Here is a 115,343-nt window from a genome sequence, read left to right as displayed (position 1 = left end):
ACTTCAACCTGACGATTGGTATGGATTTCGATAACCCACCCACCGGCTCGAAAGTAGACCCTCAAAATGTGGGGAAAAAATACCCTGTTAATATTGAGGAACTAGGATCTCTACCAAGTGTCACTTCCTTCGATGGTTCATTGGCTAAGTCATTTACAGAGCTCAACAGCCTTCGCTTTTCCGATTTGAGAGCATCAGAACATAGAACCGTCAGCTTTTGGTTCAAACTCGAAGAAGACCAGCCGGAACAAGCAGTCTTATCTCTAATGAACGGTTCTCATGGCGAAGCAAGAAGTCGAGAGCCGGTTTTGTTACTGAATACTCAAAACGACACATTAGAGTTATGGCGCAAATACGAAGGCACGCAAATTCCAGATACCCAACTCCCCACCCAACTTCTTTCCGGCGTTAAAGTGCCTCGTGGGGAGTGGGTTCATATCACGATGGCGAGTAATCAAAACTCAACCCACCTTTACCTCAATGGGAACCGCGTCGCAACAGGTGCACCAATTTCACTCGCATCGATGCATCTCGCTTTCGGAGCGAGCCCGGGCTATGACAGTCACTTGGAAGACATACCTTCTGCTAATATGGCGATGGATAACATCCGCGTGTATTCGCAAAGTATGGGGGCACGATATATCAACGCACTCTATCACTATGATTTAGGCGAAAGACACACATTACCGACTAACAACCCCGTTCCGTCAACGGGAACGACTGGAGTAACCACGACAGATACTCGCCTGCAGTGGTCACATCCTGACGAGTTTAAAGCCGAGCAAGACATGACCTATACTGTGTTGATTTCTGATCGTGCAGACTTCTCAAATGTGCTTTATCAAAAGACAACAACTGACAAAGAAATCCAGACGAGTGGTTTGTTACCAGATACCCAGTACTTCTGGCGTGTTGACGTTGAGTCATCTTCCAGCACAATCACCGGAGACACTTGGCAATTCACCACGGAAGCTGCGCATCAGAATCCAGATGAGCTCACAACTATGGCATACAACATATGGCATGCCGGCTCTGCGCCAGACCCTCTGCGTAGCCAAGAATATGTTTATGAGCAAATCATCCACTCCGGTGCCGATGTTATTTTTATGCAAGAAGCCTATGGCTATCAGGAGGCACTGGCTAACCGTCTAGGGTTTGAATATCGAACATCCGCTTCAGATGGTAATCTGGCCATTTTCAGTCGCTACCCGATAGAGAAAGAGTTAGGCGATTGTACTAGTCACATTTGTGGCGTGCGAATTGATATGGGTAATGGTAAACAAGTAGACACTTATTCTATCTGGCTAACATCAAGTGATGACATCGTCAATTTACTCCCAGATCCTTCATATACAAACGAAGAGCTCATCTCCAAAGACGATGCAGCCAGAGCACAGCCACTCAACAATATTCTGACCCAAATAGAAGCTGACTCTGAGCCGACTATTCCTGTCATTATTGGTGGTGACTTTAATACCTTGTCCTATGTCGATACCACTGAAGAAACCAATATCTTTGGTCGCGGTAATATCGACTTGCCGACCTTGAGAGTCGCGGATAGTCACAACTACGTTGACAGTTATCGCCAAATTAACCCAGATGTACTGAATAAGAAATGCATTACTTGGACGCCTTTCTTCAAAGGGAATTCAGGCGCAGGAAGGATCGATTTTATTCTGTATAAGGGAGAGGGCTTGAACGCTGAAGAAAGTTACTGCCTCCTAGATGATGGTCACAGCGAGATGCACCCATCAGATCATGGCGCTGTTGTCACCCAATTTTCTATTGATTAAGGTCCGCTATCCCGAATGAAAGCTGGCTTCAATGCCAGCTTTCATTTGGACAGGTAACTTGAACGTCTTCACTAGTCAGAGACTAATGCGTCCCACCAATCATAGAGGTATAAAGCTAGATAAATGGGTACCAAGGCCCAAAGTAATGGATCATCGTATATGTTTTCCGTAGTACCAATTGCCGTTACAGCTAACATCATCAACTCCGAAATACCGATGAAAAGCAATGCTTTAGTTATATGAGCAAGAAAACGATGCGCTTTCTGCTGGATATTGGTTTTCTGATATGTGGCTTCGAATACCCCCACAATAGCCGCTGCCATCAATAACCCCACTACCGCCAAAATGGAAGCTTGGTTGCTTTTATCCATGTCTTGCATTGCTTCAAACGTCATCTCAAACAACATAGGCACAGCAAACATTAAGATTAATGCTTGTTTAACAGCTACTTCGGCCAAAAATATCGGGGATTTCAACACTCTACTCCTTCATACTAAAACGCGTGCTCTTTCCAGCACGGCATGGTGGTTTATTCATCAATACTGTAGACGATTTGACCGTTTAGCATCGTCATCCAAATATCGGTCTGTTTGATTTTCTCCGCAGATAATTTGGTAATATCGCGCGACAAAATGGCAAAATCTGCGGCCTTCCCCACTTCAATTGACCCTGTCACATCATCGATACCTAAGCTCACTGCTGCATTGATGGTATAAGCGTCTATGGCATCTTCAACACTTGGCAGGCCTGTTTTTCCCATGATAAGGCTATTGCCAATCCCTACAAGCGGGTTGATATCATGCACATTCCAGTCACTGCTTAAGGAGACGTTAGCACCTGTATCGAAAATGGCTTTCAGGTTCATCAATGCACGTGTACGCTTGGCTCCAAGAAACGCTTCTGCCCATTGATGATCATGATAAGCAACGTAATCTGAACCGACTTGAAAATCCGCAGTCACATTCAGTTTAGCAAAACGTTCTACATCTTTAGAGTTCACCAACTCAACGTGTGTCAGTGTGTAATCCTTTGCACCGCCTTGCTGACGCATCGCTTCAATCGCATTGAGTGATTCACGAATCGCACCATCACCTATCGCATGGATGTGGGCACCATAGCCAATCTTATCCAATGCTTTGAGCCACTCTTCCATCGCCTCAGGTGGGATGTAGTTGATGCCATAAGGCTCATCTGGGATGTAAGTATCCAGATAAGGATCAAGCGTCTTGGCTGATCCATTAACCAGAATGCCATCACTGTACATTTTAACCTGATCCACCAGTAGAAGCCGAGATTTGTCTGTGGTCAGTACCTTGGATAAAAAAGCGAGTTGCGACTGCATTGAGTCCGTCGGGTAAATCCAAGGCCTCAGGGAAATACGTGCCGTCAGGTCACCCCGCTTTTCGGCTTCCTTCCATACTTCGTACCAGCCACGTTTCCAGTAAAGTCGCCCATCACCTATGGTGGTGATTCCATGTCTTCGGGCCTCATCCAAGCCTGCCATCATACCTTCATAGCTTTGATCAAACTGCTCTTCAAGGCTGTTCCAAGCTATTTCCATCACAATATCACCGGCGTTATCAAGCAGGATGCCATTGAGCTCACCTGTGCCTTCATCTTTCAGGATCTTACCTCCCTGTGGATCTGGTGAATGCTTATTGATTCCTGCGATGCTCAAGGCGACGGAATTGACCCACATCGAGTGGGATGTTTGCTCCATAATAATCACAGGTTGATCTGGGAAAACCGAATCAATCACCTCTAGTGGTGTACGTTTATTCTCTTCTGCCAGCAAAGCTTCTATAGAAAAACCATAGCCCATGACCCACTCGCCTCGACGAGCATCTTTACGACACGCTTTGAGGTAAGAAATTTGCGCTTCAAGGCCTGCATCCATGCCCAGCTCACACTGACCTCCCGCTTCTGAAGCCGCCTCAAACACATGGTTATGGTTGTCGATAAATCCTGGTACAACAAAGCCGCCGTCCAAATCTATGGTTTCAGTCGCTGAGCTCTGTAAACTATTCATGTCTTCTTGTGAGCCGACATAGAGAATTTTCCCATTGGCGATAGCAATCGAGTCTGCTGAAGGGTAACCGTAAATACTCGCATTGGTTAACACCCTATCTGCAGAGCTGGCTACGCAAACACGAGCAGTCATAGTTAAACTCGCAACTAGTATCAGAGTGACAGCACATTTCATTAGTTTGGATTCCTTGTTATTCATCCCTCACGCACCACAGTATAGGGCTAGACTCACTTTACAGCCTAACAAGTCATTGGAATGTATGAAGAATGGTCATTATCCGATTTAACAAAAGCCGTGCCTTCGTGCCAACTTGTGCTGCAAGAAATACAATCAGATATGCTCATCAAGATTATGCATCTTCCGTCTAGGTCACTACCCTGTGATGAGATACTCTACGGTGGTTGACTTCAATTACATTGCATCATATTCACGGAGGAATGCATGTCAGATTACAGCGCCACCATTCGCTGGCAGCGAGCTGAACATGAAACGTTCAGCGATAACCAATACAGTCGTGGACACCAGTGGCAATTTGACGGCGGCGTGAGTGTCCCTGCTTCGGCTTCCCCTCATGTGGTTCCATTACCTTATGCGGTCGAGGAAAACGTTGACCCAGAAGAAGCATTTATTGCCGCTATTTCAAGCTGTCACATGCTGACTTTTCTAGGGATTGCCGCTAAGCGCCGTTACGTCATCGACTCTTATGTTGATGAAGCCATAGGCATTATGGAAGAAGATGACAAAGGTCGAACTTCGGTAACAAAAGTAACCCTCAGACCTAACATCATATTTTCTGGTAGCAAGCAACCTGATTATGCCCAGTTAGAGAAGATGCATCACCTTGCCCACCAACACTGTTTCATCGCCAACTCAGTGAAAACAGAAATCGTAACAGAGATTCTTACTGCCTAAATCATTAATAGTTCGGGCTAAGAATTAAGGCCGGCAGAGATCCCGTGATTGGCGTAATCATGCTAAACTCGCGCCAAACACAGGATTTCCCTGCTTCACTATTCAAATTCAGAGTGTATAGATGCCATTCTCTAAGCTCGGCTTAAGCCAACCAATTATTCACGCTATCCAACAACTGGGTTACGACAAACCAACGTCGATTCAGACCAAAGCGATTCCTGTGATTTTACGCGGTGACGATCTCATTGCAGCCGCGCAAACAGGTACAGGTAAAACCGCCAGTTTTGTACTGCCAATGCTGGAAAAACTCAGCCAAGGTGAGACTCAACGTAAGAAACGTATTCGTGGCCTGATTTTGACTCCGACTCGTGAACTGGCCGTTCAGGTGGAAAAGAAGGTTCGTGACTACGGACAACACCTTGCTCTGAAATCATTGGCAATGTACGGTGGTGTAGATGAGCAAAGCCAAAAACAAGATCTGATTGAAGGCGTTGATATTCTGGTTGCAACACCCGGCCGACTGATTGACATGTACGGTAAACGTGCAGTGCATTTTGAAGAAGTAGAAATGTTGGTGTTAGATGAAGCTGACCGAATGCTTGATATGGGCTTCATTGATGATATCAACAAGATCCTTGATCGCCTGCCGACAGATATTCAGCATCTGCTGTTTTCTGCCACTCTCTCGAATAAAGTTCGCGACCTAGCGAAAACAGCCGTCCATAACCCATATGAAATCTCGATTGCCGCTAACCAAGCATCCAAAAAGAACATAGAGCAATGGTTAATTACGGTTGATAAAGATAAGAAGTCCGCGCTTTTGAGTCACTTGATTAAAGAAAACAACTGGGATCAAGCATTGATCTTTATCGAAACGAAACATGGCGCCGCCAAACTCGCTCAGCAGTTAGAAAAGCGCGGTATTGAAGCCGAAGCCTTTCACAGTGGCCGCAGCCAAGCCGTGCGATCAAAGCTACTAGAAGACTTTAAGGCTGGAAAAATCCAATACATGATCGCGACTGGGGTGGGCGCACGTGGTATTGATATTGAAGGTCTAACTCGAGTCATTAACTATGACTTGCCCTTCCCAGCGGATGAGTATGTACATCGCATTGGTCGTACTGGCCGTGCAGATGCGAAAGGGGAAGCGATATCTTTTGTTTCCAAAGACAACTTCAAAAATTTGTGCATGATAGAAAGCCGCCTTGGTCACTTGATTGAACGCCGAGAAGTAGAAGGATTTGAGCCTCGTAAACCCGTGCCTATTTCTATTCTAAATTACGTACCTAAGCACAAGCGTCAAGACAAGGATGCCCAATGAACGCACCAACTAAAATTACTTTCTTTGAGTTTCTAACTCCGCTGATTACTTCTGGTAAAAAGACGATTACCATTCGTGACGAATCGGAGTCTCACTATGTGCCAGGCACTCAGGTTGAAGTGTTCACTTTGGAGAAAGATGAAAAGGTGTGCGAGATAAAAATCCTTGCTGTCGAGCCGCTTGAGTTCAATGACATTAACGAATTTCATGCAGAGCAAGAAGCGATTGAACTGCCCAAGCTTAAACAACTGATTCGTGAGATCTACCCAAGTACAGACGATCTGTTTTTGATCACTTATGAACTGGTGAATGCATAAGCAGTGCAGCACTCGCCCGGCATAACCGGGCGTTATCCGACTCTACCAGCCAAACAAAGAGACCAACTTACTTTACTCTCATGTTTTCGAAATAGTCATAAATGAGTGCTTCGTAGCGTCCGTCTTGCTTCATATTGAATAAGACTTGATCAAAACGCTTCAGTAATTCGCCGTGGTTGCGACCTTTGGAAAAGGCAATATAGCTGGGTGTCGCTTCAATAGGAGGCGATAAAATCTCAATATCATTATCTAAACCTTCACGAACAAGAATACTACGCGCACCAAACTCATTATTTACCCATATATCTGCGCGTTTCGTCCGGACGAGATGAGCGCACTCTTCCGTGCTGTTTCTTTGGAAAATAAGCCGAAAGCCCCCCTTCGCGATCTTTTCATCCATACGTTTGCCATAACTCACGCCATTGACGACACAAAGAGCAATTTTGGATACATCCCCAGCTAAAACTTCTGTAGGTTTGTAATCACTTCCTTTGAGAGCCATGAGACTGATATTTTGAACGAAGAGCACATTTTCCGAAAAATCTGCAAATTTTTCCCGCTCGGGATTTTTGAACGCAGTAAAGATACCATCAGCACGGCCGCGTTTAACCAAGGTTAGTGCTCTCGCCCAAGGTAACACCGTGATCTTCACTGGCGTTTCTAACTGATGAAAGACATATCTTACGAGCTCTACAGCAACGCCTGAGACTTGCTGTCCTTGCATTTCTATATAGGGCGGATACTCAAGCGTCACTAAGTCAATGGACTTTGCAGCACAAGGTTTCAGTGCTGCTAGAGCAAGCATCATTATACCTAAGCGTAACCCTTTCATCCTGAATCCCTTATATAAATCAACAACCTAATGGAAAAGTTTTATAAAACCAAAGAGCAATAACACAATTGCATATAGTCAGAGAACTTCTACACTTACTTATTGTTAATAGTAATCTCTCTGTTGAGTATCGTTTGACTTTTTACGTAAAAATCCATCTTTATAGCCGTTAGTATGGGGACCTTATGATTCGCTCTTCTCTTAATCGCTTTCAATACTTCCCTGTTGTGGCACTGACCCTTTCTTTACTTGTTGGTGGCTACTATTACGATAAGACACTAGACAATTGGGTCACAAATATTGTCAGTACCTACATGTCAAACATCATTGATGACGTCTCACATCAAATTCAAGACAAGAACCTTGATCTCTATGATATGAGTCAACCTGAAATAGATAGCTTCCTTGATACACTTTCACAATCTAGCTTTGAGCAACGATTCACCATCATACACAGTTCAGGGGAAGTACTGGGCGACTCCCAATTGAATAACCGAGAGATAGCTCGGCTTGACGATCACAGTCGCCGACAAGAGTTTGTTTCCGCCTTATCTGGTGAAATAGGCATATCCAAACGGTTTAGCCAATCCTTAAACCAAGAATTACTTTATGTAGCTAAAAAGCTTGAACTCCCTGAAGACGGCCATGGTCACGACTCAACATATATTCTTCGTCTCGCGATGCCCATGACTTCAGTCTACGCCATGTCGGCTGATTTGAAGTTTATCGAACACGTCTTAATGGCGTGTTCGGTATTAATTCTTGTTATTTCAACTTGGGTCAGCCATCGTAAATTATTCCGGATGGTTCAAGCGGAAAGGGATCAGCAGGAATATCGTATTCAGAAAAGCACTCAGGAAATTGAACTGCTCCACCAATTAGCCAACATGCTAGCGGCCTGCAATACAGTGAAAGAGGCACAAATTGTGGTGGCAGACATCATTCCCAGAGTATTAGGTAACGTGAATGGCTGTGTCTCCATCATGCGCGACTCTCGCAACCAGTTGGAAGTCAAACTCGACTGGGGAGGCGAATGGCCCGCAAGTAAGCTATACGCCCCTAACGACTGCTGGGCACTGCGAAAAGGGAAATATCATTTATCGAAAGAGAAGCATCATAACCTCTCATGCAACCACATGAACCAGGCCTCGACCGATGGGCTCACTCTTTGTATCCCTCTTACCGCTCATGGTAACACAGTGGGCATGTTTCACTTGTATTTTGATGACCAAACTGGAGAGATATCTGAAGATATCAAGCAGCTTTCGTTTACCATCGCAGAGCACCTTGGTTTGGCACTGGCGAACTTAAGCCTACAAGAGAAGCTTCGTTCACAAGCGATGCGGGATCCTTTAACAGGCCTATTCAATCGCCGTTATTTTGAAGAAATTTTTGAGAAAGAGTGGGCAAAAGCCGCACAAGACAACAGCCCTATATCACTTCTGATGTTGGATTTAGATCATTTCAAACGCTTTAATGATAACTTCGGCCATGATGCAGGGGATTACGTATTAAAAGAAGTGGCCAATCTATTGAAACGAGAAATAGGCGACGAACACGTCGCCTGCCGCCTTGGCGGTGAAGAACTGGCGGTGATCTGCCCAAGTAGCTCAGTAGATGAGTCAATGGAGCTCGCCAATCACATTGTCGACTCCGTTAGAGATCTGCACTTAGACATGAAAGGATTATCATTAGGGCAACTCGGTGTTTCCATCGGGGTGACGACTTTCCCTGAGCTTAACACTTCGACTACTGAGCTCATTAAAGCCGCAGATACCGCTTTGTATCAAGCCAAAAATAATGGCCGAAGCCAGGCCGTACATACTCAGTCAAAATCCTACCTAAAGCAACAAAACAAGGATTCTCATTCAGACAGCCCAGATGTCTTACCACTGAAACTTTAGCCACTTAGCGTGCGAGTCGTTCAACCCACTCTTTGATAGAGTCAGTTAAACGGTTCGCATTTATGGCCAAACCAAACAAGTCAAGTCAAGTCACTACAACACTAGACGACTGGTCTAATTTATTCTATATTGCACGCTATGAATGAAAGAACACACGACACTCGCCAACATATTCTCAATGTGGGTTACGAATTAGTGGTAAACAAGGGCTTCACAGCAGTGGGTTTATCTGAGTTGCTCAAGACCGCAGATGTACCGAAAGGATCCTTCTATCACTATTTCAAGTCCAAAGAGCAATTTGGTGAAGCGCTTATTGAAAATTATTTTACGAGCTACTTAGCGCGTATTAATGACATTTTTACTGCTGATACAGGCAATGGTTATCAGCGTTTAATGGGGTACTTCTCACGCTGGTTAGACGTAGAAAATGGTGTCTGTAATGCCAATCGATGCCTTGTGGTCAAGCTCAGTGCCGAAGTTTCTGATCTATCTGAGCCTATGCGTATCAAGCTAGCGAATGGCGCAGGAGCAGTCATTGCCTCCATCGCGAGCTGCATAGAGGCTGGTATTAAAGATCAGTCTATTCAAACTGTGGATGCACATTTGGTTGCGGCTCAGCTTTACCAACAATGGCTTGGCGCAAGCCTTCTCAACAAACTGGTTCAGGATCAATCACATCTTGAACGTAGCTTAGAGACCACTCAGTCTCTACTTAGCACTTAAGTTACCTATTCCCGTTTGGCTAAACCAACGGGAATTTTTTGAAATTACAACTAGACGACTGGTCTAATAATAGGAAACACAATGACTAACAACGTAAACCGACGCATCGTTCTTGCTTCACGCCCTAAAGGAGCACCAACTGCTGAAAACTTCCGTTTAGAAGAAACCCAAAAGCCCGTCCCTGCTCAAGGTGAGCTACTACTACGAAGTGTGTATCTGTCTCTCGACCCATACATGCGTGGGCGTATGAGTGATGCCAAATCCTATGCCGACCCTGTTGCGATTGATGACGTGATGGTCGGTGGCACAGTGTGCCAAGTTAAAGCCTCAAACCATCCTGATTATTCAGTTGGGGAATGGGTACTGGCTTTCGCTGGCTGGCAAGATTACGCGATTTCAGACGGTGAAGGGCTAATTAAAATGGGCATGAACCCAACTCACCCCTCCTATGCGCTCGGCGTGATGGGCATGCCAGGCTTTACCGCATATATGGGTTTACTGGATATTGGCCAACCCAAATCAGGTGAGACTTTGGTGGTTGCCGCAGCGACAGGTGCTGTCGGTTCGATGGTTGGTCAAATCGGCAAACTGAAAGGTTGCCGTGTGATTGGTGTAGCCGGTGGTGAAGAAAAATGCCGATATGCCAAACAACAATTAGGCTTCGACGAATGTATCGACCACAAGGCAGATGATTTTGCCGAGCAATTAGCCAAAGTCTGTGACCAAGGTATCGACATCTACTTTGAAAACGTCGGTGGTAAAGTCTTCGACGCCGTCATGCCACTACTCAATACCAGCGCTCGAATCCCACTTTGCGGTCTGATTTCTCAATACAATGCGACGGCACTGCCTGAGGGGCCTGACCGAATGTCCCTACTCATGTCACAACTTCTTATCAAGCGTATCAAAATGCAGGGCTTTATCATTTTTGATGACTACGCTCATCGTTATGAAGAGTTCGCCACTGACATGAGCCAGTGGTTAGCAGAAGGAAAAATCCACTATCGCGAACATCTAATCGAAGGCTTTGACAAAGCACCACAAGCCTTTATCGGCCTGCTAGAAGGCGAGAACTTTGGCAAGCTGGTGGTAAAAACCAACAACCCACTGTAACCGGAGACCAACATGATTAAATTACATCATCTCAATCAATCACGCTCTAAACGCATTATTTGGCTGTTGGAAGAACTGGGAGTTAACTATGAAGTCGTACCTTATCATCGCGATAGCGTGACTTTTCTCGCCCCGCCAGAGCTAAAGGCTATTCATCCACTTGGTAAATCTCCGGTGATTGAAGAAGACGGGCATGTCATTACCGAGTCTGGAGCCATTACTGAGTACCTGATCGGCAAATACGCTGCAGACAGGCTCGCACCGCCTAAAGGCTCAAGTGAACACCTAGATTATTTACAATGGTTGCATTTTGCAGAAAGCTCTGCGGCACTGCCATTACTGTTAAAGACGTTCATCGCGAAGGATGGCGCTCAGATGAACTTCCTGCCTGATTATGCGGAGATCGAGCTACACAAGGTTATGAGTTACGTTGACCAACGCTTGGAGAATAAGCGTTATCTGGTTGCAGATAAGTTGACTGGAGCCGATATCATGATGTCCTTCATTGTCGATATTCTCACCAAGTTTGGGCTACTGGAACGCTACCCCAATATTATTCGCTACGCTTCTCAGATCAAAACTCACGACAGCTGGAATAAAGCCGAACAGCTAGAAGTTAAATTCGGTTAACTTTTCTATAATGGGCTGCTTGCTCTAGGACAGCCCTTGTTATTACTCGCTTTCATATTCCTCATTGCCTTACCTGTACATTTCAATATGCACCTGATAGAGAATATCTATCGATAGCATAGCCATAAACAATTTTATAAAAGCTCTCTCACCAACTATCCTGACATCTAAACAACAGTCCAATGATGGGCATTCACTCAGGCGCTTTGCCAATGGGGAAACGTCTTTGTCTTTAAGAAAATACCCAATAATTCGATTACTGCTGAAACAACAGCCAAAGCAGTAACCGAGAATAAGCGACACTCAAGGAGCAAACATGGATCATAAAAACGTGAGTACAAACGGTCAATGCCCTGTTATGCATGGCGGTGCAACCTCTTCAGGCTCATCCAACGTAGCTTGGTGGCCAAACGCCCTCAACCTCGACATCCTGCACCAGCATGACCAGAAATCGAATCCAATGGGCCTAGACTTTAACTATCGTGAAGAACTTAAAAAGCTCGACGTTGAAGCCCTGAAAAATGATCTTAAAGCACTGATGACAGATAGCCAAGATTGGTGGCCAGCAGATTGGGGTCATTATGGTGGTTTAATGATCCGCATGGCGTGGCACTCTGCAGGCTCTTATCGTACAGGCGATGGTCGCGGTGGTGCTGATACCGGTAACCAACGTTTTGCACCTCTGAACTCTTGGCCTGATAATGCTAACTTAGACAAGGCTCGTCGCTTACTGTGGCCTATCAAACAAAAATACGGTAACAAAATCAGCTGGGCTGATCTGATGATCCTTGCGGGCAATATGGCATACGAGTCTATGGGCTTGAAGACTTTCGGCTTTGCTTTTGGCCGTGAAGACATTTGGCACCCAGAGAAAGACATCTACTGGGGCGCAGAAACCGAATGGCTGGCTGAAAGTGGGAGTGAAAACAGCCGCTACTCAGGTGAGCGGGACTTAGAAAATCCACTTGCCTCTGTCATGATGGGCTTAATCTACGTCAACCCTGAAGGGGTTGATGGTAACCCAGACCCACTAAAAACTGCTCAGGATATGCGCGTCACTTTTGAGCGCATGGGAATGAACGACGAAGAAACCGTTGCTCTTACGGCTGGTGGTCATACTGTTGGCAAAGCACACGGTAACGGAGATGCATCTCAATTGGGTGCGGAGCCCGAGCGAGCAGATCTTAATGAACAAGGTTTGGGTTGGAACAACCACACCTCTCGTGGTGTTGGTCGTGATACAGTGACCAGTGGGTTGGAAGGCGCATGGACAACCCACCCAACGCAATGGGATAACGGCTTCTTCCACCTCCTATTAAACTATGACTGGTCGCTGCAAAAAAGTCCGGCTGGCGCGTGGCAGTGGGAACCTGACAACATCAAAGAAGAAGATAAACCTGTCGATGTCGAAGACCCTAGTATCCGTCACAACCCAATCATGACAGATGCCGATATGGCGCTGAAAATAGACCCTGAATATCGCAAAATCTCAGAGCGCTTCTACCAAGATCCTGAGTACTTCTCAGACACCTTTGCTCGTGCATGGTTTAAGCTAACTCACCGCGATATGGGGCCCAAATCCCGTTATTACGGTCCAGATGTCCCAGCAGAAGATTTGATTTGGCAAGATCCTGTACCTGTAGGTCACAACAACTTCGATGTTGAAGCAGTCAAGGCCAAAATCGCTTCAAGTGGATTAAGCATCAGTGATATGGTCTCAACCGCCTGGGACAGTGCTCGTACCTACCGCAACTCAGACAAACGTGGCGGTGCCAACGGCGCACGCATTCGTCTTGCACCACAAAATCAGTGGCCAGGTAACGAACCTGAAGAGCTCGCTAAAGTACTTTCGATACTAGAAGGTATAGCCTCTGAATCAGGTGCTAGTATCGCCGATACCATAGTCCTTGCAGGCAACGTTGGTATCGAGCAAGCAGCGCAAGCTGCTGGAGTCAACATCTCCGTTCCCTTTGCTCCGGGACGTGGCGATGCGAGTGCTGAACAAACAGATATCGATTCATTTGATGTGCTAGAGCCTGTTGCAGACGGATTCAGAAACTGGCAGAAGCAGCATTATGCGGTCAGCCCTGAGGAGTTGATGCTCGACCATGCTCAACTATTGGGCTTAACCGCACCAGAGATGACGGTCCTCATTGGTGGTATGCGTGTCTTGGGAACTAACCACTCGGGTACTCGGCACGGTGTATTCACAGACAATGTCGGAGCACTGACAAACGACTTTTTTGTCAATCTGACGGACATGCGATACACATGGAAACCAACAGGGCGTAACTCCTACTCTATTATCGAACGTAGTAGTGGAAAAGAGAAATGGACAGCGACCCGAGTCGACCTTGTGTTCGGTTCCAACTCAATCCTACGCGCTTATGCAGAGGTTTACGCTCAAGACGATAACAAGGAGAAATTTGTTCGCGACTTTGTCGCAGCTTGGACCAAAGTCATGAACGCTGATCGATTCGATTTAAAACAGTAAGTTAGCTTGTCAGCCCACGGCCGACAATAGGTCGTGGGGTATCAACAAGCCAGACCTTGCAAGTGACTAACTCATCAACAATTTGGCAAATAACGACAAGTTGCACTAAATTTAAAGAGGTAACCATAGTTAAGAAACGAAGCGCATAAGAGCTTCACTAATCCATTAACCTTCGATGTTACAAGTGAGGAAGTTGGCTATGAAAGGATTCGAATTCTTTAAGTTGTTTGATACCAAAGAGCTGTTTATCTTCTACTGATGCTGAGCAACCCGCTTAAATCAGAACTGAAATCCATACGCCGATCGCTACCTGCACGCATCGGCGTATTGTTTTATTTAGCGCTTAATGTTTTCGCCACCGCTTTCATCAAAACAGAAGTATCCATACGCCCATAGCCATCTTGTTGTAGCTGAGCGTATTGCTCATCAACCTTCTTGGTTAAAGGTAAATCAAGCCCGACTCGTTCCGCTTCCTTTAGGCAGAAACCTAGGTCTTTGCGCATCCAGTCAATGGCAAAGCCAAAATCGAATTTATCTTGTGACATTGTCACGGCTCGATTTTCCATTTGCCATGAGCCAGCCGCACCATGCTTCAAGGTCTCGACCACTTGCTCAACATCCAAACCAGATTTTTGAGCGAGTAGTAGCGCTTCACTAAGCCCTTGCAGAATGCCACCAATACAGATTTGGTTGACCATTTTACAGCGCTGGCCCTGACCATTTTCCCCCAATAGCGTCATTTGTTTAGCGTACACATCCATCACTGGTGAGACTTGCTCGAACACTGCTTGCTCACCACCACACATAATGGTCAACACGCCGTTTTCCGCGCCCGCTTGACCACCAGAAACTGGCGCATCAATAAACTGATTACCGTTTTCTTTTGCTGCGGCCGCCAGTTCAACCGCCAGCTCAGCTGAGGTTGTAGTATGGTCGACCAGCACAGCACCTGCTTTCAACCCAGCCAGTACGCCATCTTCACCGTAAACAACACTTCGCACGTCATCATCATTGCCCACACAAATGAACACGACATCGCAATCCTGCGCTGCTTGCTTTGGCGTCTCACACGCAATACCTTGGTATTCCACAGCCCATTTGTCTGCTTTGGTTTTAGTGCGGTTAAACACTTTGGTGGAATATCCGGCTTTACTTAAGTAACCCGCCATCGGGTAACCCATCACACCTAGACCAATAAACGCGACTTGCTGCTGACTCATTCCTATTTCCTTTTAAGCTTTATAATTAGGTGGACAGTCTACTAAACATTTTCTCTTTGGTTTACTACAAACACCCATTAAATGATTCCAGATAAAGAAAAAGCCCCAATCAGGGGCTTAATCTAACAAAACACATTACTTACATTTTGACCAAGTCTTTCCTTTATCTGGAGAGCACTCCAATGAAGAGGTACCATTATAGTAATAGGTATTCTTCCACCAATCACCGATGGCGTTTCTTGAAATTGCAATACCGTTAAATTTAAACGGTGTCACTGCCACTTGGGAGTGCTTAGACCTCACCCACGTGTGGGCCCCGTAATCTGAGTCGTCATTGAAATCTGAAGATATATAACTTAGTTGATCCAAAGTGCTACGGCTAAAACTATCGATCTTCTGCTCAACGTTTACCCATTCAGGATATTTAGGATCGGGATAATAACTAAAAGTATGCTGGGCGCGTAACATACCATCACGATAATTATTAACGACTATCACTTCTAAATATTGGGTGAAATTGCTTCCCACATTATTGTTTTTGCAGCTATCCCAATCCAGTTCTTGCGTACTTGAGCTATTACTCACACGATAAGTTTTCAGAGAGTTGGGTTGAATAAGTTGCTCAATTGACTCGGTGATATCACAGCTGTAGCTGGCGTTATCTTCATTAATCCATAATGATGCATTCTTAGTGTAGTCAAACCCTGCTTTCTTTTTCGTATTTCGCTCTGTATGACGAGTCAGTAATACTTCGGTCTGTAAGTCTTCTGAGACTTCGTATTCCGTGTGTACTAGCTTAGTGTCAGTTAAAACTGTTTTGACCTTATACCATTTGTCGATTTTTTGCTGTGTATCTTTGTCCCAGTATTTCCAATAGTAGTCTACATAGGCTTGATGAGCGCCAGGATTTACCTGCTGAAGTGCCTTAGTATCACTGTATGACTTCCTAATTGCGGGCATCATCTTCTGAGCTAATTCATACAGCTCTTTATTTTGTTCCTTAATGAAATCACCGTAAATCTTATCTACTGCGATGTTATAACGTGCCGCAATACGATGATCGTGCTCCTTAACATTCTGGATCACTTTCTCTTGCGTATTTACAGCAGACCTCAACCCGGTACAACTGGTAATACCACTTTCATTTAGGTCTTCCTGAATTTGATTCCACAATACTGTCGTTAAAGGTGTGGTAGATTTTATCTCATGCTCTGAACTGAGTGTCATTGCTGGAGGAAAGACAAGCTGGTATGGCTCACTGATCGGCGTATTAGGATGATCCGCATCAACCGCACCAACAGGCACATTTACAACAATAGGCGCGTAATCAATACAGTCAGAGTTACTACCTGACAAAGATAATCGATAGCTACCCTCAGAATTAGTTACAGCACTAGGCTCACCAGAGTCTAACTGACCGTTGTAATTGATATCAAGAAAAGCCGTCGCGCCAGAGATGTATCCATCTATGGCCACACCTTGAAGGCTTCGTGTTTGAGATGAAGTACTAGAGCTAGGTGAACCACCGTCGCCGCCTCCCCCGCATGCGACTAGGCCTGCTGAGATGGATACAACAGCAATAAGTTTAAGGTTCATTGCAAAATCCCCGATGAATAATGAAAGGCAAAAACGCGCCATTAGAGTGTAATGGCGCGTGGCGTTATAGCAGTGGTTAACGCAGTGCGAATGCTAACAGCTGTAGATTTAGAAAAACACGTAAGAAATGGGACAAAATAGTGCATGTTTTTTCATTCAAATGGCCGACCTTCTCACTTAACCCACTATTTTCAGTGGCTCATTATTGTGAATACGTTGCTAAAGCCTTAAGCACCGGAAGTCTATCATCGTTAAGAACCTTATATTTATTGGCAAAAGCACGCTGATATCCACATACATTCCATTCACCAAATTCACTTTCAGAACACTCATAGACTGTACTGCCATCATCGTAATCAGTTTCCTTAAACCAGACATCATCTGAGTACTTGATTGTTATAACTTGTGACGACTCATTCGAACTAAACTCTGCTTTCGATCTCACCCAGAATAATGAACCGTAACCCTCGTTCTCACGAAAATCGGGATCTATATGAACAAAACTTTCCAGCAAGTTTCCATTGACGTTGTTCAACGTAGGATCCACATCTACCCATGCAGCATTGGCCTTATATTGATCATAATGAAAACGATGTCCAATAATGACTGTCCCTTGATTCTGACTATTATCAACCGCCATCACTTCTACCGTTTGCTCATAATCATCCCCACCAACATCATAATTGAGACAAACGTCCATCTCGGATTCTTGTTTAGTAGCAGATTGATTAGTTACGACATAATAAAGCCATGAATTTGCATAGAGCTTATGAGTTTCCTCAATGGTTTGTTTAATTGAACATTTAAAGGGAAGATTCTCTATAGACTCTTGATTACCCTCGGTTTCTCTACGCAGGCTGTACTCTCTTGTATAGGACAGATCACTATTCTCGGCTGTATATGTCACAACATGCTCAATCAATTGAGGGTCAACAAGCTCGCTCGTTACGTCAAATGTTCTTCTTTCTACCTTTGAGCCACTCTTTGTCACTTGAACTTTATACCATTGGTCGTTCTGCTCGTCATTGGTATCCTCATCACTGCGGACAATGTAACTAACGTAAGCTTCTTCGGCTGTCGGATTCTGTTGTCTTAACATCTTTGATTCACGATAAGAGGCCTTGATTACTGGCATTAGTTTCTGTGTAAGCGCTTTTACTTCATTGTCATCCTCTTTTATGAAGTCACTATACAGCTGATCTACACTAACGTTGTTCCGGTTCGCTACATCGTTTTCTAATTCCTGGATACTATTGTCTGTAATGCCTTGCAACTGAATCGCAAGTTTTAGGTCTGCACAACTACCCATAGCATTATCATCTATATCTAGGTTTAGCTTCATCTCGTTCCAAAGCATGGAAGTCAATGGAGTCGTTGACTTAATTTCAGAACCTGAAGTCGTCATCTTTACTGGAGGAAAGAACAGCTGATATGCTTCTTCGATCGGAGTGTTTGGGTTGTCAGCATCAATGGCGCCAACAGGTACATCAACCACGATTGGCGCATAATCAATACAATCCGCATTCTCTCCTGATAGAGAAAGCTCATATCGACCATTGGCATCGGTAATACTTTTTGGTTCACCGCTATCCAGTTCACCGTTGTAATTCAGATCAAGAAATGCAGTTGCACCTGATATGTAACCATCAATGGCAACACCTTGAATTGATTTAGATTGAAGAGAAGATGGCGATGTGGCTGACGAGGTTTCTCCTCCGTTACCACCTCCACCGCAAGCAGTCAAAAGTGTAGAAACAGTCGCGATAGCTATAATTTTGGAAGTCATGATAATAGGCCCTGACACATATTTCCTATGAGTAAAACTGCACTGCACAAAGCAATGCATCCTAATGTGTAATCATTGGTAACACGTGCTGATGGTATAGGCTTTAATAGGCATAAAACATGAAAGGGTCAGGTAGAAATAATGCATGTTTTATTAACCATCTACTATCAGAAAATAAGATTAACTTATTGTTTTTCCTTATCAATCCAAAGCTTATAGAACTCACTCAACCCTGACTTACTTGTTTCAACGCCATGCACTTCAAGACTACGCGTGATTTTTTCTTTACCATGGAACAGAGGCAGCAGCAGGTTCTTGTCATACAGGTCCTGCTCAATTTTACGTAATGAATAAGCGTACAAAATATCACTCATTGCATGCTTCACTTGTTCATAATGAGTATTCATTTCTGTTTGATCATAAATGAATTTCAGGCCGGAGCAGGCAAGAAGCCAATCATACAATCCAAACTCTTCAGGCTGCTCTATGACTTCTTCGATAAAGAGAATATCGGCATGGTCACTGACTGAGCTTGGATTGCTAATATCCTCTAACTCGAGAATTTCAAGGGTCAGCCCGGTTTCTAGAATCGTGCTCTTTAGCCATTTAGCGATCTTTTTGAGATATGGAATGGTCAGTCGAGGCATGGTCAGTACCAAGTGCCCGTTTAAACGCGGTGGCGCGTCATCAGAAATACGCTCCAAACAAGGGGTAAAACTGACATCATTAACAACCGTTTCTGAGTCCAGATTAGCGCGACAGCGACGCAAGTACTCAACAAGCCGATGAAGGTTGTTTCGGCTGACCTCTGCGTCAGGCCTTAAATTGATAGCAAGGTAAGACAAAGCATTAATCGTACTTTCCTCACAATCTCCATCCTTATTGAAACTGAGGCTAAAGTCACTCAGCTCTGAAGAAGAAGACAAGGTGATCTTATCCAGCAAGGCTGATTGCGCATAGTAATTACGATGCCGTTTCAACACCAAGCGCTCTCGGTCCCAATCCTTCAGATAGAAAGGCCCACTTCCTATATACGTACTAAGGCCACTTGAGAAATACGTAGATTTTAGGCGATAGATTGAAGCATGAACCACACACAAAACATGCAAAAACAAGGGATTAGGTTGCTGGAGCTCCATCGTTACTTGCCCTGCGCCGAGAACGCGTATGCCGATCACCTGTTCAAAAAGGTACTTAACCGGTCCATCCGTTACTTTAAGCCGATGTAGACACTCGGAAACATCAGTGGCCTCTAACACTTCACCATCGTGGCAAATAATATCTTGCCGCAACCATAAATGAATAAATCGTCCTTCCACTTTCCAGCTATGTGCTAACCCCGCTTGAATACGGCCTGATTCATCTTGCGTCAACAAGGTACTATAGACGCTACGAATGACCTGCATTTCTGCAATTCGATACGTCTTAGCAGGTTCTAATGTATCTACCCATGGATATTCAGTGATCAGCAAACTATCACAACGCTCGTTAACACTCGCTTGTGTTAACGTTGCTTCAGCCAAAGCTTTGACCGCAAGGTGTCCATACAGATCCATTAAACGAGAAATACAAGAAAAGCGCCCTTGTTCTAGCTCTTTATAAAAGATTTGCTCTAGTGCTCCCTGCAGATTATGCAAGATCTTAAACTGACTGAGTTTTCCTCTTCCCTTAGAGGGAAGCCAACTGATCCAACCTATCTCAGACAAGCTTTTCAGAATATTAGAAGTGTTTCTTCTCGAAGTTGATAATGCTATCTCCAGTTCATCGATCGACAGATGATATGTTTTCCCTGCCTCATATTTTATAAGCAGTTGCTGGAGTCTGCGTAAGCTTACGTCGTTCAATGGCCACCTTAACTCAACAAATAATAAATGACGGTTTCGTCAACGTTATAAAAAAGTGCTCGAGCTGACATTTTGTACAACTTTCGAACATTTCGTTCAAAAAACAACCTCAATCCCTGCAAAGTTCTACTCTACTAGAAATTTTATAAATTGGACCCCTACAGAATGTGACCGTAATTCAGTCTTCTATTTCGAGCACTACTAATAGCAAGCCATAAAAATATCATTAGCCTGAATATCAATAACGAGAAACACCCTATGAAAAAAATAACAACTTTACTCGCTGCCACCGCTGCGCTCAGCGTACCGCAAGTCACTTATGCCGATGCAATCCTGCATGCATTCAACTGGAAATATTCGGATGTAACGAATAACGCCCAGCAAATCGCCGCAAACGGATTCAAAAAGGTTCTGATTTCACCCGCTATGAAGTCAAGTGGCACCCAATGGTGGGCACGTTATCAACCTCAGGATTTTCGTGTTATCGATTCTCCTCTGGGCAATAAGCAAGATTTAGAAGCGATGATTGCTGCACTTAAAGCGCAAGGCGTAGATGTTTATGCCGATGTCGTTCTGAATCATATGGCCAACGAAGCGTCAAAGCGCGGTGACCTGAATTACCCTGGCACCGATGTGCTTAACGACTACTCTGCACGCTCAAGTTATTACGCCAACCAGACATTGTTTGGCGACTTGAGCCAAAACCTGTTCTCTGGCAATGACTTCCACGCTGCAGGTTGTATCACCAACTGGAACGACCCAGGTCACGTTCAGTACTGGCGACTTTGTGGTGACAATGGCGATACCGGATTACCAGATTTAGATCCAAACAACTGGGTAGTGTCACAACAGAAGATATACCTTCAGGCACTCAAATCGATGGGAATTAAAGGCTTCCGCATCGATGCTGTCAAACACATGAGTCAGTACCAGATCGATCAGATTTTTACATCAGATATTACGTCTGGAATGCATGTTTTCGGTGAAGTCATTACCAGTGGTGGTAAGGGCGACAGTGGCTATGAAGCCTTTTTGGCACCTTACCTGAATAATACCAATCACGCCGCTTACGATTTCCCTCTGTTCGCTTCTATTCGTGGCGCTTTCTCTTTCGGTGGCGGATTAAACCAACTTCATGATCCTCAAGCCTACGGTCAAGCGTTAGAGGACTCACGCGCCATTACCTTCACCGTGACTCATGACATCCCAACCAATGATGGCTTCCGTTATCAAATCATGGATCCTAAGGATGAACAGCTAGCTTACGCATACGTTTTGGGTAAAGACGGTGGTACGCCACTTGTCTATAGTGATGAGCTACCAGATAGCGAAGATAGAGATAATGGTCGCTGGGCTGACGTCTGGAAAGACGCCACTATGATTAACATGCTCAAGTTCCACAACTCGATGCAGGGTAAATCAATGACCGTCTTACACAGCGACCAGTGCACGCTGGTCTTCAAACGTGGTAAGGAAGGCGTAGTCGGCATCAACAAGTGTGGCGATGCGAAATCCGTTACTGTGGATACGTACCAACACGAGTTCAATTGGAACGTTTCGTACAAAGACACGCTAACGGGAGATACCACTGTCGTGAGTTCGCGCAACCATACGTTTAACATTCCAGCACGCACAGCAAGAATGTGGATGCTGTAATTTCCGTTAAAATGACAAAGGTCTGGTAAATACCAGACCTTTGATTATTTAATCACCCTCAGCCTACTCATCATTTTCCTTCCTATAACCTTCACATTCAACAAACCCACGTCTAGGTCAGCACTTTTACTATAATTATGATGTGTGCCAGAATGGGCTTCCTAACTGTTAAGGATTAAGCTGTACCTATGAAAATTCAAGCCGCTATCTTTGATATGGATGGCCTACTGTTAGACACAGAACGTGTATGCATGCGCGTATTCAAACAAGCTTGTGTTAACGTCAACCTACCTTTTTATGAAGACGTCTATCTCTCAATCATCGGGCGTAATGCTGCCGGTATAGAAAAGATCTTTCGTGCCGCCTATGGAGACGATCTTGATAAGCTTCATGATGAATGGCGTCGTAATTATGATGCTATTGTCAAACACCAACCAATACCAGTGAAAGAAGGCGTAGTCGAACTGTTGAAATGGCTACGAGAGAACCAAATTCCGACGGCGGTTGCCACCTCGACTCACCGTGATATCGCAGAGGTTAAATTGCGCTTGGCAAGCTTAGACCAATATTTCGATGGTCTAACCTGTGGCTGTGAAGTTTCAGTTGGTAAACCCGATCCGGAAATTTACCTACTCGCCGCCGACCGTCTCAATGTCCAAGCTCAGCATTGTATTGCATTCGAAGACTCCAATAATGGAGTCAAAAGTGCGGTCGCTGCCAGCATGACCACTTATCAAATTCCCGACTTGGTGGAGCCTTGTGCAGACGTAAAGGCGTTAGGGCATTATATTCTTCCCTCGCTACACTCTGCACTTGAACATCTTAAGCAAGCTTAGCCACACCACAGATAGAGGGGGCAATATCAGTTGATTGCTCCTCTATAGTCTATCTACATTAGCAACCCCTTATTCAATTAACCGATTTGCAATAACCAAAGGTTCTAATAATCTGATAATGGAGGGTTTTTATCTCTTCACACCACCACCATCTAAACTAGTGCCGGATATCATTTTTGGATAAGGAAGAACAATGACTCACGAATACGTACCGCCTAAAGTATGGAAAAATGAACCAAGTTCAGGTAATCAATGGGCAAATATAAACCGTCCAGAAGCAGGAGCAAGATTTGAAAGAGAACTGCCCGTTGGTGAGCACCCATTTCAGCTTTACTCATTAGGCACGCCAAATGGTCAAAAAATTACCATTATGTTTGAAGAGCTTTTAGCACGTGGTATTCAAGAAGCAGAATATGATGCTCATATCATTAATATCGGTGACTCTGACCAATTCTCATCGGGGTTTGTTTCGGTAAACCCAAACTCAAAAATTCCTGCTTTAGTGGATAAGTCGGGTGATGAGCCAATTAACGTGTTTGAATCGGCATCGATACTGGTTCACCTTGCTGAGAAGTTCGGTGTGTTTTTACCTGAAAGTGGCCCAGCTAGAACACAAACATTTAACTGGCTATTCTGGGCGCAAGGTTCTGCCCCATTTTTAGGCGGCGGGTTTGGTCATTTCTATGCTTATGCTGATGAAAAACAAGAATATCCGATTAACCGCTTTGCTATGGAAGTAAAACGCCAGTTAGATGTGTTGGATAAGCAACTTGCCAAAAACACTTACGTATCGGGTGAGGAATATACAATTGCCGATATGGCGATTTGGCCATGGTATGGCAATCTGGTGTTAGGCAAGGCATACGATGCCGCTGAGTTTTTACAGGTCCATACCTATGAGAATGTTGTGCGTTGGGCAAAACAGATTGAAGCTCGTGAAGCCGTTCAACGTGGTCGTATCGTCAACCGTACTATGGGTGAAGAATGGGAGCAATTACCAGAGCGCCATAGTGCCGATGACATCGACAAGGTACTAAAACTAAAGCCATAAGAGGGATTAGTCATAAAGCAATCTGTCAGCCTAGGCAGATTGCTTTATTTTTTTGGTGTTTGAACCATGTTAATCAACTTGTAACGTCTCGTATCTCAACTCCAAGAACTTACGTGTTGCCGCACTTGGCGCACTTTCAATGGCCAGTTTGTAAAAAGTGCTAGCCTCTCTTTTTTGTCCTAATTGACTAAGAATATGCGCACGACTCGCATACCAAGGTTGGTAATCTGTAAGGTCTTTTTTTAACTCATCCAACTTTGTAAGCGCCAGTTCTGGGTGACCTGTCTCCGCAATCACGACTGCCCAATTCAAGGCGATAACCGAAGTGGGCTCGAATTGCCATAGCGATTGATAAAGCAAAGACATTTGTTCCCAATCGGGGCTAGGCTTCATCATGTGGCAGTCTGTTATCGCAGCCTTGATCTGAAATGGCCCTGGTTGTCTTTTTTTGATGGCATTAGAAAGGAGAAGATGAGCTTCATCAATATTGTTTTTCTGCCATAGGCTAGTGTCCTGTTCTTCGACAGGTACCATCACTCCACTTGCATTTATTCGAGCTTTACGTCTCGCATCCGTAAGTAACATTAAGGCAAGTACACCTTCAATTTCAGGATCATTGGGTCGCAGCTTGTCAAGAAGCCTAGCCAAAAAGATCCCCTCTTGGCATAGCAAGCGTGGACATTCACCCTCCCTGACATAGCCAGTGGTGAATATCAAATAAATGGTTGTTAATACCGTCTCCAGTCGCTCATCCCATCTATCTGCTTCTGGAATAGTGAACCCAATTCCTTTAGCTTTAATTTTGGCCTTTGCTCGATACAAGCGTTGCCCCATGGTTTGCTCGCTATCAAGAAAAGCAGCAGCAATTTCCTTTGTCGTCAAATTACAAACCGTACGCAAGGTTAGAGCGACACGTGACTTTTCTTCCAAGGCTGGATGACAACAGGTAAAAATAAGGCGCAAACGTTCATCCGGAATCGTTTCGGGAACACCGTATTCCTCACCACCCATGAAGTTGTCAACCATATCTCGAACCTTTCTCTCATCTCGTTGCGCCGAACGAATATGGTCTACTCCCTTGTTTAATCCAACTCTCATCAGCCAAGCTGCTGGGTTATGCGGCAGGCCAGATCGCGTCCAGTGTTTCAATGCTGCAATTGATGCTTCCTGTAGAGCATCTTCGGCTAATTGAAAATCATTAAGGCGTGAAATAAGCCCCGCCAAAAGCCGCCCTCTGTCTTTGCTCAAGACATCATTAATCACATGGCCAACGGCAATTGATTTTGACGAGGCTTGGTTCATACACTAACCTACTTCGTTATAATCTAACAAAGGGCGAACTTCGATAGTACCAAACTTAGCCACGGGAATGATTTCTGCACATCGCAGTGCCGCATCCAAGTCGGGGACATCAACAATATAGTATCCACCCAAATGTTCACGTGTTTCAGCAAAAGGCCCATCCATAGTTTCTACCTTGCCGGATTTAATCCGCAGTGAAGTCGCCGTATTAACATCCTGTAAACCTTCTCCGCCAACAAGTACACCATCCTTTTCAAAAGTCTCCGTCGTGAGGGCAAAGTCTTCCATCATCTTGTCGAATTCGGGGGTACCAAATGCTGGTTCTTGATCTGGTGCAGCATAAAGTAAAAGCATGTATTTCATCTTAAGTTTCCTTTTGGTTTGTTCTTTCATACTCAAGGACGTTTGCGCTTGGCTATTTTCGACATGCACTCAAAATTTTTTCAGTTTTTGTAGATGTACAGTAGAACAAAGACTAAATATTCTTCAATTTCAATATTTATTATTCAGTTCCGAAAACAGCGAACGTTTCTTTCGTTCCGTTGATAGCATTTGCCTGAAACTATTCACTACAAAAGTAAATGGAGGTATGAGACGTGTTCAAGAATATGCATAAAATGGACGAACCGATAGTTATTTGTAATGTATGGGATATACCAAGCGCGAAGATTGCCGAAAATGTTGGGTTTTCTGTCATTGGTACTTCTAGCGCAGCTATAGCGAATAACCTTGGAAAGGCAGATGGAGAAAATTCCGAATACTCTTTAGGGTAGGTTACTAAAAGTATACTAATTGTAATCCAATATTAGGTAACTAATATATACCGCAAGAGACGAGGGTTTCATTGGTTTATCCAATCTATTTTTTAGTGGAGTAATTAGCTATGAGTCATGTTCTTATCATCAATGCTCACGAACCATCACCTTTCTCAGAAGGTAAACTTAACGCTTCTTTGGTATGTCAGCATTGCCGACTTTTGCTTGTTATGACGTGATGAAGAATGCCGATATTGAAAATGACTTTGCACGCTTTGAATCGCACCTTAACGAGCTATTTTAATTAACAAAAGCAGTAGGGTTCGCTAATTGCCTCTACTGAGAACTTAATTCAATCAGCGCATAATGCTACTATAGTGTAAGAATTAAACTAGGGACTTGTGGCTTCTTTCAATGAATGAACCCCTGCTATCTGGTTTCTTGATTTGTGAGGTTGTATGAAAGCAAGAGTAGAAGTAGATCCAAGAGGGCGTAAAAATGTTATCGATGCCTGCTCTGAGCCTTGTGCGATAGAAAAAGGCATGCGGATCTTGGGTTCTAAGTGGAAAGGTTCCATCATCTACCACCTGAAAGACGGCCCAGTCAGATTTAATGATCTTACAAGAATGTTGGGCGGAGCCAGTAAGAAGATGGTTGACCAGCGCCTAAAAGAGCTAGAAAGTGAAAATATGGTGGTACGTCGCGTGATCAATGACAAGCCTCTAGCGGTGAGTTATGAGCTGACTGAGTTTGGCACAAGCGCTCTGACAATTCTTGATGAATTGAGGAAGTGGTCTGAAAGTAACAATATTCAGATTAAATGATGTTCAGCTATGTAGTGTTGGTTCAAACAATCACTGAACAACCGATACAAAAAGGCAATCTGTTACGAGATTGCTTTTTTTCTTTCTTGCCTTGTGAGGTTTGAGACTTAGTAGTCTAGCGTTCCTCGGATTGGGTAATGGTTATTTGGATCACGAATCCAAGCTAGACCGCGAGTTAATGCGCCAAGCTCAGGCCTTACAAATGGGTTGTTTGATAGGTCAACGACATGGACATTGCCGTGCTCATTGACGACAAACAGCCCTGGCTCTGCAAAGTTATGGTCAGTTTCTGCTTCAGAACGCGGTAGAGAAATATAAAGCCCTAACGTCTTCATTTGTTGCTCACTTAGACCATAAGCAATTGGGAAACTGATATCGAGCTTTTCTAGATGTTGCTCTAATTGTTGTTTTGAATCGGCAGAGACAGCCAAAATATCAACGCCTGCATCGCTGAAGGCCTGTTTGTAGGTCTCAATTTCATTAAGATATTTGGTGCAAAGCGGGCAATGCTTACCACGATAGATAAACACCGCTTGCCATGTTGCATCACCTAGAGGCTGACCTAGCGTAACTTTGGTCCCATCCAAGGTTGTTGCTTCTAATGTAGGGAAAGTGTCACCGGCTTTGAGCTTCTGTGAGTATGTCATCTCGACTCCTTGAATTGGGTTTACAACTAAGTAGATAAAAAGATAAGCCACTAGGAAACCAGTTGCAACTGGTATACTTTTAGTAACCTAGTTATGGGCGTGAGAATGTCTACCTCGTCTGGATGAAAACGGCAAAGCATTATTCTGCATCCGCCTTAGCCATCAGTTCAGATAGGATTTGTTTATAACCTTCAACTGGGTGCGCCCCAGAAACGCCAGACTCACGGTTGAAGACGACCGTTGGCACACTTGAAACACCCATTTGCTGCCATTGTTTCTCTGCGTTACGTATCGCACTACGTTGCTCCGCATCATTTAGCCAGCGCATTCCTTCTTCAGGGTCAAGGCCTACAAAGATTAGCTCTTGCTTGAGAATCTCGCGGTCAGAGACGTCTTTCTGCTCACTGAAAAATGCGGTAAATAAACGCATTTTTAGTTCAGTCTGCTTGCCCAAACTCTTGGCGTAATCAAGCAGAAGGTGTGCGTCAAATGTGTTCACCATCTTCATGTCATCGAAGTAGTTAAACTTGAAGCCATGCTCCGCGCCAATGCTGGCGATACGAATACGCGCCTTTTTACTTTCCTCTACGCTACTGCCATATTTACGTGCAACGTGCTGACGAAGGTTTTCTCCCTCAGCAGGCATATCCGGATTGAGCTCAAAAGGTTGCCATTCAATATCGATGCAGTCTTCAATGCCAAGCTCTTTAATAGCGGCTTGTAAGTGGTTGTAACCAATAATGCACCAAGGGCAAACGACATCACTAATAATGTCGAGTTTAATCATATTACTCATGATGATTCCTTATTAGAAAGTACTGTAGGCGTTACGCAAACAGTACTTGAGTGGTGTTATTGCTGTTGATTTAGATTAACGCTCGTTAGGATGCGTCCACGCATATTTTTGGAATGGCGCATCAGGTTCAGTATGTGCCAGTGCGTTAGTGAAGTTCGAGATAAGCTTTGCAGACAAACCCGTCAATACTTCAAGTGCTTGACGCTTGGTGAAACCTGCATCTAGGAAGGCTTGCAGTCTTTCATCACCAATATGACCACGGTTATCAAGCAGCTCTTTGGTAAAATCATGCAACGCTTGTAACTTCACATCAGGAATTGGAGTACCTTCGCGCAGCGCTTCAATCACTTCATCTGGCATTTTGCCTGCTTTCATCATCCATGTATGACCCGGAACGCAGTAGTGACAGTTGTTCTCAAAGTTCGCTGTCATGAAGACCACCTGCTGCTCTATCGGGCTGAATGTTGTGTTCTTGATAAACAGTTCGAAAACCGTGTTGTATGCTTCGTACGTCGCTGGTGCTTCAGCAAGAACTGCGTGCAGATTGGGTAGCATGCCAAAGCCTTTAAGAGACTGTTCTACCAGAGCTTTAGACTCTTCAGGTGCGGTTTCGGCGTTGTAATAAGTAAATTCAGTGCTCATGGTTATCTCCTTAGAAGTTAGCGTCTAGGTGCGCTTCAAAGCGAGCAAAGTCGTTCTCAACATCCGCATTTTTCATTACGTCATAACAAGCGAACGTTGGCAGTGCAGACATGCCAAAGAAGCGGAAGTTTGCGTGCATGTGGAACATCAAGTCATCAACGCTACGTCCTTGGAATAGGTACTCGCTATCATCATTAAATGACTCTTCTGGTGCGTTGAAGGTAAAAGAGAGCATGTATTTCGTATTTGTACGAGTCCCGCCTGTTCCATAATTTTTCTTTGGTTCTTCTGGCGTTCTGCCATCAAAGGCACATAGCGCACCACCCATCCCCGCAGTGAATACCTCATCCATGTATTTCTTGAAAGACCATGGGATGGTCATCCAGTTGACAGGTGATTGAAGGATCACTCGGTCTGCCCATTCAAAGTTCGCCAGTTGCTCATCAACTACGATGTCATCTTGCATTGTCACTACGCGAACTTCGTGATCTTTTGATTCTAACTGAGTGCGTGCTTTTTCAACCAAAGCCGCATTTAGTTTGCCTTCAGAAAATGGAGATGGTTCGTGTGCGTTAATGATTAGAACGTTACTCATGATATTAACCCTTCAATATTTGGATGTTTACAGAGCGAATAATGATTTCGCTGTCTTGCGGTTTATTATGGTTACCTAGAATTAGACTACAACTAGTTAACTTTTAGTAACCACTATAAATTTCAGTAAAATTGACAGTAACTTAATGTTTAATAGGCACTTTATTTTTTAAGGGTTAAGGGCGGGCGTAGATAAGCAGAAATAGGTTACCAAAAGGATACTAATTGAAATATCACCGGAGGTTACAATAATAAACCACATAAACAGAATAGAGTACTAACCTATAGGACATAACTGTATGGATTTATCCCAAAAACACCCATTGTGGCGTAAACCAAAACATCATATTGATGCAGATAGCAGCAATGATCATGTGCATTGGATTGAGCTTTTTTACGATTTAGCCCATGTGGTATCGATTTTTGTTCTTGGGAACTTCTTAAGTCATCATCTTGGCTTTGGTGGTTTTGCCATTTTTGCTGCACTGTTTACCGTGATCTGGGTTGCCTGGTTTGACTTAAGCCTTTTTAACTCCATTTATGTCAGCACCGATGTCCAGCACCGTTACATTATGGCGGCGCAGATTATCACCATTATGATCATGTCATCAGCGATAGTGCATATTGATGGTGCTGGTTGGGCTTACTTTGCTATAGGTTACGCGATAAACCGAGCGATTATGTCACTGCTCTATTTCAGGGCTAAAACGGTCGAAGATAGTGAGACTTGTCTACCAAGTCGCATGTCACGAAACTTTGCTATTGGCTCAGTCATCTTCTTTATTAGTGCGTTTCTCCCTGCGCCATATAGCTACATGGTCTTTGCTGCCGGGATGGTGGTTTTAGCTGCGTTGTATGTCGCGCCAAAAGTTGGCGTACTTTACAGCAAGCGATTCTTACCGCACTTTGGACATATGGCGGAACGTTTTGTACTGCTACTACTTATCGTTGCTGGCGAGGGCTTTTTTAAGCTTGTCATTACTCTTGCAGAAAAGGGCATCGATGATGTGGTTGGCGATGTGTTTGTTAATTACGCATTTGGTGGTCTCTCTATTTTCGTTTTATGTTGGATCTATTTTGACTTTGTTGGTAATGGCAAGCCGCGTGATAATGAGCCGAAAACATTCATCAAGTGGACGGTCGCTCACCTGTTCTTGATGCTTTCTGCTGTCATGATAGGTGTTGCACTGTCAGCGGAAGTGAAGATTAGCTTTATGGATCAATACCCATTCAAATATGCGTTGATTGGTTGTTTAGGCTTGGCGACATACCTGTATTGCTTGCTTCAGATTCAAAACGTGATTGAACTTCGCACGGCCCATCGTTTTGCTACTGCTAAAGTTCGTTATATTGGTATTGCGCTGTGCTTTGTGACGCTTGCTATTGTGTCGTTTGTTCCTTCAATTGTAGCCAATGTCGTATGGGGAGCAGCATTGTTCTCTCAGATCCTCATTCCTGTGAGAACTGCATTTAAAACCCTGACTGAAGAAGCTGCGCAATAGCTCGATTAAGCCCTTTTGTTTGAACCGCAGGGCAGTCTACTTTGCGGTTTACTGGATTGCCATTATGTATCGACCAAAAGTACCGGAACAAATCACAAGCTTTCAATTGGCAGTCTTAATACTGTCTTTGTTTGTTGTGGTCTCATTAACCGTTGAACTTATCTTTAAGTTACCGCCTGAAATTCTTCAGATATTGATTTACGTAGATACCTTTATCTGCATGATCTTCTTTATCGATTTTGTGCAGCAGTATCGTGCTGCGCCATCAAAGCTTGAATACATGAAATGGGGCTGGCTTGACCTTATCTCTTGTATTCCGTTAATGGAGATGAACCAGTTTGCTCGTTTGATTCGTGTGTTTCGCCTAATCCGTGCGATCAAATCTATCTCTATGATTTCTCATGCAATCAATGAGAACAAAGCGTCGACGTCACTGCATTTTATGGTGGTCACTTCATTGATGATGATGGTGTTTGGTTCGATTTATATTCTCTATCTTGAGAAGGACATGCCGGGTGCCAATATTCATACCGCTGGTGATGCGTTTTGGTGGACATTCGTCACCATCACAACGGTTGGATACGGTGACTTTTTCCCTGTGACTCTAGAAGGGCGCATTGTTGCCATTGTTTTAATCACGACTGGCGTTGGTATGTTTGGTAGCTTTACCGCGGTTCTCGCCTCGTGGATCATGGACACTTCTAACGAGCGTAAGATGGAGGTTCAGATCTTAGAAGAGGTGCATGAGCTCAAAGCAGAGGTTCGGGAATTGAAATCAATACTAAAAAAGCAAACTGAAAGAAATGAGTAGTCAGCTATCCTGCGGCTAGACTTACCATACTTGTAGTTATTCATGAGTTGTAAATATTCAATTTTTCGTAACTCATTTTTGCCCCGAAATTGGTTAGAGCAGCAGCTCTACGCACATTGGCTGCATGTCTTATTCCATACTTGACCTAATACCATGAGGCAACACTCAGCGTAAAGAAGCCACACAGGTACTATGCTACGATGGGCTGCGTAAAACTGTTAACTGTGAGGGCGGTAGCATGCCATATTGGTGAAGTAGCGCTGATAGAATTCATTCTTCGTGCTACTTCGGCAATAGGTTCATAACGAAAGAAAGCCATGCCGACAATTAACCATAAGACCATGTCACTTGGTAATCGACGGCGGCGAATAGCCGCTTTATCGGAAAGAGTGGCTGCTTTAGCAACCCACTCATCTGGGATATGTTCAGAGAACGTGGTGAGTTGAGCTATATCATCAGGATTCTCTTCGAGAAAATCAGCAAAACAGTTTTGAATAGACATAAAAAATCGGAAACCTAGAAACAGGCTTCCGATTGTCTCTCATCAGAAGGATCGCTCAACCGATCCTTATCTGATTTACATTGCCTCATTCGAGGGGCTTTTTCAAATTATTCAGTTAGGATTGATTGTCCTTATTGCCGCTATTGAGGAGAGCTTAAGTCAATGTCAATAATGCAGTCTCTTACTGTCTGTAAAGCAGACTGTAGTGATGATGTACTAACAGAACCAAGTGCTATTCTTAGTGCATGAGGAATCGTTTTGGTTACAGAAAAAGGGTCCGCTGTAGACACAGAGATATTGTGCTTTATTAGAGTTGACGTAATGTTGTCAGAACGAATGCCTTCCTCTAAAGGTAACCAAATGAAATATGATGTGGGATGACTGATATATTTAAGTGGGCTTAAGATCTCTTTCGCTAAGAGTTGCCGCGATATCGCGTCTGCTCTCTTTTTCTCTTCTAGCTCCTTAACGACCCCGTCTTCTACCCAATTTCTGACAATAGTAGTTAATATGGATGGCGTGTTCCATGTGGTAGCACGAATTGCCCTTTCTAGCCCAGCTCTAAGATTCTTAGGGGCAATTACAACCCCAATGCGCAGGCCGGTGGCAACATTTTTTGAAAAACCCGTTACGATTACCGTTCGCTCAGGCGCATAGTGGTAAATCGGCAATGGTGGGTTCTCAACTAGATAGGCATAGGCTGTATCTTCAATTATCAGTAAGTCATGCAGGCGAGCAATTTCAGCGATCTCAATACGCTGCTGAGCACTTAGCACCCAGCCTAGTGGATTATGTAAGGTTGGCATAGTGTAGATTGCCTTCATCTTTCTTTGGCTACAAAGCTGGCGAAGAGCATTGAGATTTGGGCCATCTGTATCAAATGGGATTGGCACTAGTTCAATATGATAGAGCTGTGCTAAAGCTTTAAATCCGGGATAAGTTAATGCGTCTACACCGACGACATCTCCCGGCTGCAACAAGCCCATAACGGCTACCATTAGCCCATGCTGAGCTCCATTTACGACTAAAAGTTCTTCAGCACTAAATGTCATGCCATGTTTTGAAAAATGAAGAGCAAAGATTTCGCGATCGCTCAATGAGCCCGCATGAGGTGAATATAGAAGATGAGCCTCAATGCCGCCTGAGAATGACAAAGAACGCAGTGCATGCCTCAGAAGCTCCCCTTGTTCAGGCAATGAGGGGTAGTTGAAGTTTAGGTCTACAACATCAGAGGCAATCATTTGCTGATCCATACCATGATTTGAGGGAAGACTAATGTCCCGCACAAACGTCCCTCTACCTACTTCGCCACTTACCAGCCCCATAACCTCTAATTCAGCATAGACCCTCGTTGCAGTCGCTAATGAAATCGATTCTTCAGAGGAAAGCTTACGGTGTGTGGGCAGTTTTGTCCCAGAATGCAAACGACCAGATCTAATCGCGTCCGCATATCTATCGACAATGTTTTTGTATCTAGCTTTCACTATTAGACCTCATAACTGTTTGATTTTTAATACATGAAAGTGTGTTGGCTCTCTGACCTTTTTACAAGATTAGCGACCTAGACACAAGGATTTAACATCGAGTTATGACTGACTTATCTTGCGGAAGTTCTATGTCAATCAGGTGCTAATAAAGGTATATATGTCAGTAATCTATTTCATCATTATTATTTTCTCAATAATGGCAATTTAAATATTGTAATAAATACAACTTCCCTGTTCTCATATCAGTAAAATATAGACAATTAATTCAATTACCGAATTGTAATAGATACAATTTTGTCTAGATAAATTCGAGAAATAATATTGCAAATCCCAATGGAAAGATTATTTCTTAACGTAACTCAATCAAATTGAATGTCGTAACATTATGAAATTAATGGATTTAAATTTCTTTCCTGTTTTTATAGATCAATGTCACAAGTATTAATTTGGATTATTATGTTAAGAATCAAAGTGAATATGACATATTTTGGTTAACCAAGTATCATCCTTTTATAGATACACCTTAATATCTTCTGGTTTTAGGATTGATATGCTGTTAATAATTAACAGTCTGTGTTTTCTATATATTTTAAGTTTATTTAAAGTGGGTTATAAACCCACTTCCTTTTTAATGTTATGGAAGTCTTTTAAATGTCCTTTCAAATTATATGCTCACAAGGCCGTGTCGGAGATAGGTCTGATCGAATGCTAGAAGGTGCAAAACTGACAGCTGAGAAACTAGCTCAAAAGTATGAGACTACACCGAACTATATTGGCAAGAGATCGCCTGCTAAAAACGATGATTGGAGTGTAGCCCTACCTGAAGCAGGAAAAACGCTTGATCAATTGCAGAGTGAGCTGTCTCGATGTCTATCAAACAGTAACGTCCCTGTTATCTTTGCCTCAAATACCTGCTCTGCAAGCCTAGCAACGCTCCCTGTTGTTGCCTCTAGCTATCCAGATGTCAAAGTCTTGTGGATTGATGCACATAGCGACTTCAACACACCGGAGACAACAGAAAGTGGCTACCTTGGAGGCATGGTGCTAGCAGCAACCTGTGGGCTGTGGGATAGCGGCTACGGAATGGGCGTTAACGCCAATAACGTTGCTTTAATTGGCGTTCATGACATCGACGAAGAAGAGCTTAGCAATGTTAATTCCGCTGGAGTATTGCACATACCGCCAGCCGAACTGACTCCAGATTCGGTTGTTAATTTCATTGGAGACTCCAAAGTTTGGATACACGTAGATTGGGATGTTATGGACCCGGGTCAGATCTCAGCTGACTTCAAAGTCGAAGGTGGGCTGAAGTTTGCTCAGTTATTAGAACTTTTCAAATCACTACCTAGTGCTCAAGTTATGGGATTAGAACTTGCTGAGTTTTGCGCTGACAGTCATTTATCAGCAGCTAACTCAGAAGGACTTGATCTAATCTCTCAAGCAGTGGATATCCTATTCAAACAGAATAAGGACTCTTAATAATGAAAACCATCGAAAGCTCTCTATCAACACCTGCTTGCAATGAACGCCATAAAACTCTTCTCACGCATGCAGAGCTCCTACCAAAGTTGGATGAATTATCAGAGTGGAAAAAAGAAGCATGGGAAGAGTTCAGCTCTAGAGTCAGTTCGCCAGAATTTCCCTGTTTGTTTAGTAAAAGAGCTTGGAGCTCTAAATCCATCCATTTGCTGTTTTGCGATGCGGATGAACACAATGGTTACTATCAGTTTTTGCATGGCTTAATCGCTTACACAGACATGATAAATGCCACTCCAGTCAACAAGCGCATGTTTTCGCCATTAGTCGTTTTCTTTGCCCCTGACATCTCGCCTTCCTTGTCTGGGCATGAGCTAGGTTGGGACATTCTTAACTGGACTCACCAGCACGACATCGATGAGTGGCCAAGCCATGTGCCTAGAGAACCCGAATCATCAGAGTGGACTTATTGCTTTAATGGCGTCGAGTTGTTTATCAACATGAGCACGAATCAACATCATCAACTTAAAAATAGGAATCTAGGCTCGCATCTTAACTTCGTAGTTAACGCGAGAGAAATCTTTGACATTGTCGCCAATGGAGAAACCAAAGGTGGAAGACAGGCCAGGGAACGCATTCGAAGTCGCGTAAAAAATTACAATGATGGTCTTATGCCAACTGAACTTGGCTTTTATGGTGACGAAGAGAACCTTGAGTGGCGACAGTATCAGTTGCAAGAAACCAATGTTCCTAGACCGAGTCAGTGTCCGTTCAAATCACACAACTAATAAGAGAGAAAGCTAATGACTTTGTACAACTCAATAACTGAAATCGTTGGACGTACTCCTATCGTCAAACTTAACGACTTAGCTCCCAAAGGAGTTGAGGTATACGTAAAAGTTGAATCTTTCAACCCGGGAGGCTCTGTAAAAGACAGACTTGCGCTCTCAATCGTTTTGGATGCAGAGGCAAAGGGTCAGCTCAAGAAAGGGGACACGATCATTGAGTGCACCTCGGGCAACGTTGGAATCGCCTTTGCTATGGTAGCCGCATCAAGAGGCTACAAGTTTATTGCCGTGATGGGCGACGGATACTCACTAGAGCGCAGAAAATTAATTCGAGCATACGGCGGAGAAGTCATTTTATTTCCGAGTGAACAAGGTAGTAGCGGTGGAAATCGAATCGCAGATCAACTTGCTGAAGAAAATGGTTGGTTTAGACCTCGTCAGTTCGATAACCCTGCCAACCCTGCCTATCACCGTGAGACTACGGCGAGCGAAATACTCAGTGATTTCGCTGGGAAACGGTTGGACTATTTTGTTACTGGATTTGGTACAAGCGGAACTCTTACAGGTATTGGACAGATGCTTAAGCTAGCTCGACCTGACGTAGAGATTGTCGTACCTGAGCCTAAAGGCGCTCGTATTCTGGCAAAAAATCAGTGGACGGTTCACCCAGTTCAGGGATGGACACCGGATTTTGTACCAAGTGTTCTTGATGAAAATGTGGTGGATAACCTCGTCGTAATCGATGGCAACAAAGGAATCACTACTGCACGAGATTTAGCCCGACATGAAGGGATTCTTGTTGGTATTTCAGCAGGAGCGACCGTAGCGACAGCGTTAGAGCTTGCTAAGACTGCCCCTGAAGGAAGCGTCATATTAGCTATGGCACCTGATACCGGAGAGAGATATTTATCAACAGAGCTATTTGGTGATCTTGGAAATGAAGAAACGGATAGCTGCATTACCACATGGAGTGAAACTCGAGCTACTGCTGGGTGTGACATGTAATCTCACTCAATACTAATTAAAGGAATGAGCGTATGGAAAAGCGAATATCATTAAGTGTTTTGGCTCTGGTTATGTTCAGCGTGACCTTTTCTGTGAATCTTCAGGCTCCGCTTTATAGCCTCTATGCCGAAAATAGTAATATGGGTACTGCGGCTTTAACCGTGGCCTTTGCAGCTTATGTATTGGGGCTTTTACCTACTTTGTTCTTATTGGGTGGTATATCAAACAAGGTAGGCCGAAAGCAGCCGATATTCATTGCCTTAGTTTTGAGCGTTGGTGCAACAACGCTCCTAGTCGTGCAGCCAAACTGGAACTCCTTATTTATTGCAAGACTGTTATTAGGTGTCGCTACTGCGTTAACCACCACTTCCGTCTCTGCGTATATTTATGATCTTATCGACGAAGAAGAACTGAAGTTTGGCACTTTGCTTGTTGCTGCCTCCACATCAATTGGCTTTGGTAGTGGTGCGCTTGCAACCAGCACGAGTCTAAGTGTGACTGGAGTGACTGTGCTTCCCTACAGTTACCTAAGTCTATTTTTACTGGTTCCTATCTTGATGGTATTGCTTTCCCGACTACCTACCAATCAAATCATCAAGCCAGATCTTAAGATCATCACTTCACCTTGCTTTCCCCCCAATACATGGACCTATGGCTTGGGGATGATGATGGCATGGGCAACTACAGGCATGGTAATCGCTATCGTACCGGTTCTATTAAGTGAAATCGGATTTAGTGATTGGACGGGTATGATGGTTTTCCTTTCAATCTGTACCGGCTTTTTTATACAGCACAATGCTAAGCGTATACCTTCAAGTGTAAGCCTGATTTGTGGGTGCTTTTTGACAATAATAGGCTTTGGTCTCATAGCATTTGGATACCATCAGAAGTCAATTACGATAATTCTGATCGGGGCATCTTGCACAAGTCTCTCGAGCTACGGGCTCACATACATGGCTGCCCTATTTAAGTTTACAAGCAATCACAGCATTGATAAGGCCCGTGCTACAGCAGGTATGTATATATATTCCTATATTGGTTTTTCTATACCTGTAATCACTTCAGGTCTAGTGGCGCAACGCTTTGGGAATTGGATGGCGATGATGACTTTCCTATCACTTTTACTCGCTATTAGTTTCGTCATAGGGTTTGGCAAGCTGATAGAGATAAGAAACAAAAAACAAGCTCCCTTGATTAAAGCTAGGAACTAAAGAGGTTACATGTCAGATTCTCAGATTTCGCTCATTACTGGAGCTAACAAAGGCATTGGTTTTGAAATTGCTAAGCAGCTTGGCAATGCAGGCCACAAAGTACTTCTTGCTGGCAGAAATGTGCCAGCAATCAAACAAGCCGTCGCCGACTTGAAAGAGCAAGGTATTGATGCTTACTGCTTGCCAATGGATATCACTAACCATGAGTCAATTGAACAAGCAGCTAGTCATGTTGAAAGTATGTTTGGAAAGCTAGACATACTAATTAACAACGCCGCTATAAGAGTGGAAAAGTATGGCAAGCTTCCTTCTGAACAACCTCTCGCGCAATGGTGGGAAACTTTTAATACAAATCTGTTTGGCGCAGTGAGTGTAACATGTAGTTTCTTGCCTTTAATTAAGCGCTCAAAGGCCGGGAAAATTCTCAATGTATCGAGTCTTTTGGGTTCGATAACCCTACATAGTGATCGTACTTCATACACTTATTCTGACGAGTTCAAATCTTTACCAGCCTACAGTGCTTCAAAAAGCGCTTTAAATTCTTGGACAGCTCATCTTGCCTATGAGCTTCGAGACACTTCGATCACTGTTAATAGTGTCCACCCAGGTTATACGAAAACTGATTTGAACGATGGCGATGGTGTTTTTACACCAGAGGAAGGCGCTATCACTGCGATTGAAATTGCGCTTGATACTGAGAACGCAATGAGTGGTCAGTTTGTTCATATGAAATCCGTTCTCCCGTGGTAGTATAAGGAATAGTTAAATGAACGCAAAAAAGAAGGTCGCCTTAATATCTGATAGCGATAGTCTGTCAGTCGACTACGATATGCCTTTAATCACAGATGCATTTAAGAACACTGACGTTCAAGCAGATGTGGTTTTTTGGGACGAGTCAAACCCTGACTGGTCTATGTATGACGCAGTCGTGTTACGTTCACCGTGGACTTACATGGAGAAGATACAGCCATTTATTGAGTTCTGCCAAAACATTGAAAAGAACTCAGTTCTGCTCAACCCTGTGTCGGTTATTGAATGGAATTCAAACAAGAGCTATTTGAAGCAACTAGAGGCACAAGGTATTCCAATCGTACCAACTGAAATCATTTACTCAGAAACTGAAATACACCATGCATTGGATAGAATTCAGAACTGCGATTGGGATGTTAAGGAGATAGTGATCAAACCCACTATTGGCGCATACTCGTTTGGTGTAGTTCGACTTTCTGTCGAAGACATCGACAAAATACGCAAACATGTAACCTACTTATTGGAACTCGATAAAGGTGTCATTATTCAACCGTATCTTCATACTATAGAAGAGCACGGTGAAACGAATATGATTTATTTCAATAATACATACTCGCATGCCATAAAAAAGGAGGCTCTACTGTCGCAACATGGAGAGACTAAAACCCCTGATATGGAATATCGCAAAATAAAAGAAGCAAGTGATGAAGAGAAGGCGTTAGCGATTAGGATTTTGAACTTGGCTCAGAGCAGCTTAGGTCTTAGTGAACCACTTTTGTACGCAAGGTTAGACTTTATAGAGGATAAAAATGGTCAGCCACTGTTACTAGAACTTGAGATAACAGAGCCATCATTAAGCCTACCGCTTACCCCTAAGTGTACCGATATGTTTGTCCAATCCATTATCAATAGAACGCCATCCTTGGAGTATGACTAAGATTATCAAAAGCCCCTCGAATGAGGCAATGTAAATCAGATAAGGATCGGTTGAGTGATCCTTCTGATGAGAGACAATCGGAAGCCTGTTTCTAGGTTTCCGATTTTTTATGTCTATTCAAAACTGTTTTGCTGATTTTCTCGAAGAGAATCCTGTTGATATAGCTCAACTCACCACGTTCTCTGAACATATCCCAGATGAATGGGTGCTAAGGCAGCCACTCTTTCCGATAAAGCGGCTATTCGCCGCCGTCGATTACCAAGTGACATGATCTTATGGTTAATTGTCGGCATGGCTTTCTTTCGTAATGAACCTATTGCCGAAGTAGCACGAAGGATGAATGTCTGTGTCGATGGCTTCGCTGATGATGATCTGCACCAGGCAGACTGGACACCAAGTTAAGCAACTTTCCATACTTGTAGTTATTCATTATTTTCTAATTTAGCAAGATCGCTAGCAAACTTTTGTCCAATAGTGAGTTACGATACAAGAAAATTGAGCAACCTAATGACGACTTATAGAAGATATGTAAGCTCAAACATAGGCTGACCACTTCATTGTTTCTGCTAGCTCAGGCGCTCCCTCTTCCTTTTATCCCTAAAAATTGTCCGTATTTGTCGTGGGTACTCTTCGCTATACTTCGCGCAATTTTACAAAAAGCTCTGGATTTACGCTCCAGTTCGCTAAAAGGATAAAACATGACAGATTACGTAGTATGCGCACTTTATAAATTTGTGCGTCTTGAAGATTATGTTGAACTTCGCGAGCCACTAAAGGCTCTGATGGAGAAACACGAAGTACGTGGCACGCTATTATTAGCAAATGAGGGGATCAACGGTACAGTTGCGGCTCGCCGTGAAGGCATCGATGCCCTTCTTGCTTGGTTTAGACAAGATCCTCGCCTTGCAGACATAGTGTACAAAGAGTCTTTCGACGCAAACCAACCATTCAACCGTACCAAAGTTAAGCTCAAAAAAGAGATTGTGACCTTAGGGGTGGAAGGTATTGATCCGCGCCACGTAGTCGGTACATACGTGAAACCTAATGAGTGGAACGAGCTCATCTCTGACCCTGAAGTATTCGTTGTCGATACACGTAATGACTACGAAATCGAAATTGGTACATTCAAAAATGCCGTTAACCCAAAAACGGAGACTTTCCGTGAGTTTCCTGAATACGTCGCTGAAAACATGGATCCAGCGAAGCACAAAAAAGTGGCGATGTTCTGTACCGGCGGGATTCGCTGTGAGAAGTCTACCGCCTATATGAAGGAACAAGGCTTTGAAGAAGTGTACCACTTAGAAGGCGGCATTCTTAAATACCTTGAAGAAGTCCCTGAAGAAGAAAGCCTATGGGAAGGTGATTGTTATGTATTTGATGGCCGTGTAGCGGTAAATCACCAGTTGGAAAAAAGCGGTTACGATATGTGTAATGCTTGCCGTCTGCCCATTACTGAAGAAGACATGGCGTCAGAGGCGTATGAAAAAGGCGTCAGCTGTCCTAAATGCATTGACAAGCATACTGATGAGCAAAAAGCTCGATTCCGTGAGCGTGAAAAGCAAGTCCAGCTTGCTAAGAAACGAGGGGAAACCCACGTAGGTGGTGAAGCGGATCAAGTCATCGCTCAGCGCAGAAAAGAGAAGCTTGCCCGAAAAGAGCAGCAAAGAAAGTCAAAATAATTTCACTCCATTCTCTCTTCTATCCCCTTTGCATTGATGCGAGGGGATTTTTCTTTTACAACTAGGGCAGTTGACCTTTCAACCTAGGACGTGAAGTTAGCATGGATTTTGAAGCGACAAAGAAGCTGTACACTGTCTTTCGACAACTTGAAGATTTCGACCAATCCGATCTGGATTTAGCGAAGAAGTTTATTCATTTTAATGCCTACCAACCTAAAGACTATATATTTTGTCAGGGTGACTTTCCTCCTGAAATCCATTTTGTTATCGACGGCATTGGGCGATACTTCTATATCGATCACGATGGTAACGAGCGAAACAAGTCATTAGTAAGAATTGGCGGAGCGTTTGCCAGTGTGAGTACCGTTGTTGACGGTAGCCCCAGCCCTTTTTATACTCAAGCCCTCACTCCATGCTTAACTGCTTCAATCACATATAAGAATTTGCTTTACCTAGCGGACAACCATAGAAGCTGGGGAATATTTTTACGCCGTCTATACGAGCGCCTTGTGATCAAAAAAGAGCAACGAGAAGCCAGCTTTTTAATGTTATCGGCAAAAGAACGTTATCTCGCATTCTTACAAGAATTTGAACAGGATAGTCACCAAATACCACTTCGACATATCGCAATGTACTTAGGCATTACGGACGTCACTTTGTCCCGCATAAGAAGAGAAATGGGCTTAACATAGGTAAAGGCAGCCATACACTTGCCCAGTTAATATGAGTTCTCACCAAAAAAGGAACTCGATATGAAAAAACTTCTTCCTCCCAAAATGTTCTTTCTATTCATTATATTAATGATATTTTTACACTGGTACATGGAAACTGAAGACCTCATTCCTTACCCCCTAAATCTTATAGGAGCTCTTCTCTTTTGCTTGGGTTTAGGACTGGCCAGCGCAGGAAAACGATTATTCCAAAAGCTAAAGGCCAACATCATGACATTTGAAGAACCCAATAAAATCGTCACACAAGGTGTGTTTCAATACACTCGTAACCCTATGTACCTAGGCTTGGCTATTGCACTTATTGGCTTTGCCATCATGCTAGGAGGCTCATTAATGACATTAACAATAGCGGCCTCATTTATCATCATTACAGACAAATGGTACATTGCGTTTGAAGAGAAAGAGATGACGAAAAAGTTTGGAAGAGAGTATCAGGAATATTGCCGTCATGTTCGACGCTGGATATAACTGAAATCGCCATTCAAAGAGATCAAAGCACAAACCGGACGGTAACGGCGATAAATGCATGATCACTAGCCTGTCTGTCGAGCTCAAAGCTGGGGTTAATCAAGTGGGCATCAAGCGTTGTGTATGCCGTTACCTCTGCCATCGAATACTGCGAGTCTGGCTGAAACTCCTGAGACAATAGTATGTAATCCAACACATTTCCCTTTGCAAAGTGGTAATGAGTGGCTGGCCGCAGCGCACTTAGATGTTCAGTTTTGAAAGTGTCCCAACTATCGCGTAATCTCAGCCAATCCCTTTCCTCTTCAACATTTTTAGTCAACCAACCGCAAAGATCACTCGTCAGCGGCTGATTCAGGTCGCCCATTAATACGGTAGGGATCGGGTGTCTCGCATACTGCTGTTCCATAAAGAGACGCAACATTACGGCTTCCCAACCTCGTTGCTGGGCAGATAACCATTGTCCGATCAGTGGATGACTCTTTTCAACATTGTCGGCTTCTGTCGCTCTCTGCGATTTCAAATGGCAAACGTAAATCGCGACTTCACCAATATCTGGCACATTGATAACCGCGCAGGCAGGTTTGCGGCTGAACTCGGGTATAGGGGCAGGATAGCCCTCTAACATTGAAAATGGCGGCTCAACAGGCGCTAAACTCAGAATGGGGTACTTAGAGGCGATCGCCACCACGGGCTGAGAATACACATACTCGCTCTCTATTTTAGGCCGATCCACGCAAGCAAAGTGTTGGTAACCTATCCCTTCAAATAACCTCTTTGCAGCATCAATACTGAAGACTTCTTGCACCCCGACGATGTCTGCATTCAGTTGTTGAATCGCGTTTTTCGTCCAGCGACACTTGGATTCCCAAGCTTCCGCTTCATAGATATTTTCAAAGTCATAAAATGCACCAGGAGGCTCAATGAAATTGAACAAGTTTGCCGTGGCAAACGTGAGTTTTTTGTCTGTAAGCAAAGTACGACCTTACTGATTACTGCCAGTTTTTAGTGTAAACGCATCACTATGAATCCGCTGACAATTCTTTGGGTTAAACCAACCGACCCTGCTTAACTTATTTTTGTTAAGTCGGTTTCTACCTATGGTCAGTTTACTTTTTATCATCAAACGGGGTTGATCCAATCCAATAAAAACGATAATAATTATCATTACAATAAGTTGAGGTCAGTATGGATAGCCAAAAACCACTTTACAATGCATTCTTTAAAGCGCAAGACAGATTCATTGATCGCTACACGCCTTATGGATTCGAACCAGATGTCATTCATGATTATATTCATTGGGCGATGACGTTATCGTCGCTTTATGAACATGGCTCAGAGAATGAAAATCCATTGCTATGTGAGTTTTTCCTTCGTCAAGTCTACGCTCACTTAATTGAAGCGATTCAAGATCCGATAAGAAGTCGTACCTTCAGGCGGGTCTGCCTCGACGCCATTCATACTCCCTTACTATGCTTAAAGCGCTACTACTACCAATGGGACGATGGCGACATTAAGTTCTTACACCTACAACAACAATTAAAGCGAATTCAAACGCCGCACGACTAGATTAAAAAGGATCACCAATGACTCAACCTTCTGCCCCGCAAACATTCCGTGTTGAAAAAGACAGCATGGGTGAAGTAAAAGTACCAGCTAACGCTCTCTATCAAGCGCAGACTCAACGCGCAGTCGATAATTTTCATTTCAGTCAGCACAAAATGCCTGCTGCATTTGTCCAGGCCTTGGCATACGTAAAGCAAACCGCAGCGCTGACAAACGCTCAACTAGGTTTAATGGAAGGCGACATCGCCAATGCGATTGCTGATGCGGCGCAAACTATTATTGATGGTCAGCACTTAGAACATTTCCCGATTGACGTATTTCAAACTGGCTCTGGCACAAGTTCGAACATGAATGCCAACGAGGTGATCGCCACTCTGGCCAGCGATATTCTTGGTGGTGATGTCAGTCCAAACGACCACGTCAATATGGGGCAAAGTAGTAATGATGTTGTCCCAACCGCAATTCAGGTCAGTGCTGCATTAATGGCCGAACAGCAGCTTATCCCAGCGTTAAATCATTTCATTACCGTGTTGAAGAATAAACGCAATGAAATTGGCCATGTAGTAAAAACTGGCCGAACGCACCTGATGGATGCCATGCCAGTGACATTTGATCAAGAGCTTGGTGGCTGGCAATTCCAACTGGAACAAGCAAGAAATGGTATAGAACAAAGCCTAGTGAACGTGAAAGCATTAGCGCAAGGCGGCACCGCTGTGGGAACTGGTATTAACGCAGACCCTAGATTTGCTAAAGCCTTTGCAGATAATCTCTCTCAGGCAACGCGCTTGCAATTCACCTCTAGTGAAAATTTCTTCTACAACCTTAGCAGTCAGGATGCCTTGGTCGCTCTTTCCGGTCAGCTCAAAACGGCTGCTGTAGCTATCATGAAAATCTCGAATGACCTGCGTTGGATGAACTCGGGCCCACTTGCTGGCTTGGGTGAAATTGAGCTTCAAGGCCTGCAACCTGGCTCTTCGATAATGCCAGGCAAAGTGAACCCAGTAATCCCTGAAGCAGCAGCCATGGCTGCCGCACAAGTCGTCGGTAACGATACAACCATCACAGTGGCTGGGCAATCTGGTAACTTCCAGCTCAATGTTATGCTACCAGTGATCGCTCATAATGTACTGGAAAGCATCGAACTACTGGCCAACAGTGCGATGGCACTGGCCGACAAAGCGGTCGCAACATTCAACGTCCGTGAAGACAACCTTCAAGTCGCATTAGCGAAAAATCCGATTCTGGTGACGGCACTCAACCCTGTGATTGGCTATTTGAAAGCGGCCGAGGTGGCTAAGAAGGCGTACAAAGAAGGACGTGCGATTATTGATGTTGCGGAGGAAGAAACCGATCTTGACCGTGAAACGCTTGAGCGCCTGCTTGACCCGGCAAAACTCACTCAGGGTGGGGTTGCGGAGTAAACCTGCTTGCACACATCCTTGTGCTGTGTGCTCTGGTTTATATCCAAGCCAGAGATAAAAACAAAAATGGAACCGCAATTACTGATGCCATTTTTGCCAGTGACAACATCTCGCGGAGTACAATTTCACGCTTAGGTGATATCGCGTGCTCCGCACTTTGTGTCACTAATGCTTGGGCATTGTTCATATTTCCTCAAACATGCGCTTAGGTCAGTGGAAGCGCGATTTTAAAGGCTTCTCTTGGTCACCGCAATGCTTCCCAACACCATAGTGAGTGAGTCATGATAAGCGATCATTAATAACCAATTTTCGTTTTCACTAACAAATGGTCCGAACCTGCTGGAATCGGTGAACTGTAACGCTGACAAATCTTTCTACCAGCGCTGACCGACTGGAGCCACAAATGATCGATCGCAATCATTGAAATAGGCGGAGTTTTAAACGCTTCTGCCCAATTTGGCCAACTTGCAACAGGGGCTTTCTGAAACGTTGGAAACATCTTAGCAAAGCGTAGGCTGGTAGATGAAAGATTAAAGTCACCGACCACCATCACTTCATCACTGGGGTATACCTCAAGCAGAGACTCTATCGTTTGAATCAAGGCATTACGTCGATACCACAACGTTTTTGTCCTTGGTGAAGGGGGATGAGCAACAATCAATGTGATCGCCCCTTGTCTATTCGGGTACCAAGTACCACGAATAATATTCTGTTCATCCGGTGTCATGAAGACCGACATATTTTTCAAAGGGGAAACACTCAGAATCATCTGACTAGATGGATAACCAACCCCTTCCTGTCCACCATAAAAATAAGGATAAATATCATTAAGCATTTGAAGTTTGTCGCCAACTTCTGGGGCAACTTCTTGCATCACAATCAAGTCTGCCGGTTTAGTGAGCAGGTAATTGATGAATGCATTCACATCTGGATTCTCATAATAAAGGTTAAACTGTGCTACAGACACAGGGTTAGCGCATTGGGCGACAAGCTTTTGCTCAGACTTAGGGGTCATCAACGCGAACGCTCCAGCTAAAACAACGCATACCGCACTATGTGCCCACTTTTGCATTAGAGCACAGACCAATGCTAGCACTAGGTAGACAATCAAAAATAAACTGGGATACGCGACTATGTTTTCTATCCACCAAGTCGCTTCTTTAAGTGATAGCCCTGCCCAAACCAGTGCAGGAGTGTAGACCATCAACCATATTTTCCAACGCCTCACCATAAATCCTTTTAAGTGGAGCTTTCCTTAAGTATGTACCAGTTCTACGGAAATACCGTTTTTATTCTCGACCGAACATCCTTAAATGCTCTGTCACCTCTTTGCTTGGGGAATCAAAGCAAAAAATCGGTTTTCCTAAAGACACAATTAATACTAGGCTATTAGTAAGCAATTAAACACATAATAACTTGCTATGAAAACACAACGTCAACTGGGCATAGACAAACAACTTGCTATTGCCACTCTTCTACTTAGCACAGCTATGGCATTTGTCATCGCTGGTATCAACGTTTACGTCGAATACCAAGCAGAGCAAGAAAAACTCGATAAGCAGATGCTGCATATAGAAGAAAACTATATCGACAGCTTGCAAAACAATTTATGGGTGGAAGATCAAAAACGGCTCTTCACTCAAGTCAATGAAATATTTCAACGCTCCTACGTCGATAGACTCACCATCCTCGATAGCAGCAAACCTCTTGTTGAGTTGGGTGAGCCTATCGAAGGGGAAAAAATCACTAACGTATGGGATCTTACCTATCAATTAGGCAGCAAAGGCTTCACTCTTGGGCAACTGAAAATAGAAACCGATCTAGCTCCTGTTTACGAGCAGCTATGGCACAAATTTTTGCTTCTTCTCACCATGACATTTATTCAGACGTGTGTGATAGTCTCCAGCCTCCTATGGATTACCCGTAAACTGGTTCTAAAGCCCGTAGCCCATCTTTCTGCGGCCATGGCAGATTTCAATGGTAGCCCGAACCCCAGCAAGCTGGCGCCTACCAACCGTCTTTTTGCCGATGAAATCAGTTTGTTAACCGAAGGATATAACCGTTGTGTTGATAAACTACATGCTAACTATCAACAGATCATTGAGTCTAAAGAAAAGTCCGAAGTCGCCAACATCAAGAAAAGTGAATTTTTGGCCAACATGAGCCATGAAATCAGGACACCAATGAACGGTATCGTTGGAGTTGCGGAATTGCTCAAAGAAACTAACCCCAATGAAGTGCAGCGCAATTATGTCGATATCTTACTCACATCCTCTCATACCCTGCTCGACATCATTAACGATATCCTCGATTTTTCAAAAATCGAAGCCGGCCATTTTGAATTAGACCCCATTGAATTTGACTTAAAGAAGCTAATACAGCAGCAAGCCAATGAGTACAGCATTCGCGCAAAACAAAAAGAGCTATTCTTTGACTGCAATATTGACCCAGCGATTCCACAAACCATTGAAGCGGACTCAGTCCGACTAAAACAGGTCATTAACAACCTTATAAGTAACGCTCTTAAATTCACACATCGAGGCTATGTAGAACTTAATATTAAAATGTTAGAGAACGATGCGGGCAAGCAACTGCAGTTTGAAGTAAAAGACACTGGTATTGGTATCGCTAAAGAAAAGCTAGAAGCCATTTTTAACAAGTTTCAGCAAGCTGATGGCAGTACAACACGGCAGTATGGTGGCACTGGGCTAGGCTTAGCCATCAGCCAGAAAATTGTTGAGATGATGGGGGGTAAACTCGAAGTGTCTAGCGAAATAAGCCTCGGTAGTAGCTTCTACTTTTCTATACCGGTTGATGGTGCGACTGCTGCTTCAAGTACTCTGGCTTCATCATCCCCCAATTTGGTCACGTTTCCCGCCTCTGCCACTACACAGATGAAAAGACTGTCTCCCAAATACAAAACTGGCCTCAAGGTGCTAGTCGTAGAAGATACGCGGGTTAACCAGCAGGTTATTCAGGTCATGCTGAATCTACTTGGCCTGGAAGTTGATATCGCCAACAACGGTCAAGAAGCTTGGGAATATTGTCAGAAAAACGAAGTAGCAGCCATTTTAATGGATTGCCAAATGCCAGTGATGAATGGGTATGAAGCAACACAAAAAATACGCCAGCTAGAAGGTTGGGCAGCTTATGTGCCTATTATCGCGGTTACTGCCAACGTGGTAAAAGAAGACAGAGAACGCTGCTTTGAGATTGGCATGAATGGTTTTTTATCCAAGCCTGTTAAACCTAAGGAGGTCGAAGAGGCGCTCATTAACTATGTTCCCGCTTATCAAAGCGCGCAAAACAAAGCAAAAATGGCCTACCGAACCTAAAAACTTGCCTCCCCTCTCTTATCCAGTGACCGTTCAACAAAAACAACAGGACGAATAAGTCACGCATGTTTAGAAGGTCTCATTACGTCGCTCTTAATGAATCAGAACTATTTATTAATTCAATTATCATCTAAATTGGAAGTTAGGGTTCATAAAGAGACAAACCATGAGTAGGATTCTCGCGTTAGTTTTATTGTTGATATTGCCTCCGCTAGCGGTATCTCAAACGGATGATAAGGTGGTCAAATTTGTTGTTGGCGATTGGGAGCCATATACCAGCAGTCAAAACAATCCGGACCATAAGATTGCCGAAGTTCTCGTTAAAGCCGCCTATCACACCCAAGGGTATCGTGTCGTCATAGACTACCACCCATGGAGCCGAGCATATCGGTATGCTCAATCCGGTCAATACGATGGAACATTTCCATGGTTTAGAAGCAAACAGCACGAACCGTTTTTTGTTTTTTCGAGTCCGCTTTTCAAACAAAAAATTGTGTTTTTCTACCACGAAGATAGTCACTTCGATTGGAAAAAGCATGACGATTTAAACCAATATCGTATTGGTGCTACTCAAGATTACGAAGTGACCCGATTACTTCAATCTAAAGATGTACGAGTAGAAATTGCTAATGAAGACCAAAGCAATTTCATTAAACTCGGCAAGCATCGCATTGACGCGTACCCCGCAGCCATAGATCGTGGCTACTACATGATGGGTACTGTCTTACCGGCAGTACAAATCAACAAACTCAGAGTTCACTCTAAACCGATTATTGAGAAAGAAATGTATGTCATGTTCGCTAAACACAACCACGAACGTAACAAAAAGCTGAATGACGTGCTCTACATGGGTATGCGGCAATTAATACAATCCGGTGAATACCAAAAAATCATTAGTTTCGAAAACCAAGTTTTCCACTCCGATGCTTCTGACGATGCCATTTACAGTGAGTGAAAACAAACTGTCACAATCCTTCGCTAACCTGCCATGCCAACCTAATCCTACATCAGCGAGAGCCTCGACATGTCTCAGCCTCTTTACGTTTTCGACCTTGACGAAACCCTCATCAACGCAGACAGTGCCATGCTATGGAACGAGTTTCTCGTTGAGAAAGGCATCGTCAATGATGCCAATTTCCTTGCGGAAGACCAACGTCTGATGCAATTGTACGCTCAAGGGCAGTTGAACATGGACGATTACCTTAACTTTGCCATGGCGCCCATTGCTCACTTACCAATCGAAGACGTTCAGATGCTCGTTGAAGAGTGTGTCGATAAATGGATTGTTCCTAAACAATTTCGTCAATCTATTCCTTTGTTAGCGGAACTTCATCAACAAGGGAAACAAACACTCATTATATCAGCCACAGTGAGTTTTCTCGTAGAAGCCGTTGCACAACACTTAGGTGTGGAGCACTCCATGGGAATTGATTTGGTCACTACTGATAACCGCTATACCGCAGAAATTTCGGGGGTACCGAGTTATCGAGAAGGAAAAGTGACTAGGCTAGAGCAGTGGCTGTCAGTGCAAGCAGAGCCCTACTCCGAAATTCACTTCTTCACCGACTCAATCAATGATCTGCCTTTGTGCGAGCGTGCTGATTTCGTTTATTTGATCAACCCATGCCCCAAGCTGAGAGCAATATCAGAGCGTCCTAATTGGGTTGTACTCCACTGGGGTTAAACGTTCTTTTGAAGCGAAGCCAACTCAGGGCACAAATCTCAGCCCTAACATAACACAGCCATCCTCGTAATAACGGTCCGTAAACACCTTAAAGCCATAAGAACCGTAGTAATCTTTAAGGTGTTCCTGAGAGGAAATAAAAATGGCATCTTTAGGGTAGATCTCTCGGATCGTGTTAACACTCATTTTCATCAGAGCATGCCCTAGGCTTCTTCCCCGATGACTTTTGGCTATGATCACACGACCAATCGTCACATCCTGATCTTCTGGTTTAATAAGCTCAAGAACCTCAACTGGATACCCTAGTCTTTGAGGCATGAGTCGGCTGTAAGCCACCAGCCTATCGCCATCAAACCCCATCACATGACGGGTCTCTGGGTGGGTGTCTTTCCCATCGAGATCGCTGTATGGATCTTGTGACTCAACGATGAACACATCAACTCTCAAGCGCAAAAACTCATACAATTCATGTACCGAGAGTTCTGAAAACGTTTTGATTCGCCACTCTAACATTATGCTTCCCCTTACTTTACTAGGAGCAAAGTTAATATTCATATCATCAATATTCATTAACCTTTGTTAATCTGAGCAGCCAGCGTTTAAGAGAACAATGTTGACATATAAGTTACAAACACAGCTAAAAAGCCGCTAAAATCTCTAACACTCCATCCAACCTGAGCTCACCCATGCGCCGATATCGTCTGGTTATGTGTTTTATTATGGTATTTCCTTGTTACACACAAGCACAGAGCCTACAAGAGAGATGGCAATCGCTTTACCAAAAAAGCTGGCAATCAGAGGATGTATTGGTGAGTCAACAACAGCTCAGCCGCTTTCCAGCCGAGTTACTCCAAGAGCGCACCCGTTATCCTGATTTTGAATACTACACTTGGTCAGATATTAAATATATTCACGAGATATCTCGGAATTGCTCTCTCAATGATCCATTGCCTCAACACCTCAGTGATGCTGCCGAGTTCGAGTTAGCGCTGTGTAAACGCCAAAAGCTTAACGAAGAGTGGTTCGCTACTCACCACTTATTACACCCCGCAGGTGGCAGCTTTGCTGATCGTTATCTAGCTCAATATCCAGATATACAGAGTGACAATCTGTTTCGTTACCTAACGGTTAATAACCCTAGGCACCCCTTACATAGCCAATTTTCAGCCCTCTCAGCAACTGGCCGAGAAGCCCTACTCAAAGGCTACAGAGCATGGATGGAAGATGACACTTTGTGGCTAAGTGGTGAACAGGGTTGGAAGTCGATATCAGCAGATACATGGCGCCCCCTTGCACGTCAGCTTGATATCACAATTACAGGTCCGAACTGCACGTTTCGCTACAGCAATCTTTGTATCAGTGAGATGGCAGAAAATGTCCTCGCATTACGCTGGTTTGTCGCAGGTTTATCCTTATTGATACTCTTTACCACCGCCAAAGGTCTCTACGCCAAACGCAAACAAAGTCGTGAAAGACGCTTCGTACTGCAGTTGCTCACTCATGAGTTACGCACACCAATGACTAGCCTAGGTCTAACTGTAGAGATGCTTCGAGATCAATTTGATCACTTACCAGAGAAAGCTCAGGAAGCGGTCTGGCGCTTAATGTCTGATCACCAAAGGCTGTCACAATTAACAGAAAACAGTAAGATTTATCTGAGCACACAACGCTCCGAACAATTACTTGAACAGACGGCTTACCTCAGTGATTGGCTTGATCACATTTGTAAAAAGCATCAACTCGATTACCAGCTCAACCAAAATAAAGCGTTAACCTTGCCTTTCTATTGGCTTTCTATTTGCCTGGAAAACTTAATTAAAAATGCCAAACAACACGGCAAAGGCGAAATTGGCATTAACGTAACCTTGGACAGGACTTTAGTTATTGAAGTGACTGACCAAGGATCTTTCCCTAGCCCAATGAAGCGATTTTTAACTCATCTGCGGCGACCAACAAACAATGAAAATATGGGAATAGGTTTGAATATTGTTGAACACTTAATTCAATTAATTGGCGGGAAGTTAACCATACAGCGCCAACCTACGCGCTGCACACTGGAGATACCGCTATGAAGACCCTGCTATTGATTGAAGACGACTTATTACTCGGGCAAGGGCTTGTCTCTTGGTTTGAGTCGAACGGCTACCAATGTATTTGGGAGCAAGAATCCAGCAAAGTGGAGAAACACTGGTTTAAAGCGGATCTGGTTATACTCGACAGACAGCTAAGCGATGGAGACAGTGTGGCTCATTTACCCCATTGGCTGCTCCTCAAGGCTCTGCCCGTTATTTTCCTCACCGCTAGAATCGACACTGAGCAAAAAGTAGAAGGTCTGATGGCAGGAGCAAAGGACTATGTCACCAAACCTTTTTCCCATCAAGAGCTGTTGGCACGCGTTGTCAGCCAGCTCCGTCCATTAGGAGACAGCACTCTTCATTACGGCAAGATTGAAATCCATCTTGCGAAACGTGAAGCCACCTTCGACAACCAGCCAATCCCCCTAAAGCCGAAGGAGTTTCAACTGCTAGTACTACTAGTACAAAACCAAGGGCGCGTCTTTCATCGAGATGAATTACTGAATAAAATCTGGGGATATCAAGCTTTTCCCAGCACTCGAACCATAGACAACCATGTGTTACGTCTTCGGCAGAAACTGCCTGTATTGAATATCGAGACGCATCGTGGTGTGGGCTATCGGCTCAATGAGGCTGCGTTATGATGCACCGTTCATTCTGCCTGCTGTGCGCACTGTTATTTTCAATAACCTCTTATGCAAATTGGTTTAGCGATACGCCACTCTCGCGCACCTACGAAGCCCTACTTAACGGACAGCCTCTGCTCGCCTGGCAGGAGTTACATCTTGCGCTCAGCCAGCAAAATATCAGCCGTGACTACTGGCAGCCTGTGAAATTAGAAATCTTAAACCAAACTCAATGTGGTCAAAAGCTCATAACTCACTCAGAGTTTTTACCGGCCAATATCAGCCTCAGTTTTGTCCGGCGCTCTGGCTTGGCTTCACAGGGTTTTCAAATCAAACTATCCGCTGAAGATGTACATTCCACATTAGACGTTGAGCTCACTTCTCCCACCAAGAAAAGAATTCTGCATGGATTATTTACCTCTCAGCTAGGCTATCAGGAGATGGAAAGCGAAGAAATGCTGGTTGAGCCCGAATCTGGCGTCTACCAACTAAAGCTGAACGAGAATGCCTACGCGCTGATCATCGCAATGCCAAAAAATCAAAATTGGCTGACGCTAGATAACATCACACAGCAGCTCACTGTGACTCCACCTACAGTGACCGACAGTTGTGCGAAAGCCATGGCACACTGGCAATGGTTTGATCGCCACTACACATTGATCGATAGACGAATCCCGATTCAAACACTCAATGCTCCATTTCCGAAATCGAGTCAACAACCAAAAGGAGCAGCACATCTCAGTGCATCGGTCTCAATCTTCGAGTATCAACAGGGGCTTAAGGTTGAATATATACAGAGGCTGGCTCTGCCCTTTTCGGCCAGCCAGTAAGCCAATACACAAAATAATAGAGACAAATGGGTGACATCAAGCACCATAGCGTGCGCTCTAATAGTGACTTAAACCACTAATAGGATTTCGTCATGTCTTTTAAATTCAAACCCATGGCCGCTTTGACTTCGCTGTCGTTTTTCGCGATTCTACCTTTTAGCGCAAGCGCACAAACACTGACTCTGAGTGACCACTCAAATCAGATCGCTATCTCCCCCCAAGATCTGAGCATTCGCTGGAATGATCTTGTCATTAATAGTCCATCTTTGAGTGTCAATGAACAAGCTCAAACGATCTCAAGGCTCACAGTGGACTCACCGACCAAAGCACATTGGGTTCTCCAACCAAGTAAGCTCCGCGTCAACGCGGTATTAAAAGAGCAGGCTCTTGAACTGAGCTTCGCGGTTCCAAAAAAAACTAAGATAAAACGCAACCAACCTATCGTTTTACGTTGGTTTGATTTGCCGCAAAAATGCACCGACACACTTTACCTCCCCTTTAGTGAGGGAATGCGCATCCCAGTAGACAACAAGATGTGGGCGAACTATCTGACAAAAAACCACTCAGGAGCAAATACCACTCAAGACCTGAAAATGCCCTTTTGGACTGTTCAACAAGGCAAAAAAACGATCAGCTACCACCTTGTCAATGCGACTAACAACAGCCTCACCTTCTCTAACACAATGCCCAAAGTTGATATGTTAGCAGACCACCGCTTTACTACTCTCAATAAAAACCAAGCCTTCAAAGTGCGAATAACCTTAGGTGACAACTGGATGGATGGCGCCAAAGCTTATAAGCAATGGCGCATTGATCATCATCAATCCACAACGCTGGCTGAAAAAGCAAAGCAAACGCCTCAATTGGCGAGGTTAATTGGTGCCAGTCAGGTCTATCTGTTTGGCAAAACGCTGATCAGTACTGACGATGTCACAGATTGGTGGGGACTCAAAAACTGGTATTTTTCACAAGACGATCTCACACAACCTCAGGTGGCAATCCAAGAGATCAAGCCACTCACTAAAGGCCGAGACTGGCTGAGTCGCTATCATAAACAATTACTTGTTGACTCACTCAATGCGTCCTTGCAACTAAAGTTCCTCGCCCCTGCACCATCACAAAACAACAATGCTATCGCAGCGCAGTACCAAGCTGCACAACGCCAAAAGCACTGGCTATTGCAGAATGCTTCACAATACCTAGTTTCACCTGACCGATGGGGGCAAGCGTTATCACTCGATATGCTCGATAATATGAAAAAAGCAGGTCTAACCAAACTTTGGCTGGGCTTCGACAACTGGATGCCTGCCTTTTATCAGCCTCAAGTTATTGATACCGCAAAACAATTGGGTTATCTGGTCGCCACCTATGATTCTTACAACACGGCGATACCAAAAGGCCTTAACGACGGGTGGTTAACAGCTCAACTCCCTGACCAGATGAGAGAGCAATGTGCGATTGAGCAAGCAAACGGTGAAAAGAAAACAGGGTTTCGTGGCAATGGCTACTACCTTAACCCAAATTGCGAACTGGATTACGTGAAGCAGCGCGTTGAGGACATCATCCAATACGGCCGATTCAATAGCTTGTTTCTCGACGTAGACGCAACAGCAATGGCAAGAGAAGACTATCGTGATAACAGTAGTGAAAGCGATATGCTGAATGCGTTTAACCAGCGAATGAACTGGATTGCCAAGCAAGGTAATCTGGTACTGGGCTCAGAAGATGGCAATAGCCTCACCACAACCGGCATCGCATTTGCTCATGGGCTTGAGACTGTCGGCTTCGGCTGGACAGATAAAGAGATGAAGCACGACCAACACTCGCCTTATTTTTTAGGGCGCTGGTATCCAGACCAAAAACCAGAGTTCTTTTTTAAGAGTGCGCAGGTCAAAGAGCCTTATAAAACACTGCTATTTTCACCTCAGTTTAGAGTGCCTCTTTACCAAGTCGTCTTTCATGACGAAGTGATAAACAGCCATCACTGGCACAGTGATAGCCTTAAATTCACTAACGTCCAAGCCGAACGTGACTTGATTTCCATGCTCTACAATACACCGCCAATGGTGCATCTGACACGAGATGAAGCAAACTCACCTGACAGCCCTAGACTCAAAGCACTAGCGCACTACCAGCAGGCATATACTCCCATCCATGAGCAATTGTGGGACAAACCACTCACTAGCTTCAAGTGGCTGGATAAATCAGGACAGGTTCAGCAAACCTCTTTCAGCGACGGTAGCACTATTACCGCTAACTTTGGCTCCAAATCCATTGAAAGTTCAGGGGTTAAAGTTGCTCCCCACTCCATACTGGCACAACTGAGCAATGGGCGTCAGATCCACTGGCAGGCGCACCATCCATAAACATAGAGCAGCCAAAGTCGCTCTTTCAAATATAAAAGAAGACGAACTATCAGCAGTTGGTTCTCTGGTTTCAGCCCTATATGGTGGGCTAACAACGCGCTAAGCTACTGACAATTTGTCGCACGGAGTTTTCATAAATGGAATGTATATTTCCGAATTTACCATTTAAACAAAAATAACATTAATGTTACTTTAAACAATGTTGGTTACACTGATACAAAGTCATTCTAAAGACCACGAATACTTTATAACAGTTTGGATATGGAAATTAGACCAACAATCTCCAAACTAAAAAATTTAAATTGTTGCCCTTGTTTGCCCGTACAGTCTGCCCACTGTGCGGGTATTTTCTTGCGAATCGACTTACCAAACTTAACTCACCTCACAGTATTCGATTAATTAATCACTTGATTAAATACTGTTGAATTTTTCACATATCGCAGACAAAAACAGCACTCTATAATTAATCAGTTGTTTAATATCTGAGGCATAATTTCGTGGCTGAATCATTGAGGAAAGCTGGCCGTCCAAGTACCAAAATCGATGTTCGCGCCAAGCTTATTCACCACTCTCGTGAGCTCTTCACCATGATGGCGTACGACAAGGTATCAACTCGGCTCGTAGCTAAGCGTGCAGGCGTCAATGTCGCAATGATACGTTATTACTTCGGAAGCAAAGAAGGCCTGTTCGAAACCATGATCCGCGAAACGCTCCAACCAATGAAGCATCAAATACGGACACTGATCGCCGACAGTAACCAAAAAAACTTTTTCGACCTCATGCGTACGTACTATCGTGAAATGATCAAGATTCCACAGTTTCCTAGGCTCATCGCTCAAGTGATGAACATGTCACCATCAGAAACTCAACGTAAATTAATTGAGAAAGTCTTCGATGATATCGGCCAACCGATGCAGGACGTGATCTTTGACAAGCTCATAGACAGTGGAGTGTTAAGACCTGACGCCGACCCCAAACTATGCCGTGTTTCTTACATCAGTCTGATGGTTTTCCCCTTTATCGCTCCTCAAGCTTTACTGGCCATTCATGGCATTGAGCTCAACGAAGAATTTCTCAATCGCCTTTTTGAACACAACATACAACTTATGACACAAGGCTTCCTTCAGCCTTCCCAATCAACGGAATGACCCTATGAATATCAACAGAAAGCTGCTTTTCTTCCCCGCACTCGCCGTGGGTATCATCACGTTGGTTTTGGCCATCAAGATGAAGCCGGAGCTCCCCGTAAAACCAGCAGGAGATCGAGCAAGGCTTGTAGAAACCATCCCCCTCGAACTGCAATCTATCGCACCGATGGCTATCGGCTTTGGTAAAGTTGCCCCTAAACTGGAGTGGAAAGCAATTGCAGAAGTGACGGGGAAAGTCGTGTATCGACACCCTAAACTAGAAAAAGGACAAGTACTTCAAGCTGGTACTGAAATCCTTAGAATCGACCCTCTCGATTATGAATTAAAACTGATACAAGCTCAGGCGGATCTTAAATCTTCACAAATCTCTTTAGCTAAGCTGGCGCTGGAAGAAGACAACCTTAAGCAGACGTTAAAAATTGAGAAAAACCGCCTCGCTATCGCCAACAAAGAGCTTGAACGCAAACAAAACTTACGCAAGAAAGGACTCACTTCCCAATCCGACGTCGATCAACAGGAACAGAGTACCCTATCTCAACGTAAGCTAGTGGTTGATATCGATAATCAAATCGGACTAATGCCCGACGAAAAACGACTCGCTGAGGCCCTGGTTAAAGTGAATACGTCCAAAGTCGAGGAGGCCCAGCGGGCTCTGGAAAAAACCGTCATCACGCTCCCTTATGACCTACGTATCGCTGATATCGAAGTTGAACAAAATCAAGTCGTCAATCTACAGCAAACCATGGTGACAGCACACGGTATCAATGTCATGGAGGTGGAAGCCCAGCTATCCATTCATGACATGCACACGCTCGCTTCCAGCTTAGGGGAGTTTGGGCGCGACGCAGCAGGTATCCCACAACCCGATATGATTTCGGTCACTGCCATGATTGAACTCAATAGCGGCAACCTCAATGCCAACTGGCCTGCCAAAGTAGCGCGAATCAGCGAGACAGTAGACCCCAATCAAGCAACCGTAGGTGTGATTCTTGAAGTTCAGCAAGATTATCGCAACCTAAAACCAACGTCAGTTCCCCCTCTAGTAAATGGTATGTTCGTCAGGGCTAAAATCGAAGGTCAAGGTAACCCAAGTTGGGTAATTCCAGAACGAGCATTGCATGGTGATAAGGTCTACATCAAAGATCACGACAACAGGCTACAAATACGTACCGTCAATGTGCTTTACCGACGAGACAACCATGTTGTGATCGACGGTCGCTTTGAACAGGGTGAAAAACTGATTGTGAACGATCTTCTCCCTGCGATTGAGGGAATGCTCCTCAAAGATCAAGCCGACAACAGTGAGGAGTCTGAATCATGATCCGATTCTTCGCTAAACACCCAACAGCCGCAAACCTGCTAATGCTGACGCTGCTGATATTGGGTATGACTTCTTTATCGACAATCAAACGAGAGACATTTCCAGAATTTGATCCTCCATATATCATGGCGGGTGTGACTTACCCCGGAGCCTCACCGCAGGAAGTAGAAGAAAGTATTTGTGTCCGCATGGAAGATGCTGTCGATGGATTGGCCAACATCGAAGAGACTCAATGCGAAGCGATTGAAGGGTCAGCTCGCCTTATCTTAAAGTTAGATGAGAAAGCAGACATTGGCCGTATGCTGGTCGATGTACAGACTCAAATCAATGCGATTAACGACTTCCCCCAAGAAATAGAATCCCCTGTGGTGCAAGAGCTGGACTGGAATGAACCGGTAGTGGATGTTGCGATTACTGCTGACACCACTTGGCCAGAGCTCAAAGCTTACGCAGAACAGCTTAAACGGACATTAAAACTCGATTATGACGTTTCATTAGTCGAGGTCGCCGGGTTTTCTGACCACCAATTTCAAGTCGAACTGGACAGCCAAGCGATGCGTCAGCTTGGCCTGAGCGTTGGTGATATTGCTGAACAAATTGGCCGTCAGAACGTAAAACTACCCAGTGGCAATGTGGAAACACCAGATAAGAACTTCCTGATACGATTTGACGAAAGGCGAATAACCCCTGAAGAACTAGCATCTATCGTTGTCGGCTCTGGTCCCAATGGTTCTCTCATCCGCTTACATGATATCGCAACCATCACTGATCGCTTCGAGTTGGATGAGCAAAAAGTTCTGTTTGACGGGCATCCTTCCGCGCTTTTGAAAGTCAGCAAAAACAAAGAGGATGATGCACTGCGTATCAAAGAGCGTGTCGCTCAGTTTGTTGAAGACCAACAAGCCATCGCCCCCGATGGCGTCACGTTAGAGCTGACTAATGATTTGTCGTCAGTGCTGTGGGACCGTTTGACCATGATGGTCAAAAATGGTTGGCAGGGTATCATATTAGTCTTTGCTACTATGTGGCTCTTTTTTAGCCTTCGTTACTCATTCTGGGTTGCGGCAGGCCTCCCTGTTGCATTCCTAGGTGGTTTGTTTCTGATGGCTCAATTGGACCTTTCGATTAACATCATGTCTCTGGTCGGGCTACTCATGGCGATTGGTATCATGATGGATGACGCCATTGTGATTGCCGAATCGATCGCGGCCCACCTCGACCGAGGTCAGAAGGTGGACGAAGCCGTAACTAATGGCGTAAAGAAAGTGCTACCCGGTGTTATTTCTTCTTTCCTGACGACTGTCTGTATCTTCGGAAGCCTATTGTTTCTTCAAGGAGAAATGGGCGCCGTACTCAAAGCCGTCCCACAGGTGTTGATTTTAGTTTTAACCTTAAGTTTGGTTGAAGCTTTTCTTATCTTACCTAACCACCTTTCTCATTCTTTGCATAAAGAAAAGCAAGATAAGCCGCCAGCAAAATTCAAACAAAAACTGCTGAGTGAATTCGAATATTTCCGTAATACCAAGTTAATTAGCGCCGTTGAGAGAGTAGTCCAATATCGCTACGCCTTTATCGGTGGGGTATTTGCCCTATTATTGATTTCTGCGGCAACCTTAGTCGGTGGGCTACTCAAATTTCAGCCATTTCCTGAGCTAGACGGCGACATTGCAGAAGCACGTATTATTCTTCCGCCTGGCTCTTCACTCTCGCAGACGGAAGACGTTGTCGATAAAATCATCGCTTCGGCACGAAGGCTTGATAAAGAGTGGAGTGACAATCAGGAAAACGGCACACCACTCGTCCAGCATATCACCAGTCAGTTCAATGCCAACGCTGATGCGAGTGAATCAGGCCCACATATTGCCACAGTGCGTTTGGATTTGCTGGGGGCTGAAAGCCGAAACACATTAATTGAGGAATTCATTGCAGCTTGGCGTGAAGATGTCGGCGAGCTCGCTGACCCAATTTCACTGGTTTTTAAGCAACCGACTATGGGGCCGGGTGGACGTGCCATCGAGATACGGGCGAAACACAATGATCTCGACGCTCTGAAAGCCGCTTCCATCGACATTCAGCAATATCTCAACGAGTTTGATGGCGTGCATGGAGTGCTTGACGATATGCGGATGGGTAAAGAAGAGGTGCTCGTCAAACTCCGTCCTGGTGCCGAAACTTATGGTATTAATGGCCAGCTTATCGCAAATCAGCTGCGTGCTGCTTTCTTTGGTCAAACCGCCGATGAGATTCAGGTCGGCGTGGAAAACATTTCCATCGAAGTCCGTCTCGATAAAGACCAAGCGGGAGACTTGCAACAATTAGCAAACTTCCCGATCATTCTGTCGGATGGTAGCCAGATTCCTCTCGCAACCATTGCCACTTTGAATTTCCAACGCAATTACGTGCGAATACAACGTATTGATGGATTGCGTACCATCAGCGTATTCGGAGATATTGATAACACTAAAGCAAACTCAACCGCCATCATCGCTCAGTTCCAAAAAGAAGAAGCACCTAAGTTAATCAAGAAATACCCGGGGCTTCGATTCGATTTTGAAGGGGAGGCAAAAGACACCGCAGAAACCGCCACCTCAATGGGTAAAGGCTTTTTGCTCGGTCTGTTCGGTGTTTTTGCTATTTTGAGTTATCAGTTCCGCAGTTACCTAGAGCCCTTTGTCGTCATGCTGGCTATTCCGCTGGCCTTTATTGGTGTGGTTTGGGGGCATATTCTGCTCGGCCACTCGCTGAGCATGCCAAGCATGATGGGCTTTGTCTCTCTAGCAGGTATTGTGGTCAATGATTCGATTCTCTTGGTGCAGTACATCCGGCATCATGTCGATGAAGGTGACAGTGTTCATGACTCGGTTGTCAAAGCCAGCCGTGAACGTTTCAGAGCCGTTTTTCTCACCTCTATGACAACAGCCGCAGGTTTATTACCTCTTCTGACGGAGACCAGCTTACAGGCACAAGTGATCCAGCCACTGGTCATCTCCATCGTATTCGGCATCTTTGCATCCACACTTCTGGTGCTGTTTATGATCCCTGCCGCTTATGCCATCCTCGCCGATTTTGGTGTAGTGCATAAACATGAAGAGATTTAAGAACTGCAGTCTATGAATACAACAAGGGCGCTTTTTGCTCCCTTGTTGTTCGTCTGTTATTCAAATGCAGTTTTGCGGTTGTGTATCAGCTTATGCTTAGCCCAGCGAAATATGCCTTTGATGTCATCAAGCATCAAGTATAAACATGGTACCAACACCAAGGTTAGCAATGTGGCAAACAGCACCGCAAACCCGAGCGCTACCGCCATCGGAATCACAAACCGTGCCTGTAAGCTGGTTTCAAACATAATAGGCAATACACCAACAAAGGTGGTAATCGAGGTGAGGGTGATAGCTCTAAACCTTGCACACCCTGCTTCAATCACCGCTTCTTTGATGGCGATCCCTTTTGTTCGTAGATGGTTAACGTAGTCAGTCATTACCAAGGAGTCATTGACGACAACGCCTGCAGCCGCGATCAAACCAAACGTAGACATCATGCTCAGATCGAGACTGAACCAGTAATGCCCCCAAATGGCTCCTGTCAAACTGAATGGAATAACCGACATAATAATCAGTGGCTGGGTATAACTCTTCAATGGCACCGCAAGCAAAATATAAACAATGATCATCCCGGCAACGAAAAAGATTTTTTGCTCATCTTGTTGAGCTTGCTGTTCTTCAATAGTGCCACCAAGCTGGCTTTTTACCCCTGTATAATTCACTAAGATATCTGGAATGATCTGCTCGTGGATTCTACCGACAACTTCATTAGGCTCAACCAACTCTTCATCAATCGAGCCATACACGTACACACTGCGGAAACCGCCTTCACGGCGAATACTGCTTACTCCCGGCTTTTGGTTAATTTCCACCACATCACCCAACATCACTTTCTTACCTTCCGGGGTTGTGATGACCGCATAACGTAAAGAGGCAAATGCTTCTCGGGTCAGTTGCGGGTAACGAACCATGACTTTGACCTCTTCCCCATCCCTCAACACCCGTTGTGCTTCACCACCGTAAAAACTGCCACCGACTTGCAGAGCTATATCGGACAGGCTAAGCCCTAAGTCATAAGCCACAGGCGCAAGAGATAACAAAACTTCCTGACTACCAGCATCAATGGAAGACGAGATATCAAACAAACCTTCCTGCTGCTTAAGCTCGAGGATTAACGCTCTTCCCGCCGCATTGAGTGTATCGATATCAGAGCCATACAGCAGAAAGCCAAACTCGTCGCCTTTCTCATCATCATTCACATTGTCTGAAACAGTAAGCATTTTTAGGCCAGGGATCACAGGTAGCGCTTCACGCCAACGACGAGCTAATTCAAAGGTATTGAAAGGGCGCAGCTCTTGATCCACCAAAGGGATCACCAAACGCCCTTCTTTGCGCCCCTGACTGAAGGTCAGAATGTCGCGAATCATTTTCTGACCGGTTTGTTTTTCCGTCTCATCATCAATGTTGAGCACCGTACTTTCTATTAACTTCAGTGCGTCAATCGTCTGCTCACTCGACACTTTGTCATTCATCACCAACTTAATACTTGGGAAATCGTGTGGCACTTTAGGGGAGGGAATTATCCTGACGTAGTTCGCCATCACTAGAGCCACACTGATCACTAAAAGTGCCGTAAAACTGGCAAATACGCTCCATCGCCAATACGTACAGAAAGTCACAAAGCGCTTGTATGGACCATTCACAAAACTAAAGAAACGCTGGTTGAATCTATCTCGCCAGCTTCCCTTTTTAATCGGCTTAAAGTTCGAATGTGCCAAATGTGACGGTAAGATCAGCTTTGACTCAATCAAGCTGAAGATGAGACAAAGAATCACAATAGCGGCAATACCAAAGAAAAACGCTCGCTCGATCCCCTTTGACATCAAGAAAGGGGCGAATACCGCAATCGTCGTCAACACACCAAAGGTCGCAGGCGTCGCGACACGCTTGACACCACGGACGATATTATCAACCCCTCCGCCACGCTTCTCTATTTCAGAATAGGCACTTTCACCAATTACAATCGCGTCATCGACCACTATACCCAAGACCATAATGAACGCGAACAAGGACACAATATTGATACTGACGCCAATCGCCGGCATTAGCATAACCGCACCAAGAAAACACACCGGTAACCCTATCATTACCCACATGGCCAGTTTAACGCGCAAAAATAAACTCAGCATGAGCGCAACGAGCACCGCACCTTGTAGTAGGTTTTTCAGCATCATATCGAGGCGAGCATTGAGATAGTAAGTCATGTCCACCAGTGTTTTGATCTTCAAATCCGACGGCAATTGAGTATTCTTCTGCTCAATATAGGCCTTCACTGATTCTGCAACCGTCACCATATTCTGGTCTTTAGTCGCTTTTACAGAGAGGTAAATTGCGTTTTCACCGGAATATTTGAAGTATCGGTCATCTTCAGTAAAACCGTCTTTGATGGTCGCAATGTCCTGCAGTAATACTCTGGCACCGTTTGCGCCTATTTTGACCGGGATATCGCGGAACTCTTCTCCGTTGTAATACTGATTTTCGATACGAACCGAAATCATCCCTGCATTGGTTCTCACCTCACCAGCGGAATAGTTAGCGGAATAACGTTGAATCGCCTGGGTGATGTCATTTAAAGTCAGGCTGTATTTACGAAGTATCTGTGGTTCAACTTCAATAGCAATTTCATATTCTGGCGCACTGAGATCCACCAAGGCTACGTTTTGTAGCTGAAGTAGCTCGTCTTCGATGTGTTTGGCTATCGGTTTGAGCTCGATCAGTGAGCGGTCACCAACCAACGCCATTTCAATCACATCCTGGCGATATTCAAATTGATAGACCTGAATCGGCTCCATACCCGCTGGGAAGTTGGAAACAGAATCCACTTTCTGTTTGACTTTATCCAGTACGTCTTCAACATCTTGGTTAACATCGACCTCTATTTCTATCGCTCCGCTTCCACGAGAGGCCGTCGTCACCGCTTTTTTGATCCCAGTGACATCTTTGAAAGACTCTTCGAGTTTAATCAGAATACTCTCTTCAACTTCCTGCGGAGATGCACCTGGGTACTGAGCACTGACGTTAATGTAATTCACTTCAATGTTAGGGAACATTTGACGCTGAATAAAAAAGAAACTGACCGTCCCAACAATGAGCACAAATGCCATAAGTAAATTGGCCGCGACCGGGTTATGAGCAAAGTAGGCAATCAGCCCTTTTTGTTTTGAATCATCCATGTGCCATTCCTACAGGTTTAAATCTGTTTGGGTGGCTGCGACTTCAACTCGCATCCCTTGCTGTGGGTATTCAGGGACGGTAAGTACGATCTTATCTTCGTCCGTCAGGCCCTCATTGATTAACATAAATTCTTGCTCTGCTCTTAGCACATTGACAAGACGAGGCTCAAGCTCATTATTTTCATTCACCACCCACACCTGCCGATTATTGACCAGTTCTTGAGGCAAACGGTAAATATGCTTAAGCTCTTTACCAACAAACTGAACTTCAACGTAGGAGCCAAACTTGAGCGGTGACGCATTCGATTCAATCGCGTATGGGTCATCAACACGCACAACCATATTGATCATTCGCGTCGCACTGTCGACAACACCAAGATCACGCGCAATAACTCCCTCTCGTTGGATATCCACAATGCCTCTTTGTATAACATTGGCGGCTATGCCAGCATAGTTCTTAGGTAGGAACGCACTATCGAATCCTGCAATCGGAATATGTATCTCCGCGGCCTCGACATTGTTCAGCGTTGCGACATGCGCACCTGCGGAAATATACTGACCGACACCAATATCTCGGGATACCACTAACGCATCATACGGAGCAACAACATTGCAATGTTCAAGATCACGGTTAGCTCGCTTGAGTGCAGCTTGCGCTGATTTCACCTGAGCTTGCGCGCTTAAAACCTGAGGTTTACGTAAATAGAGTTCTGTCACCTGTTTGGCTGGTAGGTTTTTTGCCTGCCGTTTAGCCACTTCGGCTTTGGCTTTTTCTTCGATTAACGCCGCTTGAGCACTTGCTAGATTCGCTTCTGCTTGAAGCACTGCTGCTTGGTAATTATCGCGCTCAATAGAGAAGAGTGTTTCCCCTCTTTTTACCACTCCACCAACAACAAAATTGGGGTGCCAGCTGACCACTTCTCCTGAAACCTGAGCTGAAAGTTGAGTCACTTCAGCAGGAACCAATTCTCCATAGCTTGTGATAAGTACTTTGTGGTCACTTGAGCGTACTGTTGATACCGTGACCATGAGAGGTTTCTTTTCTGGCTTAGTTCCCGATCCTTCAGAAGCACTCGCAGTAATCGTAGCATAGCCGGCATAAGCCCCTCCTAGAAGAATAAAGGGAAGCAACCAACGTAACGGCTTAATTTGCATAAATAATCCTTATTAGAATGACAGCCTATTGTTCTTACCTGATTATCGTCAGACATATTTTTATACGAGTCAGCACTAGCTTCGACATCATATAGATAATAAATATCCATATCATTTATGCTTTTTATTGTTCATTCGTTTCACTAAAGAACCGACTTAGCGAAAAGTTTTCAGCAAAGACAATGCCAACAACAAAGCATTTAAAATACAATAAGTTAAATAAAAACAAGCCACACCAAAAAACATAAATAAGGTAAATATGTCTACATGTTGGCGAAATTTACCTCTAGGTTCCTGACAGCTACATAAAGTTGATGTATTCAGCACGGCCACGGGAAGAGCAAGATCTGTTTATTTGATAGGGGAAGTCTATTTCCTACGGCAACACAAGGAAATGTTTTGTGCCTGAAATCGAAGTCGCCGGTTACGACTTAGCATGATGCTAAGCCGTAAACCCTTATTCAATCTTCCAAATTAAGGGGCTATCGGCTGAGGCTGGTAGCGTCCAGGCTTGTGATTCATTGCCAGAATCAAGTTTGTCGTTATCGCACCGACAACAGAGAGAAGAATCAAGGAAATATCAACGATGAACAGAGATAAAACAACGATCGAGCAATCGAGCGCCATTTGGACTTTACCCGCTCGAATACCAAAACGCTCCTGAAGAAATAACGCGAGAATGTTAAACCCTCCTAGACTCATCTTATGACGGAAGATAACCAACATCCCCATACCTATTAAGCCTCCTCCTAGCAGTGCAGCGTATACAGGCTCGATACGAGCAATCTCTATGACATGATGGAGATGATCGACAGCAAGGGAAACAATGCTTACAGCGACAAAAGTATTCACGGTAAACCGCCAGCCCATACGGGTAATCGACAAGGCATAGAACGGTAAGTTAAGTACAAAAAACACCTGACCAAAGCTGAAATCGCTTACCTTGGTCAGAAATATCGATAGCCCTGCGGTACCACCAGTTAACAAACCGACTTTATTGAAGAAAATTACTCCAAGTGAAACCAGAGCACTCCCTAAAATCAGCGCGAGTAAGTTCTCTCGCAAACTATGTTCTTTATCCATTTTGGCTTCCTATCCTAATACAGCTCACAAATTATGCATGAGCCAAACGCGGATAAGATGTCGATAATTGACAATAATGTCGAGATAATGCGTTAAATCTGTTAATAGCTGAGTGTTTAAGAAGGTTTACAATTCCTTAAGATATGCCCTAACACTATTTAGCAATTTCAAACGATGTTGATAACCAGATTAATCATTGATTGATGTTAACCTAACTGATTGAGAACCTTTTTTACAAACGGTTGTTTTACCATCAAAACAAACCGAACCTGCCATCCGCTTTGCTCTGTACATGGCTTCATCCGCCATACTTAACAACACCTCTTTGTTCTTGGTTTGCTCAGGGAAGTAACTGACACCTATACTCGCCCCAACCTTAAGCGTTCGACCATTAAACTCAATCGGTGCGTTGATCGCATCCAGTAATTGCTCTGCCTTTTTCGCAACAATTTCAAAATCATGTAATAGGTCAAGACAGATAACAAATTCATCGCCACCAAAGCGCCCTGCAAAATCAGACTCTCGAATGGCGGCAGTAATACGACTGGCAACTTCAATAAGAATGGCATCTCCAGCTTCATGCCCAAAGGTGTCATTCACAGATTTAAAGTCATCCAAATCAATGAAGAAAATAGCCAGCTTGCATTGAGTTCGGTTCGCTTTCACGATGGCATTTTCTAGTGCTTTATCAAAAGCTCGGCGATTAACTAGGTTAGTCAGTGGGTCATGTTCAGATAAAAAGATCAGTTGTTCCTGCTTATGCTTAAGTTGCTGCGTTTGACGCATCACCTCCTCTTCCAACTCTTGCTTAGTCACCGTAGTTTCACACAATGACAACGTCATCTGGTTAAAAAACTGCGCCATGATTCGAAACTCGGTGTCCATTTTCACTGCTTCTACTTTCGAGTCTAATTTCCCTTCAGCCAAGTCAACCATCGCGTTTTTCATGGCTTCTGCACCTGATTTGAAGCGAAAAGCAATTAACCAAGCCGTTGCACTGACTAAGATTGAGCAGATGACCAACCAAGCCGCGGCATAGAACATCACTTGGTGAAGGCTGTCTGCATTACGATTAAGTACCGACTGATGAACATAAGCGAGTTCTTCCGTCATATTCTGAACAATCATATTGTAGCGAGAGTGAAGCAACCCCCGAGCATTAATATTCCCAGAGTTCTGATCATCCAAGCCATTAATTGATAAGAAGTAGACTTGTTTCTCTTTATTCAGCAGCGCGTTCAAGCTGCGGTTCATACGTTGGATATTACCCAGCAGACTATTATTTTGTTTATAGGCAGTTAATTTCGTGGCTAATTCCGCCTGAGCTAACTCGACTTGATTAAGGCTAGGCTCATCACCAAATTGAAGAAAAACCCACAGCTGACTTCTGAGCAAATCGACACACAACTGCAAATCAATGATCTGATCCAGCTCGGCTTTTGTCTTACGTTGCTCATCCGATACTTTTGCAAAAGAGATAATGATGAACAAAGTCAGCATCAGTGTAGTGGTCGATAGAACAAACAACTTCTTAAACAATGAATCCAACATGGCTTACTCTCGCAAAGCAATGATCTGCTGATAGGGTTGAGTAAAAAAAAGGTTCCTAAAATCGGGTTGTTCATTCGCGACCAACTCACTTTCTACTGCCCATCTTGCTTGATATTGCAGGTTGGAAAGTAAAGAATTGCCCAAAGATAGGCGGAAAACATAGTCCTCCCAAGACCATTTAACCTGATTTTCTGGAATATTTAGGCGCTTGGTAATGATGCTTAGAGCCTGACTAGGATTGGCATTAATCCACTCTACAGCATCATCAATAGCTTGTAATAAATACGTAGGTTCTTTGCCAGCAAACTCGAGATAAGGTGTTGTCGATAGTAAGTTGAAAGAGAGTTGATAAACCCCTGGAGTCCCTAAATTCAACACTTCAGCTGCAGATAGAATATCCGCTTTATACCCCATAGGCTCCCATGCTGAAATGGCCTCCACACGGTAAGACAATAAAGCGGGAACCAGCTCATGAGGCTGAAGGTAGACCTTTTCGACATCAAGACTTTTGAGATTATTGGCGATTAAAATAGCATCGAAATAAAACTCACTGGCACTACCTTTTATCACGCCCACCTTTTTACCCTGTAAAGCGCTTAAATCTTTGATTCCAGAAGGATCCAGCGTCAACAGTTTCAAATCGTTGTCGGATTCAACAAAGCTGACCAGCAGGGCCAAATCATTGCGTTCGAAACTCTGGAACATGACTACGGATTCGGAAGCCGTCGCATACTCTACATCACGATTTAGCATCAGTTGAGTGCAAGCAAGGCCTCCGACACAAGGGTAAAGAGTAACATCAAGATCATAGTCTTCAAAAAAGCCGAGATGCTCAGCAATTAGAAAAGGCGAAGAGAGTGGGGTCAGAGAGACACCAACTCTTATTTGGTGGTTACTAGACTCTTCCTGCCATTCATATTTAACGACCCCAAAAGCCGCTACACCTATCAATACAGAGCCAAGACCTAAAGCCAATAAATTCCATTTAACAAGTGGCATGACAAACCCGCTCTAAATTAAGAAACCTAGCTCATATAAAGTTAGCTTATAGATTTATGATCTTTGAAAGAAGGCACCATTTTTTATAGGGTTCAGTGTAATTCTTTACCGTTTACGTGAAGGAAATCACAATAAATCACTAAAAAGTCATAACTCTCAGAAATAATACGTATTTAACAAAGTTAGCAATAAACTCCCCTCACCTAGAATACGTAAGAACAAATCAGACTCATAGTTATACATATATCCCTCAACCACACTGCTTAATTTTAGGGTATCCGATGAAAGTACTAATTTTTGGTGGAAACGGTGGCATAGGCCACGCAATTTGTCAGCATTTAGCGCAAACAATCCCTTCGACAGAAGTGCACGCAACCTATAGAAATACTCGACCACCGAGCTCACATGAAGCAATCATTTGGCATCAACTAGACGTAACAAACGAAGCGAAAGTACAATTGCTAGCTAATGAAATAAAGTCATTAGATTGGATTATTAACGCGGTTGGATTGTTGCATGATAAGCACCACGGGCCCGAAAAGAACCTCAAATCATTTGATCCCGATTTTTACCTGAAAAACATCATGAATAATGCGATGCCGACTATGTTGATCGCCAAACACTTTCAAAGCGCCTTCAAGCATAGCAGCCAGCCAAAGCTCGCAACTATCTCAGCTAAAGTCGGCAGCATTAAAGATAATCAACTGGGAGGCTGGTATAGCTATCGCTCATCTAAAGCGGCACTCAATATGCTACTTAAAACCCTCAGTATTGAATGGGGAAGAACTATGCCCAAAGCATGTGTCCTTTCACTACATCCAGGCACAACGGACACCGAATTATCAAAACCTTTTCAAGCCAATGTACCAGAGGGAAAACTGTTTGAACCTGATAGAGTGGCCGCAGTTCTCGTCAAGATCATTTCCGAAGCAACATCAGATATCAGCGGCAGCTTTCTTTCTTATAGCGGTGAAGAACTGCCTTGGTGAAGCATAGGTTTAAGCAATGACAATCAAACCAAACTTCGACAGTAACTGCTCTTGCTGCCAATCACAGATCTTCACACCATTGAGTGAGACCCTACGCATGTCTAAACCCTCCAGGTCAACATGAGTTAAGTCTGCGCTTTCCAAGTTAAATGTGCCCCACTGCTCTTTGCTGAATTCACCACGCGACAAATCCGCACCCAGCATACTGGCTCCGAACAGGTTGGCACCACTCCAACGATTTTCAAACAACTCGCACTTTTCTAGTAATGCGCGCTCGAAGTCGGTGTAACTCAGGTTACACCCTGTTATGTACGCCGAACAAAAGTAAGCTGAATGGCTAATACGGTTCACAAAATTCGCACGCTGAAAGTTCGCACCTTTTAAATCGCACTTTCTCAATTCGATACCAAAACAATCTGCACCAACAAACTGGCTCATGGCTAACATACAGTTTTCAAAACTGGCATCCTTGAGGTTGGCATATTGGAAGCTGCACCCTTCCAGCGCTTGCGCTTCAATGAATTTACAGTTGATAAACTTTGCATCACGTAAATCCGCTCGGTCAAAGTTGCATTTAATGAACTGACAACCCTCATACACCTGCTGCTGTAAGTCCTGATGAGAGAAGTCTTGCTGATGATACGTCTGATCTTTTATAGACATGTGTTCTCCTTAGTTGGCGCAAGACTAGCACTCTAAGCCTTTGTTTTTCCATAAAAATAAAACCTTAAACATCAAGCACTTAAAACACCCTAAAATCGCCAATTTAAGGCATCAAAATGGCGATTTAAGAGCCTTCTACTTTGAAATTCGAAGGCGCAAAAAGTTTAAAGCTTTAAATCACTGTTCAGATGACCGTTTTAAAAAGTAAAAAGGCGTAGAGCATTTGGAGCAGTTTTGCTCTAATACACGGCAGTGAATCTCAAGAGATAACGTAATGGAAGAAATCTATTTTGCTGGTGGCTGCTTATGGGGTGTACAGGAGTTTATGAAGCACCTGCCAGGAGTATTACTCACTGAAGCCGGGAGAGCCAATGGCACTAGTCAGGATACCAAAGGGGAATATGATGGCTATGCAGAATGCGTCCGCACTCAGTTTGACCCTGAAAAAGTATCAGTTCTGGAATTGATGGATTTCTTCTTTGAAATTATCGATCCATACAGCCTTAACAAGCAAGGCGAAGATATCGGTAAAAAATACCGCACTGGCGTATATAGCATAAACCATAAGCATTTAACTCAGGCTCAGGGCTTTATTGAGTCTCGCTCAGATCGCGAACGTATTGTGGTAGAGATACTTCCGCTGACCAACTATGTCAAAAGCGATGATGAGCATCAGGATCGCCTGACCCTCTACCCAGACGATTATTGCCACATTTCGATAGACTTACTGCACAAGTATAAGAATCAATACAACCAAGGCTAGAGTAATACACTAGCCTTGATGCTATTTAGGAGGAGGCTCCTAAACTTTAAACTTGCTGAGATTAGTGTGTAAGTCATTGACATGCTTGGCGATTGCTTCATTCGCCATGGCTGTACTCTTCGTTTCTTCCGCGGTTTCTTCTGCAAGAGTTTTAATGCTGGTCAAGTTATTATCCAAATCTTGAGTAACCGTTGATTGCTCCTCAGCCGCAGCAGCAATTTGTAAGTTAAGCCCTGCGATCTGATTGACTGATTCTGCAGCAATTGAAAAAGTATTGGCAGATTCTGAACTCTTCTCTAAACAAAGTTTTGCGGTATCTGTCCCCTTTTTCATACTCGAAACAGCATTTCTTGCTTCAGACTGCAACGTATCGACTAGCTGCTGAATATCCACCGTTGCTTCTTGAGTGCGCTGAGCGAGTGAGCGAACCTCGTCCGCAACCACCGCAAATCCACGCCCTGTTTCACCTGCGCGAGCCGCTTCGATGGCAGCATTCAAAGCAAGCAAGTTAGTTTGTTCAGCGATACCTTGAATAGATTCCAGTACTTGACCGATATTGTTGGTTTCAGAAACAAGGTTTTCAATCACACCAGATGATGTGGTGACCTCATTCGCAAGCTCTTGGATAACCTCCTGAGTTGCTAGCGCTTCTTTCTGACCATCCATGACGCGTTTTCGAACTTCATCAGTCACCGAAGACGCGTTGGCCGTACTGTTCGCCACTTCCTGTGTCGTCGCGTTCATTTGGTTAATCGCTGTCGCCACCTGCTCGATATCGCAACGCTGCTTTTCAACGTTCTGTAACGTACGCTGCATAGCGGTAACGGCAACTTGTGAAGATCCACCAAGCTCTCGCGCCTGTCCATTGATTTGCGAAATTGTTCCTATCAACACACCTAAAAAATGATTGAACGCATTCGCTACTGTTCCGGTTTCATCTCGAGAAGAATCGTCGAGTCGAATAGTCAAATCTCCATCGCCTTCAGCAACCTGCTTTAATCTATCAATTAAATTTAAGATTGGCGTACGAATAGCACATGTGACCAAGAAAGGCAGAAGAACACCTAAAGCTATCGACACTGAAGCAATGATCGTCATCCACTTGATCGCATACTTCTCATCCTCTTCAGCTTGCAGTGCACTGGCGAGAGTAAAGTTGTGCACCTCATCAAGAATCGAAATCAACGATTTATCAATTTCATCTTCATGTGCTTCCACTTTCTTAGAGAACTCAAGCATCTCTTCGATTTGACCATTGCTGCCGTAGTCCATTGTTTTGTCAACTTCACCAACAAGCGTGCTGTAAGACTTCTCGACAACTTTCAGCTTGCCAAGAAGCTTCTCGAATTTTTCTTGCGCCTCAACTGAGTGCAACAGTGGTATGGCTTTCTCGATGAACTGTTCAACTTCATAGAGTTCTTTTTCGGTTTTGACCGTCAGGTCATGAACCTTTTTCTTGGCTTCTTCGAATACGCTCATCTGGGCCATTCCTTGCTCAACGCGGATCGCTTTAATGAGTGCTCTTTCGAACAGAATCGCTTGTTCCAACTGATGCTCTGTCACCACCGTCAACATTTTAGTTAACGGGATATCTTCTTCTGCGATATCAACCAGCTCGTTACCAATCTTGTTCATTTGATAAAGGGCAAAACCGCCCATAATCATCATGGCAAGCAATTGGGAAAACCCAAGTAAATACACCTTTTGGGCAATGGTTAATTTAGATAGCATATCTATCCCCTCAATCCTTTCTAACGAAACACTTTAATTCGCATCACTGACTTCCGCGTTGTAACAAGCGAATGTATGTCGTGAGAACTAATGTGACGAATGTTGGGTTGGCAGGTGTTTATAGCTCGCAGAATGATGATCTATTCTCTACATTGCCCTATATGCTTTGACAGAGTCCGTTCTAATTGCTTTTGCTTAAGCCGTTGAATCGTTCCACTGACAGGCACAAATTCCAACATTTCCACTTATGGTTCCTAACTCTCTTACTTCAAAAACCATACTGTTTTTTTAATCACTTGGCTCTGAAGCCATCTTGCTCTTTTGCTAGCGCATAGAGGGCTCAAAATTGGCTGTTGAGCACATTCTCTATGCAATAACCCTGTCAGACACTTTCTTGAACATGGCTCTGATAGCTGATATGCAACAGGATTTAACAGAATGTTTACAAATTATGTGCCAGAGACAAAATCGTACTTTAATGATCGATTTGAGAGAAAATCGGGTAATAAAAGCCATTAAATCAAAAAAACAAAACGCATATTGCAACCACATTGCAATATGCAATTGCAATGTGGTTAAAGCAATCAATAACCACACAAATTAAATGGAAAAGAGTTGCTTAGATTTTTTGCTGACTTTTTACGGTTGGCATCAATGCTCCAATCCGCCAGTCAAATTTTACGGCACATACAGCCAACAATATCCCAATGACTCCCAAACCTTGCGATAGATTCATCACATTATCAAAGGCAAAGTAATCCACCACTAAAGCGGTCACGGGGTACACGAAAGATAAAATGGCGATGAGATGAGTGGTGAGTTTTTGAAAGGCATCATACATGATGACGTACATAAATCCGGTATTTACCAAACCAAGTGTGAGTAACGCTCCCCACTGAACTGGAACCTTCGGTAGCGCCGACCAATCCACCATAGGTAATAGTAAGACAACACCCACACTGACCTGAACAAGTGCAATCACGCTTGGCGATACTTGGCTGACTTCTTTGGTCAATAATGTCGTCACTGTGTACAACAGTGCAGCACCCAGCGCCAATAACAGCCCAAACAATATTTGCTGGCTGCCAACATCTTCACCTTGCAGCAAAGTACTTAGCTGCGTTAGATCCATATCAGTCACTAATACCAACCCCAACACTGCTACTGATAGCCACACAATGAGATTCATGCTTGGCAGTTGCCTTGCCATCAGTGAACCAGCAACGACTAACATAATTGGTTGCATGTGGTAAGCAATCGTCGCAATAGAGAAAGGGATATAATCAAAAGAGGCAAAGAGCAAAACCCAGTTACCCACCAAAGTAATACCACCCGCCAAAATCAACCCAAGTACTTTTCTATTCAGGCCTGCAGTAAACGAACCATACTGCCATTTAACGTAACCAGCCAGAAACAGGCCTGCGATCAAACAGCGGAAAAATACGACATTCCAAAACGACTGACCTGACTCAATCACAAACAATCCTATGGTTCCCGATAACACCATAGCGGTAATCATTTTGATGGTGCCTGCTTCTGTATCATTTATATACATAATTCATCCCCTTGAATCTACTAAGTAATACACATAGATTAAGAAGTAATCCCCGACAAAGGCATGGCGAAATGAAGCTCATTTATCAGTGAGGCTTAAAAAAGGAAGACAAATATGCGTAAGACCCTTAAAAACGAAGATTGGACGCTGGACGCCATCGATAGCCAACTACTCGACTTACTTAACGAGAACGCACGAATGCCAGTCGCAGAGCTAGCCCGAGAAGTGAAAATGTCGTCTCCGAGCGTTAACGAGCGACTCAAACGTATGGAAGAGTTCGGCGTTATTTCAGGATATCGGGTTCAACTTGCACCAGAAAATTTAGGATTCCCACTTGAAGCCATCGTACGTATGCGTCAACTACCAGGAAAGATAAAACAGCTGGAAGCCATGATCATCGAAACGCCAGAGTTTATTGAATGCGACAAAGTCACTGGTGAAGATTGTTTTTATGCTCGGATGCGTTTCGGCACAATGGAGCAATTGGATGAAATCCTAGACAAAGTATCCTCTCTGGCTGAAACCAATACCTCCATTGTGAAATCAACACCCGTCAAACGACGTAACGTGCCTTACCAATATTCTCGCTCACAAAAATAATGGGCGAGCAAAATTCTGCTCACCCATCTAATCTTCGCTCAATGAATAAACCCATTCATAGACTTTGACCTGCTAACTTAGCGCTTGCCGCTCTGTGTTTTTCCGTGGCAGGTTTTACAATCAAACCGATTCCTATCAGAAATAACGCACTCGCGATGACTTGCGGCATAGAGAGCACTTCGTCATACATGAAATAGCCACTGACTAAAGCGAATACTGGAACAAGCAAAGTCAAAGGTGCTGCGGTGCTTAACGGGTACTTAATCAGCGTTCGATTCCAGACCCAGTAACCAAACAAGGTTGTTGGATAAGCCTGGAAAGCCACCGCAATTGTCGTACTCGTATCCCAGTGTTCATAAGCTTGCCAAAGGATTTGTTCACCGTGCAATGCTGTCGCGAACAGCACTAGCGGTACAGGCGCAAACAACATTCCCCACACATTAAATGCAAAAGCCTGTTTGGTTTTGGAAGCTTTAACAATGACCCCCATTAAAGCCCAACTGATTGCCCCAATCATAATCAGCATAAGGCCTGAAGCAGTAATATTACCGTTAGTCGCAGACACCAGCACCAATAGCGCGACCATAGCAAGCAAAGCCCCCATCCATTTTCGAGGCGACGACTTTTCTTTAAAGACAAAAAGCCCGACCGCCATGCCAATCAATACGTTGCTCGACAGTAAAACCGAAGACATTCCGGAAGACAAACCCGCAGTAATCGACCAAGACGCCATGCCCCAGATCCCGACGCCAAACACTAACCCATAACTGACCAGATAGCGCCAAGCCACGTTTGGTCTGGCGATAAAAAAGATCGCCGGGATCACCGCAAGCGCGAAACGGGCAGCTGTCGCAATCAGTGGTTGAACATTGGTAATCCCCATTTTGATCATTGAGAAGTTGAATCCCCAAATAGCCATGACGAATACCGCAAGTATTAGGTCGTTTTTCTTCATTGTTATCCCTCCGTTCATTCTGTGAATATGAGTATCGCTTGCGAGCAAAAAGGGATACAGATACAATTTTTCAAATAAAAACCAGTACAGTTATTATAATGATGAGCATTTATAAGCAGTTAGCCAATCAATTCATTGAAGATATTCAACACGCTAAGCTGTGTGAAGGCGACAAAATGCCCTCTTTACGGCAGCTCTCACAGCAGCACTCTGTCAGTATGTCGACCGCCGTTAGTTGCTATCAGGAGCTGGAATCACAAGGCTGGATTCAGTCACGCCCTCAAGCGGGTTACTTCGTCGCACCTCGCCAGCACTCCCACCAGACACCTGAACTCACGCAGTTTGTCAGCACAATTTCAACAGTCCGCCACTTTAATTCTGTACATTCAGAACTGCGTGGTCCATTAGGTGTTTCCAGTACTGCTAATGATGAACAAGCCGTAACAGAGCTCGAACGCAGTTTTCGCCGAGCCTTGCGTCGAATGGGCGACCGACTCAACCACTATCCTGATGTTCAGGGAGAGCCTCTGCTGCGTCAGGCATTATCGACTCACTTTTCTAAAGTCGGCGTGCACTTTTCTGCCTGTGATCTTGTCATCACCGCGGGTTGTATGTCAGCGATAAAAGCGGCAATAGAGTCCTGTACCGAGCAAGGTGATGCCATCGCAATCAGTTCACCATGCTTTAACGGCATCATCGAATTACTTGGTCAGATGGCGCGAAAAATTGTCGAGATTCCCTCTTTAGACGACGGAATAGACTTAGAACAATTAGAAGGACACTTTAGGAAAAGGACTGTTAAAGCAGGGATTTTCTGTACTTCTCATATGAACCCTCAAGGAATCAGTATGTCAGCCCAGCAAAAGCAAACACTGGCTCTGCTAGCGAATCAGTACCAAGTTCCCGTGATTGAAGACGACGTTTACCTTGAGCTCTCCTACTCAAGCCATACTCCACTGCCAGCCAAATACTACGACCAAAATGGCTATATTCTCTGGTGTGGATCTGTTTCCAAAAGCCTCTCGCCCAGCTACCGGCTAGGTTGGTGCTTACCCGGACGCTATATGTCCATTTATCAAGGTAGGTCTGGCGCCAGTAGCTATGGGGTCTCGACACCTATTCAGCTTGCTGTCGCTGACTTTATTGACTCCGGCCAGTACGCCAAGCAACTCAGACGCAGAAAGCAAAAGCTACTTTCGCTAAGAAAAGACTATCTCGATTACCTGATCACTCAATTGCCTAATCACATAAAGATCAGCAACCCACAAGGCGGTATGGTACTTTGGATCCAAGCTCCGGGTTTGGACAGTAAACAGTTACAGAGTGAAATCGAAACTCAGCAAATTGATATTCGCCTTGGGCATCTCTTTACCACTCTCGATCTCTACTCTGACTGTGTGAGAATCAATATGGGTTACCCACTTGAAGGGCGTGCCAAACAGGATTTGGACACACTTATTAGTCTTTTGATTGAACTCTCAGGATGAAGTGACGTTTAAGGCGCGCTTAGAACGTCACATCTTTACTCGTTATACGTTTTCCAATTCAGGCTCTCTGATGGAAGCTTTCAATCCTTTTGCAAGACGCTCTACTGCTACCGTTAGCTCCTCTGGCGAGGCATTAGTGTAGTTAAGTCTTAATGCAGGCTTGGCTTCATCTGCATTTGGATAGAATACCGGGCTTGGCACAACCGCAACGCCATTCCCTAGTAACGCTTTTGCCAATGCAAATGTATCGCAGGATGGCAGCGTCACCCAAATGAACATGCCACCTTCAACAGGCTTCACTTCGCAGCCAGCTGGTAGCTGCTTTTGCAGCTCAGCAAATAGCTTCTCATAGCGAGATTGGTACAAGTCTCTAACCGTACCAATGTGCTGTTCAAAGCCTTGGTGTTTCAGTAGACCTAGCAGTAGCGCTTGCATAGGGACACTTGAGTGTAAGTCAGCACCTTGCTTGATCTTGATGAGTGGCTCAAGATATTCACTCTTACCACTTACGACACCAACTCGCAGACCCGGAGACGCGATCTTTGAGAAAGAGCGCAGCACAATAGAGTGTTGTGGACAGAAATCAGAGACCAATGGAATCGCTTGACCTGAGAATCTAAGTTCACGGTACGGTGCATCTTCAATCAGAACAACATTGTATTGCTCACACAATGCACCAACCTTCTGACGAGTTTCTAAGGTCCAGCAAACACCAGTTGGGTTATGGAAATCTGGTACAGCGTAGAACATCTTAGGTGACTGTTCAGCGAAGCTCTTCTCAAGTGCATGTAAATCAGGACCCGCTTCCGTCTGAGGTACGGTGACAATATCCGCCTGAACCAAACCAAACACCTGCATCGCACCAAGGTAGCTAGGTGCTTCCATGACCACTTTGTCACCTGGGTTTACATAAGCACGAGCGATCAAATCTAGCCCTTGCTGCGATCCTGTGCACGCCATTACTGAGTGCGTCTCTGGCAACTCAAAATACTCTGTTAGGAACTCTAAAAGTGGTGCGTAACCTGCGGTTGCTCCGTATTGGAAAACTTCCGGCATTGATGAAAGGCTTTCTAGTGTCGGCTTCATTAGTTCAATTGGAAATGTACTTTCATCTGGCAAACCACCCGCTAGCGAGATGACATTTTTATCTGATGCAGCAGCGAGAATTTCACGAATATAAGACGACGAGATTTGTTGCAGGGAGCGAGCGATTTCCATAACAGTTCCTGAGTGTAATTTTAGAATTTTTATCGTCGAAAAGACGTTAATGAAGTGTATAACTCATTGATGAAAATAGGATGTCCGTTTATGCTGTTAAACATGTCCATTTATGCTATTTTCCTGATGAGCAAGCAGCACCTTTTTCGAATCAATGATGTGCTTTACCACATTCATAAAAACATCAGTCAATCATTACATGCCAAGGAATTAGCCGACATCGCTGCCTATTCTGAGCAGCATTTTCATCGCGTATTTAAACAAGTGGTCGGGGAATCTGTCCATCAATATATTCGTCGTACTCGTATGGAGTATGCTGCCAATCAGTTAATGTTTGACCCTCACTCATCGGTATTGGATATCGCCAACAAATGTGGCTTTCATTCTGTCTCTTCCTTCAGCCGCGCATTTAAATCCACTTTCAGTGTCTCACCAGGAGAATGGCAAAAGCACGAGCAACAAAATATCGATAAGCCCTACCTTAAAGATCCTGAAATCGCCGCAGGCTATCATCGCGTCGCAAAGAAAACTCTTCCCGAGCCTAAAATCACCGAAATCTCCGATCGCCTCGCTGCCTATGTTCGCCATGTGGGTTACAGCCGAACAGTAAAAAATGCTTGGCGAGTCTTAAATGCATGGGCAAGCAGCGAGGGACGTGACACATCACATCAATACGGTTTGCATCATTCAAACCCAGCGTTGGTTGAACTGGATAACTGTCGCTACGTAGCGTGTATCGAGATAGACAAACCGATCAAAGTGCGCGGCTTAGTTAATCAGTTGATCATTCCCGGTGGACTGCACGCGGTATTTCGCCTGACCGGCGTCTATGGAGAGTTGCTACCTCAAATCAGCAAAGTACATGAACAGTGGCTGCCTGACTCGGGCTTCAAGCTAGGTTCAACACCTGCCTATGTCCATTATCACAGAAACCATTTTCTGCATGAGGATGAGCAATTTGAACTGGATTTCTATCTTCCCATTAGCTTTTATTAACCTCCCTCAATATGGCGTTACACATTGATGATGAGGAGAGTAGCCAACGCATAGAGATAGTATTAAGGCAGATGTAGTAACATACACCTGCCTTAATTAAAGCAACGAGTCCAGATCGAGTTAGTTTTATCGACCTTTAAGAGAAAGGTTTCGACAGACTCAAAATCGATACGGACTCATTTTGAAACTAACTAGTTTATTTACTGTCTCGGGTTTCTTCCCGAACAAATTTCACTTTCAAAGTCGCTACGATAAGGGTTGATATCAAGACCGCCTCGTCGCGTGTATCTCGCAAAAACTGTCAGCTTTTCAGGGGCACAGCATCGTTTGATATCAGAATAGATGCGCTCAACGCATTGCTCGTGAAACTCATTATGTTCACGAAATGAGATTAGATATTTCAGAAGGCTCTCATGATTGATTTTAGCTCCCGTATAACGGATGTATACGCTTCCCCAATCTGGCTGATTCGTCACCAAACAGTTCGATTTCAAAAGGTGGGAACATAAAGATTCAGAGACATACTCATCCACTGTGCTTCCGCATAGCGCATCCGCATCATACTCAAACGAGTCAACAGTGATATCCAAACCATCAATGCAATCAAATTGCTTATTTATTGAGGTTTGTTGCGGTTCATCTACATCCATAAATGACACCGTCACTTTAGCACCAGCAGCATTAGTTAAGTCGGACTGCATTTTTTCAATAACAATATCTTTCGACTCAAAACGTGTTTGATTGAAGCTATTTAAATACAATTTGAATGACTTCGATTCAATCAAGTTGTTGGACGTATGAGGAATAATAAACTCCGCGATTGCGACGATCGGTTTACCTTTATTGTTCAACCACGAAACTTCAAAAGCCGTCCACAAGTCATACCCAGCATGAGTAGCGACCTTAAGGTCTTTAATCTCATCTCTGCCTTTTTGTCTTGGGATAGGGTCGAGTAACTCAGGTTGATACTGAGAGATATACTCGCTTTTTTTACCTAGGTTCTTATCATAGGTTGTCATTATTATTTAATTCCTTGACGTTGATTAAGCGGGAAAACAATTTCCTTGCGAAATAAATTGGCGCGACACTGAACAGTGCATATAAGATCTTAATAGTAACCTGGCTGAGAAACATAACGAAAAGTACGTCATTGGGTAGTACATTAAAGAATGCAATACTAATAAATAGTGCGCTATCTACAACGGATGCGATACTGGTACTTGCTATGACTCGAATGGCAAGCCATCGAGATTGAGTGGCGATCTTTATCTTGTTCAGGACGTAAGCATTGATGTTCTCAGAAATAAAGTAAGAACTTAAAGAAGCTAAGAACACTGAGGTCATACTCGTAACAAGCGAAGTATACTGCTCATCCATGGCTTGCCATGGACCTATGCTAGGAATGGTGGTAGATAAATAGAGAAGAACGAGTATCCCAGCATTGACCACTGTCGATTGTATGATGGCTTTTCTGGCGAGCTTTAAACCAAAGTATTCGTTTAATATATCAACAAATATAAATGAAATTGGGTAAAGAAATATTGCGGCAGGTACAATTAAGCCTGTGTTGAATATTTCTACAGGTTTAATTCCGGTAATGTTTGACAATGTAAAAAGAGAACACAGACACAGTACAAGAAAAGAGTAGCTCATCCAATAACTTTCATGTCTGTCCTCTAGCTCGTATGCTCCTTCAAAGCTCGATTTTGAATAAACTTTCTTACATACTTCAACTAATTCATTTCGATTTAGATCATCAGCGACTTCACTGGAAATAAGATCTTTAGCGGGCATATTCACGACCTTTCCAGTTCCCCGAATCATCACGCTAGCCATCATTTCAGGGGCACCATTAAAGCCAATCAATTTATATTTTTTATTAAACACAAAAACGTTCCTCGAGTATTACTCCAAAAAGAAAATCGCCTTCTAAGAGAGAAGAGTTAGGGGGAAGAGAATGCAATGCACCACCGCGAACAATGAGCTTACTCAGCTCTTTTTCATTGTGATTCGAACGATCAATAATCAGTAGATTGCCCTTGGTAAAATAATTAGACAAAACCTGACCCACTCTAATCGCTACGATGTTACTCCCTTCAGAAAAGTGGTAGGTAAGGGGATAATCAGTGACTAGGTCGCCGATGTAATATTCACTTTTCTGGATGAACTCCATTTCACTTAGAATCGGAACAGCAATTGGGTTCTTGTTTCCGCATACCGACACGACAGGTGTTTCAGATAGAAGATCTTCTAGGGATTCATTTTGAATGATATGACAGGTTGTTCCAAAGAAGTTAGCAATTCGTTCAACCGTCGAGGTCTGTACTCTTTCAACCTTGCCATCGAGTATTTTATAGATAGTCGAACGCGTAACACCAGTTTTGCGACTTAATGACGCCTTAGTTTCTTTACTCTTATTTAGGCCAAACTGTATGTTGTCTCTGAGTATGTCCAGTTGCTCACTGTTGTTCTTCATTGATGTGCCTTTTGGTCATAAAGCGAGGCCCAACCTCTCCAAAAAACAAATGATATCAGTATCATATAAAAAAACAATTAAATATACACATACATTCATAATGTGTACACTAAAGTGTATCTTTTACTGTTGGTAAATAATCATGAATACAGAAAGCCTAGAATCTCGCCTTCAAGAGATAACATATTGGTGCCGATTGATTCACACGGAACCGGAGAAAAAAGAAGCAATAGGCTACCTCTACGTTCACACTCAGCTACTATTGGATGAACTTAAAAATAATAAATACTCCGAGCAAAAAAATGAGGTTTTAGAATAAACCGTGCCTAACACACTACCTTGCCAAACCTTTACCAACGATTGACACCTATCATTACGTTCTAAAACAAAAGGCTTTCCACATAGGAAAGCCTTGTTCATATCAGTCGTAGTGACCGTAGCGACGTTATTTGATTATTTGACTAAAAGAAGTCGCCCTGTCAGAGCTGGAACAGAAACCGCACCGGATGTTGCCTGAACATTAATCAGCTCACCACTCATCAAGTCTTCAAATTCGTCTGTCGATTTGACTCTTGTTAAATCGACATTGAGTGTTTGTTCCGATGTTGATGTGTTCAGCACATAGATGATCTGCTCATCACCATTCACTTTCAGGTCAGCATACAGGTTGTCATCCAACCATAAGTTGCGTCGTTCACCCGCGTAAAGGGCCGGATGTTCACTACGAACCTGCATAATTTGAGTCAGATAGTTTTTCACATCTTGTTGCTCAACAGTCAACGTCACCCCAGTCACACCTTGCACTTTCGCGCTTGAGCGAGCGACATGATCATCACACACCCCCTGAGAAGCACAATCTAATGTGACCTTGTTCGAGAAGTTAGCGACTTCGTCACCAATCTCTTCACCGTAGTAAAGTGTGATTGGTCCAGAGTAAGCAGCTAGAAAGCTAAACGCGGCTTTGTGTCGCTTGACTGCTTCACCAAGATTGCCACGCTGAATCAGGTCACCGAAGCGCACCAAGTCATGGTTACCAAGCATTAAGTTTGGCATCGCATGGTAAGGCGATTTGGCGCGGCTGTTCCACTCTGCATCCAAAACACGGGCATTGTTGCTCGCCCCTGATTCTTCAACCGCCAGAGCTTGAACTAAGCCGTAACGCAACGGGAAGTTGAACGCCGACGAAAGGCCCGGTTGTGAGTCACTGCCATAGGTTGTTGCCGTAATCTCATCTGCACCTTTCCAGACTTCACCGACCATGTAGCCCAGTGTTCCCCATTGCTTACCAGCATTCTTATTGTCCAGTGAGGCTTGCTCTACTGCAGCTCGAATGTTGCGCCATGCCTCAAGTGGAAGCTGATAAGATTGGTCGAGACGCCAGCCGTCAATACCAAACTCTTTCACCCAATAAGTTGCCACCTCTGTGAAGAAGGCTTCACTCGCTGCATCTGGGTAATTCACATACATACCCGGGTAACCCTCTTCCCCTCTCAGGCTTGGTAGCTTACCCGTTGGGGAAGGTTTCACACCAGTAAGGTTAGTATGACCGAACACCCCATCTAAAAGCACGTATAGACCTTTAGCGTGAGCAGCATCAACCAGTTCTTTCAGCTTCTCATTCGTGCCAAATTTAGGATCGACATTGAAGTAGTCACAAGCAAAATAGCCTGTGGCGTCAAGGCGATCATCACCAGCCTGGCCCGCACAAGAATCAAACACAGGTGTTAACCACAACGCATTCACGTTTAAGCTTGCAATGTAATCAAGACTGTCAATGACACCCTGAAGGTCTCCATTGTGGTGCGAATTGCCGTAGCCCACACCATAGTTATGGTCTGGGTCTCCATCGACAAATGACTCCACCATCACCTGATAGATCCTCAGATCACAAGCTTTGCTGTCATCCTGATAGCAGGCATAGTCAAGATTTGTATCTACGACAGATACTACCAACGCGGATTGGTCTGAAGCGTCTAACGTAAACTTGTATACGCCTTGCTCGGTCACTGTCACCTTGATATTGCCATTACCTGCATCCTCAAGTGTTACTGAACCGTTGCCAGTTGAGAAGCCACCAAAACCAAGATTGATCGTACTCCAGTCAGAAGAAGCCAGTTTGAACTCATACTCTCCCGGAGTGACGTAGCCTTCAAAGGCGTACACACCGTCACCCTGATAGGCCATTTCATCACTGGTACTCCAGCCATTCATTGAGCCACGAACGTATACTTTGGTAGAACCGTAAGGCGCAACATCAACTGGCTTACTATCAATATTCAGCCCTTCTCCTTGCGCACCATTTTGCGTCTGGACAAAGACAGCCGCAGTTAATGGTGGAATAGTGAAAGCGCCGTCTTCAAACTTCGCCTGCTTAACGACTGAATCAGACGAGGCTTTCAACACCGGATGCAACTCAAAGCTTTGTGCTCCAGAAATCTGAATGGTTTGTGCTGAAGTATTGGCATTAATCGCAGCAACAATTGAGTCGAAATTGCTATCAAGGTCTGCGCCTGCACTCACCCCATCATTCACCGACATCACAATCATGCCCGGTAATGTCAACGGCCCAGTATTATGGAAACGCACACGCTTCAAGACTTGCTCTTCACTCACTAAACGAAGCAATGGCGTGCCGGAACGAATCTTCAGCAGTTCCTTGAAGACCTTGTCTGTCCAAGCAATATGCTCCGGAGTTGCCACGGTATTCGGGTTGCTAATGATTGATTGGATAGCACTCCAGTTAGCCTGATCTTTGTCAGCACGTGGCAGGCCAATATTCCAGTTATTCGTCTGCTTGCTGAAGTCGACTTTGTTGTACCAGTCACCACTGTCGTAGCTATCGCGTTCCATGGATTTAGAGCGTAGTAATTCAGACCCCATGTGCAAGAATGGTACACCTTGTCCGAGCATTACCGTTGATAGGCCTACGATCTGCATACGTGCACGGTCTGCTGGCGTAGCGCTGGCATCGGCTTTGTACTGGTTGAAATCCCACAACGTTTGGTTGTCATGCTTTGAAACGTAGTTAATGGATTCTTGAGGATCGAGCGTATAAGCCGCACCCTGCCCTCCGTACTGGAAGTCACGTCCGTACACAGTGGCACCGCTATACGTTTCTAACGGGTAGTTTTGCAGATTGCCTGTCATACCGTAACGGATAAGATCCATCTTCGATTTCAGATCATCATTGAATCGACTGCCCGCATTAGCAAAACCCGGATTTTCAAGCAAGGCATCACCACTATCGAATGGACCACCACCGCGTACGCCATCACGTAGACGATCGTTGTAAGTCCCTATGCCTGTACCCGCCATCGGCCATTGGGTTGCGTTTTCACCACGTTGGCCATCAGCAACTTCACCGAAGTTCCAACCTTCACCATAGAACCAAGTATCTTCATCTACTAGCTTGGTTTTCTCATACACGTGCAGCATGCTCGACTTCATCAGGTGTCCCATCAAATCGAAGCGGAAGCCATCGATCTTATAGTCCTGAGCCCACATCACTACACTGTCTGCCACCAGTTTCTCGAACATGCGGTTCTCAGACGCAGTGTTATCACAACAGGTTGAGTTCTCGACAGCACCTGTGATCGGGTTCAGACGATGGTAGTAGCCCGGTACAGTTTTATCGAGCACAGATTTGTCATACAAACCTGACGAGTAGGTGTGGTTGTAGACAACATCCTGTACCACTCTGAAGCCCATATCATGAAGCTTCTGCACCATCTGACGGTACTCACGAATACGCGAAATGCCATCGGTTGCAACAGCGTAGCTGCCTTCTGGTGCGTTGTAGTGGAATGGGTCATAACCCCAGTTGAATCCATCCAATGGACGAACATCTGCGAGCAATGCCTGCGCCGCGCCGCTGTTAGGGTCCGTTTGTTCTAGCAAAGACAGAATGGTTGCACCGCGTGAAGTACCATCGCTACACAATTTGGCATTAGGATTAATACCGCAAAGTTTTTCTACGGTATCGGTCAGATTCACCGTCTTCGCCGGATCTTCAGGGATGGAAGCCAAATCGTAAGTCGGTAGAAGATGGATCGTTGTCAGGCCAGCTTCTTTTAACGATTTCAACTGCTTAACACTGTCACGCTCATCTTCTAAGAAGGCCAGATACTTACCGTTGTTCGCTTTCGTACCCTGTGTGTCGCTGACACTAAAGTCACGTACATGGAGCTCGTAGATGATATGATCTTCCGGATTTTCCAGCTCTGGAATAGATTGACTATCCCAACCTGCTGGCTTGGTTTCATCATCAGTGAGATCAACCAGTTGAGAGTGCAAACTGGACGTACTCAGAGAGAGAGAATATGGGTCAGTGGTCATCATCCATTCAACGTGGTCGGTTTTCGGATGATACGCTTTCACGCGGTAACGATAGAACACATTCTTTAGTGATGCATCGCCTTGGTAACGCCAGATGCCAGTTGCAGAATCGAGAGTCAAACTGAATGGCGACTGGGCAATTAGTGCTTTATCCTGATCGTACAAATACAGTTCAACATCCTGAGCTGTTGGCGCCCAAAGTGCAAAGTTCGCACTATCGCCTTCAATCCAGCTACCCAATTTAGCTTCATCCGCATCATTTGGCCCTGCGGTGTAAAGCGTGTCAACAACGCCCGGAATCTGGACACGAGTTGCGACCAGCGGCTTGCCTTCATCATCGAGTGCCACTGCAATTAGCTGTGTTTTCAACAGCGCTTTAGCCGTCTCAGTATCAACATCCAGATAGAAACCGACACGATCTTTCAGGTGTGGGAAGTCAGGATTATCAACGTTGCCAGCAAATGAAATGTCGTACTTGATAAACTGTTCTGGCTGGTTGATATCACCATTACCCGCAGCACGACTCCAGATTTGGTAACTAGCTGCTTCACTATGATCAAACCAAGCAATGGAATTCACATCGAGCCAGTGAGCTGCTGCACCGTCAAGTTTCACTACAACTTGCTCATCTGGTGAGTACTTAACGACTGAGCTTCCGTGTGTCGTATAAAGTGTATTGCCTTTAGCAAATTCAGCCTTCAGATCATCACCGCCCAGCGCTTTTTCATCACCTTTGTGCACGATGAAATTCATACATGCACCGTGATCGGATTTCAGTGGGACAACATACTTAGCACCATATTGCGGGTCGATTTCTCCCCAGGCGTATGGGTTACCCCAATCTACGCCGTTTAAGGCGTCAGCCGACACTGCGTCACAAGATGCGTTATTCCACAGATGAAGCCCCCAGTCCGCGTAATTACCATCATCTCGTTTGTAGTAAATGACCGATTCAGAATAAACAGGGGCAGGCTCAGATGAACTGTTATCTGGGCTGGTTGGGTTTGGATCAATGCTGTCTGGGATCCCATCTCCATCATCGTCGCTAGAGGCAAAGTCACCTAGCCCGTCGCCATTGGTGTCTTTACTTTCAAATCGATCTTCCGGGAACGCGTCCACGCCATTATCGGCACCATCCCCATCAATATCACTGTCTTCGCTGTCAGTGATGCCATCACCATCACGATCGGCAGGTTGACTGGATGCCGAGTAAGGGTCGGTGCCTAAACGAGTTTCTTCTTCATTACTCCAACCGTCACCGTCGATATCCGAATCATGCGCATCTGGCATTTTGTCGCCATCAAGATCGGCGGGGAAGCTCGCCGATGAGTAAGGGTCGCTAGCGAGTTCTAACTCGACAACATCGCTGAAACCATCATTATCATCGTCCGTATCCGCATGATCGCCAATTCCGTCATTATCGGCATCTGCCGACTCTTTAATATCGGTTGGGAACAGATCAATCGCATCGGCTACGCCGTCACCATCGCTATCTTGCGCGATAACCGGTACACCTTGCTCATCCAGCATTAACGTCTTATTAAGCAGTTCATTACGACTACGTTTAAGCTCTTTTCCTAATGCTTTACTGCCCAGCTCCAACGTATCCGCTAGCGCTTCTATATCCTGGTCTTCAATGGTGTCTGGCAGTAATTGCGTTAACGCCTTCGCGCTTCTTGCGACGACCACTTCTTGCTGATCAATATAATCGCTTTCAATATCTAGGTGTGGCTGTTTGAGTTGTCGACGCAGTTTACGCAGTGCTTTACGTTCGCTGACACCTTGCTGCATTTGCGTAGCAATGTAAGTCGAGAATGGCGTCACCAGAGAGTAATGACTCGGTGCCATCAAGGTATAGTCTCTTGTCACAGTGACACCCGGTATATCGGCGTCAATTGATACACCTCGCTGGGTTTTAGCGACAAGATAAACGTCTTCGTCTTCGATGTTCAGACCTTCAAGGTCAATGGCAGCATATCCGTCTTTATCAGTGACGGCTGACGGCTCATAACGGTCTTGTCGACCATTTCCGTTGACGTCCAGCCAGACAGATGCCTTTTCGATGTAGCCATCCATCACATTGACTTCTAGCGGGTCATTACAACCTGCCAAAAGCCCAAGTGACGCCATAGCTAGGCTCAGTTTTGTTAGCTTGATGTTCATTTTTATTTCCATTTATATTCACGTTCCACGAGCGATAAACTTTTCTGTTTGGTTAAATCGCTTCAAGCTAACGTTATATTTTTAAAACAGTTAATTTCCTCATCCTATAAAACTGATTGGGTAGGCGTAGAAGAAGGGGAGGAGAAAATAATTTAGAATCGGGCTCACAGTTACAGCCGATAAAAAGATCGAAAAATTACTCAGAATAAGTGCAATCAGTGAGAAATCTGACACTTTGTAGTGACGGTATCAAAGGTAACTGTAGGATTACAACAAGCCGATTCAATGTTGAGAAATAGGATCTTTCACACAAACTCCACCCTGCTCACCAAGAATAAGTCGAGTTTATGTGAACATAGCTCACGAATAACAAAGTGACTCCCTTACGAGCCGCTCTCATTTGATGTGATGTTTATTGATTGGCAAGTAAGATTTTTCGCAACATACTGGCGAGCTGTTCTTTTTCTTGTTCATCAAACATGTTCAACATTCCGTTCATATTTGATAAGTGCGACGCCAAGGCATCATCGACTAATTGAGCACCCTGTTCGGTAAGCGCTACTTTACAACTACGTCTGTCATCGCCGCTTGCTAATCGCTCAACCAAGCCTCGTTGGACCAACTTTTCAATCCGAGTGCTCATAGCGCCTGAGGAAATCATCAGGGTTTTGTACATTTCAGTCGGGGTCAGCGGTTGCTGATTTCGCAGTAATGTCGCAAGAATATCAAACTCCAACATACTCAGTTGATGCTGCTTAAACACATGTTCCAATTGACTGTGCCAGAGCCCATGAACACGCATCAGTCTACCGACAATTCCCATGTCAGAACAATCCAACTCAGGCTTCACATCGCCCCACTGCTTCAAGATGTGGTCGACAGGATCTTGCATATCTCATCTCTCTACTAATTTATCTTTCCAAAAAGATACTTGATAAAAAGACAAATCACCATTACTTTATAAAAAGTATCTTTTTTGAAAGATACTTGATAAAAAGACAAAGGCGCGAATGGAGGCACACATGAGGCGTACTCAATTATTCATTACATTAGCGATGACGGCCCTCGCTCCAATTGTTTGGGGTAGCACTTACATCGTTACAACCGAACTGTTACCTAAAAACAGCCCTTTACTGGCCTCAATGCTACGTGCTTTGCCTGCCGGAATATTATTAGTGTTATTTTCTCGCACTGTTCCGAGGGGAAGTTGGTGGCCCAAATTGGCTCTACTTGGCTTGCTCAATATCGGGTTCTTCTTCTACTGCTTATTCTATGCCGCCACTTACTTACCCGGTGGAATGGCAGCATTGATCATGTCCATACAACCTATATTGGTCATGGGGCTGAGTGTGGTACTACTAAGAAACAAGCTAACAGCGATTCAGTTGATAGCCAGCGGTTTAGGGATAGGTGGCATCGCAATGCTCGTGGTCAATAACCCTGGCCAACTCAATACCTCGGGAGTTGTTATGGGGCTGCTCGGTACCGTTAGCATGGCACTAGGCGTAGTGTTAACAAAAAGGTGGGGGCGACCTGAAAATATGTCCTTACTGAGCTTCACTGGATGGCAATTGTTGTTTGGCGGGCTGATGCTACTCCCTGTCGCCATCAGTGCCGAGGGGCTCCCCCAACAAATTACACTTACAAATGTTATCGGTTACAGCTATTTAGCGATTGTTGGCGCCATGCTCGCCTACTCACTTTGGTTCCGTGGTATTGAAAAGCTCAGTACAGTTTCGGTCTCATTCCTTGGTTTTCTCAGTAGCGTTTCAGCTGTGACGCTCGGCTACCTATTTCTCGACCAAACACTGACTTGGCTACAGCTTATCGGAGCGTTAAGCGTATTAATTTCGATTCTACTGGCTACATCTTCACCATCACATTCAACAGAAAAAACCAATACTTCATTTAATCGAGAGGAACTCGCATGAAACTTACTATTGTCTCAGGCAGCCAACGTGCTGATTCGCAAAGCTTACAAGTTGCCCACTATCTATCAACACTCGCGAACTCGGAGTTTGCAGAAATAGACATTCTTGATCTTCACCAATTGAATTTACCCCTCTGGAATGAAGGAGTATGGAGCGGTAGTGAAGAATGGGCACCTTGGAGAGAACTTGCACAACAGCTACGCAGCAGTGATGCCTTTATCTTCATTACTCCTGAATGGCATGGTATGGCAACGCCCGCTTTAAAAAACTTCTTGATGCTCTCCACAGCTCAAGAGATGGCACATAAACCTGCTTTAGCCGTCAGTGTGTCAGCCAGTGTGAATGGTGTCTATCCCATCAGTGAACTACGCTTAACTGGCAGTAAAAACAATCATGTATGCTTTCTTCCAGATCACTTGATCTTCCGAAATGTTGAAAGCCTCCTCAACAAGGATGGAAGCGTCAATGATGAAAGCTTTCAAATGCGGAGCGAATATACAATCAAACTATTGTCTGCATATGCGCATGCATTGAAACCAATCCATCGCGATATGCTAGAGGCAGGAAAGCCGTTTTTATACGGAATGTAAAAAGGGTGAGCAAGCTTGAGCACGTGTATCCGTGCTCAAGAATCTAAGCTAAGCATCAGCCTTTAACATTCGGCTGATAATGATATTTTTCGATATTTTCACCAGTGATCACCTGAATTTCAAAAGGTTTACTGGTATCTAAGCCTTTGGTAGCAAGTTTTGAATCGTTACGCCACAGGCGTGAGGGGTAGTCCATATTCGGTACGTCACCAACAGCATCAAAGACACCTCGCTGTATGACTTTTCCATCCTGAACTAGCATGACTTTATATAAGTCTCGACTAACTGAATTAATGGTGTCACCGTAAACTCGGACAATAAATGCACCATTTGAATAGAGAGAATTTAATAGTTGCGCTTGCTGCTCACTATTCTCTTGCGGGCGCAGAATACTTTTCGCCTTTTGGTTATTAACCCCTTTCGATTGTTCACGGGAAATATACTCAACAGATGTCACTATAGATTGAGACTGATCGAGCGCCATATTATAAGTAGTATTATTGACATCTATCTCAAACTGTTTATTCAGGCCATACGCATCCTGTTGTACTGAAGCGCCCGTGCTCTGACAACCCGCTAGTGCGACTAATACTAAAGCACCAACCATAGAGCTTCTAAACATTATTACTCCAACAACTGACAATATAGTTATAAAACGCGATGATTATACATATTAACAACTTATATAAAAGTCACTTATGGAAGCAATTTAATACTTATTAACTAATTAGTTGACATGGTGAATAAAACTTAGGCGTTATTCTGAGAGATGTATTAATAATATCATTGAATTCTATAAATCCGTTTCAGATTTCAAAGCTAACCAAGAAGAAGGATCCCCTTCTAACGTCAGTGGGTGTAATGGTAAACCGGGCTTTGCATAGCTCAGTCTATACAGCCTTTGTGTTACATGGTAACTATCTAGCCCAGATATCGTGACCGACTCCATCGATTCGATGTCGACGTATCCATCTGGTTGGATAAACTGATCCGGTATCAGGATTTCCTCAACTTCTCCAATAATTAAGCACGTATTGTTTGCAGTGATATCAATATATTCACTGAGCTTTAAACCGATTTTTAAGTTGCTCTCCAACACATATGGAGCGGGAAAATATTCAGAAAAGTACGGTGTTAAACCTGTCTCATCAAACTCTGACTGCGTCCTTGAGTACCGTGCTGATGTTTGATGTGCTGCTCTTGCAATGTCTGATCCCACCGAGTTGATAGAGAAAAAACCAGATTGCAAGACGTTCTCAAGAGTGTGCCTATCAACGGTATTTGGCCTACTGACAAAACCAAGTAGAGGAGGCGAAGAACCAATATGGACAACCGAACTAACAATCGCAATATTGTTGTTGCCCTGTTCATCTTGGGTTCCAATCAAATTAGCGCTTTTAAAGCCAGATAAACTGTTTATTAGCCTAGCTCTCTTTCGTTCATCCATGGCTGAGAGTTGAGACTTGGTAAAATTTTTATCTTTCATTATTTATCATTTGAATCCTCTACGGCATCAGTTAATAGCACATAGTTAAGCCGCTAAATAGGAAAGAAGCAGAAACAATATCGCAGTCACTACCAAGGTTGGCTTCAACATAATGTACTCTCCAAAATTCATAATTCGAACTCTTTCTACGGCTCACGTATTCCATCAGATCAACGGTCCCTTACACACGCGTGTTTGCGGCTGCATTGAACGGAGAATGTACTGTGAACCATAGGTCACGTTAGCGAGATGAGGTTAATCTTTTTCACCGTATTCTTCGTATCAAAAGCTGGTACGAACAATCGATATAACCCCATCAATTAATTAGACACAAATGGTGAGCGCAGTGAAAATAAGTTTGAGTAAGCTAGAAAAGTTCTTCTTTATTCATAAGTTGATTATTCACTCTCTGGATTTGTCGTTGTATCAGGCATCTGTTGTGATAGATGAGGAAGAATATTATGTAGCGGATGAGCAGGGGCAAATACTGAAAGCCTTATCAGTGGTTGAAATGCAAAAGAAATGTTCAAAGTTAAATGTCACTAAGCAATTCTTGCGGCATACCAGTGCCTACGACGAGATGGTAGGTAACCCAGTAAGTAACTTCACTAATGCTCTAGAAATTCTATTAATCGATAACAAATACTATTGAAGAGCTGCATACAACCAGTCTGGAAGAATGAAACTGGCAGAGACAGTAATGATGGCAAACAGCAGCAAACCGTAATGGCTAATGTTAGGCGTTGCAAAAAGATGCTTTTGATTTTGAATAAAGGTGATTTGTTCGGAAGAATTTCGTCCCCAAAAGCGGCTCGCAACAATACCAAACGCTAGAAAAACTACAGTGCCTATTGGTGCAAACCAAGGCCAAGCCACCTCTGCATACCTCGCTGCAAACACGGCAAATACACTGACAATACTGCCTACAATCACCCCTATCTCGTTCGATTTAGACCAAAACAAACCAAGCACAAAAGAGCCTAGTCGAATGCCGACAAAAATGGACGTAAGGCTGGCAATAGTTTTCAACACAGACTCATTGGATACTGCCAGTAACGCAGGCACAACGACCATCGCCGCAGCAAGAAGGCTCGTCTTACGGGCAACTGACTGGTAGTGCTGAGCTGCTGCGTCACGTTTAATAAAACGTTTATAGATATCGAATGTCGCCACTGTTGCCATCGAGTTGTAAGTAGAGTCCAACGTCGACATCGCAGCGGCAGCCAATGCTGAAATAATCAAACCTACGACGACTGGATTTGTATGGTTAAAAACGAAATCTAGAATCACTTCATTACTATTATCAAAGTTTTGATCTTGATAAAACACACTGAGCAATACGCCGATCAAGGCAAAAAAGAGGTAAATGAAAAAGGCGCCATACCCACACAGCAACATCGACTTCTGCGCAGTATGTTCATTTTTGGTTGCCAATGTTCTTTGAATAATGAGCTGATTGGTGCCATAAACACTTAAATGTAGAAAGCTCACAGCAACTACCCCAGCCCATAGCGTCGTATCAACACCCAAATCAAAGTCTGCATTAATAATATTGAGGTGCTGCTTCGAAAGGTGCTCTGCAGTATTGATGTCCATCAGTAAGATAACCAGTATGGCAATACTTCCCATTACTAACACCACAGATTGAAGCATGTCTGTCCAGATGACTGTTGATATACCACCCGCATAGGTGTAGCAAGCAGTAAAAAGACTGATATAGATAATAGCTTCGGAAATAGAAACGGGCAGAACCTGGACAAGAATCAGGGCGACGGCATACAGGATCACGCCAGCAGAAATACACTGAACAATCAGAAACACCATTGAGTTGATCGTTCTGGCATAAACACCGAAGCGCAGCTCTAGGTACTCATAGATTGAGGTCAGACCGAGCCTATAGAACACAGGAACAAAGAAAATAACCGCAAAGAAAATTACGATGGGATAGTTGAGGTGAATACTCATCGCTTCCATACCCGAGCTGTACACCCAACCTGGCATTCCTACAAACGTCATTGCGCTAATGTAAGTCGCGAGAATTGAAACCCCGGCAGTAAACCAACCAAACTGCTTATCTCCAGTAGAAAAATCCCCACCAGTACGGCCTCGTTTATTAACTAAGTAGCTGATCAGTATGGTTATAAGTATATAGACAGCAACAATTGCAAAACTTGAGTACGTAACCATTTTAAATTTCACCTGATAGCATAGTGCCGTAAATCACGTGCTCATCATACTCAAAAGGATCTGACACCAGGCATTTCTTCACCATTACTGTGATTACTGTCACTTGATTTGATTACTTTGCGCACAGCAACTGTTATAACACTCAAAATATCGATCTTGATCACCAAAAACAACAAAATGGGTACGCACTCATTTTAAAGTTGATTTTGATCACGGATCCAATCACAGCAAAAAAACTATGATCCACAGCGAAATACAGAGTGGTCAGATCCGAGAACGATCGTTTTAATTCTGACTTACAAAACTAAAAAACCGAGTAAAATAGAGGTTTATCGGTCATGAATTCGAAAAAGCACATGAGCGAAGTTCCTATAATTCAAAGGGTCACCGCCTATCTAGCGATACTAGTCGGATACTTTTTCTATTGTTATAACTTTGTAATTATTGACTACGTACGCCCATACATTGTTGAAGCCTATGACGGCATTAGCCTGTCTGATACTGCTCAATTCTACACCTGGCAGTCAGTAGGTGCGCTGATCGGGGCGTTGAGCTGTGCCTGGTTTGCAACCAAGTTTGGTAAAAAATCAACTTTGATTACCATCACAGCTTTAAACGGCGGTGCCACCATCATCAATATGATGTTTACCGACTATACAACCTGGGCAGCGATGCGATTCATTATTGGATTATCACTAGGTGGCTACTTCACGGTGGCAGTCAGCTTAATGATTGGCCTATTTACCCCAACGGTTCGAGGTAAGCTAACGGCATTTGCTTCATCGATGTTCTCAGTCGCTCTGATGGTGATGGGGGCTTATGCAGCGTTCATTTCCAGCATTGACGCTCCATGGGAAAGCTTGATGTGGGTCGGCGGTATCCCTCCATTAGTCGCCGCAGTAGCGATGATTTTTGTCCTACCAAGTGACAAAAAGGTCATCGCCTATGGTGAAGAGGAGCAGGTTTCTGAATCAGGCACATCCACTCCAGCAAAACAAGGTTCTTGGGGAGAAATGCTCAGCAAGCCCTATCGCACCTTGACCGTCACCTGTCTTTTATTGGCAGGCCTTAACTTCTATGGCTTCCAATTCTTCAGCGGCTTCGTAACCACTTACCTGAAAGAAGTTCGTCAGTTTGATGGAGCCACTATCGGAGTCATCTTCTCCATTTCTGCTTTTGGGTCTCTATTTGGAGCCTGGGTTTGGGGAGCAATCGCCGACAAATATGGACGAAAAGTGAACGCGTTTGGTTTCATCCTCGCAGGCGTAATGGCGTCTGTATTCTTTATTGCGCCGAGTGACGTCATGATCGGGAGCCTGAACATGCTGGCTATCCTCGGTTTAATTTACAACTTCGGCTTATCTTCGTCAGCAGTATGGGGGGGCTATTTCTCTGAGCTATTCCCTGCACACCTTCGCAGCTATGGCGCTGCTCTGTTCCATGGTGGTCGAATCATCGGCATGTGGGCGCCAATGGTATTGATCTTTATTCAGGAACGTACCGACCTACAAACTGCTATGTGGGGTTCACCGATTGTATGGATTGTCGCAGGCTTGCTCTGGCTATCACTGCCAGAAACCTTGAAAGGTGGCTTATTCGACAAGAAGAAACGAGCGCAAACCGCTCAAGCATAACTGAATCAGATTTTCCGGCCTGAACACTGGGCCGGTTCCAAAAACTTTTCGAGTCCTGTTCCAACATCTGGCTCGACGTATCAAGAGAGCAAATTATGGCTAAATATCAAGAAGCAAAACGCGTCGTGCGTGATTATTTCATCGCAATGGAAAACGCGACTCATGAGAATGTTGCAGAAGTACTAAAAGCACATACGTCAGAAGATTACTTGTGGCGCGGAGTCTACCCTTTCCGCGAGCAAGAAGGTGCTCAAGCTGCCGCTGAGGTTTTCTGGGCGCCGTTGATGAAATCAATGACACGTATGCAGCGCCGTCAGGATATTTTTATTGGCGGTAACAACGAAATCAATCCTGATGAAATTTGGGTAATGAGCATGGGGCACTTTATGGGCCTATTCGATGCAGAGTATCTCGGGATGCGCCCAACAGGGAAGATCATGAACGTTCGCTACGCTGAGTTTAACTGCGTAGAAAACGGTAAGATCACAAAAACAGGTTTGTTCCTCGATCTGCTTGGCGTGATGGATCAAGCTGGCTGTTACCCACTTCCTCCTTCAACTGGTCAGCATTTTGTTTATCCTGGGCCACGTAATCATGACGGCCTGCTATTTGAAGATGCCCAACCGAAAGAAGGCCAAGCAACTCTCGACTTGGTTAACAAAATGGTCGATGACCTGTCTTCACTGAACGATAGTGGCGCTATGGGTTGCCCACCAGAAGTTCTCGAAAAGAGTTGGTCAAAAGACATGATTTGGTATGGTCCGTGTGGTATCGGCGCTTCTTACACAATTCCGCGTTACCAACAACAGCACCAGTTGCCATTCCGCAATAACTTGAAGGACAAGAAGTTCAACGGCCACGTTTGTCGATTCGCAGAAGGTAACTTCTCTTGCTTCTTCGGTTGGCCAAATCTTTCCAATACGCCAATTGGAGGCTTCCTTGGAATGCCAGGTGGTGAAATCCGTGCTGACATGCAGGTGGTTGACGTGTATTACCGTGACGGTGACAAACTGTCTGAAAACTGGGTCTTGATTGATCTTCCATACTGGCTGAAACAACAAGGCCTTGATGTCTTTGAGCGCACTCAAGCAATCCTAAACCCTTCTCTATAATTATCCCTCAATGCCTGAGCAACTCTTCGCTCAGGCATTGAATCTCAACCGACATACACACTCAGAAGTAAAGCATCTGGACGCAACAAAGCTTTTGTTAATCTCATCGCGTTAAATTATCCATTTATCAGGTACTTTGCTTAAAGTACTCAATCGGATTCAAGGACGAATATGTTGGAGCAGGTTATCGGGATTCTATTCCCGGTCTTCGCGTTGGTTTTAGTCGGTTTTTCTGTTGGACGCTGGCTCAAACCTGACTTTCGCCCAATCAATCGCATCAATATGGATGCATTTACGCCAGCATTAGTGTTTTCGTCATTAGTCTCAATGCCGTTAGACACCGAACAAGTCCCGTTGCTCAGCGCTTCATTAATCGCGGTACTCTTGCCGGGGGTTTTAATGATCCCCATCTGTAAACTTGCAGGCCTGCGTTATAAAGCATGGGCTCCCCCTCACATGTTTCGTAACAGTGGTAATCTGGCGATTCCACTCTTCACCTATACCTTCGGTGATACAGCCTTGGCATCCGCAGTGCTATTGTTCGTTGTTTCAGCCTGTATCCACGTCAGTCTTGGACTCGCGCTGCTAAGTGAAGGAAACCCTTTTAAGCAAGTCATTCGTATGCCGGTCTTTCTCGCTGCATTTGCCGCCATGGTGCTTAACCTAAGCGGGATCGGTGTGTGGGAACCACTTTATGAAGCGACGGCGTTGCTTGGCCAAGCAGCAGTGCCAGTAATGCTACTCTCACTGGGTGCACAGATGTGTCATATGCGATTGAGCGGGCTTAGAGTGGGGGTTTTCTGCACTCTTCAGTCTCTGGCAACGGGTACGGCTGCTTTCTGGGTAATTTATACCTTTATCCCTCTGCCAGCCATGCAGTTACAAATGATGGTGCTGTTTACTATGCTACCGCCTGCCGTCATGAATTATATGTTTGCAGAACGATTTAACATCGAGCCGAATCGTGTGGCATCTATGGTACTGTTTGGCAACTTCTTCAGTATTCTAACCTTACCGCTATTATTGACTTTCGCTCTGTCCCTCGGCTGACCATTCTTCGGGATTAGTGAGCATTGTTTTCCCTTTGAATGTTTCAGCTCGGATGTCCTGTGGGTTATAAATGGCACAAGATTCCATCGATAAACAGCCACAGCCTATGCAGCCTCCAAGGTCATCCTGTAATGCTTTAAGCTGTTGAATTCGATGATCCAACAAATCATGCCAACCTGAGGCCATGCGCTCCCATTGCTGACGATTGGGTGCTTGATGTTTAGGTAAATGAGACAGAGAATGGGCAATCTCTTCCAATGTCAGTCCGACTTCCTGCGCCGCTTTTATTACTGCGATTCGACGTAACACACTGCGGTGATAGCGACGTTGGTTACCTTGATTCCGCCAACTGAAAATAAGCCCCTTCTGCTCGTAAAAGTGCAACGCAGAGACTTTTACCCCAGCACGCTTTGCGACCTCTCCGACGGTCATTTCCATATAGCTCTCCTTCCTTTCTGGCTATCTCAGTTAAATAAACACAAAAAAGCGCTTTACCTTAAGTTAACTTGAGGTTTTAGAGTAACACCAAGTTGGCTTGCAGTGGAGAATAACAATGCAATTAATTATGAAAAATAGAACCATGCCCTACTTGAGTGGCCGTTTCTTTGATGGAATTTCTTCCGGTTTATTTATGATGGCTTTACCTTGGGTCATGCTGGAAACGCCAGGCATGGGCCCTTTTGTGGCTATGGTCGCCTTAGCGTGTACAGCAATTTCTTTTTTCCTGACCCCTTTGTTTTCCACTCTTATCGACAGGCATTCAAGAAAGTCGCTTTTGGTTATCGTTCAGCTTGTGCAGTCATTAACCGCGTTATTGGTTCTTATCGCCTATTGGCTCGGCTTTGATTCTAACTGGCTACTTGCCGCTGCACAGCTTTTGTTCTGGGTTTCCAGTAACCTCGCTTGGACAACAAACAATGCTTTTACGCAGGAAAACTACGACCCGCATGAGTACGCAGCAATTTCAGGCAAACAAGAAATCATTCTACAGGGCACCACATTGGGAGCTGGCGCATTAGGGGTTGTTTTACTGCAAATATGGGGCATGCTTGAATTCGCGGCGTTTGCCGCGGCAGCGTCTGGCTTATCAACGTTAAGCTATCTAGTGACGCCGTATCGTCAGAAATTGCGTCAGAGCAAAACCACATCCTTTATTGGCCAAATGAAAGAGAGTAAGGATATATTCACCGCTCAGCCTCGCTTTTACGCATTCTTATTACTCTCAGCATTGAGTTATCCTATCCTGACCTTTTTGGGTAAGCTGGTGCCGATCTGGTTTTCAGAAGTCGGGATCTCGGGAGACTGGTATGCGGGCTACAACATTGCCTTTGGTTTAGGATCATTGATGACAGGTTTGTTTGTCGCCAAATTGCTCAAGCTGGCATCTCACCAGTCCACCATGCTCTACTCAATGGCCATAGCGTCCGTAATGCTGATTGGTATGAGCTTCTCTGCCCACCCAGCATACTTATTGATATTCACACTGTTTTTCGGTTCATTTAACGCACTCAATCGCATTGCCCGAACTAACTGGATGCACCACACAATTAGGGTCGAGCAGAGAGGTCGAGCCGATGGTGGCCTACAAATGTTTGCGACCATGGCGCAAAGCATAAGTTATACGGTGATCGCATTCTTAAGCCATTACGGCCTCACACATTATGGCTTCATGCTGGCTGCGGTCACCATGATTGGGGCTGTGCTGATGATGAAACAGCTAAACAAACGGGACGATCTTGCTCCTGAGATCGTGGTTCAAAACTAAAAATTCATCAGGCAGTCTGAGAAATTCAGACGGCTTTTACAAAAAATAATAAGAATACGCACCTACTAGGTAGGGATATCCCAATATTTCGCCTAAGTTTATTAGGTAGAACAGTGAATATACCACCAAGGAGTTGGTGCATGTTTAACAGTGTTGCCGAAAAGTTCAGTCAGTACAATCCTATCCAATGGGTTGTGCTCTTCTCTCTTCTTGCCTTACCCGCCGCGATATACTTATTTCATGCTCAAGCTTGGCTTGGGCTACTACTTCTTATTCTTTACCATAGCGTGATGCTGGCGATGTTTTATGCTTTAAGTCAGATGCTTAATCAAGTACGAAGTGCTGCGAGACAGCTCTCAGAGGGTGATCTCACGATTCGTATCCCAGTTGACGATCCAGGCTCACACTCTCTATATCGTACCGTCAATCGAATTGGTGAAGATATTTCACGCACCGTTCACGCACTTGGTAAATCAACCGACCGATTGCTCGATGTTGCAAATACCGTTCAAGAAGATTCTGAAATATCACAAGCTGGGGCTATCGGACAGAAACAAGACGTCGACAGCGCGAAATCCATTACCAGCCAGCTTTCAGACATTACCCAGCAAGTCTCTGAACATTGTGAATCGACCGCTAAGTTAGCCAATGAAGCTAAATACAAAGCCGATCAAGGTTCACGCGACATGGTGGCACTGGAAGAAGCACTCAACAGCGCCAACCAACACATCGAGAATTCTAATGAGCATTTTCAGTCTTTAATGGAAGAAACCACACAAATCAGCCAAGTTATGGAGACCATAAGCAGTATTGCTGATCAAACCAACTTACTGGCACTCAATGCCGCCATTGAAAGTGCACGAGCAGGCGAGCAAGGGCGTGGTTTTGCAGTGGTCGCCGATGAAGTCCGCACTTTGGCGATGCGAACTCAGGAAGCTACTGAAGAAATCCATGAGAAGATCAGTAACCTTCAAGCAAAAACTGACGATGTACTTGAAACAATGAAGGAAAACAAATCTAGTATGGACAAGTCTCTCGCTCTAGCTTCTACAGCAGAGGAGACATTCAGAGAGCTCAATCTTCAAATTGATGAAGTGCGCTCATATGGCCAGCAGATTGCTAGCTCTTCAGAAGCTCAGCTGAATCAAACTCAAGATCTTGATCATTGTCTTCAGCAAATAACCCAAGAGTCAGACAACAACGTACAATCTACTCGCGAAACATTACGTGCCAGTATTACTGTTCGTAATTTATCTGGTGAGATTAACTCTTTACTTCATAGATTCGAAACGGATCACAAACAAATCCAACAAGAAGAAGCCAAGCGCGACAAACTGATGGAGTGGAATGATCAATTGGATATTGGGTTGGATGAGATCAACCGCCAGCATCAGACTCTACTTCATTTAATTAATGAGCTGTACCATTTACTCAGACACAATTATGGGCTGCCTTCAATCAAGCGTGTCGTTCAAGGCCTTATCGACTACACGGCTAATCACTTCAAGTACGAAGAAACACTTTTTGCTCAAATTGGCTATGAACAAACGCAGGAGCATATTGATAAGCACGCCCAACTTGTCAATGAGGTGCTAGCGTTTCAGAAACGGGCTGAACGTGGGGAAGACATCGGTGAAGAGTTGATGAGCTTTCTCAAAAACTGGTTAAGCCATCATATTATGAGGGAAGATAAAGCCTATACAGATAGCTTCAAACGAAATGGATTAAATTGAACCGTCACCAAACTGCACAAAGCATTACCGCTCAGCATATAGGCTTGTCGCAAACCTACTAAGGCCAATGAAAAACGCCCGATGAAACTCATCGGGCGTCCTACTTAACCAGTTAGATAAAGTTTTATCTATTAACGGCTTTCTAGCTCTTCGAAAATCGCTTCTGCATCAACGACACCACCGGAAATAGATAGCGTGCTGAATGGCACAAGAGCCTCAGGAGAAGACGGCTTCTTAACCAGCAACTCAGGATAAGTACGTGCTTTACTCATCAGTAGTTCTTTAAGCTCGACTGCCGATAGATCTGGGTAATGAGACCATACCATTGCCGCTACACCAGAAACGACTGGTGCAGCCATACTAGTCCCACTGTACGCAGCATAATTGTTGTCTGGTGTTGAAGAAAGGATTCGGTAACCTGGCGCGAATACATCCACGGTTTCCTGACCAAAGTTACTGAAGCTTGCAACTAATGAATCATCAGCATATTTCGCTGAAGCACCGATATCCATCCAAGTTGAAATTGGCTTAGACCATGAATGCTTAGCAAAACGGTTCGGGAAACTTGGTTTAATATCGTTATCATTACGACTATTACCTGCTGAGTGTACAATTAGCACACCTTTACGCGCAGCGTAACGGAAAGCATGGTCAACAATGAACTTACGTGGTGAGTAGCTCTTACCAAAACTCATGTTGATAATTTTAGCTCCATTATCAACAGCATAACGAACCGCGTTCGCGATGTCCTTATCCCTTTCATCACCATTTGGTACCATGCGTACCGCCATGATTTGCGCGTGATCGGCAAGACCATCAATACCAATACCATTACGACGTTCTGCGGCAATAATACCCGCTACGTGGGTACCGTGCGCACCAACTGGCCCTTTAACATCATTATTACCATAGCCCTTCTCCCACGGGTTATTGATGTCATCCATTACGATGTCACGACGCGTATCGAAATCAAGGTTGTAGTGGTAATCGAGGGATTCTTGGTAACGGCTTCTGCGTGACTCTAGATAATCGAATGAGTACCAAGAATCAAAGACATTGAGTAAACCTTGTGCCGCTTCAACAACTTCAGGGTTAGAGTGCGTTAACAAAACTTGTAAGCCATCTACAGTAAAGTCTTTGTGGTCAGTCAATTGAGTAATTTGATCTTTGTACTGATTGGCTTGTTCAGTAGCGGAATTGACTAGATCCAGTGAGCTCTGGTTATACTCCACCGATTCTAAGTAATCTGCTTCAACGGCCTCGTAGTATTCACGCTTTTTACGAGGGATCCAATGACCCCCTTCTTTAAGCTCTAAGTATTTTTTGTACTCACGAGTGACTTCTAGCGTGTCTTGATCAACATTCACACCCAGCGAGTTACCAAGGAAATTCCATCCATGAACATCATCGATGTAGCCGTTGCCATCATCATCGATACCATTACCCGGGATTTCATCTTCATTGGTCCAAAGTTTGTTTTTTAAATCTTCATGGTCAATATCAACACCAGAATCAAGCACCGCAACAATCACAGGCTGCGGTTTTAGAGGGGGTAATAGAGACTCATAAACATAGTCAGCACCCACACCTTGAAGACTTGAGTAATTCGCTGAAGCATTGAACCAGTCTCCACGATCGGCGGACGGGTTGCTCATCATGCGCATTGAAAATGGCGCGATAGGTTTAACTGGCTTGGGCGAGTAATCTTCAACAATATTGCCTTTTACATCTTTGATAAAAGGTGAGTTTGCTGGAACTGGTTCAACACTGACGCTGGCTGAAACCGATGCTGAAGCCATGATAGCGACAGCAAGTGCGGAAAGCTTATATCCGTTTTTCATTCTGTTACATCCTATTTAATTATGTGCTTACAAAGCGAACAAAAGATAAAATGCAACTCATATAAGATCATTCACAAAATCAATTAAATGAGTTTAAGATCTCACTAACAGAGATATTTACCGCCTAAAATTTGAGATAAATTCTATTAACAAAAAAATCACTTATATAACGAACGGCATTTATTAAGATGTTGTTTTCATTGATACAATTAAATAAATCGTCTCATTAACCATTTCAATTAAAATAACAGTTTACAAACATAAACCTCATAAAGGGCGTTATATTTAATTTCTATAATTTTATTTTTAAAAAACTCAGTAAAAGATAAGTATGATGGAATATATCTCTCTTAATTCATTATCCTTTATAAGTGTTTGTTGCTACTGCACTAGCAACTCTTGAGCAGACACTCACAGAATTGCCAAGCTAGCTTGAAGTCTAATCATCTCCTGCTTTACTAGACTGAGTACCAATCTGTGGAATGAATTCGACAAAGACATCTGAGGGTCCCGCATGGAACAGAACAAAGCCTTTCAGGAACAGATCCCCAATAACCATTGTTTTGGCTGTGGATCTGAAAATGCGCTCGGGCTGCAAATCAAAAGTTACTGGCATGGAAGCAATGAGTCTGTCTGTACCTTTACACCTTTACCTCATCACAGCGCAGGGCCACTACACTTTCTTAACGGTGGCATTATTTCTACCATTATTGACTGCCATTGTGTCTGTACCGCTATTGCCAAGGGCTATAAGATGCAAGACAGAGAAATTGGCTCAGGGGAAGCCATTTGGTTTGCGACTGGTAGCCTAGATGTGAAATTTCTCAGACCAGTGCCAATTAATGAAGATGTTAAGCTCATCGCTTCCATCATCGAAGCAAAAGATAGCAAGATCGAACTTCAATGTGAGCTTTTTTCTGACGGCATACTTTGTTGTCAGAGCCATGTGGTCGCCGTAAAAGTACCGAGTGAATGGTTCCAAACAAGGGGTTAACCAAAAAAGCCAGCGTAACAATCGCTGGCTTTCTCCTGCTAGACGAATTAAAACTTGTAACCAGCACCAATCATAAATACCCATGGGTCAATAGAGACATCAACCGATTGAGTACCTAGCGTAGCATGATCGAATGTGGCGGTTGTATCGATATCCGCATACCAAACTGCGCCATTGATAAACCAGTCCTCGTTTATCATGTAATCTAAACCTACATTTGCTGCTAACCCCCAAGAATCATCTAACTTAAGATTACTTAAGGTTGCCGCTGTACCGTTACTGTTAAAACCTTCATCAAAGAAGGTGGTGTAGTTAATACCAACACCGACATACGGACGAAGCTCGCTGTTCGCTTCACCAAAATAGTATTGAACCATAAACGTAGGTGGTAAGTGCTTAGTTTCACCAATATCTTGATTAAGCAAATCCGTTGAAATGGTATGTTGGAAAGGCGTTGCAGCAAGCACCTCTAAACTAATGTTATCTGTAAACATATAGCCAAAAGTAAGGCCGATTTGTGTGTCTGAGTCCACTTGAAGCTCTTTATCAGAACCTAAGATTTTATCACTGCTGTCATTTGGAGAGACCATCGCCAATCCCGCGCGAACAATAAAGTCACCTTCTTGGTGAGCAAGAACATTACCGGAAGCAAGCGCAGCAACCACTGCTAGGCCACATACAGTTTTTTTCATTGTTGATATCCTTACGTAGGGCTTATTTTAATTAATGATTGAGGGAATCTTATTTATTGTGGAGTGCAAACTAGCACACAATAACCCTACTATTTTGATGGAAATCAATTTGTGAAATTTATGGATAACCGATTTACATTTGTCTCGATATGATCACTTTTTCGGTGCAATTTGATGACGTTTATGTAATGCAAAGCTTATGTGTATCACAAATAAAAAAAGCTCCCGAAGGAGCTTTTGGGACTCTAACCATTTAACTGGTTGTCTTAGAGTCATTCTGACTAGCCAGTTGAATTTCTTGCTGTCGAAGCATGGTGTCCAACTCGTCACGGCGGGCTTTAAAAGCCATCATTTCATTTTTCGGAACTGAGCTCGCCATTGGGATATTAGCTGTCATCGCATTGACTGGTCGACCTCGGTCAATGAGTTCATAGTGAATATGCGGCCCTGTAACTCGGCCGGTCGCACCCGATAGACCTATTCGCTGACCACGAGAAACTTTCTGGCCTTTACGCACTAAAATCTTACTCAAATGAAGATAGCGAGTTTTATAGCGGCTGCCATGCTGGATGACAACGTAATTGCCTGCATAAGGATGTTTACGTGTCATGACAACGACACCATCGCCCGTTGAGACAATTGGCGTACCTGTTGGAGTAGCCCAGTCTGTCCCATTATGTGGCGCAATACGCCTCGTTACAGGGTGTTTACGCGTAGGGTTAAAATTAGAGCTGAGGCGATAGTGACCACTCACAGGCTTACGCTGGAAAGCGCGCTGAAGGCTATTACCATTCTTATCGTAATATTGACCGTCAGAGTGAAGATAAGCCGTTACCTCTCTTCCACGGTTATATATTTTTACCGCCTGGAGCTCTTTGTTACCCGTCAATTGGTCGCCAACATATTGCTTGGAAAGCACCACCTCGAACACATCACCCGCACGCAGATCACGGGAAAAGTTAAGCTTGTCTTTTAATAAAGTAACAATTTGCTCGTTTTCAACACTACCTAAACCTAAACGATGTAAAGACTGAGAAAAACTACCTGCAATTTCTCCCACCAGCGCCTGTTCTTTCCAAGTACCCGGAATCTTCACATCAGTAAATGCATAGCTGCCATCGTCAAGTAGGCTATACACTGCTCGTTCAACAATGCTGAACTCAAGTTCCATTTTTGCAAGCCGCTTAGTTTCGGCGTCTTGCCAGAATCGTAGGGTATTTCCCGGTTTTAACGTATCCAGAGCGAGATAGTTCAGATCTGTTTCCATTATCTTCATCAGCTCACTATATCCGAAGCCGAGCTGATCAAAAATCGTACTAAGATTATCGCCTTTGCGAATCACATATTCATAATTCGGCATTTCCTGAACCACATCCGTATCGTTAAGCAAATCATTAACGATGGTCGATTCAGGTAGCGAAAGATCAATAGTGCGCTGATATTGGCTGCTTTTGTTTGTTGCAGATAGCATCAATATGGCAACAATAGGAAGACTCAAAAGCATCACTTTTCTCGACTTGGAGAGCTCTCTAAAGCGAGATGTCAATCTTTGGGACTGCACAATTTGACCTTTTACATGGTTAAAACAAAGGCATAAGGGTACGAATTTCTACTCGGCTTGTCACCTAGGGAATGTCATGTTTGGATCAAAAAAAGGCGCAAACGCGCCTTATAGATGTGCATCATGAATGATAGTAATCACTCACTTTCATATGCATTTATATTACTTATAGGTTAGAACTAGCCCGTTATCGGAACCAAATCCGTTTGGTTGATACTGATCGGCATTCGGATCGTTAATCCATCTTTCGTTATCCACCAAGTAACGGAATTGGAACTGACTATCCTTTGGCAAACGTGTTTTGAACTTATACGATTTTGATTTAGCCACTTTTTTCATCTGCGTTGGCTGCCAATCTAAGAAGTCAGCTACAATAGCCACCGATTGTCCAACCTGCTCTTCCGATAGCTCGAACGTCACTTCAACTTCATCTTTAGTTTTAAAGAAGCGCTTATTAATCATGATTTACTCCATTAACGACAATAACAAATCCATCTCATAGCTTGTTAGGCCAAATAATAAGTAATCCGTACCACATGCACAATACCGTATTGAACACTGATTACTCGACACGCTCTAGGCTATCTTGCCCAGTCAGTTTGAAAAGTATAGCCGTTGAAATCGTTGGTTCTTGCGCCATTGATTGATCAGCATCACGTTGTTTAATAATGAGACGGAGGTTGTGCTGCTGCTTCTCAAGTGTCTCCACCACTATTCTGTCTCCCAAAAATTGCGCTTCTCTTGAAATCATGCGCTTTCGAAACTCGTCATAATGAAATGTGGCGAGATAGTAGAACACACCGGAGCCTTGATTTGAGACTGTTAATATCGAAGCCAATAAAGTTGGTGTCACCTGAACCATCTGCTTGGTATTCACGGTAATGGTACCCCGCTCAGCACCATCTTCATATGTGCCACTGGCTAACCCCGTCTCTGGGTCAAGCTTTTTCATAAAGGAATATGCCTGACTATCAGGTACTTTCACTGTCCATGGGTTAGTAGTTGAAATACCAAAGACAGAATGCATAACAGCGTCGCTACTTGCAGCTTGATTAGGAAACTTAGCCATGATCTCTTCATCAGAAAGACTAAATCGATACAGGCCGGCGATAGTGACAACTATTAATAAGAGAATAGGGATCAGAAGGATAAGAGGAATGGGTAAAAAGCGCTTTTTCATCTTGTAGTATGTCTTATCAGATATTTGATACGGGTAAGCGCCATGTTAGCAGCAAGGCCAAAGAGATAAAATGGGACATCTGACCCTCAAGTAACTATTTTTAAACTTTGATTTTATTATAAAGATTAACAAAGTGCGTTCATATAAAAGTGGATACTTTTGCTAGCGTATTCCGAGGAATACAAAAAAACTCAAATACATACACTAGCAATCATCACTATGCCAAAGAAACGTGTTTCAGCCCGTAGTAATTGCTTACACAAAGGTAATTGCTTTTCATCCTGTAGTAATTGCTTACATTAAGATAATTGTGTTTACTTGCCTCTAATTTATCTGGGGGCGAAAGCTTTTCTTGCTGAAACATCCCAATAACAATTCCTTGAGGGTTTGAGTCGTATGATTATCTACCGTATTAACCTAGCAACAAGAAGTGGTAGGAGAGAGTTCACGAACATCGCAGCAGTTGCTCTACTTGTCGCAGGTGCTATTGCTATTTTCCGTTTTTTGGCTACATATCCAGTAGAGTCCATAATCGGTGGAGTTGTAATCTTAGCTTTGGTGGTTTACCTATATAGTAAAAAGAGTTTAGATAAACAAAAAGAGATCACTCAAAATGTTGCGTCTTATCTGAGGGTTAAAGAGGAAGCTAAGAATCAAGTTTGTAATGAATGGCACACTAACTATGATAAAGTTATAAATCGTTTGGATGTTGCGACGACAGTCGATACTAGAAAACGCAATAAAGTTCTCAAAGATGCTGAATTGAATGAAGTAGAGTTTTGTCACCCTGAAGTTAAGGATAAAGGCATAACACTAGATTTGAGAGTAGACTTCCAGCGACAAAGAGTAGAGATTCGCCTGGACCAGAAGCTGTTGGGAGGGAAGAAAGCCAATCCTCTTTTCTTAAACGATACACCAGTCGAATATGATGTTTCTCATAATAGAGCCAACAGTGTACTTTTAATCGTTGATGGAACAGCTTTGCTTTACACTTTTCTGAGACTAATGTCAGGGCAAATAACAGAAGATGTTATCCTGCGCTTAGGTCACCACGAGTTTCCAATTACCAATAACATTGTGGCTCAAGTAGATGCGACTGATGACCATAGTGAAAACTATTTAAAGATTCTCGAAAAAGTAGGAAAGGTGTTGGCTGATACTGCTGAAAACCATTCAAAAGTAACTATTCCAACTTTTGGAAAGCTTTGTGGTTTTTTACTTGCAACTGGGCACAATAATTTGTAGTAGCTCAAACAGGTATACACACTGCTGAGCAATAATTTTTCGCTATAGTGCACAAGCTTGCATGGAAGGCATTCGCCAGTTTCTATTGAGAATCTGGCGAATGCCTTCTGTCAGGTTGTTTAGGAAAAGTAGACTAACTAAGTCACTTTCTCATTTCTTATTTAGAAATGGAGCTTAAATTTCAACCTAGGCAATAATAGGTTTTATCCAAATTAAGTAAAGCTAAAGACCAGACGGTATCCTCAAAATAAAAAATGCCAGTAAGCCAAACTGACTAGCATTAACACCATAATGACCACGAATGTCCCAATCACTCATACCTAGCAAGAACACGGATAATATCTTACGGTCATTCCATCAATTAGATTGGTCTAACTTTCTTGCTGAAACCATTCCTACGACTAATCTAACCCTCCTCTTCCAAGTGCTGCACAAGCTCGGCTTTTAGGCCATCTTTTTAATGAGAGTGGTTAATAAACCATCTTTTCCTGTCAAACCTTGCCCAAAATTCGAGATCTTTAATGACTTAGTTTAGATCAAAGGTTTTAGTCACATGCCATTTTTAGACATTGTACTGAAAAGAAAGAGATTTATAGGCACTACCCTTAGAAACAAACTCGTTTATAAAGCATGATCGAGTTGGTATTTACCAATCATCTCCCCCTCGCTGTTTAAGAAACGTTGATAGGAGAAAGGTGAAATATCAACGCAAGTCGGCAAACTTCTCACAAGCTCATCGAGAATTCTCCCCGTTATCGCTGATGTCAACATACCAGTTCGGAAATGCCCGCAAGCATTGAGGTAACCCTCCACTCCCGGCACTGGCCCGATAATCGGTAGCTCATCTGGAGAACCCGGACGCAGCCCTGCCCAACAACGTTTGATGTTCATGTCTTTTAACGCAGGAATAGACTTCATGGCTCCTTGTCCTAACTGCTTGATGTATTTGATGTCATTACTGGTATCAAAGCCTCGTTCTTCCGTTGTCGAACCTATCAGGATCTCACCATTATCTTTCTGCGCGATATAGCAATCACTGGTCGTCAAGCAACCGTTGAGTAACTTCGGTAGTTTCTCAGTAATAATGACCTGACCTTTCACTGGGAACACCGGCAGCTTATAGCCTGTCGCCCATTGACTGATCGTCTCCGCCCAAGCACCTGCAGCGTTGACCATCATTTTACACGGTAAGACACCTTGTTCAGTTTTTACTGCTGTGACGCGGCTGCCCTGTCTCTCGATTCCAGTCACTTTGGTATTGAGATATAACTCAACCCCATTTTGGCGCGCAGCTTCCAGATAGGCTTCGTTAAGGCGATATGGGTTAACTTGGTGATCACAGTCGAACTCCATCGCGCCGATAGCCTCTTTGGAGACGTTAGGCTCCTCAGCATGCAACTCTTCTTGTGAAACCCATCGAACATGGTCATGACGATCAGGGACCGCTGCTGCGATTTGTTCAGCGTACATACGATCATATTTATCGAACATCACAAACTTTAGCCCTGTGCGTTCAAACTTGAAGTCAACACCATGCTTTTCAACCAACTCTTCATAGAGAGCCGGATACATTGCGTTAGACATCATCGCCATATCGAAGAAAGGTTCAGGCATGATATGAGGATTCATTTCCGGCGCTTCATTCGCCCCCGACTCCTGCATTTGTTTGGACAATGTCTTAAATAAGATAACGCCACAGCCTAACCCTGTTGACTCACCCATTGCCCATAATCCCCCTGCTGATGCTCGGGAAGCGTTTCCAGGATATTTAAAATCAACAACGGCTATTTTTAGATCTTTCTGACGGCTCAGGAAGTAAGCAATGGATGCGCCAATAACACCACCACCACAAATGACTACATCGTACGCTTTCATTATTCTTCCTCCAGCGCTGAAAATGGGATTGGATCAAGTGGAAACCTTGGGCGAACTAAGCCTTGCTCCTGACTGAATCCTTCTTTCTTTAATCTGTCGTAACAATAATGGGAACAGGTCTTACCCTGACAGTCACCCATAGTCGCTCGAGTACGCATTTTTAAAGTGACAATGTCTCGACATCCTTGAGCAATCGCATCATCGATGGCCTTTTTCTTCACTTGCTCACATCGGCAAATCACCGTGTCTTCATCAGGCAAAGAGAGTAGCCCTAGTTCGCGGAAACCGGCATTATCAAACGCTTGACGGAAGCGATAGAGACGAGACAACTTACGGCGCATTGCTGTAATGTATTGCTCTGCATCTGCGCCCCCCAGTTTTCCCATCTCACAAGCAATGGCTTTCGCGGCGATTTTACCCTCTAACATAGCGGCATCTGCACCTGCAATTTTGGCACTATCTCCCGCACAAAAAATGTTTTTCTGACTGCTACGCTGCCATTCATCCACTACAGGGATTGCACCACTCATGTGGTCATATTCTATGTCCAGCCCAATTAATTGAGCCAATTGCGAGCGCGCAGCAAAACCGTATCCTACCCCCAAGGTATCAACGACATGCGTGACCGCTTGAGAATGATCTGGGTACCAGTTGTCATCATACGGTGCGACCGTCACTTCATTCAGTTGGCGAACGCCTTCTGCTTTGACTAGCCCCCACCCATAATGCAGTGGAATGTTATGTTGCTTGAGGTACCACATCATAGACAGGCCATCCAACGCTTGCTGAGGGCGATTAAGCATCGCCAGCGTTTCTTTAGCTATTGATGAAAACTTAGCCGCTTCATAAATGGCCTCAACCTGACAACCTGCTTTATGTAACTGGCAAGCCACCAATACCAGCAGTGGGCCACTGCCCGTAATCACCACTTTATTGCCAGGTCGGACTAAGCCACTCTTCAACTGTAACTGTATGGCCCCCAACAGCATAACACCCGGAAGCTGCCATCCCGGGAATGGAATGCTTCGCTCCTGACATCCTGTCGCCAACAACAAATGGTCATATTCAATATGAGATAGCTTGTGATCATGAGTAACCAATAAATTGTTTTCTCCTAAAGGCCCAAGCACTCTTGTCTGGGTTTTTAAGTCGATAAAAGATGCGTTACTCTGATAATCCTCCTGCAGTTTGTCCATCGCAGTGGTTAATTTTTCATCTAGGTGGGGCATGTCTGCTGTTTTGCGCCATGGACCACGATAGATCACTCCACCTGCTTTAGGGGCTTCATCAATAACGGTGGTATGAATCCCAAAGCGTGCCAATTCAGTCGCTGCCGACATGCCTGCCGGTCCACCACCGATGATCACCACTTTCTTCGTCATAGCTCACCCCCTTGCTCCAGCACAAAATTACGGCTGGTCTCAACCTTCATATCAGGTTTGACGATAGTCTGACAGGCTCTCTGTTTGTGGCGACCATCGATATGCAGAAGGCAGCAATGACAAACTCCCATACCACAATATGGACCAGACTCTGCACCATAATCGTTGGTCATCAACTGACGAATGTTCGAAGCCAATAAAGCACTGAGCACGCTCTCTCCTTCAACCGCCGGAATCGGTTTTCCATCAACATTAATGGTGAAGGGCTTATCGAGCACCTTAGTAATATCTTGGTTTCTTTTTGTAATAGATTTCATATACCTCTCCAATGCAACAAAGCGCATACGCATCATACCCATAATAAAGATAAGGAAAATGATCAAAAAAGACGCACTTTCAATTTAAAAAGAACCATCACAGTTATTAAGGGAAATACTTGTGCTACTAGTCAGTATCTCATCAGACCACTGCTGTTATAGGAGCGTAAAAGAATGGGTTATTTAGAAAGGTGGACTTCAACATACGGGGGAAATTGATACACGCTAGGCATTTTTTAAACCTAAATGCACATGTCATTGTCATGAAATTAACTCTAGATGACATAAACAAAGTGTTGGACTTTAGATTCTTCAAGTTCAAACAATCTATCCAACATTTCCTGATTCAGTGTACTTCCTCTTTTAATAAGAATATTGCCATTGGGCAGAGAAACATCTCGTTTAATTTCAATTCCTGGTTTTAGATCGCTAAGACTTACAC

General features: G+C 44.1%; 98 protein-coding genes and 3 pseudogenes (2 of these 101 only partly in view). 54 read left to right on the top strand and 47 right to left on the bottom strand.

The genetic code is table 11. The annotated features are described in order from the left end of the window. Positions 1-1,793, top strand: the 3' portion of a protein-coding gene (locus tag CTT30_RS17410) for an endonuclease/exonuclease/phosphatase family protein (RefSeq protein ID WP_252037286.1). Its footprint begins 145 nt before the window's first position; the window shows 1,793 of its 1,938 coding nt (coding positions 146-1,938); the start codon falls outside the window, past its left edge; the stop codon is at positions 1,791-1,793. A 71-nt stretch (positions 1,794-1,864) separates the two neighbouring features. Here the strand turns inward: CTT30_RS17410 and CTT30_RS17405 are convergent, their stop codons facing one another. Then, positions 1,865-2,272, bottom strand: coding sequence for a hypothetical protein (locus CTT30_RS17405; protein ID WP_252037285.1), 408 nt, complete (start codon positions 2,270-2,272; stop codon positions 1,865-1,867). 50 nt (positions 2,273-2,322) lie between these two features. Then, positions 2,323-3,996: an amidohydrolase gene (locus CTT30_RS17400; protein ID WP_252037284.1), complete on the bottom strand. Its 1,674-nt coding sequence runs from the start codon at positions 3,994-3,996 to the stop codon at positions 2,323-2,325. Positions 3,997-4,263: 267 nt separating this feature from the next. On the opposite strand from CTT30_RS17400, the gene CTT30_RS17395 reads away from it, so the two are divergent. From CTT30_RS17395 to yqfB, 3 genes are all read left to right on the top strand, one after another. Beyond that, positions 4,264-4,734, top strand: a complete 471-nt coding sequence (locus CTT30_RS17395) for an OsmC family protein (protein WP_239864460.1) — start codon at positions 4,264-4,266, stop codon at positions 4,732-4,734. 121 nt (positions 4,735-4,855) lie between these two features. Beyond that, positions 4,856-6,055, top strand: a complete 1,200-nt coding sequence (locus CTT30_RS17390; RefSeq protein WP_252037283.1) for a DEAD/DEAH box helicase — start codon at positions 4,856-4,858, stop codon at positions 6,053-6,055. After that, complete coding sequence (gene yqfB / locus CTT30_RS17385; RefSeq protein ID WP_239836061.1) at positions 6,052-6,372, top strand: N(4)-acetylcytidine aminohydrolase; 321 nt, start codon at positions 6,052-6,054, stop codon at positions 6,370-6,372. The genes CTT30_RS17390 and yqfB overlap by 4 nt, the downstream gene beginning before the upstream one ends. Before the next feature lie 67 nt (positions 6,373-6,439). Here yqfB and CTT30_RS17380 read toward each other — a convergent pair whose 3' ends face one another. Beyond that, entirely contained in the window at positions 6,440-7,204 is a 765-nt protein-coding gene (locus tag CTT30_RS17380; RefSeq protein ID WP_252037282.1) for a substrate-binding periplasmic protein, read from the bottom strand. Positions 7,205-7,389: 185 nt separating this feature from the next. Between CTT30_RS17380 and CTT30_RS17375 the strand changes: the two genes are divergently transcribed. The 5 genes from CTT30_RS17375 (at position 7,390) to katG (ending at position 14,068) form a co-directional block, all read left to right on the top strand. Beyond that, on the top strand, positions 7,390-9,108 hold the full coding sequence (locus CTT30_RS17375) for a sensor domain-containing diguanylate cyclase (RefSeq protein ID WP_252037281.1): 1,719 nt from the start codon (positions 7,390-7,392) through the stop codon (positions 9,106-9,108). A 138-nt stretch (positions 9,109-9,246) separates the two neighbouring features. After that, entirely contained in the window at positions 9,247-9,831 is a 585-nt protein-coding gene (locus CTT30_RS17370) for a TetR/AcrR family transcriptional regulator (protein WP_252037280.1), read from the top strand. 81 nt (positions 9,832-9,912) lie between these two features. Further along, on the top strand, positions 9,913-10,944 hold the full coding sequence (gene curA / locus CTT30_RS17365; protein WP_252037279.1) for an NADPH-dependent curcumin/dihydrocurcumin reductase: 1,032 nt from the start codon (positions 9,913-9,915) through the stop codon (positions 10,942-10,944). Positions 10,945-10,956: 12 nt separating this feature from the next. Continuing rightward, the gene (locus CTT30_RS17360; protein WP_252037278.1) at positions 10,957-11,574 is read left to right on the top strand and encodes a glutathione S-transferase family protein; all 618 of its coding nucleotides are present in this window, start codon (positions 10,957-10,959) and stop codon (positions 11,572-11,574) included. Between the two features lie 316 nt (positions 11,575-11,890). Next, positions 11,891-14,068, top strand: coding sequence for a catalase/peroxidase HPI (katG, locus tag CTT30_RS17355; RefSeq protein ID WP_252037277.1), 2,178 nt, complete (start codon positions 11,891-11,893; stop codon positions 14,066-14,068). A gap of 332 nt (positions 14,069-14,400) precedes the next feature. Here the strand turns inward: katG and CTT30_RS17350 are convergent, their stop codons facing one another. The 4 genes from CTT30_RS17350 to CTT30_RS17335 all read right to left on the bottom strand — a co-directional run bounded on the left by CTT30_RS17350 (position 14,401) and on the right by CTT30_RS17335 (position 20,514). Next, positions 14,401-15,288, bottom strand: coding sequence for an NAD(P)-dependent oxidoreductase (locus CTT30_RS17350; protein WP_252037276.1), 888 nt, complete (start codon positions 15,286-15,288; stop codon positions 14,401-14,403). Between the two features lie 135 nt (positions 15,289-15,423). Next, positions 15,424-16,884, bottom strand: a complete 1,461-nt coding sequence (locus CTT30_RS17345; RefSeq protein ID WP_252037275.1) for a hypothetical protein — start codon at positions 16,882-16,884, stop codon at positions 15,424-15,426. 202 nt (positions 16,885-17,086) lie between these two features. Beyond that, positions 17,087-18,670, bottom strand: coding sequence for a hypothetical protein (locus CTT30_RS17340; protein ID WP_252037274.1), 1,584 nt, complete (start codon positions 18,668-18,670; stop codon positions 17,087-17,089). A 185-nt stretch (positions 18,671-18,855) separates the two neighbouring features. Further along, a complete protein-coding gene (locus CTT30_RS17335) occupies positions 18,856-20,514 on the bottom strand; it encodes an ABC transporter substrate-binding protein (RefSeq protein ID WP_252037273.1) in 1,659 nt (552 codons plus the stop codon). A gap of 258 nt (positions 20,515-20,772) precedes the next feature. Here CTT30_RS17335 and CTT30_RS17330 point away from each other — a divergent pair, with 258 nt between their 5' ends. The 3 genes from CTT30_RS17330 (at position 20,773) to yghU (ending at position 24,057) form a co-directional block, all read left to right on the top strand. After that, positions 20,773-22,170, top strand: coding sequence for an alpha-amylase family protein (locus CTT30_RS17330; protein ID WP_040121817.1), 1,398 nt, complete (start codon positions 20,773-20,775; stop codon positions 22,168-22,170). A gap of 188 nt (positions 22,171-22,358) precedes the next feature. Beyond that, on the top strand, positions 22,359-23,006 hold the full coding sequence (locus CTT30_RS17325) for an HAD family hydrolase (RefSeq protein WP_252037272.1): 648 nt from the start codon (positions 22,359-22,361) through the stop codon (positions 23,004-23,006). 193 nt (positions 23,007-23,199) lie between these two features. Further along, positions 23,200-24,057: a glutathione-dependent disulfide-bond oxidoreductase gene (gene yghU / locus CTT30_RS17320; protein WP_252037271.1), complete on the top strand. Its 858-nt coding sequence runs from the start codon at positions 23,200-23,202 to the stop codon at positions 24,055-24,057. Between the two features lie 69 nt (positions 24,058-24,126). Here the strand turns inward: yghU and CTT30_RS17315 are convergent, their stop codons facing one another. Both CTT30_RS17315 and CTT30_RS17310 read right to left on the bottom strand, forming a co-directional pair. Beyond that, entirely contained in the window at positions 24,127-25,359 is a 1,233-nt protein-coding gene (locus tag CTT30_RS17315) for an RNA polymerase sigma factor (RefSeq protein WP_252037270.1), read from the bottom strand. A 3-nt stretch (positions 25,360-25,362) separates the two neighbouring features. Further along, complete coding sequence (locus tag CTT30_RS17310; RefSeq protein ID WP_239864476.1) at positions 25,363-25,722, bottom strand: YciI family protein; 360 nt, start codon at positions 25,720-25,722, stop codon at positions 25,363-25,365. 233 nt (positions 25,723-25,955) lie between these two features. Between CTT30_RS17310 and CTT30_RS17305 the strand changes: the two are divergent. The 3 genes and pseudogenes from CTT30_RS17305 to CTT30_RS17295 all read left to right on the top strand — a co-directional run. Further along, positions 25,956-26,120: pseudogene (locus CTT30_RS17305) on the top strand (isocitrate lyase/phosphoenolpyruvate mutase family protein); the annotation flags it as partial. A 184-nt stretch (positions 26,121-26,304) separates the two neighbouring features. Continuing rightward, positions 26,305-26,418 (top strand): annotated as a pseudogene (locus tag CTT30_RS17300) (NAD(P)H-dependent oxidoreductase); the annotation flags it as partial. A 154-nt stretch (positions 26,419-26,572) separates the two neighbouring features. Next, positions 26,573-26,938 carry a winged helix-turn-helix transcriptional regulator gene (locus CTT30_RS17295; protein ID WP_006962697.1) on the top strand — a complete coding sequence of 122 codons (366 nt, stop codon included), beginning with the start codon at positions 26,573-26,575 and terminating at the stop codon, positions 26,936-26,938. A 107-nt stretch (positions 26,939-27,045) separates the two neighbouring features. On the opposite strand, the gene CTT30_RS17290 is transcribed toward CTT30_RS17295, so the two are convergent. The 4 genes from CTT30_RS17290 to CTT30_RS17275 form a co-directional block, all read right to left on the bottom strand. Next, positions 27,046-27,585 (bottom strand): peroxiredoxin family protein, encoded by a 540-nt coding sequence (locus CTT30_RS17290; protein ID WP_252037269.1) that lies wholly within the window; start codon positions 27,583-27,585, stop codon positions 27,046-27,048. A 139-nt stretch (positions 27,586-27,724) separates the two neighbouring features. Further along, on the bottom strand, positions 27,725-28,381 hold the full coding sequence (locus CTT30_RS17285) for a DsbA family oxidoreductase (RefSeq protein WP_252037268.1): 657 nt from the start codon (positions 28,379-28,381) through the stop codon (positions 27,725-27,727). Positions 28,382-28,456: 75 nt separating this feature from the next. After that, positions 28,457-29,023, bottom strand: coding sequence for a carboxymuconolactone decarboxylase family protein (locus tag CTT30_RS17280; protein ID WP_252037267.1), 567 nt, complete (start codon positions 29,021-29,023; stop codon positions 28,457-28,459). 10 nt (positions 29,024-29,033) lie between these two features. After that, positions 29,034-29,618, bottom strand: a complete 585-nt coding sequence (locus tag CTT30_RS17275) for an NAD(P)H-dependent oxidoreductase (RefSeq protein WP_252037266.1) — start codon at positions 29,616-29,618, stop codon at positions 29,034-29,036. 298 nt (positions 29,619-29,916) lie between these two features. On the opposite strand from CTT30_RS17275, the gene CTT30_RS17270 reads away from it, so the two are divergent. Together CTT30_RS17270 and CTT30_RS17265 are read left to right on the top strand one after the other, a co-directional pair. Then, positions 29,917-31,119: a low temperature requirement protein A gene (locus CTT30_RS17270; protein WP_252037265.1), complete on the top strand. Its 1,203-nt coding sequence runs from the start codon at positions 29,917-29,919 to the stop codon at positions 31,117-31,119. Between the two features lie 64 nt (positions 31,120-31,183). Then, on the top strand, positions 31,184-31,930 hold the full coding sequence (locus tag CTT30_RS17265) for an ion transporter (protein WP_045456777.1): 747 nt from the start codon (positions 31,184-31,186) through the stop codon (positions 31,928-31,930). A gap of 190 nt (positions 31,931-32,120) precedes the next feature. On the opposite strand, the gene CTT30_RS17260 is transcribed toward CTT30_RS17265, so the two are convergent. Together CTT30_RS17260 and CTT30_RS17255 are read right to left on the bottom strand one after the other, a co-directional pair. Continuing rightward, a complete protein-coding gene (locus CTT30_RS17260) occupies positions 32,121-32,432 on the bottom strand; it encodes a transposase domain-containing protein (RefSeq protein WP_255906789.1) in 312 nt (103 codons plus the stop codon). 140 nt (positions 32,433-32,572) lie between these two features. Beyond that, a complete protein-coding gene (locus CTT30_RS17255; RefSeq protein WP_252037264.1) occupies positions 32,573-33,916 on the bottom strand; it encodes an aminotransferase-like domain-containing protein in 1,344 nt (447 codons plus the stop codon). 654 nt (positions 33,917-34,570) lie between these two features. Between CTT30_RS17255 and CTT30_RS17250 the strand changes: the two genes are divergently transcribed. The 10 genes and pseudogenes from CTT30_RS17250 to CTT30_RS17205 all read left to right on the top strand — a co-directional run bounded on the left by CTT30_RS17250 (position 34,571) and on the right by CTT30_RS17205 (position 42,964). After that, positions 34,571-35,398: an arginase family protein gene (locus CTT30_RS17250; RefSeq protein WP_252037263.1), complete on the top strand. Its 828-nt coding sequence runs from the start codon at positions 34,571-34,573 to the stop codon at positions 35,396-35,398. Between the two features lie 2 nt (positions 35,399-35,400). After that, entirely contained in the window at positions 35,401-36,183 is a 783-nt protein-coding gene (locus tag CTT30_RS17245) for a YqcI/YcgG family protein (protein WP_252037262.1), read from the top strand. A gap of 15 nt (positions 36,184-36,198) precedes the next feature. Next, a complete protein-coding gene (gene cysK / locus CTT30_RS17240) occupies positions 36,199-37,188 on the top strand; it encodes a cysteine synthase A (RefSeq protein ID WP_252037261.1) in 990 nt (329 codons plus the stop codon). A gap of 32 nt (positions 37,189-37,220) precedes the next feature. Further along, a complete protein-coding gene (locus tag CTT30_RS17235) occupies positions 37,221-38,399 on the top strand; it encodes an MFS transporter (RefSeq protein ID WP_252037260.1) in 1,179 nt (392 codons plus the stop codon). Between the two features lie 9 nt (positions 38,400-38,408). Continuing rightward, positions 38,409-39,149, top strand: a complete 741-nt coding sequence (locus CTT30_RS17230) for an SDR family oxidoreductase (RefSeq protein WP_252037259.1) — start codon at positions 38,409-38,411, stop codon at positions 39,147-39,149. 16 nt (positions 39,150-39,165) lie between these two features. Further along, positions 39,166-40,086, top strand: coding sequence for an ATP-grasp domain-containing protein (locus CTT30_RS17225; RefSeq protein WP_252037258.1), 921 nt, complete (start codon positions 39,166-39,168; stop codon positions 40,084-40,086). Positions 40,087-40,195: 109 nt separating this feature from the next. Continuing rightward, a pseudogene (locus CTT30_RS17220) lies at positions 40,196-40,461 on the top strand (transposase domain-containing protein); the annotation flags it as partial. 323 nt (positions 40,462-40,784) lie between these two features. Continuing rightward, positions 40,785-41,765, top strand: a complete 981-nt coding sequence (trhO, locus tag CTT30_RS17215; protein ID WP_239864483.1) for an oxygen-dependent tRNA uridine(34) hydroxylase TrhO — start codon at positions 40,785-40,787, stop codon at positions 41,763-41,765. A 101-nt stretch (positions 41,766-41,866) separates the two neighbouring features. Continuing rightward, entirely contained in the window at positions 41,867-42,457 is a 591-nt protein-coding gene (locus tag CTT30_RS17210) for a Crp/Fnr family transcriptional regulator (RefSeq protein WP_252037257.1), read from the top strand. A gap of 60 nt (positions 42,458-42,517) precedes the next feature. Further along, positions 42,518-42,964 carry a methyltransferase family protein gene (locus tag CTT30_RS17205; RefSeq protein ID WP_252037256.1) on the top strand — a complete coding sequence of 149 codons (447 nt, stop codon included), beginning with the start codon at positions 42,518-42,520 and terminating at the stop codon, positions 42,962-42,964. Positions 42,965-42,986: 22 nt separating this feature from the next. Here the strand turns inward: CTT30_RS17205 and CTT30_RS17200 are convergent, their stop codons facing one another. Continuing rightward, positions 42,987-43,937: an endonuclease/exonuclease/phosphatase family protein gene (locus CTT30_RS17200; RefSeq protein WP_252037255.1), complete on the bottom strand. Its 951-nt coding sequence runs from the start codon at positions 43,935-43,937 to the stop codon at positions 42,987-42,989. A 212-nt stretch (positions 43,938-44,149) separates the two neighbouring features. Here CTT30_RS17200 and CTT30_RS17195 point away from each other — a divergent pair, with 212 nt between their 5' ends. Next, on the top strand, positions 44,150-44,530 hold the full coding sequence (locus CTT30_RS17195; protein WP_252037254.1) for a hypothetical protein: 381 nt from the start codon (positions 44,150-44,152) through the stop codon (positions 44,528-44,530). A gap of 17 nt (positions 44,531-44,547) precedes the next feature. Continuing rightward, a complete protein-coding gene (locus CTT30_RS17190) occupies positions 44,548-45,948 on the top strand; it encodes a class II fumarate hydratase (RefSeq protein ID WP_252037253.1) in 1,401 nt (466 codons plus the stop codon). Between the two features lie 37 nt (positions 45,949-45,985). Here the strand turns inward: CTT30_RS17190 and CTT30_RS17185 are convergent, their stop codons facing one another. Then, positions 45,986-46,135, bottom strand: coding sequence for a hypothetical protein (locus tag CTT30_RS17185; RefSeq protein WP_239864493.1), 150 nt, complete (start codon positions 46,133-46,135; stop codon positions 45,986-45,988). 108 nt (positions 46,136-46,243) lie between these two features. Beyond that, positions 46,244-47,152, bottom strand: coding sequence for an endonuclease/exonuclease/phosphatase family protein (locus CTT30_RS17180; RefSeq protein ID WP_275658322.1), 909 nt, complete (start codon positions 47,150-47,152; stop codon positions 46,244-46,246). A 217-nt stretch (positions 47,153-47,369) separates the two neighbouring features. Here CTT30_RS17180 and CTT30_RS17175 point away from each other — a divergent pair, with 217 nt between their 5' ends. The 3 genes from CTT30_RS17175 to CTT30_RS17165 all read left to right on the top strand — a co-directional run bounded on the left by CTT30_RS17175 (position 47,370) and on the right by CTT30_RS17165 (position 50,967). Beyond that, on the top strand, positions 47,370-49,283 hold the full coding sequence (locus CTT30_RS17175) for an ATP-binding protein (RefSeq protein WP_252037252.1): 1,914 nt from the start codon (positions 47,370-47,372) through the stop codon (positions 49,281-49,283). Between the two features lie 166 nt (positions 49,284-49,449). Continuing rightward, a complete protein-coding gene (locus CTT30_RS17170; protein WP_252037251.1) occupies positions 49,450-50,238 on the top strand; it encodes a substrate-binding periplasmic protein in 789 nt (262 codons plus the stop codon). 69 nt (positions 50,239-50,307) lie between these two features. Further along, positions 50,308-50,967, top strand: a complete 660-nt coding sequence (locus CTT30_RS17165) for an HAD family hydrolase (RefSeq protein ID WP_252037250.1) — start codon at positions 50,308-50,310, stop codon at positions 50,965-50,967. A gap of 24 nt (positions 50,968-50,991) precedes the next feature. Here the strand turns inward: CTT30_RS17165 and CTT30_RS17160 are convergent, their stop codons facing one another. Beyond that, a complete protein-coding gene (locus CTT30_RS17160) occupies positions 50,992-51,480 on the bottom strand; it encodes a GNAT family N-acetyltransferase (protein WP_252037249.1) in 489 nt (162 codons plus the stop codon). Between the two features lie 173 nt (positions 51,481-51,653). Here CTT30_RS17160 and CTT30_RS17155 point away from each other — a divergent pair, with 173 nt between their 5' ends. From CTT30_RS17155 to CTT30_RS17125, 7 genes are all read left to right on the top strand, one after another. Then, entirely contained in the window at positions 51,654-53,039 is a 1,386-nt protein-coding gene (locus tag CTT30_RS17155) for an ATP-binding protein (protein WP_252037248.1), read from the top strand. Then, positions 53,036-53,686, top strand: a complete 651-nt coding sequence (locus tag CTT30_RS17150) for a response regulator transcription factor (protein WP_252037247.1) — start codon at positions 53,036-53,038, stop codon at positions 53,684-53,686. Before CTT30_RS17155 ends, CTT30_RS17150 begins: the two co-directional genes overlap by 4 nt. After that, positions 53,683-54,498: a DUF2861 family protein gene (locus CTT30_RS17145; RefSeq protein WP_252037246.1), complete on the top strand. Its 816-nt coding sequence runs from the start codon at positions 53,683-53,685 to the stop codon at positions 54,496-54,498. The genes CTT30_RS17150 and CTT30_RS17145 overlap by 4 nt, the downstream gene beginning before the upstream one ends. A gap of 92 nt (positions 54,499-54,590) precedes the next feature. Next, complete coding sequence (locus CTT30_RS17140; protein WP_370689725.1) at positions 54,591-56,864, top strand: glycoside hydrolase; 2,274 nt, start codon at positions 54,591-54,593, stop codon at positions 56,862-56,864. Between the two features lie 497 nt (positions 56,865-57,361). Continuing rightward, the gene (locus CTT30_RS17135) at positions 57,362-58,012 is read left to right on the top strand and encodes a TetR/AcrR family transcriptional regulator (RefSeq protein ID WP_252037245.1); all 651 of its coding nucleotides are present in this window, start codon (positions 57,362-57,364) and stop codon (positions 58,010-58,012) included. Between the two features lie 4 nt (positions 58,013-58,016). Continuing rightward, positions 58,017-59,333, top strand: a complete 1,317-nt coding sequence (locus CTT30_RS17130; protein WP_252037244.1) for an efflux RND transporter periplasmic adaptor subunit — start codon at positions 58,017-58,019, stop codon at positions 59,331-59,333. Continuing rightward, positions 59,330-62,431 carry an efflux RND transporter permease subunit gene (locus CTT30_RS17125; RefSeq protein ID WP_252037243.1) on the top strand — a complete coding sequence of 1,034 codons (3,102 nt, stop codon included), beginning with the start codon at positions 59,330-59,332 and terminating at the stop codon, positions 62,429-62,431. Before CTT30_RS17130 ends, CTT30_RS17125 begins: the two co-directional genes overlap by 4 nt. A 56-nt stretch (positions 62,432-62,487) precedes the next feature. Here CTT30_RS17125 and CTT30_RS17120 read toward each other — a convergent pair whose 3' ends face one another. The 5 genes from CTT30_RS17120 to CTT30_RS17100 form a co-directional block, all read right to left on the bottom strand. Further along, on the bottom strand, positions 62,488-65,607 hold the full coding sequence (locus tag CTT30_RS17120) for an efflux RND transporter permease subunit (RefSeq protein WP_252037242.1): 3,120 nt from the start codon (positions 65,605-65,607) through the stop codon (positions 62,488-62,490). Between the two features lie 9 nt (positions 65,608-65,616). Beyond that, positions 65,617-66,762: an efflux RND transporter periplasmic adaptor subunit gene (locus CTT30_RS17115; RefSeq protein WP_252037241.1), complete on the bottom strand. Its 1,146-nt coding sequence runs from the start codon at positions 66,760-66,762 to the stop codon at positions 65,617-65,619. Positions 66,763-67,236: 474 nt separating this feature from the next. Continuing rightward, complete coding sequence (locus CTT30_RS17110; RefSeq protein ID WP_239874883.1) at positions 67,237-67,845, bottom strand: DUF6198 family protein; 609 nt, start codon at positions 67,843-67,845, stop codon at positions 67,237-67,239. A 189-nt stretch (positions 67,846-68,034) separates the two neighbouring features. Beyond that, positions 68,035-69,396 (bottom strand): diguanylate cyclase domain-containing protein, encoded by a 1,362-nt coding sequence (locus tag CTT30_RS17105; RefSeq protein WP_252037240.1) that lies wholly within the window; start codon positions 69,394-69,396, stop codon positions 68,035-68,037. Positions 69,397-69,399: 3 nt separating this feature from the next. Then, a complete protein-coding gene (locus tag CTT30_RS17100) occupies positions 69,400-70,395 on the bottom strand; it encodes an ABC transporter substrate-binding protein (protein ID WP_252037239.1) in 996 nt (331 codons plus the stop codon). Positions 70,396-70,676: 281 nt separating this feature from the next. Between CTT30_RS17100 and CTT30_RS17095 the strand changes: the two genes are divergently transcribed. Then, positions 70,677-71,384 (top strand): SDR family oxidoreductase, encoded by a 708-nt coding sequence (locus tag CTT30_RS17095; protein WP_252037238.1) that lies wholly within the window; start codon positions 70,677-70,679, stop codon positions 71,382-71,384. Positions 71,385-71,393: 9 nt separating this feature from the next. Here CTT30_RS17095 and CTT30_RS17090 read toward each other — a convergent pair whose 3' ends face one another. Then, a complete protein-coding gene (locus tag CTT30_RS17090) occupies positions 71,394-72,047 on the bottom strand; it encodes a Qnr family pentapeptide repeat protein (RefSeq protein WP_252037237.1) in 654 nt (217 codons plus the stop codon). A gap of 274 nt (positions 72,048-72,321) precedes the next feature. On the opposite strand from CTT30_RS17090, the gene CTT30_RS17085 reads away from it, so the two are divergent. After that, positions 72,322-72,810, top strand: coding sequence for a peptide-methionine (S)-S-oxide reductase (locus tag CTT30_RS17085; RefSeq protein WP_239864519.1), 489 nt, complete (start codon positions 72,322-72,324; stop codon positions 72,808-72,810). A 39-nt stretch (positions 72,811-72,849) separates the two neighbouring features. Here the strand turns inward: CTT30_RS17085 and CTT30_RS17080 are convergent, their stop codons facing one another. Beyond that, positions 72,850-74,541, bottom strand: a complete 1,692-nt coding sequence (locus CTT30_RS17080) for a methyl-accepting chemotaxis protein (protein WP_252037236.1) — start codon at positions 74,539-74,541, stop codon at positions 72,850-72,852. A 619-nt stretch (positions 74,542-75,160) separates the two neighbouring features. Then, complete coding sequence (locus tag CTT30_RS17075; RefSeq protein ID WP_252037235.1) at positions 75,161-76,096, bottom strand: DMT family transporter; 936 nt, start codon at positions 76,094-76,096, stop codon at positions 75,161-75,163. A 114-nt stretch (positions 76,097-76,210) separates the two neighbouring features. On the opposite strand from CTT30_RS17075, the gene CTT30_RS17070 reads away from it, so the two are divergent. Continuing rightward, positions 76,211-76,696, top strand: coding sequence for an Lrp/AsnC family transcriptional regulator (locus CTT30_RS17070; RefSeq protein WP_252037234.1), 486 nt, complete (start codon positions 76,211-76,213; stop codon positions 76,694-76,696). Positions 76,697-76,751: 55 nt separating this feature from the next. On the opposite strand, the gene CTT30_RS17065 is transcribed toward CTT30_RS17070, so the two are convergent. Continuing rightward, positions 76,752-77,651, bottom strand: a complete 900-nt coding sequence (locus CTT30_RS17065; RefSeq protein ID WP_252037233.1) for an EamA family transporter — start codon at positions 77,649-77,651, stop codon at positions 76,752-76,754. A gap of 101 nt (positions 77,652-77,752) precedes the next feature. Between CTT30_RS17065 and CTT30_RS17060 the strand changes: the two genes are divergently transcribed. Next, on the top strand, positions 77,753-79,138 hold the full coding sequence (locus CTT30_RS17060) for an aminotransferase-like domain-containing protein (RefSeq protein WP_252037584.1): 1,386 nt from the start codon (positions 77,753-77,755) through the stop codon (positions 79,136-79,138). Between the two features lie 42 nt (positions 79,139-79,180). Here the strand turns inward: CTT30_RS17060 and CTT30_RS17055 are convergent, their stop codons facing one another. Next, complete coding sequence (locus tag CTT30_RS17055; RefSeq protein ID WP_252037232.1) at positions 79,181-80,356, bottom strand: aminotransferase-like domain-containing protein; 1,176 nt, start codon at positions 80,354-80,356, stop codon at positions 79,181-79,183. Between the two features lie 126 nt (positions 80,357-80,482). On the opposite strand from CTT30_RS17055, the gene CTT30_RS17050 reads away from it, so the two are divergent. After that, on the top strand, positions 80,483-81,352 hold the full coding sequence (locus CTT30_RS17050; protein WP_252037582.1) for an AraC family transcriptional regulator: 870 nt from the start codon (positions 80,483-80,485) through the stop codon (positions 81,350-81,352). Between the two features lie 200 nt (positions 81,353-81,552). On the opposite strand, the gene queF is transcribed toward CTT30_RS17050, so the two are convergent. The 5 genes from queF to CTT30_RS17025 all read right to left on the bottom strand — a co-directional run bounded on the left by queF (position 81,553) and on the right by CTT30_RS17025 (position 91,218). Continuing rightward, a complete protein-coding gene (gene queF / locus CTT30_RS17045; RefSeq protein WP_239836007.1) occupies positions 81,553-82,371 on the bottom strand; it encodes an NADPH-dependent 7-cyano-7-deazaguanine reductase QueF in 819 nt (272 codons plus the stop codon). Beyond that, the gene (locus CTT30_RS17040; protein ID WP_006961413.1) at positions 82,358-83,239 is read right to left on the bottom strand and encodes a queuosine precursor transporter; all 882 of its coding nucleotides are present in this window, start codon (positions 83,237-83,239) and stop codon (positions 82,358-82,360) included. Before CTT30_RS17040 ends, queF begins: the two co-directional genes overlap by 14 nt. Further along, on the bottom strand, positions 83,232-83,828 hold the full coding sequence (locus CTT30_RS17035; RefSeq protein WP_239874894.1) for a helix-turn-helix domain-containing protein: 597 nt from the start codon (positions 83,826-83,828) through the stop codon (positions 83,232-83,234). Before CTT30_RS17035 ends, CTT30_RS17040 begins: the two co-directional genes overlap by 8 nt. Before the next feature lie 453 nt (positions 83,829-84,281). Next, on the bottom strand, positions 84,282-90,326 hold the full coding sequence (gene pulA / locus CTT30_RS17030) for a pullulanase-type alpha-1,6-glucosidase (protein ID WP_252037231.1): 6,045 nt from the start codon (positions 90,324-90,326) through the stop codon (positions 84,282-84,284). A gap of 412 nt (positions 90,327-90,738) precedes the next feature. Then, the gene (locus CTT30_RS17025) at positions 90,739-91,218 is read right to left on the bottom strand and encodes a MarR family winged helix-turn-helix transcriptional regulator (protein ID WP_252037230.1); all 480 of its coding nucleotides are present in this window, start codon (positions 91,216-91,218) and stop codon (positions 90,739-90,741) included. A gap of 130 nt (positions 91,219-91,348) precedes the next feature. Between CTT30_RS17025 and CTT30_RS17020 the strand changes: the two genes are divergently transcribed. After that, positions 91,349-92,257 carry an EamA family transporter gene (locus CTT30_RS17020; RefSeq protein ID WP_252037229.1) on the top strand — a complete coding sequence of 303 codons (909 nt, stop codon included), beginning with the start codon at positions 91,349-91,351 and terminating at the stop codon, positions 92,255-92,257. After that, positions 92,254-92,847 carry an NADPH-dependent FMN reductase gene (locus CTT30_RS17015; RefSeq protein WP_252037228.1) on the top strand — a complete coding sequence of 198 codons (594 nt, stop codon included), beginning with the start codon at positions 92,254-92,256 and terminating at the stop codon, positions 92,845-92,847. The genes CTT30_RS17020 and CTT30_RS17015 overlap by 4 nt, the downstream gene beginning before the upstream one ends. Before the next feature lie 55 nt (positions 92,848-92,902). Here CTT30_RS17015 and CTT30_RS17010 read toward each other — a convergent pair whose 3' ends face one another. Next, on the bottom strand, positions 92,903-93,469 hold the full coding sequence (locus CTT30_RS17010) for a hypothetical protein (RefSeq protein ID WP_252037227.1): 567 nt from the start codon (positions 93,467-93,469) through the stop codon (positions 92,903-92,905). Positions 93,470-93,640: 171 nt separating this feature from the next. After that, positions 93,641-94,333: a flavin reductase family protein gene (locus CTT30_RS17005; RefSeq protein ID WP_252037226.1), complete on the bottom strand. Its 693-nt coding sequence runs from the start codon at positions 94,331-94,333 to the stop codon at positions 93,641-93,643. Positions 94,334-94,679: 346 nt separating this feature from the next. On the opposite strand from CTT30_RS17005, the gene CTT30_RS17000 reads away from it, so the two are divergent. Then, on the top strand, positions 94,680-94,985 hold the full coding sequence (locus CTT30_RS17000; protein ID WP_252037225.1) for a DUF6482 family protein: 306 nt from the start codon (positions 94,680-94,682) through the stop codon (positions 94,983-94,985). On the opposite strand, the gene CTT30_RS16995 is transcribed toward CTT30_RS17000, so the two are convergent. Then, positions 94,979-96,520 (bottom strand): sodium:solute symporter family protein, encoded by a 1,542-nt coding sequence (locus tag CTT30_RS16995; RefSeq protein WP_252037224.1) that lies wholly within the window; start codon positions 96,518-96,520, stop codon positions 94,979-94,981. The genes CTT30_RS17000 and CTT30_RS16995 overlap by 7 nt on opposite strands. A gap of 338 nt (positions 96,521-96,858) precedes the next feature. On the opposite strand from CTT30_RS16995, the gene CTT30_RS16990 reads away from it, so the two are divergent. The 3 genes from CTT30_RS16990 to CTT30_RS16980 all read left to right on the top strand — a co-directional run bounded on the left by CTT30_RS16990 (position 96,859) and on the right by CTT30_RS16980 (position 100,316). Further along, positions 96,859-98,154, top strand: coding sequence for an MFS transporter (locus CTT30_RS16990; RefSeq protein WP_252037223.1), 1,296 nt, complete (start codon positions 96,859-96,861; stop codon positions 98,152-98,154). A 95-nt stretch (positions 98,155-98,249) separates the two neighbouring features. Beyond that, complete coding sequence (locus tag CTT30_RS16985; RefSeq protein ID WP_252037222.1) at positions 98,250-99,266, top strand: nuclear transport factor 2 family protein; 1,017 nt, start codon at positions 98,250-98,252, stop codon at positions 99,264-99,266. 171 nt (positions 99,267-99,437) lie between these two features. After that, positions 99,438-100,316: an AEC family transporter gene (locus CTT30_RS16980; RefSeq protein ID WP_252037221.1), complete on the top strand. Its 879-nt coding sequence runs from the start codon at positions 99,438-99,440 to the stop codon at positions 100,314-100,316. On the opposite strand, the gene soxR is transcribed toward CTT30_RS16980, so the two are convergent. After that, positions 100,287-100,754, bottom strand: a complete 468-nt coding sequence (soxR, locus tag CTT30_RS16975; protein ID WP_021455811.1) for a redox-sensitive transcriptional activator SoxR — start codon at positions 100,752-100,754, stop codon at positions 100,287-100,289. The genes CTT30_RS16980 and soxR overlap by 30 nt on opposite strands. A 115-nt stretch (positions 100,755-100,869) precedes the next feature. Between soxR and CTT30_RS16970 the strand changes: the two genes are divergently transcribed. Continuing rightward, positions 100,870-102,081 carry an MFS transporter gene (locus tag CTT30_RS16970; RefSeq protein WP_252037220.1) on the top strand — a complete coding sequence of 404 codons (1,212 nt, stop codon included), beginning with the start codon at positions 100,870-100,872 and terminating at the stop codon, positions 102,079-102,081. 140 nt (positions 102,082-102,221) lie between these two features. Next, on the top strand, positions 102,222-103,814 hold the full coding sequence (locus CTT30_RS16965; protein WP_252037219.1) for a bacteriohemerythrin: 1,593 nt from the start codon (positions 102,222-102,224) through the stop codon (positions 103,812-103,814). Positions 103,815-103,945: 131 nt separating this feature from the next. Here the strand turns inward: CTT30_RS16965 and CTT30_RS16960 are convergent, their stop codons facing one another. After that, the gene (locus tag CTT30_RS16960) at positions 103,946-105,655 is read right to left on the bottom strand and encodes a S8 family peptidase (RefSeq protein ID WP_252037218.1); all 1,710 of its coding nucleotides are present in this window, start codon (positions 105,653-105,655) and stop codon (positions 103,946-103,948) included. Between the two features lie 514 nt (positions 105,656-106,169). Here CTT30_RS16960 and CTT30_RS16955 point away from each other — a divergent pair. Next, entirely contained in the window at positions 106,170-106,649 is a 480-nt protein-coding gene (locus CTT30_RS16955; protein WP_252037217.1) for a PaaI family thioesterase, read from the top strand. 47 nt (positions 106,650-106,696) lie between these two features. On the opposite strand, the gene ompW is transcribed toward CTT30_RS16955, so the two are convergent. The 4 genes from ompW to CTT30_RS16935 all read right to left on the bottom strand — a co-directional run bounded on the left by ompW (position 106,697) and on the right by CTT30_RS16935 (position 110,082). Then, positions 106,697-107,341 carry an outer membrane protein OmpW gene (gene ompW / locus CTT30_RS16950; RefSeq protein WP_239835991.1) on the bottom strand — a complete coding sequence of 215 codons (645 nt, stop codon included), beginning with the start codon at positions 107,339-107,341 and terminating at the stop codon, positions 106,697-106,699. 253 nt (positions 107,342-107,594) lie between these two features. Continuing rightward, a complete protein-coding gene (shyA, locus tag CTT30_RS16945; RefSeq protein ID WP_503044902.1) occupies positions 107,595-108,902 on the bottom strand; it encodes a peptidoglycan DD-endopeptidase ShyA in 1,308 nt (435 codons plus the stop codon). 162 nt (positions 108,903-109,064) lie between these two features. Next, positions 109,065-109,364, bottom strand: coding sequence for an isoamylase early set domain-containing protein (locus tag CTT30_RS16940; protein WP_239835990.1), 300 nt, complete (start codon positions 109,362-109,364; stop codon positions 109,065-109,067). A gap of 100 nt (positions 109,365-109,464) precedes the next feature. Then, the gene (locus CTT30_RS16935; RefSeq protein WP_252037216.1) at positions 109,465-110,082 is read right to left on the bottom strand and encodes a hypothetical protein; all 618 of its coding nucleotides are present in this window, start codon (positions 110,080-110,082) and stop codon (positions 109,465-109,467) included. A 396-nt stretch (positions 110,083-110,478) separates the two neighbouring features. Between CTT30_RS16935 and CTT30_RS16930 the strand changes: the two genes are divergently transcribed. After that, positions 110,479-111,327, top strand: a complete 849-nt coding sequence (locus CTT30_RS16930) for a hypothetical protein (protein ID WP_252037215.1) — start codon at positions 110,479-110,481, stop codon at positions 111,325-111,327. A 621-nt stretch (positions 111,328-111,948) separates the two neighbouring features. Here CTT30_RS16930 and CTT30_RS16925 read toward each other — a convergent pair. The 4 genes from CTT30_RS16925 to CTT30_RS16910 all read right to left on the bottom strand — a co-directional run. Further along, positions 111,949-113,202: an NAD(P)/FAD-dependent oxidoreductase gene (locus CTT30_RS16925; protein WP_286037079.1), complete on the bottom strand. Its 1,254-nt coding sequence runs from the start codon at positions 113,200-113,202 to the stop codon at positions 111,949-111,951. Then, complete coding sequence (locus CTT30_RS16920) at positions 113,202-114,584, bottom strand: FAD/NAD(P)-dependent oxidoreductase (protein ID WP_252037214.1); 1,383 nt, start codon at positions 114,582-114,584, stop codon at positions 113,202-113,204. The genes CTT30_RS16925 and CTT30_RS16920 overlap by 1 nt, the downstream gene beginning before the upstream one ends. Continuing rightward, on the bottom strand, positions 114,581-114,901 hold the full coding sequence (locus tag CTT30_RS16915) for a (2Fe-2S)-binding protein (RefSeq protein WP_239835987.1): 321 nt from the start codon (positions 114,899-114,901) through the stop codon (positions 114,581-114,583). The genes CTT30_RS16920 and CTT30_RS16915 overlap by 4 nt, the downstream gene beginning before the upstream one ends. A 275-nt stretch (positions 114,902-115,176) precedes the next feature. Further along, a protein-coding gene (locus tag CTT30_RS16910; protein ID WP_252037213.1) for an HD domain-containing phosphohydrolase crosses the window boundary here: on the bottom strand, positions 115,177-115,343 show its end. 1,117 nt of this gene lie beyond the right edge of the window; the window shows 167 of its 1,284 coding nt (coding positions 1,118-1,284); its start codon lies beyond the right edge, outside the window; the stop codon is at positions 115,177-115,179.

The organism is Vibrio coralliilyticus (assembly GCF_024449095.1).
In the GTDB taxonomy this organism is placed as follows: domain Bacteria; phylum Pseudomonadota; class Gammaproteobacteria; order Enterobacterales; family Vibrionaceae; genus Vibrio; species Vibrio coralliilyticus_A.
This window is presented reverse-complemented; position numbering and strand designations above follow the sequence as displayed.

What these genes read in the sequence shown, in the direction of transcription:
- CTT30_RS17400 (WP_252037284.1), bottom strand. Translation starts at nt 3,996, where the DNA reads ATGAAATGTGCTGTCACTCTGATACTAGTTGCGAGTTTAACTATGACT.
- CTT30_RS17395 (WP_239864460.1), top strand. Translation starts at nt 4,264, where the DNA reads ATGTCAGATTACAGCGCCACCATTCGCTGGCAGCGAGCTGAACATGAA.
- CTT30_RS17390 (WP_252037283.1), top strand. Translation starts at nt 4,856, where the DNA reads ATGCCATTCTCTAAGCTCGGCTTAAGCCAACCAATTATTCACGCTATC.
- yqfB (WP_239836061.1), top strand. Translation starts at nt 6,052, where the DNA reads ATGAACGCACCAACTAAAATTACTTTCTTTGAGTTTCTAACTCCGCTG.
- CTT30_RS17380 (WP_252037282.1), bottom strand. Translation starts at nt 7,204, where the DNA reads ATGAAAGGGTTACGCTTAGGTATAATGATGCTTGCTCTAGCAGCACTG.
- CTT30_RS17375 (WP_252037281.1), top strand. Translation starts at nt 7,390, where the DNA reads ATGATTCGCTCTTCTCTTAATCGCTTTCAATACTTCCCTGTTGTGGCA.
- CTT30_RS17370 (WP_252037280.1), top strand. Translation starts at nt 9,247, where the DNA reads ATGAATGAAAGAACACACGACACTCGCCAACATATTCTCAATGTGGGT.
- curA (WP_252037279.1), top strand. Translation starts at nt 9,913, where the DNA reads ATGACTAACAACGTAAACCGACGCATCGTTCTTGCTTCACGCCCTAAA.
- CTT30_RS17360 (WP_252037278.1), top strand. Translation starts at nt 10,957, where the DNA reads ATGATTAAATTACATCATCTCAATCAATCACGCTCTAAACGCATTATT.
- katG (WP_252037277.1), top strand. Translation starts at nt 11,891, where the DNA reads ATGGATCATAAAAACGTGAGTACAAACGGTCAATGCCCTGTTATGCAT.
- CTT30_RS17350 (WP_252037276.1), bottom strand. Translation starts at nt 15,288, where the DNA reads ATGAGTCAGCAGCAAGTCGCGTTTATTGGTCTAGGTGTGATGGGTTAC.
- CTT30_RS17345 (WP_252037275.1), bottom strand. Translation starts at nt 16,884, where the DNA reads ATGAACCTTAAACTTATTGCTGTTGTATCCATCTCAGCAGGCCTAGTC.
- CTT30_RS17340 (WP_252037274.1), bottom strand. Translation starts at nt 18,670, where the DNA reads ATGACTTCCAAAATTATAGCTATCGCGACTGTTTCTACACTTTTGACT.
- CTT30_RS17330 (WP_040121817.1), top strand. Translation starts at nt 20,773, where the DNA reads ATGAAAAAAATAACAACTTTACTCGCTGCCACCGCTGCGCTCAGCGTA.
- CTT30_RS17325 (WP_252037272.1), top strand. Translation starts at nt 22,359, where the DNA reads ATGAAAATTCAAGCCGCTATCTTTGATATGGATGGCCTACTGTTAGAC.
- yghU (WP_252037271.1), top strand. Translation starts at nt 23,200, where the DNA reads ATGACTCACGAATACGTACCGCCTAAAGTATGGAAAAATGAACCAAGT.
- CTT30_RS17315 (WP_252037270.1), bottom strand. Translation starts at nt 25,359, where the DNA reads ATGAACCAAGCCTCGTCAAAATCAATTGCCGTTGGCCATGTGATTAAT.
- CTT30_RS17310 (WP_239864476.1), bottom strand. Translation starts at nt 25,722, where the DNA reads ATGAAATACATGCTTTTACTTTATGCTGCACCAGATCAAGAACCAGCA.
- CTT30_RS17295 (WP_006962697.1), top strand. Translation starts at nt 26,573, where the DNA reads ATGAAAGCAAGAGTAGAAGTAGATCCAAGAGGGCGTAAAAATGTTATC.
- CTT30_RS17290 (WP_252037269.1), bottom strand. Translation starts at nt 27,585, where the DNA reads ATGACATACTCACAGAAGCTCAAAGCCGGTGACACTTTCCCTACATTA.
- CTT30_RS17285 (WP_252037268.1), bottom strand. Translation starts at nt 28,381, where the DNA reads ATGAGTAATATGATTAAACTCGACATTATTAGTGATGTCGTTTGCCCT.
- CTT30_RS17280 (WP_252037267.1), bottom strand. Translation starts at nt 29,023, where the DNA reads ATGAGCACTGAATTTACTTATTACAACGCCGAAACCGCACCTGAAGAG.
- CTT30_RS17275 (WP_252037266.1), bottom strand. Translation starts at nt 29,618, where the DNA reads ATGAGTAACGTTCTAATCATTAACGCACACGAACCATCTCCATTTTCT.
- CTT30_RS17270 (WP_252037265.1), top strand. Translation starts at nt 29,917, where the DNA reads ATGGATTTATCCCAAAAACACCCATTGTGGCGTAAACCAAAACATCAT.
- CTT30_RS17265 (WP_045456777.1), top strand. Translation starts at nt 31,184, where the DNA reads ATGTATCGACCAAAAGTACCGGAACAAATCACAAGCTTTCAATTGGCA.
- CTT30_RS17260 (WP_255906789.1), bottom strand. Translation starts at nt 32,432, where the DNA reads ATGTCTATTCAAAACTGTTTTGCTGATTTTCTCGAAGAGAATCCTGAT.
- CTT30_RS17250 (WP_252037263.1), top strand. Translation starts at nt 34,571, where the DNA reads ATGTCCTTTCAAATTATATGCTCACAAGGCCGTGTCGGAGATAGGTCT.
- CTT30_RS17245 (WP_252037262.1), top strand. Translation starts at nt 35,401, where the DNA reads ATGAAAACCATCGAAAGCTCTCTATCAACACCTGCTTGCAATGAACGC.
- cysK (WP_252037261.1), top strand. Translation starts at nt 36,199, where the DNA reads ATGACTTTGTACAACTCAATAACTGAAATCGTTGGACGTACTCCTATC.
- CTT30_RS17235 (WP_252037260.1), top strand. Translation starts at nt 37,221, where the DNA reads ATGGAAAAGCGAATATCATTAAGTGTTTTGGCTCTGGTTATGTTCAGC.
- CTT30_RS17230 (WP_252037259.1), top strand. Translation starts at nt 38,409, where the DNA reads ATGTCAGATTCTCAGATTTCGCTCATTACTGGAGCTAACAAAGGCATT.
- CTT30_RS17225 (WP_252037258.1), top strand. Translation starts at nt 39,166, where the DNA reads ATGAACGCAAAAAAGAAGGTCGCCTTAATATCTGATAGCGATAGTCTG.
- trhO (WP_239864483.1), top strand. Translation starts at nt 40,785, where the DNA reads ATGACAGATTACGTAGTATGCGCACTTTATAAATTTGTGCGTCTTGAA.
- CTT30_RS17210 (WP_252037257.1), top strand. Translation starts at nt 41,867, where the DNA reads ATGGATTTTGAAGCGACAAAGAAGCTGTACACTGTCTTTCGACAACTT.
- CTT30_RS17205 (WP_252037256.1), top strand. Translation starts at nt 42,518, where the DNA reads ATGAAAAAACTTCTTCCTCCCAAAATGTTCTTTCTATTCATTATATTA.
- CTT30_RS17195 (WP_252037254.1), top strand. Translation starts at nt 44,150, where the DNA reads ATGGATAGCCAAAAACCACTTTACAATGCATTCTTTAAAGCGCAAGAC.
- CTT30_RS17190 (WP_252037253.1), top strand. Translation starts at nt 44,548, where the DNA reads ATGACTCAACCTTCTGCCCCGCAAACATTCCGTGTTGAAAAAGACAGC.
- CTT30_RS17185 (WP_239864493.1), bottom strand. Translation starts at nt 46,135, where the DNA reads ATGAACAATGCCCAAGCATTAGTGACACAAAGTGCGGAGCACGCGATA.
- CTT30_RS17180 (WP_275658322.1), bottom strand. Translation starts at nt 47,152, where the DNA reads ATGGTCTACACTCCTGCACTGGTTTGGGCAGGGCTATCACTTAAAGAA.
- CTT30_RS17175 (WP_252037252.1), top strand. Translation starts at nt 47,370, where the DNA reads ATGAAAACACAACGTCAACTGGGCATAGACAAACAACTTGCTATTGCC.
- CTT30_RS17170 (WP_252037251.1), top strand. Translation starts at nt 49,450, where the DNA reads ATGAGTAGGATTCTCGCGTTAGTTTTATTGTTGATATTGCCTCCGCTA.
- CTT30_RS17165 (WP_252037250.1), top strand. Translation starts at nt 50,308, where the DNA reads ATGTCTCAGCCTCTTTACGTTTTCGACCTTGACGAAACCCTCATCAAC.
- CTT30_RS17160 (WP_252037249.1), bottom strand. Translation starts at nt 51,480, where the DNA reads ATGTTAGAGTGGCGAATCAAAACGTTTTCAGAACTCTCGGTACATGAA.
- CTT30_RS17155 (WP_252037248.1), top strand. Translation starts at nt 51,654, where the DNA reads ATGCGCCGATATCGTCTGGTTATGTGTTTTATTATGGTATTTCCTTGT.
- CTT30_RS17150 (WP_252037247.1), top strand. Translation starts at nt 53,036, where the DNA reads ATGAAGACCCTGCTATTGATTGAAGACGACTTATTACTCGGGCAAGGG.
- CTT30_RS17145 (WP_252037246.1), top strand. Translation starts at nt 53,683, where the DNA reads ATGATGCACCGTTCATTCTGCCTGCTGTGCGCACTGTTATTTTCAATA.
- CTT30_RS17140 (WP_370689725.1), top strand. Translation starts at nt 54,591, where the DNA reads ATGTCTTTTAAATTCAAACCCATGGCCGCTTTGACTTCGCTGTCGTTT.
- CTT30_RS17130 (WP_252037244.1), top strand. Translation starts at nt 58,017, where the DNA reads ATGAATATCAACAGAAAGCTGCTTTTCTTCCCCGCACTCGCCGTGGGT.
- CTT30_RS17125 (WP_252037243.1), top strand. Translation starts at nt 59,330, where the DNA reads ATGATCCGATTCTTCGCTAAACACCCAACAGCCGCAAACCTGCTAATG.
- CTT30_RS17120 (WP_252037242.1), bottom strand. Translation starts at nt 65,607, where the DNA reads ATGGATGATTCAAAACAAAAAGGGCTGATTGCCTACTTTGCTCATAAC.
- CTT30_RS17115 (WP_252037241.1), bottom strand. Translation starts at nt 66,762, where the DNA reads ATGCAAATTAAGCCGTTACGTTGGTTGCTTCCCTTTATTCTTCTAGGA.
- CTT30_RS17110 (WP_239874883.1), bottom strand. Translation starts at nt 67,845, where the DNA reads ATGGATAAAGAACATAGTTTGCGAGAGAACTTACTCGCGCTGATTTTA.
- CTT30_RS17105 (WP_252037240.1), bottom strand. Translation starts at nt 69,396, where the DNA reads ATGTTGGATTCATTGTTTAAGAAGTTGTTTGTTCTATCGACCACTACA.
- CTT30_RS17100 (WP_252037239.1), bottom strand. Translation starts at nt 70,395, where the DNA reads ATGCCACTTGTTAAATGGAATTTATTGGCTTTAGGTCTTGGCTCTGTA.
- CTT30_RS17095 (WP_252037238.1), top strand. Translation starts at nt 70,677, where the DNA reads ATGAAAGTACTAATTTTTGGTGGAAACGGTGGCATAGGCCACGCAATT.
- CTT30_RS17090 (WP_252037237.1), bottom strand. Translation starts at nt 72,047, where the DNA reads ATGTCTATAAAAGATCAGACGTATCATCAGCAAGACTTCTCTCATCAG.
- CTT30_RS17085 (WP_239864519.1), top strand. Translation starts at nt 72,322, where the DNA reads ATGGAAGAAATCTATTTTGCTGGTGGCTGCTTATGGGGTGTACAGGAG.
- CTT30_RS17080 (WP_252037236.1), bottom strand. Translation starts at nt 74,541, where the DNA reads ATGCTATCTAAATTAACCATTGCCCAAAAGGTGTATTTACTTGGGTTT.
- CTT30_RS17075 (WP_252037235.1), bottom strand. Translation starts at nt 76,096, where the DNA reads ATGTATATAAATGATACAGAAGCAGGCACCATCAAAATGATTACCGCT.
- CTT30_RS17070 (WP_252037234.1), top strand. Translation starts at nt 76,211, where the DNA reads ATGCGTAAGACCCTTAAAAACGAAGATTGGACGCTGGACGCCATCGAT.
- CTT30_RS17065 (WP_252037233.1), bottom strand. Translation starts at nt 77,651, where the DNA reads ATGAAGAAAAACGACCTAATACTTGCGGTATTCGTCATGGCTATTTGG.
- CTT30_RS17060 (WP_252037584.1), top strand. Translation starts at nt 77,753, where the DNA reads ATGAGCATTTATAAGCAGTTAGCCAATCAATTCATTGAAGATATTCAA.
- CTT30_RS17055 (WP_252037232.1), bottom strand. Translation starts at nt 80,356, where the DNA reads ATGGAAATCGCTCGCTCCCTGCAACAAATCTCGTCGTCTTATATTCGT.
- CTT30_RS17050 (WP_252037582.1), top strand. Translation starts at nt 80,483, where the DNA reads ATGAGCAAGCAGCACCTTTTTCGAATCAATGATGTGCTTTACCACATT.
- queF (WP_239836007.1), bottom strand. Translation starts at nt 82,371, where the DNA reads ATGACAACCTATGATAAGAACCTAGGTAAAAAAAGCGAGTATATCTCT.
- CTT30_RS17035 (WP_239874894.1), bottom strand. Translation starts at nt 83,828, where the DNA reads ATGAAGAACAACAGTGAGCAACTGGACATACTCAGAGACAACATACAG.
- pulA (WP_252037231.1), bottom strand. Translation starts at nt 90,326, where the DNA reads ATGAACATCAAGCTAACAAAACTGAGCCTAGCTATGGCGTCACTTGGG.
- CTT30_RS17025 (WP_252037230.1), bottom strand. Translation starts at nt 91,218, where the DNA reads ATGCAAGATCCTGTCGACCACATCTTGAAGCAGTGGGGCGATGTGAAG.
- CTT30_RS17020 (WP_252037229.1), top strand. Translation starts at nt 91,349, where the DNA reads ATGAGGCGTACTCAATTATTCATTACATTAGCGATGACGGCCCTCGCT.
- CTT30_RS17015 (WP_252037228.1), top strand. Translation starts at nt 92,254, where the DNA reads ATGAAACTTACTATTGTCTCAGGCAGCCAACGTGCTGATTCGCAAAGC.
- CTT30_RS17010 (WP_252037227.1), bottom strand. Translation starts at nt 93,469, where the DNA reads ATGTTTAGAAGCTCTATGGTTGGTGCTTTAGTATTAGTCGCACTAGCG.
- CTT30_RS17005 (WP_252037226.1), bottom strand. Translation starts at nt 94,333, where the DNA reads ATGAAAGATAAAAATTTTACCAAGTCTCAACTCTCAGCCATGGATGAA.
- CTT30_RS16995 (WP_252037224.1), bottom strand. Translation starts at nt 96,520, where the DNA reads ATGGTTACGTACTCAAGTTTTGCAATTGTTGCTGTCTATATACTTATA.
- CTT30_RS16990 (WP_252037223.1), top strand. Translation starts at nt 96,859, where the DNA reads ATGAATTCGAAAAAGCACATGAGCGAAGTTCCTATAATTCAAAGGGTC.
- CTT30_RS16985 (WP_252037222.1), top strand. Translation starts at nt 98,250, where the DNA reads ATGGCTAAATATCAAGAAGCAAAACGCGTCGTGCGTGATTATTTCATC.
- CTT30_RS16980 (WP_252037221.1), top strand. Translation starts at nt 99,438, where the DNA reads ATGTTGGAGCAGGTTATCGGGATTCTATTCCCGGTCTTCGCGTTGGTT.
- soxR (WP_021455811.1), bottom strand. Translation starts at nt 100,754, where the DNA reads ATGGAAATGACCGTCGGAGAGGTCGCAAAGCGTGCTGGGGTAAAAGTC.
- CTT30_RS16970 (WP_252037220.1), top strand. Translation starts at nt 100,870, where the DNA reads ATGCAATTAATTATGAAAAATAGAACCATGCCCTACTTGAGTGGCCGT.
- CTT30_RS16965 (WP_252037219.1), top strand. Translation starts at nt 102,222, where the DNA reads ATGTTTAACAGTGTTGCCGAAAAGTTCAGTCAGTACAATCCTATCCAA.
- CTT30_RS16960 (WP_252037218.1), bottom strand. Translation starts at nt 105,655, where the DNA reads ATGAAAAACGGATATAAGCTTTCCGCACTTGCTGTCGCTATCATGGCT.
- CTT30_RS16955 (WP_252037217.1), top strand. Translation starts at nt 106,170, where the DNA reads ATGGAACAGAACAAAGCCTTTCAGGAACAGATCCCCAATAACCATTGT.
- ompW (WP_239835991.1), bottom strand. Translation starts at nt 107,341, where the DNA reads ATGAAAAAAACTGTATGTGGCCTAGCAGTGGTTGCTGCGCTTGCTTCC.
- CTT30_RS16940 (WP_239835990.1), bottom strand. Translation starts at nt 109,364, where the DNA reads ATGATTAATAAGCGCTTCTTTAAAACTAAAGATGAAGTTGAAGTGACG.
- CTT30_RS16935 (WP_252037216.1), bottom strand. Translation starts at nt 110,082, where the DNA reads ATGAAAAAGCGCTTTTTACCCATTCCTCTTATCCTTCTGATCCCTATT.
- CTT30_RS16930 (WP_252037215.1), top strand. Translation starts at nt 110,479, where the DNA reads ATGATTATCTACCGTATTAACCTAGCAACAAGAAGTGGTAGGAGAGAG.
- CTT30_RS16925 (WP_286037079.1), bottom strand. Translation starts at nt 113,202, where the DNA reads ATGAAAGCGTACGATGTAGTCATTTGTGGTGGTGGTGTTATTGGCGCA.
- CTT30_RS16920 (WP_252037214.1), bottom strand. Translation starts at nt 114,584, where the DNA reads ATGACGAAGAAAGTGGTGATCATCGGTGGTGGACCGGCAGGCATGTCG.
- CTT30_RS16915 (WP_239835987.1), bottom strand. Translation starts at nt 114,901, where the DNA reads ATGAAATCTATTACAAAAAGAAACCAAGATATTACTAAGGTGCTCGAT.